Source organism: Sandaracinobacteroides sayramensis (assembly GCF_022014495.1).
Classification (GTDB): Bacteria; Pseudomonadota; Alphaproteobacteria; order Sphingomonadales; family Sphingomonadaceae; genus Sandaracinobacteroides; species Sandaracinobacteroides sayramense.
The window spans coordinates 112,154-224,124 of sequence record NZ_JAKLSQ010000003.1 but is presented as its reverse complement, the minus strand read 5'-3'; the positions used below and the strand labels follow the sequence as shown (position 1 = coordinate 224,124).

The following is a 111,971-nucleotide window of genomic DNA, read 5'->3' as shown; positions in this document are numbered from 1 at the left end:
TGCCGCGCGAGCGCACCTCGCCCAGTTCGACAAGCTGGTTGTAATCGTCCGGATCGGTCGCGAGCACGTTCGACTTGGTCAGTTGATAGGCGACCGCCGACAGCATGGTGTCGCCGCCCTCGGGCTGCCAGCGGACACCCGCCTCGAACTGCTCGCCGCGCGTGGGCGAGAAGCGGTTGCCGAGGCGGTCGCGGCCGCTTTGCGGCGCGAAGGACTGGCTGAAGCTGACGAACGGCGCGATGCCGTTGTCGGCCAGATAGACGACACCGAAGCGGCCGGTGGTTGCGTTGGTCGTTTCCGTGACCGAAGGCGAGACGCCGTCGGCGGGCGTGGAACGGCTCCTGGTCCAGTCATGCCTCAGGCCCGCAACGATCACCCAGCGTTCGGCGATCTTCATCTGGTCCTGAAGGTAGAGACCGGTGCGCCAGCCTTTCTGATCCTCATAATAGTAATTGGGCCGTGCGGTCGTCAGGTCGACCGTGATTCCTTCATAGACCGGGTCGAAATAGCTCAGAACCGGGCCGTTGACGGTATAGTTGAAGAAGTCGGTGCCGAACTCGGAATAGTTGGTGTCCACCCCGACAATCAGCTTGTGGTTGATCGGACCGGTGGCGAATGCCGCTTCCAGCGAGGTATCGGTCGCGAAGCGTTCCGTTCCGTCATCGCGGCTGAGCGCATAGTTGCGATTGGCGTCGCGCAGATTGGCGGCGAGGCCGGAGGGGCCGCCATCGAGCATGGTGGTGTCGGTCTTCACATAGTTGAGATTGTGCCGCAGCGTCAGCCCGCCGCCGAAGCCATGCTCGAACTGATAGCCGAGCGACTTGCTCTCGCTGTCATATTTGTTCCAGCCGGGAATGCCGGGGAAATAGGATCGCCTGATCTTGCCATTGGGGTTCGGATCGATCGTTCCCTGCGACGGGAAACCGTTGATATAGACCGTCTGCCGGCGCAGATACTCGCCGCGCAGCGTCAGCGATGTCGCTTCGGAGGGCGCCCAGCGCAGCGACGCGGCGACGAAATCGCGATCGTCCGGCTTGTAGTCGATGAAGGTATCGCTGTTGCGCGTCAGGAATGTCAGCCGATAGGACCAGTCCGACTCCCGTCCGCCGATGCCGCCCGCGAAATCGCCGGAGATCTGCCAGCGGTTGTAGGTGCCGACATCGACATTGAGTTCGCGGATCGGTGTCGTCGTCGGCCGCTTGGTGACGAGGTTGACGATGCCGCCCGGCTCGGTCGCTCCGAACAGCAGCGAGGCCGCGCCCTTCAGGACTTCGATCCGCTCCAGTCCATAGGGTTCCTGCTGTCCGTCGTAGAAGGCGACGGTGAGCGGCTGGCCATCGCGATAGACGCTGCCCGCCCCCGCCTCGAAGCCGCGGATGACGAAGCCGTCGCCGGTCAGGTCCGATGCCTCGGTGCGCGGAATGACGCCGGCGACATAGTTCAGCGCGTCGGCCAGATCCCGCACCCGACGCACGGCCATTTCATCGGCGGGGATGATCGAGATGGACTGCGGAATCTCGATGAGTGGTGTGTCGGTCTTGGTGCCGGTGGCGCTGCGCCGGGCTATATAGCCGTCGACCGGCCCGGTCGCGCGTTCCTCGATGCCGGCGTAGCGACCGGCATAGAAGCTGTCGCGGCCGGCTTCGCCTTCGACCCGGACGGCACCGAGCTGGATCGCGCCGTCGGCCGATTGAGGCGCGCGTTCCAGGGTGAATGCCCCCGGACCCGTCTGCCGGAACGTGAGGCCGGTGCCGGCGAGGAGGTGGGAAAGCGCTTCGGCGGAGTTGTAGCGGCCTTTGAGGCCGGGGCTCGACAGCCCTTCGGCCAGCGCGGAATCGTAGAAAAGCCGGATGTTGGAGCTTTCCGCGAAGCGGTTGAGGGCTAAGGCCAACGATCCGGCTGGAATATCGAAATCCTGTGCCGTTTGCGCCTTTGCGCTCGCCGGCGCGACAATTGCGATGGCGGCAAGCCCGCTCGCCGTCAGCAATGCCGATGCAAGCGCAGTGCGAATACCATGAGAAACAGCCCGATCGGCCCCGAATATCGTCACTTTCTGTCATCCCCAACGTCAAAAACCAGCAAGAGGTGCGCGACATTGCGAATGCCTCTCATTAGTTATGACGATTCAAAATCGCGGATGTGGAAAGGTCGACGAATTTTACCTGGTCGGGCTCAACTGTGGAGAAAGATCAACCTGTTCGTGAAGCGGGTCGAACCGATCCCGAGCGATCGCTGGATCGTCTCGACCGCGCCAATGGGATCGTCGACCGGAAACACCCCATTGAAGCGGCGCCCGGCAAGATCGTCGCCGACGACGCGGATATGGCCGGGGTGATAGCGGTTCAGTTCGGCCACGACCTCGCCCAGCGGCCGATCGACGAACACCAGCAGTCCCCGTGTCCACGCCTGCGTCTGCTCGATATCGACCGCGTGGGGCTGGCTGATGCCAGCGGCCCCATAACGTATCGACTGCCCTTCCTTGACGACGACGCCCGGCTCGCCCGCCGGAGCTGCGGCGGGCGACAGGACGCGCACGCTATGTTCGGTCACGGTTACGTCGGTGTCTGCATCTTCGCGCCGCACGAGGAACCGCGTTCCCAGCGCCGTGGTCGAGCCGTTGCCCGCTTCGACCGTGAAGGGCCGCGCCCTGTCGGCCGCGACTGTGAACGCCGCTTCGCCCTTCAGAAGGCGAACGATGCGGCGGTCGCCATGATAATCGATTGCGACGGCGCTGCCGGTGTTTAACTGGACGATCGAGCCGTCCGTCAGCGTCAATTCACGCTGTTCCCCGGTCTGCGTCATGGCGTCGGCGCGCAAATGTGTCGGCCAGTCGTTCATACCGCCGACGATCGCCAGCACGAGGCTGGCCGCGATGGCGCCGCCCAGCCATTGCCGGGGTGGTGCGCGCGTGGAGAAGGTGAGGGCGCTTGGTCGCTCTCGAAGCGCGGTCTCGACGAGGGGGCTGCCGATCGCGCGCCATGTGCCTTCCAGCCTGGCATGGGCTTCCGCGTGGCGCGGATCGGCGGCGAGCCAGGCGGCCAGCGCCAGCTCGTCTTCTTCGGTCAACAGGCCGGCATCGCGCTCCGTGATCCAGCGCGCGGCTTCCCGCCTTATCTTTTCCGGAATGCGCTGACCTGATCCCACCAATCGCCTCTTTCCCTGTCACAGCCCGAGGGATGCGGCAGCACAGGTCTCTCATAGCTTAAGACGTTTGAAATCGCCGCATGTGGAATTGCGCCACCCGCAAACCGTTCATTCATGCGCGTCGTGCAGGCGTGCGTCACAATGCAGCAGCGCCCGCTGCAGCATTTTGGCAATCGAACTGCGCGACAGGCCAAGCCGTTCGGCGATCTCGTGCACCGGCATCCCATCGAATTTTCGCATGATGAATATCTCCCGAACGCGCGGCGGCAGTTCATCGAGCGCGGCCAGGACCGTTTCGAGATTCTCCCGATCCAGCATCGACCTTTCGGCCGATGGCTGTCCGTCAGGAACGATTTCAGGCAATTCCCCCGATTCGAACAGAGCAGCATGGCGCCGGTCGAACCGCGCCTGGTCGGTCGCGAGATTCGTGGCCAGCCGGTAAAGATAGGCCCGCTTGTTCACGATCGGTGGATCGTCCTCGATCCGCAAGACGCGGAACCAAAGGCTTTGCGTGACGTCCTCGGCCGCCGGCATGCTCCCGACGATGCGCTGCGCGAGCCGCAGCAGCAGCGGCCGCTCGGCAAGCAGCAGGCGGGAGAGGGCGATCGCATTCGTCGACATTGCGACTGGCCTTAATGCAGCATGCGAGCCATTCGCAATATATTCAGGGGGCGCGATGGCAGAGGATGGATGAAGGATGCTCGTATATGCCTTGTCCCGGTGCATTGCGTCGTTTCATCTCGCCACTGGAGTGGTTCGACCCGAACTTTGAAGCAAAATCTGGTGGTTGAGTGACGATGAGGGATTGCAATCATCGGGTGCACCGCAGCAAAAGGCTGTGCGACTCAGCGCCGGCGCTGCTAGCGAACAAGCTATCTAACGCTTCCGCGCCTTCGCTGGCTCATCACAACATCAGTAAAACTAGCGTAGAATGACGAAGAATAATGAACTTGATTACGTCAAAACCCAACAGAACACGCGAAGCGCTTTCACAGATCTGTATATCTACATGGAAATACATTCAGATTTTTCATTTTTCTAAATAGTTGGCGTTAATAACATAAAAACTAGGATCAATAATCTATAATTTGTTAGACCATGCGGATCAATTTTATTGTATTCGTTGATTGTGATGGCGTTTTTGTTTCTGACCGCTTGGGAAGACTGACTCGAACAGCAGAAAGGTGCGCGCGAGCAGACGATCGTCATCACCTTGCTTCCCGCCGGTGGAGCGGCCATCAGCGAGTCCAATCCACCTCCTTCGCGCCATCGCGACAAGAGTCAGCCTTCGGAAGCACCGCTCAGTTCCAGCGGCATGCCAGCTGATGAATTTGATCCTTCACCGGCAGCACCATCTCAGCCTGTTTCTATACCGACTCGATCTGCAGCGTGGAAAATCGCTGCTTCTTCATAGACATGCCTGCTAAACAAGGAAAATCCGCTGGGATTGCTAACATTAACTCTGGAACATTTTCGTCGTTTCATTTAATATCTTATAATATTCTATATTTATTTACAATAATATTATGAATATTAATCCTGATATTAAATTAGCTCATTCATTCGGAATATAATATTTGAAAATTTAAGTTGAACAATAATAAAGTGTCTAAAAGCGCTTTCTCATTGTCAGTCGCAGTGTGCGGCCGACTGGATCTATTTCGTCACGCGTGTATCCTGGCGGTACACGCCCATCCTCCAATGTCACTTGCCGGTAGCCATTTAAGAGATTTTGGACGTCAATGGATATTTTCAGATCTTTCATCAGGCCATCTTGGCGCATTCGCGCGAATAAATAGCCGGGTTCCATAAATGCCGAAAAATTGAAGGCCAACGGAGGCTTGAGGCGTAGTGTCGTGTCGCCATCACCAAATCCGCCACGCAAACGCGCGGGGCTGCTCCAATTACCGTTCAGACTGGCGCCGATGCCCTGCCTACCAATGGACGCCTGCATGAGCACGCCATGCCTTGAAAGCCCACCGTCTCGAAGCCGATCTATTACATCTATTTCGACCCTCGTCAGCAATTCGCTCTTCAGACGCCAGCGATGATTGATCGAGAGGCTGAATTGCACCGGATCGGCTGGCGTTCCGTTGCGCCGCTGAGGAGGAACCTGCCCCAGGCGCAGGGCGATGCGGCTCGAGAGTTCGGCGTCGGCGTCCCGGGAAATGTTAATGGCACGCGCGTCGATGGCGAAAAGCCGTCCGTCGGCGTCTCGCCTGACGCGATCAGGGAAAGCGGCCTCTATGGCGGGCGTCAGTTCGGGGAAAGGCGCGACCCCACCTTCCGCTACGGACTTGCGATAGCCAAGATTGAGCGTGAGCCTCTGGTCGCCCAGCGGCCGCACCTGCGCTGAAAGCGCTAGGCTCTGGCGGCTGCCGCGCAGAAGATCCGGGTTGCCGCCGGTGATCCAGATCGGCTCAGCCACTTCCAGGCGCGCATAGTCGAAAATGCGGTTAACCGTCGTGACGACCGGCGCATCGAGTTGATCGAATGAAGGAAAGGTTTCGGCGTGGTCGATCGAACCGCGAAGCTGGAGGATTGGCCAGGGCGACCATCCGATATGGCCGGCGAACTGCTTTTGCAGCTGGCTGCCGGTCATTTTCTCCGCGCTCGCGGACAGGTCGATAGAGAGTTCGCCGAGCCATCCCAGGCTTCCGCCGCCGCGACGTAAAATCGGCAGGCTGAGCGCCATCTGGGCGTTCATTTGCTGCCGCGCGACGCTGCGAGTCTCGCCCCTCACGTCCCCCTCTTCCCGACTGCGGGAGCGATTCCGGTTGGCGTTTGCCGTGACGCTCCAGACAATCGGCCCTGCTGGCAGGTGGGCCAGCGTCTTGCGGACGTTGAGCCGCGAACTCATATTTTCCCCCTGGGTCCGCTGGCGGGTGGCAATTAGCAGATCGTCGTCCCACGCTGCGAAGGGGTTCAAATCCGGGTCGTTGGATTCAATCCGATGCTGGATTTGCTCCGTGTCGGCCGCATATTCGAGTAGGCTGTCCGCCCAATTGCGCGAATAGCCGACCGCAAGACTGGTCTGCCAATCGCCGATCACGCCATTCACGGTCAGCGACATGCCGAACGAAGTCGAGTCATTGCGCATGCGCAATGAACGCTCGCCCGCCAGCGGACGCGTCAGCATTACATTCCCGGCAAAGGGTGAGTGGGAATGCGCGCCTGGCAGGATCACCGATATCATCGGCAGACCTCGCTTCTCCGCAGTATCAGTCCGGTTTGCGTTGACGTTCAGCGAAGCGGAAAAGCCACCAATCGGCCGCGTGACACCGATATTGAGCGACGCAGCACGTCGGGAAGGCCTAAGGGTTTCGAAGCGATTTGGGTCGACCGGATGCACGATGTCCACTGTCGCGGCGAAATCGTCGAGGCTGGGCGGCCCCAACAGTGCGGCAGGCGGGATGGCGGCAACCATCGCTGCGCGGCCAACCGCCAGGCTGAGTGCGGGGTCGATCTCTGCGCCATTAACACCGGAAACGAAGCCAATACTGTCGAACGTGCCTTCACGCCCAGGGATGTTGCGCGCGTTTTTCCTCAGCGCGCTGTCTCCGCCGACCCTCGCCACGGCGTTCCATCTTGTCTCTCCCCGGATTGCCGTGCGCCCGGTAGAAAATGAGCCGCCATATTGGCCGCCGGCGGTCGCGAAATTCGCGCTTGCGTCGGCATTCACCATCGAGAAACTCTGTTTGAGCACGAGATTGACGACGCGGTTGCCTGCCGTCCCCCCATAATGGGCCGAGGCGCCCGGCTTCAGCACGGCAAGCCGCTCCAGTGCCTCGGCCGGATAGGAGAGGATCGAGCGGTCGAGTCCTACGGGCTTGCCGTTGATGAGAATGACCGGCTCTTCGCCACTGTCGTCGATGAAGGGGGCGAGGCGGATCAGCAATTCCTGTATGCTGTCAGCGCCTTGGCCGGCGATTTCCTCCGCGTCGAACTCGCTTTCCGCTGCGACCTTCGCTTCGCCGCGGCGGGCTGCGGTGACGACGATTTCGGCATCGTTGTCGGAGGAGGCTGCTACGTCCAGCGGGACGGCCTGCCGCAAGACTTCTCCCGCCGCGACGTCCCCCTGGTCCGTTCCGGCATAGACCGGGGCCGCATGGACGGCGATGCCCAGCAGAAAGCGGGTGGAAATTCGTCTCAACGCAAACACATTGCTATGCCTGCCTGACCGTCCTATCGAAACCGCGCCAGTGGCAGCTTCTCTCCGCAGGCCCGGAAAGGGCCGCACCGTTGCAGCGATGCGGCCAGTATGTTCCGGTGGAGAGAGAGCATTCCGATAAGCACTGATCGGGATACTCGCGTCACCGCAAACGCAGTATAATTAGACTTATATCTTCTCGATCCACAATTGCGGTCAGTCCGGAGGCATCATTGGAAAGCAGATCATCATCTGTATCTGAAATGCATCCTGCAACCGCTATCGGTAAATCAAGAGATACATCAGTGAGCAGGCTTCCACAGCTCACCGTTAACGGAGCAGCCCCCGGTGCCCGGAATTTCCGGATCGATCGTATCAGCAATATTGAGGGTCTTGCTACCGTCCGGATTGGTTGTGACGGTTCCTGACAAATCACCATAGCAGTTGCCAAGAGTGATTGTCTCCACTCGAATGCCGTGAATTGTCAGCACTCCGCCGGACTCGGTGTAATTATGCGGGTTGCTGGTGATGTTTAGGAATGAACACAGTGGATCTCCTGGGGAGATGGTGAGGAGGGCCTTCCCAGGCGTGGAGTAAAGATCCACAGTTGCATCACAAGTAAATGTGAGCCCTTTTGAAACAGTAACTGCCCCTGTATAGGTTCCAGCATGTGCTACGGAACTGGCCGCTACAGCGTATCCCATCATTGCCAGAACGGCAAAGGTGGAGGTGAATTTTCTTACAAAAGATTTCATGATAATAACTCCCCATGTAAATAGTATTATAGATAGTTACAATAAATCATATTTCATATTCCCCATAAGCTTCTCCCTCTCTGTTAAAGAAATTCAAAATTTCTTTGATGCATTGAATCCGATAATGCGTGGATCGAGCGTGAAGATATTGGTGGTCAAGCCCGTATCATCGCTGTTCACGAAAAAGCCGGTGATCGGCGATTTCTTGAACAGGTTCTTCACATAAAGCTGAAACGTCAGGCCCGAGTCCGGTCGTTCCAGCGTGACCGCTGCATTGACATTGTCCCAAGCTCTAAGCCGGTCGAACGCGGTATTGTAAATGCGTCCATAGCTTTTCGACTGACGATAATAATCGCCGCGGAAAGTGAGCTCCCAATCATCATTATCCAGGAAGAAGGTGTATTGCGCCCCGATATTTGCGGTGAAGCGCGGGGCATTGGGCAGTTCATTGCCTTCCAGATCGGCGTAGAAACCGCGACCGCCGTTAGGAGCACCGCTTCCACCCTGATCGACCGGCAAGCCCACCGTGTCGGGATTGTAAGGTGCCAGCGGATTATAGGTGATGCCGTAAAGCCGCCAAAAGGGAACAGTGCCGCCCGGGCGAGACGGGTCCCAACTCCCGACGCGATCGGCGCCGGGGCAAAGGCTTCCCAGCGCCAAGTCCGCTGAAATCGCTCTTGCGACAACTTGTTCAACAATGGCCCGCGGAGCAATACAGTTGGACGGTACCTGCAGCCATGGGCGTAGAACGACCCAATCGGGATCGCCCTGGGTGCGGTTCATCACGTCGATCGACTGCGATCCCTTGCCCAACCGCGTCCTGAGATAACCCAGATTGCCGTCGACGCGGAACGCCCGTGAGGGACGCCAGGCGGTTTCGAATTCCAGTCCCCAACTCGTCGCATTGAAATTTTCATTATAGGCGATGCGATCGACAATCTGCGAGACTTGATAGCCCTTGTAATCGTAGAAGAAGCCAGTCGCGTTCAGCGTAAAGCGGCCGCCATCCAAGCTGTTCTTGGTGCCGATTTCGAAGGCATTGACATATTCAGGCCGGAAGGTTTGCGGTAAATGCTGATATTGCACCACAGCGGGATTGAAATCGACACGCGGCGGATTGGTGCCGCCACCTTTATACCCGTGCGATGCCGAGGCGTAGATCAGCGTGTCATCGGTGAAATTCAGGTCCGGTTTCCAGTCGAGCACTGCGCGCCCAGTGAAGCGGCCCCATGACTGCACGATATCGTCCTGCGCGGGGTAGCCGCTATTGACGAAGCCGCCCGTGATATTGCCGGTGAAACCGGTCTCGACGCCGCCGGCAAGCAGCAATTGGCTAGGCACTTGATCCGCACGCTTCTTGTCGTGCGTATAGCGTCCACCGACTGTCAGCTTCAGCGCGTCGCTGATGTTCCAATAGACCTCACCGAACAGACCGGAGGATTTTATCCGAACGCCATTCTGGCTGAGAAAATAATTATGCCCCTGGTTGTTCAGGCTGTTGAGCGGATTGGGATCGACATAAGGACATTCTCTCGTTTCCTGGCCTAGCTGAGCGCAGACGGGATCCAGTCCTATGCCATTTCTGATGTCGAGTAGCGCCGCTCTGCCATAGAACCACTGCGCTATAAGGGTGAACATATTATTGAACACATAGTAATCGTCTTGGGACTTGAAATCGAGATAGTTGGCACCGACGAGGAAGTTCAGCGGGCCGTCGAAGCTGGACTGAAGCCGGAATTCCTGCGACCATTGCCTGTTTCTGGACCGGCTCAAATCGGCCGAGACCATCCGGTCCGAGCAACCGAGTTGCGGGTCGCAAAAAATGCCACCGGGGGTCGGCCCCGGCCAGGCCTCCGAATCATATGGAACGCCAGCGGTAGAATAAAGGTGAGGTTGCGCCGAATCGTCGAACAACGGAACGGTAACGTAGCGATTATAATCTTGGGTCGAATAGAATCGATCGCGTGAATAGGCGGTCTGCGAAACAAACTGGAGCGTCTCGGACGGCTTGAACTCCATATTGAACTGGATGACATCATTTTTCGCGCGAAACTTGGGATCGTAATTGGATGAGATCTCGCGTAAGTTTCGCGACTGCGTGACTCCGGCGAATGGATCATCCACTTTTACCACATGGATAATCCGCCAGTCCGGCCTTGGTTTCCCCGGTTCCTGGAGCTGCCCAAGCGACACATTTACGCGTGGATGATAGAGATATACCAGCGCAGGCCCGTTAGGCACGCCGAAGGCAGCGTCGTCATACAACGACCCCGGAAGGCAACCCTGGCTTGCCCGCCCGCGGAGGACGGGATTGGTGATGGGTACACCCCCCACCGTCTCCAGCCCCGGATCGGTGGTGCAAAGCTGCTTGCCCGTCCGCAGTCGGTCGTCGTTTTCCTCAAAATGCTGCCAGATCACATTGGCCCGGAACCTGTCGCTCGGCTCCCATTGCGCCGACACGCGGGTCGACCACAGATCGCGGCCATTGACGCGCCGGCCCGTGAAGCTGTTGTAATCGAACCCGTCCCGCTTCGTCATCGCGCCTGCCACGCGGATCCCCAGCGTGTCGGTCAACGGCAGGTTCACCATGCCGCTGAGGCGCATCGTGCCGAAATTGCCGACTTCGGCCTTCAACGCGCCGCCCAGGTCGGGGCCGGGAAGGGCAGGGATCATATTGACGACGCCCGCCGTTGCGTTGCGACCGTAAAGCGTGCCCTGCGGGCCACGCAGAACCTCGATCCGTTCCATGTCGAAGAATTCGGATTCGAACAGGCGGTTGCGCACCAGAGGCGTGGAATTGAAGCTGACCGCGACGGCCGGGTCGCTGGATGCGGAAATCGATTGCGTTCCAATGCCTCGGATAGAGAAATTGTACATGCTGAAATTGGTCTTGGAGAAGTTCACATTGGGGATAGCCCGCAACAGTTCCGAGCCGCCCTCGATCTTGCGGTCGTCCATCGCCTCCGCCGACAGCGCGGTGATCGCAATTGGAACGTCGGTGATCTTTTCCTCTTTTTTCTGCGCCGTCACGATGATGTCGGTATCGGCCGGGCTATCGGCCTGTGTGGCGGGCCCGGGGACGTTTCCCTCCGTCACCACGAAGACATGGCCCTCGCGCCGGTATTCGAGACCGGCGCCGCTCAGAAGAATGCGCAGGGCCGTCTCCGGGTCGGACCGGGCGTGGAGCCCTTTCGTCGTCTTGCCCTGGACGATGCTGGCGTCTGCCATGATCGTCATGCCGTTCTGCAAGCCGAAATCCCGCAATGCGAGACCAAGCGACTGCGGCGGAATATCGTAGTCAACGAAGTTGTTACTTGCGGCAGAAGACGCCGAAGCAAGGACCAGTGCCCCAAGCGCAACTCCACCCAAAAGAAAATGCTGCAGCGCGGCTAAACGAAGCCCCATCGGTTTTTCCTCCCACTCAAGTTTATATTTTGGGATTTTGCCCTTCTTCCGCTTTGACGCGGATTTCCTCACCAATTACATTGACGCAAATGAAGCTCGGCAGGGGGGTCGGCTGAATTGAGATTTCTGGTTGTCGCCGGTGATTTTTGGCGATCCTCAAGAAAATAATAGGCATGGAGCCGGCGTCAGACCCCCCTTCGCCCCCGATTATGCGTCTAGGTTGTCAGGCATCGGAAAACCCGGGGCCGAATAATCGGGGAAGCGCGGGAAAACGGAATGGTCGGGCCTCGAAATCTGAAACCCCTTTCGGAAAGGCTCGGCGGTTGAAAGCTCCGCGTCGCGAACCGGATGCCGTCGCCTGGATGGAGGCCTATGGCCCCGGCCTTCGCCGCTATTTCCGCCGCAGGATTGCGGATGGCGATGTAGACGATCTCGTTCAGGAGGTTTTCCTGCGGCTTCACTCCAGATACATGAACGGTTCGATCGAGAACCTCGAAGGCTATTTGTTTAGGACAGCGCATAATGTGCTGGTCAGCCGCTACCGTGAACAGGCATCGCGGATAGTCTCGTCGTCCGACAAATGGGCGGAGGGGCTGAGCGCCTACGATCCGATCTCCCCCGAACGGATCACGATCGGGCAGGAGGAGTATCGGCGGGTGATCGCCGCGATACAGAATCTGCCGCCGCGCACACGCGAAGCCTTCGAACTCCATCGGTTTGAGAATCTGACTTACCAGGCAATCGCGCAGCGAATGGGTATCAGCCGCAATTCCGTGAAAGATCTCATGCACCGCGCCCTGCTGCACATTACCGAAGCAGTGGAGGCCGGACAATGAACGGCGGACACCCCTTCGACCGCAACACGCTCCGAGCGGAAGCGGCGCATTGGTATAATCAGCGCCTCGCAGGCGATATGACCCGCGACGACGAAGGCCGCTTCAATGACTGGCTGGATCAGTCCGAAGCGCATCTCGATGCCTATCGCTCGGTCGGCAGGGCGTGGTTCATCGCCGGATCCGCAATGGATGACCCCGTCTTGTCGGAACCGGCCCCTGTGGAACGCCGCTCAATGCTGCGCTGGCGCGGGCTTGCATTGGCCGCCTCTCTGCTGCTGGCGATCGTTGCTAGCGGGATGATGTTTCCCGGGTTGATGTTCGACCTTCAGGATCGCCCGGTGCAGGCATTCCAGACCGAAACCGGCCAAAGAAGCACGATCACTTTGCCGGACGGCTCCGTGGTGACGCTCGATTCCGAAACCGAGATGCGTTTCGCGGACAAGCCCGAGGAGCGACTGGTGAAGCTCGTTCGCGGCCGCGCTTTCTTCGAGGTGGCAAAAAACCATTCGCGGCCTTTCGTCGTGAACGCAGGCGGAAAGCGCGTGCGGGCGGTGGGCACCGCCTTTGGGGTGAGGGTGGACCAGGGGGAAGTGACCGTCGTCCTCGCAGAGGGAAAGGTGCGGGTCGAGGAGGCGGGCGAGACCGGAAACGGGGCCGATATGACTCCTGGCCGACAACTGGTGGTCGGCACAGATCAGAAATGGACGGTGACCAGCGTCGACGTGCAGAAGGAAACGAGCTGGACCGAAGGGCGCCTGATTTTCCTGCATGATCCGCTGTCGAAGGCGATCACGGAAGTTAACCGTTATTCGACGCGCAAACTGGTCTTCAAAGATGGCGCGATTCCCGACAAGCGCATTGTCGGCGTATTCTCGACAGGTGATGTGGACGGGTTTGTGAAGGCGCTTGAGCTGAACGGGATCGCTAGACCTGTTTCCACATCGGCCGATAAAATTATTATCGACAGTCAGTAGGGTAATTAGCTTAAGGGCGATTTCAGAATAATAAATATAGACAATCTATTATGATCTGTCGTGGGACATGATTAAGATATTTTGTAACGTGCCCTTTGAATTTCCTTCATAAACGATTAGAATCCGGTCTTGTAGGAGGGGATGTCGATAAAACGTAGAAGGTTTACTGAATAATATATTATTGGTTGGGTGAAGGAAGCTGAGTGACCGGAACATTAAGTAGATATCCAATTCGTCAAACTGAAATACTGGCGCCATATCCACACCCATTATAGGCGGTGCGTGCATACCTTCTTTCCAGAAATCTGCATCTCCGCAACTCTCATCTTCTGGATCGATCAATGAGGCCTGAGCCTAGCAATCAATGACGGTTTTAATCTGCGCTATGTGCCTTGCACCATCGTCAACGACTACATCATTCCGAGATCGACGGGACGACGGAGAAGACAGGCGGGCGCTTGTCCAATCCAGCAGATCTACTGTCAGAGGCGAACTGGCCGCCACGAGGCCCATATGATCCACGGCAGCATATTCGATGTAGCGCAAGGCCTGGCCGGCCTTGCAGCGGTCCTGAATATAGGTCCGCTGGACCTTGGATGAAATGCTCTCGTCTTTCTCCCCCTGAACCAGCAACAATGGGGCGTGGATCATGGCGAACGGGCTGTTTTCCTGAAGTCGTCCTTCCAGCGCTTCGTTTCCGGAATCCCTTGGCAGCAGGGTCTGCTTACGCAGCAGCCACAGCTCGGCGATCGTCCAAAGCGCTTTGCGATCGACGATGCATCGGCGTGTGATGTCTTTGATCGCCATCCGCGCCCAGCGCTTCACCGGCATGGCCTCGACATCGGGATACACCTGCGCATAGGCATGATAGACAAAGCTGAAGATGAGTTTTCCGAAGCCGCTCGCCCCGCTCTCCCGCGCGAGTGCCGGAAGGTCTGAAGCTGGCGCCATGGCTACGACACCATTGAGCTTTACGTCCGGCGCATAGGTGGGCGCCTTGATGCCCGCCCAAAGCGCGCTATGCCCCCCCTGCGAGTGGCCCCAGACGACGGCCTCCCCCGACAGCCGCCAGTCTGGATGGCCGGCGGCCGCCCGGATCGAGTCGAGCACTGAACGCGCGGCGTCCTCGCCAACGAAATAAGCATGATTGCCGGGCGTTCCCATGCCTACATAATCCGTCGCGACCAGCGCCCACCCGTTTTCCAGCAGGCCGGGTACAGCCGGAGTGCCAGCGAATGGATCGGCCATCAGCGATGGCGCGCAGCCACGCGCAATGCCGGTTGTCCCATGCGCCCAGGCGACGAGCGGACGAGGCGCGGAGCCGGTTTCCGAAACGAGAAGAAGGGCACTGGCTACGGCTGGGGCGCCATCCCACCGAGTCGTCGTATAAAGGAAGCGCCAAGCGCGCGCCTTTGCCGGAATGCCCTGAGTGACAGGCTCGATCCGCACGATCCGCCCGGGCTCAGCCGGCACCTGATCGGGGGGATCGTAAAAGCTTCCGGGGGTGTCGGGCAAAGTGGCCCACCAGCCCATCAGTAGCAGTGCGGCCAGGATGAGAAGCAGCGATATGATCGCGTGCCTTTTCCGGCGCCACCATGGCCGGGCAACGTCGTCGTTCACGAGGAGGTGGCTGTCAGCGCCCGGAGCACCGGACCGTGCCGGGCTCCACATCGAACTGCCGCGCACCGACCAACCCCGCCGGCTGTGGCCGGTCGACGATTCGCAAGGGAAGCTGGCATTTGCCGGTTACGACGAGATAGCGATCCGCGGACCGATATTCGATCCGGACGATCGGATCATTGACCGCAAAGGCCGCCACCACCTCCGGATGATCGAGGATCGCCTTCATCTCCGCGATGCGCTGATGGTTGGGCGCCAGAGCGGCATGGGCGGCGGACGCCAGGCCGAGAACGCCGGCCCCCATCGCGATGATCCGTTTCAAGAATAGCGTCCGCCCCATGTTCACGCGCATCGTCATAAACCCTTTCCTTCGGTCCCGCCTAGAATTTGAAATCCAGCGCAACCCCGATGCTGCGGACGGACTCGGGCGACAGGATGTGGATGTAGGATCCCAAATCCCCCAGCTGCGCTGCAAGCGGTGTTTGCGCGACGGCCAGCGGAACCCGCTCGTTGAAGATGTTCCGGCCGAAGACGGAGAGATTGATGTTGCCGCCATCGAACGCGACGCCAAGTCGTGCGCCGACCGGGGTGTGAGAGCCTGTCGCCGCCAGCGGGTCATAGCTCGCCGTGAAGCCGATCGAGGAAGTGTGCACCACATCGGCCTGCGCATAAAGCTCCACATGGTCGCTGACGGGGGCGCGATATTCCCCGCTCGCCACGAACTTCCACTTCGGAACGCCGGAAAGCCGGCGTCCGCCGGCATCGGACGCCGTCGTGGTGGTGGCGCCGACGGTATAGGTCCTGCAGCCTTGCGCTTCCGTCTCATTGGGGCCGCAGGCGACCAGATAGCCGTCTCCGTAAGTGGCGTCGGTAAAGGTCAGGCCACCATTCAGGCTCAGTCCTGGAGTCAGCTTGGCCATAACCGACAACTCCACGCCCTGGCTGCGGATCGAAGGCGCATTGCCATAGATATAGGTGGCGGTGGCGGAATCGAGGAACTGGGTCTGGTAATTCTCGACGTCGGTGCGGAAGATGGCGAGATTCGCCACCATCCGGCTGTCGAGCAGCGTCGCCTTCACGCCGCCTTCCCACGCCTTCGGGATTTCCGGCTTCACGACGAGCGGCGCCAGCACGGTCGTCGTCTGGTCGTTGATGGCCGCGCCCTTGTAGCCGCGCGCATAGGTCACATAGGCCATCAGATCGGGTGAGAAGTCGTATTGAAGGCCGCCCCGATAGGAGAAGCTCGTGTCCTTGTTCGAGCCGGACACGGGAGCGAGCGATGCGAAGGGGGCCAGCGCGCCGGGGGCCAGTTGGCGCACGGTGTCGGCTTCGATTTCCTGCCGCTCCAGACGCGCGCCTGCGATCAGGCGCAGGCTGTCGGTCAGATTGAAGGTTGCCTGTCCGAAAGCCGCTAGGCTCTTGGAATCGATCTCTGTCTCGAACGTCTGGCCGAGCTTCAGGCCAAAGGGCAGGATCCTGAGGCTGCCCATCTGGATGCCGGTCGCGTCCTGCTTGCCGCGGAAATAATAGCCGCCGACGACGAACTGGGCGAAGCCGCCGGATGGCGAGGTCAGCCGGATTTCCTGGCTGAAGTTGGAGATCGACTGGGTGGAGGCGTTCACGTCCAGCACATCGACGGGAACGCTGTCCGAGTCTCCGCCGCCATCCTGTTTCAGCCAGCGGTTGGCGGTGATGGAGGTGAGGGTGAACTCGCCGATCTGCCAGTCGATCTGGCCCGACACGCCATAAGCCTTGTCGCGGCCATAGGATTGCCCGCTGTAGCAGTTGCTGCGGTTGTCCGGGCCGATGACGATGCCGCAGGCGTTCAACTGGTTGGTGAGGAAACTGCCCGGCGTCGACTGCACCACCACCCAGCCGCCGCCCGTGTTGCTGAACTTCTCATAGTCGGCGATCAGGTTGATCGTGAGCTTCTCGCTGGGCTCCACAAGGAAGCGCGCGCGAACGCCGCTGGACTGCAGATCGTCCCAGCCGAAACGGGGCACGTTGTAGGTCGTGGTGGCCGTGCGGCTGCTCTGCGCGGAGAGGCGCAAGGCCGCGACGTCTCCGACCGGCAGGTTGGCCATGGCCTGCACCCGCCGCTGGTTGCGGTTGCCGACTTCCCCGTGGAAGGCCATTTCCATCCTGGACGGGTCGGGCGCGTTGGTGACGATGTTGACGACGCCGGCCGAGCTGTTGCGCCCGAACAGCGTTCCTTGCGGCCCCATGAGCACTTCGACGCGCGCGACATCGAAAAGACCGGCCGGATTGGCCTGGGTGGAGGCGTTGCTGAGCGCCACGCCGTCCAGCACCACGCCGACGCTGCCCTCGGCGGAACGCGAATAGGTCTGGGCGCCTAGGCCGCGGATCTTCACCGACCCGTAGCTGGTGTTGAACGAAGGGACGGCGCGGGCGAGATCGTTCACATTTGCGATGTTCTGCTGCTGCAGCGCCTGCGAATCGACCAGGGAGATGGATTGCGGAACATCCTGCAATCGCTCCTCGCGCTTGGTGCCGGTGACGACGATGTCGGCCAGAACTGGCTCTGCAGCGCTGGAGGCCGCCGGAGTCTGCGCCGCAGCGGGCGCGGCAAGAGAGGCAGCCAAAGCCAACAGGCTGACATAATGGAAATCGCGCATGCAGAAGTCTCCCCGATAGACGCCGCGACAGCCCTTTACCCGTCCCGGCGAAGCCCCGATTTGTGCCGTCTTCGCTTTGTGAGACGGCATTCTTGCACTTTCTTCGGCCTGATCCTACAAACAGTCAATACCGTTTGTAACTTGTCGCATATCCGAAGAAAGCCGCTGTCGGGAGGGAATCGATGCGGATGCCTGCGCCACTGGTCGCCGTTCCGGCGATGCTTTTCCTGATCATGCCGGCCGTTTCGGCGCAGACTGTTTCGGCGCAGACCGTTTCCGCTGCGACGGTAATGCGCGTCGGCATTCTGGACGATCCCTGCATCGTCTTGCCGCCAGCCCCCTCTGAAGTGACGGACTATATGAAGCGGATGCTTCTGGCGAAGGCGCGCGGGGAAGCGCCGCCGCCTCCGTCCGCCGAGGGATTGGAAATCTACACCCGATGGCAGGAGAAGCTGAAGCTCGCGGACCACGCCGGGCTCTGCCGCTATCGTGCGGCCAATGCGGCGCTTCCCGCGGCGGGGCCGAACCGCATCCTGTTTATGGGCGATTCCATCACCGAGAACTGGATTCGCGAGAGGCCGGATTTCTTCGCGCGCGGCGAGCGGGTTGATCGCGGCATCAGCGGGCAGACGAGCGCGCAGATGCTCGCGCGTTTCCAGGCCGATGTGGTCGCGCTGAAGCCTTCGGTCGTGCATATCCTGGCCGGGAGCAATGACATCGCCGGCAATGGCGGCCCCACGACCCTGTCGGCGATTGCGGACAATATTCGCGCCATGGTGCAGTTGGCGCGCGCCAACGGCATCGCCGTGGTCCTGGGAACGCTTCCGCCCGCCCGCCGTTTCGACTGGCGGCCCGAGATCGAGCCGCGGCCTCACATCACCGCCCTCAACGACTGGATCCGCCATTATGCGGAGTCCGAGGGGGTGACGATCGCCGACTATCATGCGCTGCTGGACGACGGCGAAGGCGGGCTGACGTCCGCCGATGCCGCCGACGGCGTGCATCCGACTGCGGTTGCTTATGCGCGCATGGAGACTGTCACCGAAAAGGCGCTGGCCGAAGCGGCCCGTCAGCGGCGGGCCACGCCTTCCAGATAGATGCGGCTGTCGCGCAGGATTTCCAGCAGTTCCGCCTTCGGCGCTTGCTCCTGTTCGATCAGCAGGTCCGCCACCCCTGTGTTTCTGAGCGCGGCGAGCAGCCTCGCCCAATCGATGCTGCCCCGACCGATCGGTGCCGAGGCGGGAATGTCCACCGGCGACGGCGCGTAGCCGGGCTGCCAGTCCTTCGCATGCGCCAGCGGCACCCGGCCTTTCAGCCGTTCGAGAAGTGGGATGGGGTCGACGCCGGCGGAAATGCTGTTCCCAAGATCGAGTTCGAAATCGACGAGTGCGGGATCGGTTCGCTCGACCATGATGTCGAAGGCGTGACGATCGCCGAAGGGCAGGAAGTCCAGCCCATGGGTGTGATAGGCGAAGCGAACCCCCGCCTGTTTGGCCTGCTCTGCGAAGCGGTTGAAGATGTCGGCGCTTCGCTGAAAATCGCTGGCGGTCAGTTTGAGAACCGCGGCCTGCGCCTCTTCGCGCGAGGTGATGGGCAGCTTCAGCGCCGGTATGAGCGGCAGGGGCGCGATGGCATAGGGCAGGCCGGCTTCCGCGCAGAAGGCGATCGCCTCCGCCACTTCGGCTTCGGCCATGTCCGGCCTCAGGCAGTGCGCGCCGACGCCGCGCAGGCCGTTGGCCGCCAGCGCCGAACGGATTCGGGCCGCGCTGCGGCCGAAATAGCCGGCGAATTCCACGCTGGTAATACCGGTCCCGGCGATGTCGGCCAGCCCCTTGTCGAAATCCGCCGCGAGCAACTCGCGCATCATGTAAAGCCCGACACCGATTCGGGGCGGAGGCGCCGGCGGGTTCTTGTTCGCGGAAGGTCGGGCTGCCGCGCGACAAGCGGCGAGCCCCAGCACCCCAACGGCCATCTGTCGCCGATTCAAGAACAATTTCATTCTCTTCCTCCCATCTCCCTCTTGCCAAGGCCAATAGGCTCTGACACATTTGCAGTCAAACTTGCTTGCAAGTTCCGCAAAAATGCGGAACTTGCGCTAACCGGATTGCTAGGGCCGAATTGCTAGGGGACGATTGGATGACCGAACGGGTGAAGCGCCGGACCCAGGCCGAGCGAAGCGCGGCCACCTGCGACGCATTGCTGGCCGCGGCGATCCAGGTGCTGCACGAACATGGCTATGGCGCGACCAGCACGACCATGGTTGCCGAAGCGGCGGGAATCAGCCGGGGGGCCATGCTGCACCAGTTCCGCACCAAGGCGGACCTGATGACCTTCGTGGTGAAGCAGGTCTATCGCGAGGAACTCGCATTTTATGCCCGCTGTCTTGCGCAGATCGAGAATGAGCGGGACCGTATACCGCACTATCCGCAGATGGCCTGGGAGGCTTTGAGCCGCCCATCGGGCGTTGCCGTGCTCGAAATCCTGCAGGGCTCCCGCAGCGATCCGGAACTGGCAAAGCAACTGGCGCCGATCCAGGCGCGGATCGAGGCCGATGCGCTTGCCCACATCGGGCGCTCGTCCGGCCAGTCCCGCGAATTGCTGGCCTTCATGCGGCTGGTCGTCTGGTCGGCAAGGGGGCTGTCGGTCGCCAAGGTGCTGGCGCCCGACGGCGAGAGGGTGAGCGACGCCGTGACATTGCTGGGCCGGCTGATCGAGGCCGGGCTGCAGACGGGAATATTGAACTTCGGCGAGGAATCCGAACCGCCGCGAGAAAACCGAATGACGGACTGAACTACAAAAAAGGGAGGATCAGGATGAAAGGAACGACCAGCCTTCTGGCCGGCATCATGCTGCTGTCTGCGATTCCTGCAGCCGGCCAATCGCAAAAGGGAAACACACGCATGGCGAACGCCGCAACCATCGATGCGCAGGCGGATCGGATTGTCGATGCCATGACCCTTGCCGAGCAGATTTCGCTGACACGGACGAGGGCGGGTGCAAGCCTCAAGGATCTGGGCGTGCCGTTGCCCGCCTTCATTCCCGAAGCGATGCGGATCGATAAGCCGGAAGGGTCGATCGGCACCGCCGGCTTCGTGCCTGCGATCCCCCGTGTCGGCTTCCCCGCGCAGCACCAGGCCGACGCCAGCCTCGGCATCGCCGACATCGGCTATCTGCGCCCCGGCCAGCAATCGACCTCGCTTCCCTCCACGCTTTCGCTCGCCGCGACCTTCAGCCCGGAAGCCGCGCTGGAAGCCGGCGACATCATCGGCGCAGAGGCCTTTGCCAAGGGCATCAACATCATGCTGGCCGGCGGGGTGAATCTGGCGCGCGAGCCGCGCAACGGCCGCAACTTCGAATATCTGGGCGAGGACCCGCTGCTGGCCGGCCGTCTCGTAGGGCAGCAGATCGCGGGAATCCAGGCGCATCATGTCGCCTCCACGATCAAGCATTATGCCGTCAACCCGCAGGAATCCGGGCGCTTCGTCTATGACGCCCGCATGTCGGAAGCGGCGCTGCGCGAATCCGACCTGCTCGCCTTCGAGATCGGCGTGCGCGACGGCCGCCCCGCCTCGGCTATGTGCGCCTACAACAAGGTGAACGGCCTCTACGCCTGCGAGAATCCCTGGCTGATGAACGAGGTGCTGAAGACCGACTGGGGCTTCAAGGGCTGGGTCATGTCCGACTGGGGGGCCGTGCACAGCCTGCATGCCTCGGTGAACGCCGGGCTGGACCAGCAGTCCCCGCAGGACAAGGATTTCTTCGCAGGGCTGGAAGCCGCCGTCGGCGACGGCAGCATCGAACGGCAGCGGGTGCGCGACATGGCGCGGCGGATCGTGCGCGCGATGATCGAGGTCGGGGCGGTGGAGAAGGTGGCGAAGCCGGGTGGCGAGATCCCGGTGGAAGCGCATTCCGCCCGGGCGCAGGCACTGGCCGAAGCGGGCATCGTGCTGCTGAAGAACGACGGTATCCTGCCGCTGGCGGCGACCGCCCGCAAGATTGTGGTGATCGGCCGCCATGCGGACAAGGGCGTGCCTATCGGCGGCGGCTCTTCCCAGGTGATTCCCTGGGGCGGCGTCTATCGCGACGCGCCCGAGGGAACCCATCCGCTGAGCGCGCTGATGGCGCCGTCCTACAGCCTGGCTTCCCCGCTCAAGGCGCTTGCCGCCGCGCTGCCCAATGCCGAGATCCAGTTCGACGATGGCAGCAATCCGGCGCGCGCGGCCGCGCTGGCCGCTTCGGCCGACGTCGCCATCGTCTACGCGGTGAAGACGGAAATGGAGGGAATCGACCACGCCGACCTGTCGCTGCCCTGGGGACAGGACGACATGATCGCAGCGGTCGCCGGGGCCAACCCGCGCACCGTGGTCGTGCTGCAGACGGGCAATCCCGTGGCGATGCCATGGCTCGGCAAGGTCGGGGGTGTGCTGCAGGCCTGGTTCAGCGGCCAGCGCGGCGGCGATGCCATCGCCTCGATCCTGACGGGTCGTGTCGCGCCGTCCGGCCGCCTGCCGATCAGCTTTCCTGCCTCGACGGAGCAGCTGCCGCATCCGAAGATCGTCGGCTTCGACCCGGCCAAGCAAAAGGCGCTGAGCATCGGCGTGCGCTACGATCCCTTCCCGATCGACTATGTGGAAGGCAGCGACGTCGGTTATCGCTGGTTCCACCTGAAGGGCGAAAAGCCGCTGTTTCCCTTCGGCTTCGGGCTGACCTACACCAGCTTCGACTATTCCGGCCTCAAGCAGACCGGCGGGCAGACGCTGAAAGTCACGGCCACCATCCGCAATACCGGCAAGCGCGAGGGCCTGGAAGTCGCCCAGCTCTATGTTGCTCCCCCAGGCCGCAGCATTCGGCTTGCCGGCTGGGCACGAGTGCAGCTGAAGCCGGGCGAATCGCGCACCGTCACCATCGAGGCGGATACGTGGGTGCTGCTGTCCTATGACGAGAGCGCCGGCAAATGGGCGCGTCCCGCAGGCGATTACCGCTTCTTCATCGGGAAATCGGCCGGTGAGCCGGAACTGTCGGGCAGTGTCTTCCTGAACGCTGCCGCGCAGGATCGTCGCCGGTGAAAGGCCGCCCGGCTCTCCACGGATCGGAGAGCCGGGCTTCTTTCATGGCAACGCCTTCAGCGCAGCGTCGACCTTTTCGAGCGCCTCGGCCGAAATCGCCCCGTTCGAAATCGGCTGCAGTTGCCGAAGGCTCATCGCCTTGAACGCCTCATACATGGGATGCGCCGTCAGCGAAGGCAGTTGCGCATCGAGCACCGTTCTGCCGGCCGGACTGGCAGCGATCGTTTCGATCGACGTGTCTGCCGACAGTTTCCCGGCCGCCGCCGCGCCTGATGGAGCCGGCTCGGCCGCCACCGGAACCGCAGAAGCGGCAATGAAAAGGGCCAGAACAATGTTCCGCATCGGATACTCCTCCCGAATCGCATTGCCGGCCATCCAGTCTGACGGGCCGGTCCGCGCCATGCATCTTGCAAACAGATTGGCTTGTAAATGGCCTTTGCTGCGCAGCATGTCCGCTGCATTGGCGTTGGGAGTTTCCACCTCCGCCATGGCGTCTTCGGCGCTGATGCCCATGCCGCATGCGATTGCCGTTTCTCCGAATGGCGAAAAGCTCGGCGTCTCCGGCCCGTTCCTGGTTCAATGGAAGGGCTGCGGGCCTGCGGAGAAGCTGGATGCCGCGGCCCGGCGCTTTCAGTCCGACGTCGACAGGCAGACCGGCCTGCGGCTTCAGGCGGGTGCGCCGGTGCCCTTGCGCATCGGCTGCCTCCAGACGGAAAACGCGGCCGACCGGGGGGAAGCTTATCGGTTGGAGGTCCGCGCCGATGGCGTGGCGATCGAGGCGGACGGGTCGACCGGGGCCTTGCGGGCGCTGGCGACGCTTCGGCAACTGGTTGGCCTGTCCCCCGACGGGATCCGGATTCCGCTGCAACGCATCGACGACAAACCGCGTTTTGCGTGGCGCGGTGTGTTGCTGGATCCGGCCCGGAACTTCATTTCCATCGAGACGCTGAAGCGCCAGATCGACGCCATGGAGCGTGTGAAGCTGAACACGCTGCATCTGCATCTCTCCGACGACCAGGGTTTCCGCGTGGAAAGCCGCCGCTATCCCAGGCTGAACGCCGGCGGCCCTTTCTACACGCAGGCCGACATCCGCGAATTGATCGGCTATGCCGAAGCGCGGGGCGTGCGGATCATTCCCGAGTTCGACGTGCCCGGCCATAGCCGCGCCATGGTGGAGGCTTATCCTGAAATCGGCGTGCTGGTGCAGTCGCCGATCCCGGGCCTGAAGGCGGCTGCCCTCAACCCGGCTTCGCCGGCCATGTGGCGCTTTCTGGAAGGGCTGTTCGCGGAAATGGCGGCTCTGTTTCCCGATCCGCATTTCCACGCCGGCGGAGACGAGGTCAGCGCCGGGGTCTGGAAGGATGCGCCCGGCATGACGGAATGGATAGCAAGGGAAGGTCTCGCCGACCAGCATGCCGTGGAAAGCTGGTTCGCACGCAGGGCAGGGCGGATCCTGAAGGCTCAAGGCAAGACCATGATCGGCTGGGAAGAGATGGCCGCCGCAGGAGTCGACAAGAATGTGGTGGTTCAGGCCTGGCAGACATCGAACGCCATGGCGAATGCGACGGCCGGCAACCACCCCACCTTGATGTCCGCGGGCTATTATCTGAACCTGCTGATGCCGGCCGAGTATCATTATGCGCTGGATCCGGCCCAGACGTCGGGAGCGGGGCTGACGCCGGATCATGCCGCGACGCTTCGCAAGCTGAGCCCGCTTCTGGCGGCGATGGTGGCCGATGCCCAGGTGGATCGGCCCAGGGCGCCGCTCACGCCTGAGCAGGAGCGGAACCTTCTGGGGGGCGAGATGGCGCTCTGGGGGGAGATAGCGACGGACGAGTTGATCGACCATCAGCTCTGGCCGCGGGCGGCGGCGCTGGCGGAACGCTTCTGGTCGAACCGTTCCGTCCGCGACATTGACGACATGTACGCGCGCCTGACAGTGGTTTCGGCGCAATTGTCCGCCTCCGGCGTGCGCAATGTGTCGGCGCGGACGCGGATGATCGAACGGCTGGCGCCGGCCGATCCCGAGGCGCTGGCGACACTGCTGGAAGTGGCCGGGCCTGTCCGCAACATGGCGCACGACCATCGCATCCGCGCCATGCTGGCGGGCAAGACCATCGTGCAATCGCTGAACGCACCGGCGGATGCCGCCCCGGTGGACAGCCTCGTGGCGCGGCGCTTCACCGCCGAGGCGAAAAGGCTCGCGGCCGGAGAGCGCGCGCTGGCGCCGCAACTGGCGGCTCGCCTCGCCATATGGCAGGCCAATGATACGCGCTTCAAGGCGCTGGCCAAGGGCCATCCAATGCTTGAAGAAGCGCTTCCGACCTCCGCTCAACTGGCCGCATTGGCGAAGCTGGGGCTGGATGCGGTCGCCGCGCTGGACGCCGGCGAACCACTCGCGGCAAGCCGCGCGGCAGAGGGCCGGGCGCTGCTGGAAACGCTGCGGAAACAAGAGGCTGCGTCGTGGCGGCCCTTTGATCCGTTCATTTCCCAACAGCCTCCGGCCGACCTGATCCTGAAGATCGGGCCGGGCCTGGAGGTGCTGCTGGAGGCGGCGGTCAGGGCTGGCGGCTGAGCCAGGCGTGGAAAAGCTCGGGCCACATGGCGGAAGGCGTGCCCTGGAAGCCGGTGCCATAGCCATGGCCGCCTTCCTGCACCAGATGCATCTCCACCGGCCGCTTCGCCGACCGCATCGCCTCGAACATCATCTGGCTGTTCTCCACCGGAACGGTGGTGTCGTCGACCGAATGGAACAGGAACAGGGGCGGGGTGTCGGCTCCCGCATGCCGCTCCGCCGAACGGCGGTTCACCAGTGCCGCTGACGGTTCACGCCCCAGCAGCAGCAGCCGGCTGGGGGCGTTCGCCTTTTCGCCCATCGTGATCACCGGATATATGAGACCGACCGCCTGCGGCCTTGCGCTCAGCCTGTCCACGGCATCGGAAGGCACATCGGCGCTGTCGTCCGTTGCCAGCGTGGCAGCAAGATGCCCGCCGGCGGAGAAGCCGAGCACGGCGATCCGCTCGGCATTGAAACCGTCGATCGCCGCGCGCGACTTCATCAGGCGGACGGCCCGGCGGGCGTCCTGCAGCGGCACGTCGGCCCTATCGGCCCAGCCCTCACCGGGGAGACGATAGGTCAGCACATAGACGGTGTAGCCCAGCCGGTTGAACTTGCGCGCCACGTCGACACCCTCGTTGCCGACCGAAACGAAGAAATAGCCGCCGCCGGGGATGGCGAGGATGGCGCGTCCATTGGGCTTCTCTGGCCGGAACAGGCGCAGGCCAGGCTCCGCGACCGCCTGAACAAAGACCTGGGGCAGGTTCGGCATCGCCAGCGGCGGTTTCGGCTGCACGTCCGGCAGATGGCCTTCGGGCCATAGCGCTATTGCGGGCGCCGAGGCCCAATCCGCCGGCAAGGTCGCAGCCGGTGGCGGGGCAACCAAAGGCGCCGGTGCCGCAGCCGCCAGCAGCAAGCTGAGGCCGGGCGCGAGGATCGCGCCGACACCCCGTCTCATGCCAGCCCCCCGCGCCGGGCGATGGCGCCCAGATGCGCGGCCGATGGCTTGGGCGTTCGCCTGAAGCTCTTCCTGTCGACAGCGACCAGCCCGAATTTCGGCTTGTAGCCGTGCATCCATTCCCAATTGTCCAGCAGTGACCAGTGGATATAGCCGCGAAGATCGATTCCATCGGCCAGCAGCCGCTGGACGCCGGCTATCGCGCCGTCGATATAGGCGATGCGGCGGCTGTCGTCCTCGGTCGCCACGCCATTTTCGGTGATGTAGATCGGCTTCGATGTGCGCGCAGCGACCATCCGCACCGCGCCTTCCACGGCGTCCGGGGTGAACGGATAGCCCATCTGCGTCAACTCGGTGCCCGGCGGCGGTGGCAGATCGCCTTCGGGGCCGACCGGGGTGCTCGTATAGGTCTGCACGCCGATGAAATCCCCCGGCGCGGCGAGCCAGCGGTCCATCATCTCGGCCTGTTTGCGTTTCAGCGGGCCATCGTCACCCCCAGCCGCCGTGTCCGAGGGCAGCGCCAGGGTCAAGCCGACCGGGAAGCGCCCACCCGCCTCGCGGATCGCCTCGATGGCGCGGCTGTGCGCCGCGACGATGCCATCGAAATGCGATTCTCCCCCCAGCATGGGCGAACTCCAGTTCGGGGCATTCTGCGAGGCGCCGGCCGCCTTCTGGATGCTTTCGATGAACGGGCGGATTTTCTCGCCAAGCCCGCTCCAGCGGACGACTGTGGAAAGATTCGGCTCGTTGAACGTGGCGGCGAGGTGGATCAGCTCCCCCATTGCCCTGGTCAGGCGGGCGCAATGCGCCGCGAAAGCCTCGACGTTCGCCGGATCCTTGAAACCGCCGCTGGCTGCGACCCAGCGTGGAACCGTGAAGTGCGAGAAGGTGACGACCGGCTTGAGCCCGTGGCGCACGCAGGCCTGCAGCAGACGCCGGTAATAGGCGAGCTCCGCCTCGGAAACCTGCCCCCGTTCCGGCTCGATGCGGGACCATTCGATTCCCAGCCGGTGGCAGTTGAAGCCCAGCCGCGCCACCAGCGCCAGATCCTCTTCATAGCGATGATAGACATCGCAGGCGTCGCCCGACGGCTCGGCGAACAGAGGCGTCTTCAACTGCTCCAAAACCCAGAGGTCGCTTGCGACGTTGCCACCCTCGACCTGATATGCCGCTCCGGCCGTTCCCCACAGGAACCCGCGCGGAGCCCGGCCCGGCTTCGACAGCGCCGCCGCTGCCGGAAGCGCGGCGGAGGCAACGCCCACGCCGATCATCCCCATCAAAGTCCGACGGTCCATTTCTCCCCCTCCTATTTTGCAAGCAACTTTGCTTGCAAAATAGGCTCGCCTTTATCGCTTGCGCAAGCGCGGAAGTGCGGATGCTGCTTGCCTGCCCGGCATCTTCGCTAGGCAAGGGCTTCCAAGCCGTCACCACCAGGTTGCGTAGAGGGCGATGAGGATCGCGATCACGGCGGCCGAGGCGATGTTGAATCCCCTCGTCGTCCGGTAGCTGATGCCCTGCGTGCTGATGCGGTCGCGACCGGTCGCGGAAGGCATGGCCAGCGACATCACGACAGCGAGCCCCAGCGCGATCAGGAATACCCATCCCATGCGGTCCATGAAAGGCAGGCCGGGCAAATACATCTTGAACAGATAGCTCAGCGCGACCGAGGCGATGGCGGCGGCGATGGCACCCGCTTCGCTCGCAGGCTTCCAGAACAGGCCCAGCAGGAAGATCACGGTGATGCCCGGCGTGAAGAAGCCGGAGAATTCCTGGATGAACTGGAACGCCTGATCCGAGTTGCCGAGCAATGGCCGCGCCACGACCAGCGCAATCACCGTCGCGATGGCGGCGGCCATCCGCCCGACGAGGACCAATTGCCTCTCGTTCGCATCGCGCCCCTCGGCGTCTTCGGCCCGACTCTCGACGCCCTTGTATTTGGCATAGAGGTCGAGCGTGAAGATCGTGGCAATCGAATTGATCTTGGACGCGGTGGAGGCGATCACCGCCGCCATCAGCGCCGCGAAAACCAACCCGAGAATGCCGGGCGGCAACAGCCGCATCATCGTCGGATAAGCCTCGTCCGGCTTGGCGAGGTCGGGCGCCAGAATCACCGCGGCTATCCCGGGCAGAACGACGATCACGGGCATCAGCAGCTTCAGGAAGGCCGCGAACACCACGCCCTTCTGCGCTTCGGCCAGGCTCTTCGCCGCGAGGGCCCGCTGGATGATATACTGATTGAAACCCCAATAGCTGAGGTTGGCGATCCACATGCCGCCGATCAGCACCGACAGGCCCGGCAGGTCTTTGTAGAAGGGGTTGTCCTTCGTCAGGATCATGTCGAATTTATCGGGCAGCTCGGTGGTGAGCCGCGTGAAGCCGCCGACGACGCCGGCGTCGCCACCGAGTTCGCTCAGCGTGATGCCCGCGATCAGCAACCCGCCCAACACAAGCAAAGTCACCTGCACGATATCGGTCAAGGCCACGGCCTTGAGCCCGCCGTAGAGTTGATAGACGAGGGCGAAACCTCCCAGCGCGAACAGCGCGATGTCCTGGTCGACGCCGGCCACCTTGTTGACCGCGATCGAGCCGAGCCAGACAATCGAGGTAAGGTTCACGAACACATAGAGAATGAGCCAGAACACCGCCATGATGGTGCGAATGCTGGTCCCGTACCGCTGCTCCAGGAATTGCGGCATCGTGTAGATTTCGTTCTTCAGGAAGATGGGCAGGAAGAACTTGCCCACGATCAGCAGCGTAAGTGCCGCCATCCATTCATAGGATGCGATCGCCAGCCCGACCGCATAGCCCGACCCGGACATGCCGACGATCTGTTCGGCCGAGATGTTGGCTGCGATCAGCGACGCTCCGATGGCCCACCAAGGGAGATTCTTCGACGCAAGGAAGTAGTCGGACGAGTCCTTGACCTTACCGTCTTTTTCACGGCTGACCCATTGGGCGAGAAACAGGATCGCGATTCCGTATATTCCCACCACCACGATATCGATCGTCGCGAGCTGCATCCCGCCCCACTCCCTTTTCTGCACCCTCCGGGCCTTTTTGTGAGAAGGCTGGCCAGATTACAAGCGGGTATGCTTGTAAATCGCATGGGTTGCGTCGTGCAAATCCAGCAGTTGGAGTGGCGCTGGTCTCAGCCCTGCGATTTCCTTCAGAGCCGAAAAATCCCCAAAATGATATTTGGTCGGGGAGACAGGATTCGAACCTGCGACCCTCTGCTCCCAAAGCAGATGCGCTACCAGACTGCGCCACTCCCCGAGGCCGAACCTCGTGGCGGGGCGCATAGACCCATCCGCGCCGCGCGACAAGCCGAGTGGTAAACGCCGGCCTTGCCCCTTGCATGTCTGAAATCTTGCGTTCACGAAGCGGGGACTAGAATATTTCGACATTATTCAGGATCGGGAATGGTCATGTCGCGCCCGCAGTTTCGTCTTACACAGTTTCTGGCCATTGCCGGGCTCGCCCTGCTGGCTGCCTGCGCCCAGCCTTTCGAGGCGCGCGTGCAGAGCTTCCAGTCCATGCCGCCGGCGCAGGGGCAGACTTTCTATGTGAAGCCCAGCGATCCGCAGAGGCAAGGCAGCCTTGAGTTCGCCGCTTATGCCGGGCTGGTGGGCACGGAGCTTCAGAAACTGGGCTTCCAGCCGGCGGCTTCGGCCGAAAGCGCCGACCTGCATGTGATGATGGATTTCAACGCCGGCCCCGGGCGGGAGCGGATTGCCACGCGCCCGGGCATGAATCCGGGCTGGGGATGGGGCAGGGGCTGGTATGGCCGCTACGGCGGCTGGTGGGGCAACCCCTGGTATGATCCCTGGGGGCCATGGGGCAATCAGGAAGTCTACAGTTTCACAGTCTATCCCGCCTATCTGCACGTCGCGATCCTGCGCACCTCGGACAAGACTCCGCTGTTCGAGGGTCGCGCGGAAACCACCACGCGGGCAAACGACCTGCCGAGCACCATGCCCAATCTGGTGACCGCTCTCTTCACCGACTTCCCCGGCGCTTCCGCGCGCAGCAAGATCGTCCGCGTTCCAGCCTCGCGCTGATAGCCGGGCGCGAGGGAGTGGAGCCGGGAAACCAGCCGAAGGTCGAGGCAGTTGCGCCTGCCAGAGGATTTGCGCGCATTCCCGTCTGGCTGAGGTGGATGGCGCTGCCGGCCGTCTTCGTGATCCTCTGGTTCGGGGTGATCGGCACCATGCGCGCGGGCGTGAAGGTGGATTTGTCCGTTCGCCCCGGGGCGGAGCAACTGGCCCCTGGCGGCTCCGTCACGCTGGGAATGGCGGCGAGGCTGCTGGAGCAGCAGGTGGAGAAGCGATCCTTCACCCCGAACGATCCCTTCTTCGCGCCCACGGCTTTCACCCGGCGCACGCCTGGATTCCAGGCCTCGGCCGTGGAAACGCTGGCGGCCGGCGTGGAGGCGATGGCCTCGATCGGCGGCAGCGACAGCCTGTCGCTCGCCGCGCAGGAGTTGCAGACGGATCCTTCGCTCTGGTGGATCAGGGCCGGGTGGCCCCCTGTCGGGCGCCCGGCCGAACGGCATTATCGCACGGCGCGCGAGGCGCTGGAGGAAACCAACGCCAATCTGGCGGCGCGGCAATCGGGGCAAGGCCCCTTCGCCGCCAGCCCGCGCGAGCGGAACATGGTGCTTCGGGCCCTGCTCGCGGAAATCGAGGCAGAGACAGCGCGTGGGGATCTGCTGATTCGCACCCCGCGCACCACGGAGGTGCCGGTGCAGATCGCCCGGGCACGCGGCACCGCTTATGCCGCGACGCTGCTTCTGCGCGGACTCGCCGAAGACAGCGCCACTTCGATCCGGGCGTCCGGCCGCGCGGCCCGGTGGGGCGAGGCGCGCGATGCGCTGGACAGCGTGGCGACGCTTGACCCCATCATCCCGCGCGACGAGCATCTGGTTCGTGCCGGCTATTCGCTGTTGATGGCCAGCAACGCGATCCGGGCGATATTGGAGGGGCAGGAATGAACGCTGAGGCGAATGCGGCGGCCGAGACTTTCCTGGTGGTGGTGGACGACACGCCCGAATGCGCCAAGGCCATGCGCTTCGCCGCGCTTCGCGCCCGGCACACCGGCGCGCGCGTTCTGGCGCTGCACGTTCTGAAGCCAACGCAGTTCCTGCAATGGGGCAGTGCCCAGCAGGATATCGAGGAAGAAGCCGAGCAGCTGGGGCAGGCGCTGCTGGCGGCGACGGCCACCGAGGCCGAGGCGCTGACCGGCCAGCGGCCGGAAACCCGCCTGCTGCGCGGGCGGGCAAGCGAGGCGGTTCTGGAGGTGGTCACCAGCGACCGCTCGATCCGGGCGCTGGTGCTGGGCGCGGCGGCGAAAGGAAAGCCCGGGCCATTGGTGGATTTCTTCGCTGGCGAGCGCGCCGGCAGCCTGCCTTGCATGGTGATGATCATCCCCGGGGGAATTTCCGACAGCGATCTCGACCGGCTGACTTGATTTCCCCTCGCGGAATTTCCGACGAATCCGGTCTTGATTGAGACGCCGTGGCGCGCCATCTGGCGGTGAGGAGCCAGACATGCTGATCGAAACCGAACGCACCCCCAATCCCGCCACCCTGAAATTCCTGCCCGGTCAACCGGTTCTGCCGGGGGAGGGCGCGGATTTCGATTCGCCCGAAGCCGCCGAGCGATCCCCTCTGGCGCGGGCGCTGTTCGCGCTTGGCGATGTGGAGCGGGTTTATTTCGGCGCCGATTTCGTCAGCGTCACGAAGGCGCCGGGCAGCCAGGGCTGGGAAACGCTGAAGCCCGATGTGCTGGGCCTGGTGATGGACCATTTCGCCAGCGGCGTGCCGCTGATCGCCGCCGAGGCGGGGGACGCCGAGACCTTCGACGACCCCGAAGATGCCGACATCGTGGCGCAGATCCGCGAGCTTCTGGACACGCGCATTCGCCCGGCGGTGGCGAACGACGGAGGCGACATCGTCTATCGCGGTTTCCAGAAAGGGGTGGTCTATCTGCACATGCGGGGCAGTTGTGCCGGTTGCCCTTCCTCCACCGCAACGCTTAAAGGCGGCATCGAGAATCTGCTGCGCTATTATGTTCCCGAAGTCGTTGAAGTGAGAGCCGTCTGATGCCCGAGTTTCTGCCCGCCGAGGCGCTGGACCAGTTGTTCGAGAAAGCCCGCACCCATTACGACTGGGAGCCGGCGCCGCTGGACGAGGCATTGCTGCGCCGCCTTTACGACCTGACGAAGATGGGGCCGACGTCTGCCAACGCCTCTCCGGCCCGCTTCATCTTCTGCACATCGGCCGAGGCGCGGGACAAGTTGGCTTCGCTGGCCTCCGACGCGAACGCGCCGAAAATCCGCAGCGCGCCCGTGACGGTGATCATCGGCATGGATCTGGCCTTCCACGACAAGCTGCCGCAACTGTTCCCGCACACCGATGCGAAGAGCTGGTTCGAAGGCAATGACGCGCTGATCCGCGAGACGGCGTTCCGCAATTCCAGCCTGCAAGGCGCCTGGCTCATCATGGCGGCGCGGGCGCTGGGGCTGGATACCGGCCCGATGTCCGGCTTCGACAAGGCGGGCGTCGATCGCGCCTTCTGGGAAGGCACGCAGGTGGAGACCAACTTCATCTGCTCGATCGGCCATGGTACGGGCCAGAAGCTGTTCCCGCGCTTGCCGCGCCTGGCCTTCGAGGACGCATGCCGGATCGCCTGAGCGGCCGGACGCTTGTCGTGGCGACCGGCCACGATCTTTCGCTGGCGCTGATCGAGGACGGGAAGCTTCTGGCGGAATCGAACAGGGCGATGGATCGCGGCCATGCCGAAGCCGTTGTGCCGACCATTGCCGCGCTGCTTTCACCCTTCGGGGGGAGCGGCGTTCGCTGCGAACGGGTGGTGGTGGAAACGGGGCCGGGCAGCTTTACCGGCCTGCGCGTAGGGCTTGCCGCCGCCACGGCGCTGGCGCTTGCCTGGAAAGCCGAGTTGCGCGGCATCCGCTCGACCAGGCTGGTGGCTGCCGAATTGCGCGCGCGCGGCAGGATGGAGCCGCTTCTGGTGGCCTTGGGCGCTCCACGCGGGCAGGTCTGGGTGGAAGCTTTCGCCGGCGGCGGGCTGGAAAGCCTGGGGGAGCCCGAGGCGCTGGCGACCGAGGCGGCGCGCCTGCGAGGCGCTGCCTTTCCCCTGGTGGTCGGCTCGGCAGGATTTCTGACTGATGGCGATGCGCTTTTCGCTCCACGGGCGGCGGCCGTCGCATCGCTGGCCGCGACCGATCTTGAGAAGGCGGAGCTTCTGTATGTCCGGGCGGCCGATCCTGTCGCTGCATGAGGATATCGCCCTGAGATGGGCTGATGGCGGGCTGGACGATGCGCTGCTGGCAGCACGTCTGGCGGAGGAGGCCTTCGAGCCGGAGTATCGCGAAGCCTGGACCGCCGGTCAGATCGCCGGCCTTCTGGGCAGCGGCGAATCCTGGCTGGATATCGGCTACAGGGCTGAAGAGCCGGTGGTTTTCGCCTTGTGCCGCAAGGCGGTGGACGAAGTGGAATTGCTGCTCTGCGCAACCAGTCCACGCTGGCGCCGGCGCGGACTTGGGAACGAATTGATCGCCAGGGTCGCGGCGCAATCCCGCAATAGAGGAGCAGGCCGGCTGTTTCTGGAGGTGCGGGCGAGCAATGCCGAGGCGCTTGGTCTCTACCGCAAGGCTGGCTTTTGCGAGAATGGCCGGCGGCCCGGCTATTATCGGACAGTATCTGGCGACAGCATTGATGCAATAACCTTGGCGCTCGCGCTTTGATTGCGGCGATGGTGCGCAGTCATGTATTTTATATCCTGTCGATCTTGCTTGTCTGAAGATTTGATGACATGGAAAAGCGTCCGCGTTTCAGAACGGACAAGGTCGCGGTTGCGGAACTTCCGCTGTTCGAAATAGTGGCACGCCAGGTGTTCGAGGGTGGCTTTGCGAACGGTTCGTTCAGATTGTGGCCATGTTTGCAGATGAATATCTGTAAATGAATATCCAAGACACGATGCCAGGAAAGCGAACTCCCATGACAGATCAAGTTGAGCACAACGACCTTCTGGCCCTGACGGCGGATATCGTTTCGAGCCATGTCGCCAATAACAGCGTGGCGGTGAACGATCTTCCGCAGCTTATCCAGAATGTTTATGCGACGCTTTCCGGCCTTTCCACACCGCCGCAGGCGCCGGAAGTGAAGCAGGAGCCGGCGGTTCCGATCCGCCAGTCCGTGAAGCCGGATTACATCGTCTGCCTGGAAGACGGGAAGAAGCTGAAGATGCTGAAGCGGCATCTGATGACGGCTTATGGCCTGACGCCGGACGATTATCGCGCCAAGTGGGGCCTGCCGGCCGACTATCCTATGGTGGCCCCCAATTACGCCGAATCGCGCCGCCAACTGGCGAAGTCGATCGGCCTTGGCACCACGCGCAGCCGCCCGCGCAGCAAATAATATCCGGGCGCCTGTCGCCCTGAAGTAGAGGCCCGGCCGTCAGTTTGCGACGCCGGGCCTTTTGCTTGGCCGCCTTTTGCTTGGCCCATGCCGGATGGCTGACACAAATTGGACTCTGCCGGTGTGGTATGTCCTTGCCCGTCGCAGCCTCAGGGACTATCTGGATGCAGAGAGCTTTCGGACCATGGAAACATCTTGGCCCGGCGGCAGCGGGCAGCTATTCGCCGGATTGGCGATAACAGGTGAGTGAATGCCGGGAATGATCGACATCGAAGCGCTCTGCCAGGCAAAGGGCCTGCGTATCACCGAACAGCGGCGGGTGATCGCGCGCGTCCTTTCCGACAGCCGGGATCACCCCGATGTCGAGGAATTGCACCGGCGGGCTTCCGCCGTGGACAAGGGCATTTCGATCGCCACCGTCTACCGCACGGTGCGGCTGTTCGAAGAAGCCGGCATTCTGGAGCGGCATGATTTCCGCGACGGCCGTTCCCGCTATGAAGCGACCCCGGACGAGCATCACGATCATCTGATCGACATCGAAAGCGGCGACGTCGTGGAATTCCACGACGAGGAACTGGAAAGGCTGCAGGCGGCGATCGCCGAGCGGCTTGGCTACAAGCTGGTGGATCACCGGCTGGAGCTTTATGGTTCGCCGCTGAAGAAACGCGGCTGACATCTTTCATGGCTGAAGTCGGTGCGATCGACCTTCCCGAGCCGAAACGCCGGGCGAAGCCATTGCGCCCGCAATTGAAGGATCGGCCGTTCCAGCGCATCGGCCATGTGAAGACCATGGCCGGAACGCTGGCCGCGACCGGCGTGCTGCTGCCGCCGGCGCTGACGCTTCGCCTGCTGGGACGGGACGGGGCAGGGCGGGTTCCCATGGCCTGGCATCGCATCGTCAGCCGGTCGCTGGGCGTGCGCAGCCGGCTGATCGGGGCGCCGGCCAGCGGCTCGGTGCTCTATGTGTCCAACCATATATCCTGGCTGGATATTCCGGTGCTGGGCGCCTGGCTGAACGGTTCGTTCGTGGCCAAGGCGGAAGTGGGCGAAATGGGGATGGTCAGCCTGCTGGCCGACCTGCAGAACACCATCTATGTCGAGCGGGAGCAGCGGCGCCGGTCCGCAGAGCAGGCGGGCGCCATCGAAGGGCGCCTGCGCTCGGGCGACAATGTGATTCTCTTCCCGGAAGGCACCAGCAACGATGGCGTTCGGGTGCTGCCGTTCAAGAGCACGCTCTTCTCGGTGGTGGAGGGAGAGGCGGCCGCCGATATCCGCATCCAGCCGATCAGCCTCGCCTACACGCATCTGAACGGCCTGCCGCTGACACGGCAGCGGCTGATGGAAATCGCCTGGGTGGGGGACATGGAGCTCGGGCCGCACGCGATGGAATTCATGCGCCTGGGAAGGATCGCCGCGCGCATCCTGTGCCACGAGCCCGTGCGGCGGACGGACTTCCCTGACAGGAAAGCGCTCGCGCGGCATTGCCATGGCGTGGTATCGGCTGGATATCGGAAGCTGATGCGAGGTGAGATTTGACGCGGAGTTTCGCAATCAAGTCCTTTGGTTGCCAGATGAATGTCTACGATGCGGAGCGCATGGGCGAGGCCCTTGCCGCGAGCGGCCTCAGCGAGTCCGGCGACGATAAAGCCGACATCATCGTTCTGAACACCTGCCACATCCGGGAAAAGGCGGCGGAAAAGCTCTACCATGAGGTGGGGCGGATCGCGGCGCGGGCGCGCGAGGAAGGCCGGCCGAAGCCGGTGGTGGCGGTGACGGGCTGCGTGGCGCAGGCCGAGGGCGCGGAAATCCTGAAGCGCACCGGCTCCGTCGATCTGGTGGTCGGGCCGCAGGCCTATCACCGCCTGCCGGAACTGCTGGAGGCGCAGGCGGCCGGCGTGCGCGACATCGTCGATCTAGACATGCCGGCGGTGCCGAAGTTCGAGCATCTGCCCGAGCGCCGCCGCCGGGCGCCTTCCGCCTTCCTGACGGTGCAGGAAGGCTGCGACAAATTCTGCGCCTTCTGCGTGGTGCCCTACACGCGCGGCGCGGAAGCGTCACGCCCCCTGTCGGCGATCCTGGCCGAGGCGGAGAAGCTGGCCGACGGCGGTGCCTTGGAAATCACTCTGCTGGGGCAGAATGTGAACGCCTGGGCCGATGGCGCCAGCGGCTTCGGCGAACTGGTGCGCGCCGTGGCGGCGATCCCGGGCGTGGAGCGGGTGCGCTACACCACCAGCCATCCGCGCGACGTGACGCCCGAGATGATCCGGGCGCACGCCGAAATCCCCGAGCTGATGCCCTATCTGCATCTCCCCGTGCAGTCCGGTTCGGACCGGGTGTTGCAGGCGATGAACCGCAAGCATGACCGGGCCTTTTATCTCGATCTGATCCGGCAGTTCCGCGACGTGCGGCCGGACCTTGCCATCACGTCGGACTTCATCGTCGGTTTCCCTGGCGAGACGGATGCGGATTTCGAGGATAGCATCAGCCTTGCGCATGGGGTCGGCTATGCGCAGGCCTTCAGCTTCAAATATTCGCCGCGGATCGGCACGCCGGCCGCCGAGCGCGAGGACCAGCTTTCCGAAGAGGTGAAGTCCGAACGCCTGCAGCGATTGCAGGACGCGATCGGCGCTTCGGCGCTGGCCTTCAACCAGCGCTCGGTGGGCCTGGTTTGCGAGGTTCTGATCGAGCGGCGCGGGCGCCGGGCGGATCAGTGGATCGGCAAATCCCCTTGGCTGCAATCGGTGGTTGTCACCGATCCGCAACTGACCATGGGCGATATGGTGCAAGTGGAGCTGGTTGCCGCCGGCCCGAACAGCCTGGAGGGACGATTGTTGACCCGGAAAACCGCCGCGCAATGGTGAAGAAGCACGCCGACTCCGGCGCAAGGGGGGCGGCGGAACCGCCGCAGCATGGCAAGGCGCGGGTGGAACTGGAATTCGACCGGCCGGCGCTGCTGGGCACCCTGTTCGGCCAGTTCGACCAGAATCTGATCACCATCGAGAACCGGCTGGGCGTCTATATCGCCGCGCGCGGCAACCGGGTGGCGGTGGAGGGCGAGCCGCTGGGGATCGCCCGGGCGCGCGACGTGCTGAACGAGCTTTACGCCCGGCTGGAGCGCGGCCTGCCCGTGGACAGCGGCGACGTGGAGGCGGCGATCGCCATGGTCGGCGAAACCACCTCCGAGGGGGTGCGCGTGGAGGCCGGCGGGCCGCCGGCGATGATCCGCACCCGCCGCAAGACGATCGTGGCGCGGACGGCGACGCAGGCGCAATATATCCAGGCGCTCGGCCATAACGACATGATCTTCGCGCTGGGGCCGGCCGGCACCGGCAAGACCTATCTGGCGGTGGCGCAGGCGGTCAGCCAGTTGATTTCCGGCTCGGTCGACCGGCTGATCCTGTCCCGCCCGGCGGTGGAGGCCGGGGAGCGGCTGGGCTTCCTTCCGGGCGACATGAAGGAGAAGGTCGATCCCTATCTCCGCCCGCTTTACGATGCGCTTTACGACATGCTGCCGTCCGAGCAAGTGGAGCGGCGGATCGCGTCTGGCGAGATCGAGATCGCGCCTCTGGCCTTCATGCGCGGGCGGACGCTGGCGCACGCCTTCGTCATCCTGGACGAGGCGCAGAACACCACGCCGCAGCAGATGAAGATGTTCCTCACCCGCTTCGGCGAGGGCAGCCGCATGGTGATCTGCGGCGACCCGAAGCAGGTGGACCTTCCCGACCCGGGCAAGAGCGGGCTGGCCGATGCGGTGAGCCGGCTGGAAGGAATTCCGGGACTTGCCGTGCAGCGCTTCACGGCGAAGGACGTGGTGCGGCACCCGATCGTCGGGCGGATCGTCCAGGCCTATGAGGGGCCTGATGCTTGACGTCGATTGCGACATAGTCGCCGGGGACTGGGACGAACGCTTCGACTGGGAGGGGCTTGCGCTTGACGCGGTGTCCGCGGCGCTGGCCGGCGGCGGACAGGGGCATCTGCTGGAAGGCGAGGGGGCGCTCGTCGAAGTCTCCGTCCGCCTGTCGGACGATGAGGAGGTCCAGCGCCTGAACCGCGATTATCGCGGCAAGGACAAGCCGACCAACATCCTTTCCTTCCCGATGCTGGAAGCGGCGGATGTGGAGGTCGTGCTGGCGCAGCCGGACATGGACCTGCTGCTGGGCGACATGGCGCTTGCCTTTGAGACCAGCGCGAGCGAAGCTTCGGACAAGGGCATCCCCCTTGCCGACCATGTGACGCATCTTCTGGTGCATGGAACCCTGCACCTGCTGGGCCATGACCATCAGGACGACCCGTCGGCCGAAGCGATGGAGGCGCTGGAAACGCGCATCCTCGCCGGCCTTGGAATAGCCAACCCCTATGCCGAGGCGCCCGAGATGGCACCCGCGGCAAGGGCAGTGGATGAAAGACCATGAGCGACCCTTCCTCTAGACCCGCGGACGGCCCTTCCCTCTGGAGCGCCGTCCGCGAATTCCTGCATATGAAAGGCCCGAACACCTTGCGGGCGTCGATCGAGGAGGCGATCGAGGAACATGCGGAGGAGGGCGCGAGCCCCGGAGACCTGGACCAGGATGAGCGCCTGATGTTGCGCAACATGCTGGAACTGGCCGAGCAGAAAGCCGGCGATGTGGCCGTGCAACGCTCGGATATCATTGCCATTCCCGACGATCATGATTTCGCCCGCATCGTCTCCGCCTTCCGCGAGGCCGGGCACAGCCGGCTGCCCGTCTACCACAAGTCCCTGGATGAAGTGACGGGCATGCTGCATGTGAAGGACATCTACACCGTCATCGCCGACCGCTTCGGCCAGCCGGCGCACGAAAGCGCGGCGTTGCCGGCGGTGGCGGACCTGCTTCGACCCGTGCTGTTCGTCCCCCCTTCCATGCCGGTCGTCGACCTGCTGACCGACATGCGCCGCAACCGCACGCACATGGCGATCGTGGTGGACGAATATGGCGGCACCGACGGGCTGGTGACCATCGAGGATATTGTCGAGGAAATCGTCGGCGAGATCGAGGACGAGCATGACGATGTGGAGCAATCGCTGATCGTCCGCCACCCGAACGGCCTGGTGGAAGCGGACGCGCGCGTCGATCTGGACGATCTGGAGCGCGATCTTGGCGTGCGCTTCATCGACGATGAACTGGGCGACGAAGTGGACACGCTGGGCGGCCTGTCGGTGCTGATGGCCGGCCGGGTGCCCGAGGCCGGAGAGCGTTTCCCGCACCCCAATGGCTGGGGCATCGAAGTGACCGCCAGCGACGGCCGCCGGGTGGAGCGGCTGATGCTGCATCCGCCGGTGGCCGCCGAAGCGGAGCCCGAAATCGAAGGCTGAAACTCAGCCTTGAAGCAGATTATGCCGCTTCATGGCGTGCCGGAGTTGATCGTAACTGAGCCCCAGCATCTGCGCGGCTCGGCGCTGGTTGTGCCGGCTGGCGCCCAGCGCCTGTTCCAGCAGCTTGCGTTCGTAAAGGGCTATCGCTCCACGGAAATCCGATGGCAGGGGCGTTTCGGTTTCGGGCTTTTCCGCTTCGGCCGGGCTGTTGGTTTCGGGTAGGGGCAGGGCCATGGCCGACGAGGGGCGGGTGAAGGCGCCGGTCGGCCGCCAGGGGCTTTCGAACGGATTGAGGTCCAGCGCGCCGATCGGCCGCTCCGCCTCGCCCCAGCGGTAGACGGCGCGCTCCACGGCGTTCTTCAGTTCGCGGACATTGCCGGGCCAGTCATGCGCTTCCAGCTCTTCCAGCACCCGCGCGGAAAAGCCGGGAAAGCGGTTCCAGCCGAGTTCGGAAGCCATCCGCCGGCCGAAGAAATCGGCAAGCGGGCGGATATCCTCCCGCCGCGCGCGCAAGGGGGGCAAGGTGATGACCTCGAAGGAGAGGCGGTCCAGAAGGTCGGCGCGGAATTTTCCCTGCTCGGCGAGGCGCGGCAAATCCTCGTTGGTGGCCGCGACCACGCGCACGTCCACCCGGATGACGCGCGTGCTGCCGAGGCGCGCCAGTTCGCCATATTCGACGACCCTCAGCAGCCGCTCCTGCCCGGCCGCCGTCAGCATGCCGACTTCGTCCAGGAAAAGCGTGCCGCCGTCGGCTTCCTCGAATCGGCCGGCCCGGGCGCGAACGGCGCCGGTGAAGGCGCCGGCCTCATAGCCGAACAATTCCGCATCCAGCAGGGTTTCGGGCAACGCCGCGCAATTGAGGCTGACGAGCGGCTCCTCCCATCGGGGGGAAAGGCGGTGCAGGCGCTCGGCGATCATTTCCTTGCCGGTTCCACGCTCGCCGACGACCAGCACCGGGCGGCTGAGGGGCGCGGCGGCGCTCGCCCTTTCGACTGCATCCAGGAAGGGGCCCGACTGGCCGATCAATTGCGTGGGTTTTTCCGGCATGGCGATGAAAATAGCAGATTGGGGAAATCTGCCAATAGTTGGCGATCCGCGCTGGATATTGGGGCTGTTCGAATTTCCGGGATTGATCCAAGCTTTTGATTTTACGAATATATCTTTTGAATAATGAAGTTGGCACGAAATCTGCATTGTTTGCTGCGAACAGAATAAACGGAGGTTGGAACGACGATGAAAAACCCGACTGCCACCAGTCCCACGGAACGGAGCGTTTCGTGAGCGGTCGGTCCCTGGCCCGGGCGGGTGGCGAAGCCCCCCTCTCTCTCGACTTCCCGTCCGGGCCGGTTTCTTTCACAATCGTCGGCGAATCCGAAACACCGACATATCGTAGCGAGGATCTGACAATGGGCATTTTCTCCCGCGCCCGGGACATCATCCAGGCCAATGTGAACGACCTTCTCGACCGCGCGGAGGATCCGGCCAAGACCATCCGTCTCGTCATCATGGAGATGGAGGAAACGCTGGTGGAAGTGCGGGCGTCCGCCGCGCGCACCATCGCCGACCAGAAGGAGATCCGCCGCACCATCCTGAAGCTGGAGCAGGCGCAGGCGAACTGGGCGGAAAAGGCCGAGCTGGCGCTTTCCAAGGACCGCGAGGATCTGGCGACGGCGGCGCTGACCGAAAAGCAGAAGGTGGCGCAGACCGCCGCCATGCTGCGCGGGGAAGTGGATGTGCTGGAAGAGCAGCTCCGCGCCCATGAGGACGATATCGGCAAGCTGGAAGCGAAGCTGCGCGAAGCCCGCACCCGGCAGAATGCGCTGATCTCGCGGCTGGAATCGGCGCAGAACCGCGCCCGCGTCCGCGCCATGACCCGTGGCGCCCGGGTGGAGGAGGCCTTCTCCCGCTTCGAGGTTCTGGAACGCCGCGTCGACATGGCCGAGGGCCGCGCCGAGGTCTACGATCTCGCGCCCGTGCCGAAGTCGCTGGAAGAGGAAATCGCCGAGTTGCGCTCGAACGATGCGGTCGCCGCCGAGCTCGCCGAGCTCAAGGCCCGCATGCAGCAGAAGCACTGAGCCGGCGGCGAAGGAAGGGGTTGACCCATGGAAAACCTGATCCCGCTGACCGCCATCATCGCCATCTTCGTCGGCATGCCCTGGCTGATCCTGCACTATCTGACGAAGTGGAAGCAGGCGAAGTCGATCACCGTCGAGGATGAGGATCTGCTGGACGAACTGCACGATATCGCCCGCCGGCTGGACGAGCGGATGCACACGATCGAGCGGATCATCGCCGCCGATCGTGGCGAAGCGCCCCGGGCGCCGGAACTGAACAAGGATGAAAGGCTGGGTGATTTCCGCTCGCCCGGCCAGCCGACGGAACTGCGTTCCCGTGGCCTCAGGAAGGACTATTGATCATGGCACGCCGCACTGGTTTCTACCTCGACAAGCGCAACGGCAAGGTGATGGGCGTCTGCGCCGGAATCGCCGACTATACCGGCTTCGATGTGCTCTGGGTCCGCATCGGCTTCGTGCTGGCGACGCTGTTCGGCTTTCCCTTCCCGCTGATCGCCTATTTCGTGATCGGCTGGATGGCGGATGCTAAGCCGAACACCCTTTATGTCGACGACGCCGATCCGGAGGAGCGGGAATTCTGGCAGAAGACCCGCGCCGCGCCCGGCCGCTCGATCCGCGAGGTGCGCTCCACCTTCCGCGATGTGGACCGCCGCCTGCGCGATATCGAGCTGACCTACACCAGCCCGAACCACCGCCTGGCCCGCGAGATCGACGAACTTCGCTGATCCGGACAATTTCAAAAGGGGGAAGCCCATATGTTCAACTCGCCTTTCATCGTGCCGGTGGTGGCGATGATGATCCCGATCATCGCGATCATCATGAAGAACTGGCGCCAGGTGCAGAACCGCAAGCTGGACCTGATGGAAAAAAGCACATCGGAACTGACCAATGTGGCGCAGGCGCGGATCGAGAAACTGGAGGCGCGGGTGGCCGTGCTGGAGCGGATCGCGACCGACAAGCGCCTGGCGCTCGCCGACGAGATCGACGCGCTTGGCCATCAGGGCCTGTCGCAGGCCCGTCCGCGGCTCGACCAGTAAGGACAAACAAATGATGGAATTTCTGACTTCGCCGACTTTCGCGATCGTCGGGCTCGGGGCAACGCTTGGCTGGGTGTTCACCACCTGGCTTCGGGTGAAGCACGGTTACCCGCTGGAAGGAAGCTGGGGGCAGGCGCTGAAGCCCGCGCACAACAATGAACAGGTCGAGCGGCTGAAGCTGCTCACGTCCGAGAACGCGCAGCTTCAGGCCGAACTGGGCGCCCTGAAAGACCGGGTTCAGACGCTGGAGCGTATCGCCACCGATGGCGGCAGCCGCCTGAGCCGCGAAATCGACGATCTTCGCCACTGAGCTTGCCGAAGGAAGGATCTGGACAATGGGGTTCTGGGAGGCGGTCGTTCTGATCGTTGCGATCGTGGTGATCGGCAAGGTGATGAGCGGGGGGCGGTGGAACAAGGAAAAGGGACGGTGGGAGCGGCATTCGCCCGACAATCCTTATGTGCGCGCGTCGGCCGGAGACGAAGTGACTCTTCTGCGCAAGGAGATCGTCAGGCTGAACGAGCGGGTGCAGACGCTGGAGAAGATCGCCATAGACCCCTCGCGCCAGCTTTCGGACGAGATCGAGCGCCTCCGCCATTCGCCGCCACGCGCCGGCGGCAACGGCCATCACACCGACGCCTGATCGCCTGCCTGCCTGAAACACAAGCCTTTCTCCGGCGGAGGTTTTCTTCGCCGGGGAGTTGCTTTAGGCGGTGCCCATGGCTTTGACTTTCGCCGAACTGGAAGAGGAATGGGAGGCGGCGCTCGACTGGGACGAGCGTTATGCGCTGCTGATCGACATCGGCCGGCAGTTGCCGCCGATGGACTCCGCTTTGAAGACCGCCGCCACAAAGGTTCCCGGCTGCTCGGCCAATGTCTGGGTGTATCCGGTGACCGAAGGCGGACTGCTGAAATTCCAGGCCGACAGCGATGCGGCGATCACCAAGGGGATCGTGGCGCTGGTGGTGCTGATGGCCGACGGCAAGCGCCCGGAAGCCGTGCTGGCAACGGATTTCGAGGGCGCCATCGACCGGCTCGGGCTTCGCCAGCATCTCTCCTCCAACCGCACCCAGGGTTTGCCGAACATGATCGCGCGTGTGCGCGAGGCCGCGGCCAGGATGGCGGCGTGAACGCCAGCCAGCCCTTCGACCGGGAGCGGATGCGCCGTTTCGTCGACAAGTTCATGTCGGCGGTTCCGCACCTGAACGCGCTGGGGATCGGTTTCGCCGATTCCGGGCCGGACTGGGCCGAATTGCAAATGCCTTACGCGCCGCAATTGGTCGCCTATCCCGAAACGGGGGTGATCGCGTCCGGCGCCATCTTCTCGTTGATGGATTCGGCCGCGGGTTTCGCGGTGCTGGTGAAGCGCGGCAAGCTGGAGCCGCATGCGACGCTGGATCTTCGCTGCGACTATCTGCGGCCGGCGGAGCCGGGGAAGACGGTGATTGGCCGGGTGGAGTGCTACAAGCTCACGCACCGCATCGCCTTCGTGCGCGGGATCGCGCATGATGGGGTGCCGGATCATCCGATCGCCCATGTGGCGGGAACCTTCATGTTCACGAGCGCGGACGCATGAGTGCCGGAGCCATCGCCCAACTGCCGCCTTACGCCGCCATGCTGGATTTGCGGATCGGCGAAAATGTCGTGACCATGCCGTTCAGCCCGCATCTGATCGGTTCGCCCGGTCGCCTCCATGGAGGTTCCGTCGCCGGGCTGATGGAGATCGCCGCGAACATCAAGGTCCGCGCGGCGCTGGAGAACGAGCCGGCCACGATCAAGCCGATCAACGTCACCGTCGACTATCTGCGCGAAGGCGCGATGGAGGACAGCCATGCCGAAGCCTTCATCATGCGGATCGGCCGGCGTGTCGCCAATGTCCGCGTGGAAGCCTGGCAGGGGGACCGGGGACGGCTGATCGCGGCGGCGCGGATGAACCTGCTGATTGCGCGCGAAGCGCCACAAAAAGCTACCTAGGCTTGAATCACTCCACGCACCGTGCGGAGGACAGGATGGGGCTGGAACTGGAACTGAAGGCAGGGCTCGGCGCGACGGAGGCGGCCAGCCTGTCGGGTGAACTGGATGCGCGCGCAGGCCGGCACCAGCCGGCAGAGAATTTGCGCGCCATCTATTTCGACAGCGAGGATGAGCGGCTGGGACGGGCGGGCATCGCCCTTAGAATCCGCGCCGAAGGCAAGGGGCTGGTGCAGACCGCCAAGATCGGCCGATCGACCGTCGGCGGCTTTCACCAGGTTCGCGAGGTGGAGGCGGTTGTGCCCCGCTGGCAACTGGATTTGCAGGCCGTTCCGGACGCGGCCTTGCGTGCGGACATATTGGAAAAGCTGGGCGGACAGGAGGCCACGCCGCGTTTCCAAACACGCATTCAACGCCAGCGCTGGGTGGTGCGGCACGACCATGGCATAGTGGAAGCCGCCCTGGACGAAGGTGAGATAAGGGCTGGCGCTGCGGTGATGCCGGTTCACGAACTGGAGCTGGAACTTCTGGAAGGTTCCCCGGAATCGGTGTTCGAACTGGCGGCCGACCTTCTGGGAAGCGAAATCGTGCAACTGACGCTGCCTTCCAAGGCGGCGCGTGGACAGATGCTGGCGAATGGCAAGACATGGCAGCCAGCCGTTTCCGGCGGCAAGCCCAGCCCGGCGGTTTCCGGCGAGCCCGGGGTGGAAAGCTGGGGCAGGGCGCTGGAGAAGCTGGCCCCCGCCATTGCCGGCAACCTGTTCCTGCTGTTCCGCGAGCCTGACCCGGAAGGCCCGCACCAGTTGCGCGTCGCGCTGCGGCGGCTGCGGTCCGCCATTCACCTGCACAAGCCCTTGTTGCGGCCTGGACTGGCTCTCGCGCTTTCCACCTCCGCGCGGGACATCGGGCGGCTCGTGGCGCCGTTGCGCGATTGCGACGTGCTGACCGAAGCCTTCGCCAGACGCGATGCCTTGAGCCCGGATCTGCTGGAGTCCTTGGCGGGGCATCGGCAACAGCTTCGGGAAGAAGTGATCCGGTCGCTTCGAGACGCGCGGGCGACGGGCTTCGCCATCCGGCTGCTTGGTCTCGCCTCCATCGGCGGCTGGAAGGGGCAGGCCGAAGCGCAGCATCTCACCATCGACCAATTGTCGGAAATCGCATTCGCCAAACTGTGGAAGAAGGCCTTGCGCCTGGGAGACAGCCTCTCCGCATTGGCGGACGAAGAGCGCCACGAGTTGCGGAAGTATCTCAAGAAAATACGGTATCTTATGGAAATTTCACCATCTTCAGTCGATCGAAAAAATTTCGCAGCCAGGATTAAAAAGCTCCAGGAAGAGCTTGGTTTTCTGAATGATGTTGCGGTTTTCGGCGATTGGAATCCACCTGTCCCGCCAGAACAGGCGAGTGAACTCGCCTCGGCCCGCAAACTATATGTGAAGGCCATGACCGAGCGATCCGACCTGGCGCTGGGCCGTGCCTGCCGCCATTGGCGGGATGTCAGGGGTTCGGCGCCGAACCTTGCAGCGCAGCCACAGCCTTGACCGCTTCCGTCACGCTGTCGCTGAAGAAGCCGTCTATTCCGGCCTTCAGATAGTCGGTTATCTCCGCCGCGCCATCGCCGCGCGCGAGCGGGCTGTCGCCGGAGCGGCGATTGGTGGGGAGGAAATAATTTTCGGGCCTGAAGGTCCAGACATGCACCTGAAGCCCGGCGGCATGCGCATCCCGCACCAGCGAGGTCGGCCTGGCGAGGTTGCCATCGGCGTCGCGCATGATGACCATCAGCCTTTCCGCGCCGATCCCGTCGACATGGCGCGCAAGCTGCTTCAGCCCCGCGGGCGTTGCCATGTCGGCATAGCTGCTTCCCGGCCGGTCGGGTGGCCCGCCTTCGCCCGCCATCAACTGGATGAGCCGCAATTCGGTGCGGGGTCTCAGCGCTTCCAGATTCCCGGCCTCGAAGCTCTGGATGAAAACGGGATCGCTCTTCGCCTTGTAGCCGGCCCGGGAAAGCGCGGCCAGAAGCGGCTCTTCCAGAGGCAGGCCGATGGAGCGGAAATAGCTGGGGTGCTTGGTCTCCGGATAAAGCCCGATCCGCCGGCCCAGGCGCTTTTCCTCTGCCTTCACAAAATCCAATATCTCATTGAAAGTTGGAATGCTTTCCTGCCCATCAAAAGCCATATTCGCCGGGCGGAGCTGCGGCAGCCGTTCGCGCACTTTCAGCGTTTTCAGCTCTGCCAGGGTGAAGTCCTCGGTGAACCAGCCTTCCACCTGCTGTCCGTCGATCTGCTTGCGCGTGCGGCGGGATGCGAATTCCGGGTGATCCGCCACATTGGTCGTGGTGGAAATCTCATTCTCGTGCCGCGCCACCAGATGGCCGTCTTTCGTCGCCACCAGATCCGGCTCGATCACGTCGGCGCCCTGTTCGATGGCCAGCTTATAGGCCATCAGACTATGCTCCGGCCTGTCCGCCGAGGCGCCACGGTGGGCGATGATCAGGGGGCGAGGGTCAGAGGCGGCCATGGTGGAACTCGGGGTGAAGAGAAGCGCGAGCCCCAGGATGAGTGCAGGTTTCATGACATTCACCTCTAGCCTGAGAGCGTTGCGTTTTGGTGTCTGCAGGCATCATGGCTTTCGGCCTGTCTCGAGGATGCCGCGGGCGGATTCCACCAGCTTCCTCGCACCGGCTTCGTCGGGGTCCATGGTCTGCGGAACGGCGATGCCGCGTTGCGCCGCCGGCCTGTCCGTGATGGCCCGGTGCCAGCGGGCCATATTCTCATAGGGCTCGGGGTCGACGCCGGACCATTGCGCGGTCCGCGTCCAGCACCAGTTGGCTATGTCGGCAATGGAATAATCTCCCGCAAGCCATTCATTATTTGCAAGATGTCTGTCGAGAACTCCGAACAGCCGTTTCACTTCGCCATGGTAACGGTCGATGGCCGGCTGAATGCGTTCGGGAAAATAGCGATAGAAGACATTGGCCTGGCCCATCATTGGGCCGATCCCGCCCATCTGGAACATCAGCCACTGGATCACCAGGCTTCGTCCTTTGGCGTCGGCCGGCATCAGCAGGCCAGTTTTCTCGGCCAGATAGAGGAGGATGGCGCCGGATTCGAACACCGCGAATCCATCGTCGACGATCACGGGGATGCGGCCGTTCGGGTTCAGCGCCAGGAACTCCGGGCTCTTCTGCTCTCCGCCAGCGAGGTTCACCGAATGCACATCGTAGGAAAGGCCCATTTCCTCAAGCGCGACGGAAACCTTGTAGCCGTTGGGTGTAGGCGCGGTGTAGAGTGTGATCATGCCCGTCATTCCTGCCCTCGAGATTGCGGGAGACTAATCCAGCTGCCCCGACCGGGAACAGCCTAATTCGGGAGTGGTGCGAATGCGCGAAGGCGTGACCCGGCGAACGGCGCTTGCGGCATCGGGGCTGTTCTGGCTGGGCGGGATGGCGCCCGCGAACCTGAAGGCCGTTGAAAAGCAGGCGGGCGGACGGTTGGGCTTCGCCCTGCTGGATAGCGGCAACGGCAAAGTGATCGGCCATCGGGAGGATGAGCGTTTCGCTCTCTGTTCGACCTTCAAGCTGCCGCTGGCCGCCCTGACGCTGAAAGGGCTGGAAAGCGGCGAGTTCAGCGCGAAAGAGCGGATTGCCATCCGCAAGGCCGATATGGTGCCGCACGCGCCGGTGACCGGGCTGCATGTCGGCAAGAGCATGGGTCTTCGCGAACTGGCGGAGGCGACGCAGATCACCAGCGACAATGTGGCCGCGAACCTGTTGCTGAAGAAGCTGGGCGGGCCTGAGGCTTTCACGCGCCGATTGCGGGAACTGGGCGACGAGGTGACGCGGCTGGATCGGTGGGAACCGGAGATGAACCGGGTGATCGGCGATGACCCACGCGACACCAGCACGCCTCTCGCCCTCGCGAAGACCGTGGAGAAACTCGTGCTCGGCAACATGTTGAAGCCGGCAAGCCGGAACCTGCTGGTGACCTGGATGGCGAACACGAGGACGGGAATGGGGCGGCTGCGCGCCGGAGTTCCGGCCGGCTGGAAAGTGGGCGACAAGACCGGGACGGCAAGTGCGCCGGGCATGCCGAATCGAACCAATGATGTGGCGGTGATCTGGCCGCCCGATGGCGCGCCGCTTGTGGCGGCGGCTTTTTACGAGGCGCCCGGCCATTTTCCTGGGGGCTGGCCGCAAGACGAAGCCGTTCTGCGGGATGCGATGATCATTGCCCTTCAATCCATGGGTCTGGGGCACTGATTGTTTAATAATATATAAATATTCTAATTTCTTGATCTGAAATATTCATATACTGTCTCAGCAGTTGAGCGATTGATTCCCGGCACTTTCAAAAGATCTTCCAGCGCCGCGCCCTTTACGGCGCGCGCTGTTCCGAAGTGCGACAGCAGCGCCTTTTTGCGGGCGGGCCCTATGCCCGGCACTTCGTCCAGCGTGGAGACCGTCAGCGCCTTGCTGCGTTTGCTGCGGTGCGCCCCGATCACGAAGCGATGCGCCTCGTCCCGCAGGCGCTGGAGGAAGAAGAGCAGGGGGTCGTTGGGGGGCAGGGTGAGTTCGCGGCCGTCCGGCAGGTGGAATATTTCCCGCCCGGCGTTGCGATCCGGCCCCTTGGCGACGCCGACGATCGCGACATCTTCCACCTGCAGGTCTGCCAGCGCGGCGACTGCCGCCGAAACCTGCCCCTTGCCGCCGTCGATCAGCAGAAGGTCGGGCCAGCCCTCGCCGCCTTCGGGCAATTCCGCTTGCAGCCGGGCGAAGCGGCGGGTGAGCATTGCCGTCATCATCGCGAAATCGTCGCCCGGGGCGAACTCCCCCTGCTTCATGTTGAACTTGCGATACTGGGATTTGGCGAAACCTTCCGACGTCGCCACCACCATCGCCCCAAGGGCGTTGCTGCCCTGTATGTGGCTGTTGTCGTAGATTTCGATTCGCTCCGGCGGGGCTGGAAGCCCGAACAGATCGGCCAGAGCGTGCAGGTTGCGCTGCTGCGTGGTGGATTCGGCAAGGCGCCGGTCGACCGCTTCGCGGGCGTTGCGTTCGGCCTGTTCCACCAGCCGCTTCAGATGCCCGCGCTGCGGCACGCGGATTTCCACGCGGTGGCCGGCGCGGGTCGAGAGGGCCTCGGCCATGAGGGCGGATTCCGGCACCTCCCGATCGATGAGGATGAGCTTCGCCGGCATGAGGTCGGTGTAGAATTGGCCGAGAAAGGCCGCCAGCACTTCGGGTTCGGAAACGCCGCCGACATGGCTTGGAAAAACAGCCCTATGTCCCCAATTCTGTCCATTGCGTATGAAGAAAATCTGCACACAGGCAATGCCGTCGCGGCCGTGGATGGCAATCACGTCCGCGTCGATGGAATCCGTCTGGGCGTTGATCGCCTGGCTGCCCTGAATTGCGGTCAGGGCCTTCAGCCGGTCCCGCAGGACGGCCGCCAGTTCATAATCCTGGACGGCGGCGGCTTCCGCCATGCGGCCGCCCAGCTTCTTCTGCACCTGCTGGCTTCGTCCGCTGAGGAATTGCAGCGCTTCGTCCACCAGTTCGCCATAGCCGGCCTCGTCGATCCGGCCGACGCAAGGCGCCGAGCAGCGCCGGATCTGGTGCAGCAGGCAAGGCCGACTTCTGTTCGACATATAGCTGTCTGAACATGATCTTAGAAGGAATACCTTCTGCAAGGCGTTAAGCGTGGTGTTTACTGCTCCGGCCGAGGCGAAGGGGCCGAAATAGCGGGAATCCGGCTTTCGCGCGCCGCGGTGCTTGGAAAGGCGGGGAAAGGCATGCCCCTGATCCAGGGCGATGAAGGGAAAGCTCTTATCGTCGCGCAGGAGCACATTATAGGCGGGGCGGAAGCGCTTGATCAGCTGCGCTTCCAGCAGCAGCGCTTCAGCCTCCGACCGGGTGACGATGATCGTCATCTGCCGGGTTTGCGAGACCATCCGCTGCAGGCGGCGCGGCAGGCGGCTCACCTGGGTGTAGTTCGCCACCCGGTTCTTCAGCGCGCGGGCCTTGCCGACATAGAGCACCTGCTCATTGGCATCGAGCATGCGGTAGACGCCCGGCTCTGCCCCCAGCGTATCCAGCGTGTTGCGGATGGCGGCCACGCCCGCCTCCAGATCCGGATGCGAGGAACTGATCGCATAGGTGGCGCTTTCCTCGGCAAATCGGCCGGGCGATCCGGGTCTGCTGTTGTCTGGCGCGCTCATTCAGCCCGCAATATGGGGAAGCGGGTCAGCCCCGCAACAGGGTTACGCTCATTCGCCGGTTGCGCGGATCGAAGGGGTCTTCGGGGTTGAAGGGTTCGGTGGCGGCCACCCCTTCCAGCCTTGCGAACCGGCGCTCGGGAATGCCGCCGGCGAACAATTGCCGGCGGGTCATTTCCGCGCGGTCGGACGACAGGGTCCAGTTGTTCGCATCCATTCGGCTGCCGGGGCCGGAATAGGGCCGGCCATCGGTGTGGCCGCGGATCGCCAGCTTCTGGGGCAGAGGGGCCACCACTTCCGCCACCACGCGCAACAAGCTGATGGCGCGCGGGTCCATCGCAGCCGTGCCGGACGCGAACATGGAATAATCCGCCTTGTCGATCAGTTCGATCCGCAGCCCTTCGGGCGTGTGGGTGAAACGGATCTGCCCCTGCAATTCGCGCAGGCCGGGATCGCGCTCCAGCCGCTTGCGGATTTCGCTTTCCACCTTGCGAAGCTGGCCATCGTCGGAAAGGGCCGGCGCCCTGGCGCCGTTCGGGGCCTGATAAGGGGCGACGGGCACCAGCCCGCTGCGCTTGGCGTGGGGGGCTACGCCGTCCGGCTCTTCTATTGAACGTCCGGTCAGCATGCCGTTGGAACCGCCGCTCTGTTCGGATTGCAGCGCGGTCGGGGCGAAATAGTCGGCAATGCCCTTGCGCTTGCGCTCGTCGGTGGCCCCCAGCAGCCACATCAGCAGGAAGAAGGCCATCATTGCCGTCACGAAATCGGCATAGGCCACTTTCCAGGCGCCCCCATGATGCTGCGAATGCGCCTTGGCCTTCACTTTCTTGATCAGGACCTCCGGTTCGGGGAGGGGGCCAAGCGCCGTCATGATTTGCCGCCCCTCAGGCCTTCGAACACCTCGGTGAATTGCGGCTGGCGGGCCGGGCCGATGGCGGTGCGGGCGGTTTCCAGCACGATCGGCTGCGGCTGGTTGCGGAGCGAGGCGAGGATCACGCGGCGCACCACCTGGTAGATTTCGCCGTCTGCCTCGGTGATGGCGCGCAGCCGGGCGGAGAGCGGGTTCACGATCCCATAGGCCAGCAGCACGCCCAGAAAGGTGCCGACCAGCGCCGAGCCGATCATGCCGCCCAGCACGGCCGGAGGCTGGTCGATCGAGCCCATCGTCTTCACCACGCCCAGCACGGCGGCGACGATGCCGAGCGCCGGCAGGGCGTCGCCCAGCGTCTGCAACTGCTCAGCCGGTCGCAGGGCGTTGTGGTGGTGGGTTTCGATGGCGGTATCCAGCACATCCTCGATGGCGATGCTGCTGACCGTGCCGGTGCTGACGACCAGAAGCCGGAGAGTGTCGCAGACGAGGTGCACGAAGAAATGATCGGCCAGCAGGCGCGGATATTCGTTCCAGATCGGCGAAGATTCGGGATTCTCCACATGCGGCTCTACGGCGACCGCGCCTTCCGCCTTCAGCAGGCGCATCAGCCGCACGGTGAGGAAGATGGCGGAAAGGAAATCCTGCCGGTTGAAGCGGGGGCCTTTCACGATGCGCCCCAATCCGCCGCCCAGTTGCTTCAGCGAGCCCATGTCGTTGGAAACGATCAGCATGCCGATGGCGGCGCCGCCGATGATCAGCATTTCGTGGGGCAGGGCGTGCAGCACCGGCCCCAGCGAACCGCCGGCGATGGCGAAGCCGCCGAACACCATCAGGATCAGCACGACGACTCCAGCGATTGCCATCATGCTTCGGGCTCCTGATCCGGCAAGAGGGAGCCGGAGCCTTGTTGCCCCGGCGACTGGGGCCTTGGCCCCGGCCTCCAATACGGAAGCAGCGCCGCCGGGTTTAGGTCAGCCGAGACGATCGAACAGCGAGCCTTCATAGATTCGGGCGAAACTGCCCTGGGCGGCGGAGAGGCTGAGCTTCAGGGCGTTCAGTTCGACGAAGGCCGCCGTCAAGTCCACGCCGCGCACGTCGGCAAGCGATTCCGCGATCGCCACGCGGGCGTCGGCGATGCGCTTTTCCTCGCCTTCCAGCCGGGCCAGATTCGCCCCCATGGCGGAGCGTCCGTCGATCAGGCGGTTACTGGCGGCTTCCAGCCCCTCCAGCACGGCCGACAGCGCCTGCTGGCGGGTGGTGGGGTCCGGCTCGCGCAGCGCCGCGTTCAGGGCTTGCAACTGCGCGAAGGCGCCATTCGCGTCGTCGCCGAAAAGCTTGGGCGCGGCGGGTGGGGCAAGGCCCTGAATACCGGCGGCTTCCGCGCCTGAGCCGGAATCCAGGCCCTGCCAGATGGCGCTTCCATTGGCGTCCAGGGCGTAGGCGGCGGCACCGCCACGGCTGCCGGCGAAGATGTAGCGGCCGCTTTCGTCGCGGGCGTTGGCGCTGTCCAGAAGCTGGGTTTGCAGCACCGCCACCTCGGCCAGGGTGGCGGCCAGCCCTTCGGGCGAGATGGTGCCGTTGGAAGCGGATAGCGCCAGATCGCGGGCGCGCATCAGCGCGTCGGTGGCGCTTTTGATCGCCGTTTCGGCCGAGGCGAGGCGGCCGGCGGCGCGCTGGATGGCCTTGTTGTCGGCTTCCAGCCGCGCATCCTGCCGGGCGAGCGCCGCCGCCCGGTTGGCGCCGGCCGGATCGTCCGACGGGTCGGTGAGGCGGTCGCCCGTCGCCACCTGCCGGTCGATACGAGCCAACCGGTCCTCCAGCGCCGCCATGCGCTCGGCCTGCACCGGGATGGGGTTGCGGCTGTTGATATATACGGGGCTTGGCATGGGTTCGGCTCCTGTCAGCGGCCGGCGGCGAGGATGGCCTCGAAGGTCTCGCGCGCGGCCTGGATGATGCGGGCATTGGCCTGATAGGCCTGCTGCAGGCGGAGCATTTCCGCCGCTTCGGTGTTGAGGTCGACGCCGGAGCTTTGTTGCAGCGATTCGGCGATGCCGTTGCGGTTGCGGGTGGCGACATCCGCCCTGGAACGGGTTTCCGCCAGCGCCACCGAAATGGCGGAGACCAGCGAATCCTGCGCGTCGCCATAGGTGCCGGCCGGTCCGCCCCGGTCCCGCAGGGCCAGAAGCGCGCTGGCGTTGCCGTTGTTGCCTTCGTCCGCTCCGGCCCGTTCGATGCGGAAGCTGTCGCCTTCGGGCAGGCTGCCGCTCAGGCGCACGCCGAAGCCGTCTCCGGCCAGCCAGCCGCCGGCCGGGCCTGAGGCGAGCAGGGTTCCGGCATCGTCCCGCAGTTCGACCTGGCCGCCGGTCAGAATGGTGACAGTGTAGGGCGGCGTGGTGGGGATGGCGGCAGCGCTGTCCACCTGCAATTCCACCTTGGCGCTGCCGGCATTGCCGGCGGCCGGTTCGGAAAGCCAGCGCGCGGAGGTGGCCACCTGCTGCGGCGACAGCGCGCGCAAGGCGATGGTCGACGCCGGCCGCGCCGCGCCGATTCGGTAGACATCGCCGTTGCCGGCGTTGCCGGCGGCCGAAACCGTAAGCCCGTCGAGGGTGAGCGGAAGGCCGCCCGTGACCGAGCCATTGGCGTTGCTGAGCGTCCAGTCGGTGCCGTTGAAACTCAGTTCGGAGGGAAGCAGGGCGCTTCCATCCGCAAGGGAGGCGCTGAGGCGGGCGTCCGCGCCATTGGCCGCAGCGGCTTCGACACGGGGGGCAGTCAGGCGGAACAGCGGTTCGCCATCCGCGCCGGACAGATCGACGCCTTGCTGATGCAGGCGATTGAAATCGCCGGCAAGGTTCGTCGCCAGATGGTCCAGCCGTTCCTGCGCTTCCAGTGTCAGGGTGCGAGCGGCTGCAAGCCCGGCGAAGACGCCGCTCAGAAGCGTTGCCGGCTCGTCGTTTCCGCTCGGCCCGATGCGGAGTTCGAAGCCGGTCGCCACGGGCAGGATGCGCGCCGGGCTGGCGCTGCCGCCGTCCACCAGCGCCGGGCCGGCGGAGTCGGGGATGCGTACATTCGCCTGCCCGCGCGCATCGAACCGCACATCGACCGCGACGATGGCGGAGATCTGCGCCAGCAGCCGGTCCCGCTCGTCGGCGAGGCCGGCCGCCGTGCCGCTGCCGGTCGCCGCGCGGCGAAGCTGGGCGTTCACTTCCGCCAGCCCGCGAGCCAGCCCGTTCAGATTACGGACTTCGACATCGGCTTCCTTCGCCATATCGTCTTGCAGCCGTTGCAGTTCCGCCGCGCTGCGGTTGAAGCGTTCCGCCAGAGACGTGGCCCGCGCCAGAAATGTCTGGCGCAGCGCCGGGTTGGTCGGATCGGAGGCGAGGTCGGACAGGCTGCCGAACAGGTCCGACAATGGCTCGTCCAGCCCGGCCGAGCCGGTGAGGCTGGACTGGATGGAACCGAGCCAGCGCCTGGTCGCCTCCAGCGCCGCCACATCGCCTTCGGCGCGGCGGAGCGTATCCGCCTGCAAGGCGTCCAGCGCGCGGCCGATGGATTCCAGCCGCACGCCGTTGCCGCCGGCCGGGGCCAGTTCCAGCGGGCCATTGCTACCGGTCGGCGCCGGGGCCAGCGTGGTGGTGCGGCGCACATGGCCGGGGGTGGCGGCATTGGCGACATTGTCCGCCAGCACGTCCAGCGCGCGGGCGTAGGCGCGAACGCCGGATTGGGCGATGGAAAGCATATCCGTCATGTCCGTTTCTCCAGAAGGCGGGCGAGGCCGAAGGGTTGGGAAAGGGCGAGTTCGCCAGCGACGCCTTCCAGCGCCAGTTCGTGGGCGCTTTGGTTGGCGCCCTCGATGGCCGGCATGGCCGCGCGCAGCACCTGCTTCAGCATCAGCGCCTCGAAGGCTTGCGCGGCCTGCCGTAATTCCGCCTGTTCGCCGGCCGGCGTTGGAAGGGTGCCTTCGATCCTCATATCACCACAAGCTCCGCGCGAAGGGCGCCAGCCTGTTTCAACGCCTCCAATATGGCAACCAGATCGCCGGGCGCCGCGCCCAGCGCGTTCACCGCGTCCACGATGTCCGAGAGGCGGGCGCCGGGCGCGAACAGGGCCATGCGCGCCTTGTCCTCGCGCGCCCGCACGTCGGAATTGGGTGTGACGACAGTGTCGCCGCGCCGCGAGAAAGGCGCCGGCTGCGACGCCCGCCAGTTCTCGCCCACGGTGACGGTGAGATTGCCATGCGCCACCGCCGCCGGCAGCACCTGCACATGGCCACCGATCACCACCGTGCCGGTGCGGGCGTTCACCACCACGCGCGCCGGCGGCGCGGCCGGGCTGATTTCCAGCCCTTCGATCCGGGCGGCCAGCCGCACCCTGTCGGCGGCCGAGCCCGGCGCCTCGATGGAAATGGAAACGGCGTCCAGCGGACGGGCAATCGGCTGGCCGAATTGGCTGTTGATGCCGTTCGCCAGCGCTTCGGCGGTGGCGAAGCTGGGGGAAACCAGATCGAGCCGAAGCGTATCGCCGGACGCGAAGGGGGAGGGGACTTCGCGCTCCACCAGCGCGCCGCCGGGTATCCGCCCGGAGGTGGGGGTGTTGACGACGATGCGCGAGCCGTCCGCGCCTTCTGCGCCGAAGCCGCCGACCGTCAGATTGCCTTGTGCGAGCGCATAGGTGGCCCCGTCCACACCGCGCAGAGGCGCGAGCAACAGAGTGCCGCCGCGCAGCGATTTGGCGCGGCCGAGCGCCGAGATGGTGATGTCTATCCGCTGCCCCGGCTTGGCGAAGGGCGGCAGTTCGGCGGTGATCATCACGGCGGCCGAATTCTTCAGCGCCGGATTGAGGCCGGGCGGAAGCTGCACGCCCAGCGCCGAAGTCGCCGAGCGCATGGACTGAATGGTGTAGGCGAGATTGTCGTCGCCCGTGCCGGGCAGGCCCACCACCAGCCCATAGCCGACGAGGCTGTTGGCGCGCACGCCCTGGAAGCGCGCCAGATCGCCGACCCGCTCCAGCCGTACGGCCTGCGCCTGCGCCGGCGAAAGCCCGAAAAGCAGGGCCGGCCCCAACAGGCGGAGAAACATCCGCCGCATCAGAAGGGCGCCACGAAATCGAAGAAGCGGGCCAGCCAGCCCTGCTTCGCCTGCGCCGCGACTTCGCCGGTGCCGGTGTAGCGCAGCCGTGCGTCCGCCACGCGGGTGGAGGCGATGCGGTTGTCCGGGCCGATGTCCTCGGGGCGGACGATGCCCGTCAATTGCACCTGTTCCTCGCCGCGCGTCAGGGTGATTCGCCGGTCTCCGGAAATGGCCATGGCGCCGTTGGGCAGCACGGCGGTCACGAACACGGTGAATTCCCCGGACAGGCGGTTTTCCTGCCGGGCGGAGCCGGAGCCGCTGAAGCTGCTGTCGGCGCCGCCGCTGAACAGCCCTTCGGGCACCCAGCTGAAGGGCTTGGCGTCCGGCAGGTCCAGGCTTCGGCTGGAACTGCGGGCGGCATCCTGACCGGCCGACTTCTGCGCCTGCAATCGCTCGACGAGGCGCACGGTCAGCGTGTCGCCCACGGCGCGCGCGCGGCGGTCTTCCGCCAAAGCGAGCCTTTCCCCCACCGCCGGATTCCAGAGGCTGCCGGTGGCGGGCGGAGGCGGCGCGGGCGGTGCAAGCGTCGGGGCGATGGGCGGAACATGGCCGGCCAGCTTCTCCGCATGGGTGCATGCCAGAGACAAGGCTCCTGAAATACTAATAATCAGTATATTAGAGGCTCTGGTTGACATAACGCATCATCTCATCGGCCGCCGAGATCACCTTGGAATTGATTTCATAGGCCCGCTGCGTCTCGATCATGTCGACCAGTTCCTGCACGGCCGAGACGTTGGAGATTTCGAGCGAGCCCTGCCGGATCTTGCCCACGCCATTCTCGCCGGGGTTAGCCTGCTGCGGGGCGCCGGAGGCGGCGGATTCGCGGAAGAGATTTTCCCCCGCCGGCTCCAGCCCGGCCGGGTTGATGAAGGTGGAAAGCGAAAGCCGGCCCAGTTCGGTGGGGGCGGTCTCGCCGGGAAGCATCGCCGAAAGCGTGCCCTCGCTGGCGATGGCGATCTGCGTCGCGCCTTCCGGGATCTGGATGGGCGGTTCCACCGCATGGCCTTGCGGGGTCACCATCCGCCCCTCGCTGTCCCGCGTGAAGGCGCCGGCGCGGGTATAGGCGTAGCTGCCATCGGGCAGCGCCACCTGAAACAGCCCCTCGCCGTCGATGGCGAGATCCAGCGCATTGCCGGTGACGGAATAATCCCCCTGGCTGTGCACCCGCTCGGTGCCGGCCACCCGCACCCCGGCGCCGCTCGCCAGCCCCATGCCGAAGCGCGCGTCGGCGCCCGCCGGGGCGCCGCCGGGCCGGGCCGTCTGATACATCAGGGTTTCGAACGCCAGACGGTCGCGCTTGAAACCGACCGTGTTGGCGTTGGCGAGATTGTTGGAAATCGTCCGCAGCCGCGCGTCCAGCGCTTCGAGGCCGGAGCGGGCGATGTGGAGGGCCGAGGGCATATCAGGGGCCTTTCTGCTATTGCACGCGCATGAGGGCAGCGGCGCCCTCGTCCATTTCGCGCGCGGCGCTCAGGAGCTTCGTCTGCATTTCGAAGCGGCGGGATTGCTCCACCAGTTCGACGAGGGCGGAAGCGGCATCCATGTTGGACCGCTCAAGCGCGCCCGTCTGGATGGTGGCACCCGGATCAGGCTGGGCCTGCGGGGAACGGAACAGCCCATCCTCGCCGCGCTCGAGGCTGGCGGCTGGAGCCGATTGCAGCAGCAGTCTGCCCACCGGCGCCCAGACGGCTTCGCCGACGGGGAGGATTTCCAGCGCCCCGTCGTTCGCGATCCGGAGCGAGGAAAAGTCGGACGGGAGTTGCACCGGCCCGTCCTCGCCCATCACTGGCAGGCCGTCGCCCGTCAGCAGGCGGCCGCCGGAATCGACCCGGAGATCGCCCCGGCGGGTAAGGGCGGGATTGCCCGCCGCGTCCCCCACCGTCAGCCAGGCGTTGCCGTCGATGGCGATGTCGAGCGGGCGGGCGGTGGCCTCTACCCGGCCCTGGCTCTGCACGTCGGCCGGCGCTTCGCCGCCGGACTGCACGCGGGCGGTGCCGGCGGCGCCTTGCCCCACCAGCCAGCCGCCGGAAAGCGCCGCCATCTCGCGGCGGAACCCCGGCGTCTGCAGGTTGGCGAGGTTGTTCGCCGTCACGCCCTGCGCTTCCTGCGCGCGTTGCAGCCCGGTCAGCGCGGTGTAGATCAGCCGGTCCATCAGCCGCGCAACTGGATGATGGTCTGCAGCAGGGTGGAAGCGGTGTCGATGGCGCGGGCGTTGGCCTGGAAGTTCCTCTGCGCCGAAATCAGCCCCACCAGTTCCTCGGTCAGATCGACGTTGGAGCGTTCGAGCGAGCCGGAAGCGATGTTGCCGAAACCGTCCTGCGCCGCCTCGCCCACCTGCAGCGGGCCGGAGGTGGGGGAGAGCGTCCAGCTGACATTGCCATTCTGCTTCAGCCCTTGCGGGTTGGCGACATTGCCGATCGCCAGCTTGCCGATGGCGAAGGTTTCCCCGTTGGAGAAGCTCGCGCGCACGATGCCGGCCTGATCGACTCCAACGCCTTCCAGCCGGCCGGGGGCATAGCCATCCTGCTCCGGCGCGGGGACGGAGAAGGGCTCGTTCAGCGTGGTGGAATCGGCGTGGCTGATGCTGAAGCCGCCGGAGAAGGCGACCGGGCCTGTGGGCGTGGTCAGCACGCCATTGGAGTCGAAGGTGAGTTGCTGCGGCCCGGGGCCGGGGATCGGGCCAATCTCGGAGTCGCCCAGGAAGCTGCGGATTTCCCAATATTTGTTGGTGTCGCCGGGAGGGCTTTCCAGCCGGCGGTAATAAAGCGTCGCCGTCTGGGCGCTGCCGTCGGCGGCGAAGACCGGCGTGGAGGTGGCGCCATTGTAGCTGGCCGGATTGCCGCGGTCGAAAGGGGCGGTGGGGGCGGCCGCGGCCGCCGGCAGATTGGCGGTGAAGCGCACGGACGTGGTGGCGCGCGGCTCGCCGGAGCTGATGGGCAGGCGAAGCGCTTGCAACGCGCTGGCGCCCAGGCCCGTGACCGCTCCATCGGCAGTAGTGGGGAGGATTTGCAGGCGGCGGCCTTCGTTGTCGATCACCCAGCGGTTCTCATCGACGGAAAAGGCGCCGTTGCGCGAAAGGGCTAGGCTGTCGGCCCGGTCCCCGCCGCCCTTCACCAGGAAGAAGCCTTGTCCGGCGATGGAAAGGTCCAGCGCGTTGCTGCTGTTCTGATAGCCGCCCTGGGTGAACTGCTGCTTCACCGCCGCCACGGTGACGCCGGCGCCATTGGCGCGGTTCGCCGCCTGCGCCGCCGAGCGGGTGACGATGTCCCCGAACTCGACGCGCGACTTCTTGAAGCCCGAAGTGCCGACGTTAGCGATGTTGTTGCTGAGCGCCGACAATTCCGTCTGCGCGGCGTTGAGGCCGGTGAGCGAGATAAAGAAGGTCATGAAGCCGCTTCCTTTCAGGCGAGGCTGGTGACGGAGGAGAGGGGGAGGGAGCTGCCGTCTTCGAGCGTGAGGGAGAGGGCGCCGTCCTCGCCGATACCGACCGAGGCGACACGGCCCTTCTGATCGTCCGGGCCGGTGACTTCGCGGCCGATCCAGTTGGGGGCCGAGGCGCGTTGCCCGCCGCTCGCCAATGCTTCCAGCCGGCCGAGGGTCGCCCCCATTTCGGTGATGCCCGACACGGTGGAGAATTGCGCGAGCTGCGCCACGAAGGTTTCGTTGTCGAGCGGGTTCAGCGGGTCCTGGTTGCGAAGCTGGGTAACGAGGAGGGTCAGGAAATCCTCCTGCCCGAGGGTCTGCCGCGCTTCCTTGCCGTTGGAGCCGGAGGCGCGCAGGCCGAGGCCGGCGACGTCGAAACCGCTCATCGGCCCAGCCTCAGCGTTTCCAGCGTCAGCGACTTGGCGGTTTCCAGCACCTCGATGTTGTTGCGATACTGGCGGCTGGTTTCCACCACCTCCACCAGTTCGGCGTTCGGATCGACGGCGGCGACATGCACATAACCATCGGCGTCGGCGAGCGGGTGCCCCGGTTCATGCCGGCGCTGCGGCGCCATGTTCGCCTGCACCACGCCCAGCACATTCACCGTGGCCTTGCCGGACTGTCCTTCATACAGAGTCTGAAACACCGGCTTCAACGACCTGAAAGCCTGTTCCTGCGTGGCAGATACCGAGCCGGCGTTGGCAAGGTTGGAGGCGGAGCTGTTAAGGCGCAGAAGCTGCGCCGACATCGCCCGGCCGGCGATGTCGAAGATGCTGAGAGACAAGGTCATTCCCCCTTCAACGCGGACATGAGGCCGCCGATGCGGCCATTCAGGATGCTGAGCGTGGAGCGGTAGCGGACGGCGGTTTCGGTGAACTGCAACTGCTCGGTCGCCAGTTCCACGCTGTTGCCGTCGAGCGAGGGCTGCAGCGGCTGGCGGTAGAGCAGCCTGGCCGCGGCGGCAGCTTCCCCGCTCATATGCCCGATATGGGTGACGCTGGGGCCGGAGACGCCGCCTTTTCCGCTGGACAGCAGCGCACCAAAATCCAGATCCCGCGCCTTGTAGCCCGGGGTTGCGGCATTGGCGATGTTGGAGGCGAGAATCTGCATCCGTTCGCTGCGCGCGGCCAATGCCGTGCCGTGCACTCCGAAAAAGCGATCCAGCCGATCCATTTCGCGCGCTTCTCCTCCTGTCCCGGCCGTTCCGGGCGAGGAGAGCCAAGCAAGCGCCGTGCCAACTATCCGGCCCGAGACATTCTGTTTCCTGAAGTCCGCAAACCGGCACCATGGTTCCGCCCGGGTTCCGCCAGGCTGGCACATGGGTTCCGCTTTTCGGCCTGCACGCGCCTTTGGGGCGATTGGCCTGTTTCTTGCGGACTCCATGATTTGAAACGGCTGGAGTGGCTCATGTTGAAATATTCTGCGATCTCGGTGCTTCTGTTCTCGGCCACCTCATTGTCTGCGTCCGCCGAGCAACTCCGTCGCGAAGCGGAGCAGTTCACCGGCTCTGCCGTTCGGCTGGACATGCGGCTGCCGGTTCCGGCTTGCGATTCGGGCTTCGCTTTCCGGCAGGGAGGAGCAAAGGCCGCGCGGCTGGAAGCGACCTGCCCGGAAACGGGCTGGCGCATGTCCCTGCCTGTCGTCGCAGCCGCACCCGCCGCCCTGCCGAGGCGCGGGCAGCAGTTGCGCGTGGAAGTGGAAGGGCAGGGCTACCGCGCCACTGTGGATGGGATCGTCGAAACGGCGAACGAACGGCAAGGCACGATAATCGTCCGCAACGCCCGCTCCGGCACGCGGTTCATGGCGCATGTCGATGCGGATGGCCGGATCCTCACATTTTCTTCCGGCCGTCCGCTAAAGGATGGGGTGGTGCAGCCGTAAGCCTGCGCTGAACCGATGGCGAACCGCCGTCGACTGGTAAGGACTGAGGCAGCTGATGTTCGATCCCATCTCTTCCCGCGCCGGGGCGCTGGCCGCGCTCGAAGGCCGTCGGGCAGTCGCGCCGCCGGCCGGCCATGAAGCCGCCGGTGGGCCGGCGTCGCTGGAACGGCCAGCAGCGTCCGCCAAGGTGGAGGCAACCGCCGAAACCCGGCAGATTTCCCGCGCGCTGGCGCAAAGCGCCCCGGTCGACATCGGCCGCGTGGCGGAACTGCGCGAAGCCATCAAGGCCGGCAACTATCCCACACGGCCCGAAAGCATCGCAGACGCCATGATCGCTTCCCTGAAGCGCTGATCCTTCAGCCGGTAAAGCCCATCAATTGAAAGCGGGCGGGGAGGGGAGCCTCTGCCCGCCTGCGCGCGTTGGTGGCCGGGTCATCGAACTCCAGCGCCCGGGCGTGCAGCATCATGCCGCCGACACCTTGCTGCTGGGGCTGGCCATAGACCGGATCGCCCCAGATAGCTGAGCCTGTCGCCAGCAAAGTGGCATGGACCCGGATCTGGTGGGTCCGGCCAGTCTCCGGCTGAAAGGCAATCAGCGCGGTTGCCCCCTGCCTTTGCAGCACTTCCCAACGGGTCCGGGCCGGTTTGCCATCGGCCGATACGATCATCCGCCAGCCATCCGCACGGCTGCTCTGCTTCAGCAGGGGCGCGTCGATTTCGCCGCGATCATCGGCTGGCGCCTTGTCGACCAGCGCCCAATAGAGCTTCTTCACCTGTCCTGTTTCGAACTGCCGCGACAGCGCCCGAAGGGCGGACGCGCGGCGCGCCAGCAACAGGCAGCCGGAGGTGTCCCGGTCCAGCCGGTGGACTGCCTGCGGCGCCGGGCGGTTGGGCGCATAGCCCGGCAGAATATCCTCCAGGCTCCGGGGCGTTCGCGGCCCCGGGTGCACGGCAAGCCCGGCCGGCTTGTCGATCACCAGCCAGTTCGGCGCATCCAGCAGGATCGGGGGCAGGGCGGATATCGGCGTGGACATGTGCCGGCTGTTTAACCTCGCCGGGAGCCGGCCGTGAAGTCGCCCTGAGGCCACCAAACGGCATCTGTCGGCTTCGAGGCTTCAGTTTCTTGCACCCATCCGGCGGGCAGGCCCCGCTTCACCCAGGCTTCACCAAGGGGACATGTAGATGACGATCATCAACACCAATCTTTCGGCCCTGCGCGCCCAGAGCGGCAGCCGAATCGCGCAGGCCGGGCTCGACACCGCCATGGAGCGCCTGTCGACCGGCCTTCGCATCAACAGCGCCAAGGACGACGCCGCCGGCCTCGCCATCGCCCAGCGCATGACTGCCGATGTGCGCGGCCTGTCGGTCGCCATCCGCAACGCCGGCGACGGCATCTCGCTGGCCCAGACCGCCGAAACCGCCATGGGCGAAGTCGCCAACATGCTGCAGCGGATGCGCGAACTGGCGATGCGGGCCTCCACCGGCACCATGTCGACCGAAGCGCGCGAAGCCCTGCAGGCGGAAGTCACCCAACTGATCGGCGAAGTCGACAATGTCGCCAATCGCACCGACTTCAACGGCGTGAAGCTGCTCGACGGCTCGTCGAAGGCGCTTTCGCTGCAAACCGGCGCCCGCGCCGGCCAGACAGTGCAGCTGACGATCGGCTCGGCCCGCGCCGGCGACCTCGGCACCGGCAGCGTCCCCGGCCTCACCGCCACCGGCGCCTTCGAAACCTCGGCCGCCAACCTCGTCGCCAACCAGGCGCTGCAAGCCAATGACCTTCGCATCAACGGCGTGACCATCGGCAGCTCGCGCAACACGGACGACAGCGTTTCCTCGGTGGCCAAGGAAGCTTCGGCGATCGCCAAGGCCGCTGCCATCAACCGCGTTTCCGACCAGACCGGCGTGCGCGCCGTGGTCGGCGCGACGACGATGACCGGCACGGCCATGACCGCCGCGGCGCTGACGGGCACCGTCACCATCAACGGCGTCACCACCGGCTCCATCACCACGTCCGCCAACGCCGCCGCCTCGCGCACGGCGGTCGTCGACGCCATCAACCTGATTTCCGGCCAGACGGGCGTTCGCGCCATCGACACCGGCGACTCCAACCTCGGCATCCGCCTGGAAGCGGCCGACGGCCGGAACATCGAAGTCTCGCTGGACACGCTGACGGCGGGTGCCACCGGCCTGAAAGTGGGCGCGCAATCGGGCAGCTACAGCCTGGTCTCGGAATCGGGCGGCCCGATCCTAGTCGACTCCGTGGGTTCCGGCCGGCTTTCGCGGGCAGGTCTTGCCGCCGGCAGCTTCGAACGCGGCGTTTCCACCGTCTCGACCGACGCCCGCGCCGTCGCCAGCGCCGCAAACGGCTCGGATGCGCGGGTTCTGAACACTGGCGATCTGGTGATCAACGGCGTCTCGATCCGCGCTTCCAAGGCCGCCGACGACACCTATTCCGACACCACGGCCGGTTCCAGCAACAAGGCGGCCAGCGCCATTGCGGTCGCCGCCGCGATCAACGAAAGCTCGGCGCAGACCGGCGTCACGGCGACGGCGCGCGCGCTGACGATCGACGGCACCACCACCACGGTGATCGCCGCCGATGCCACCGCCACGCTCGTCATCAACGGCGTGTCGATGGACATCGCCCTGAAGGCCAGCGACAGCGCGCAGCAGACGCGGGAGAATGTCGCTTCCGTCATCAACAACTTTGCCGGCGCGACCGGCGTGACGGCCAGCGACAACGGCCGTGGCGGGCTGTCGCTGACAGCGGCGGACGGCCGCAACGTGGCGGTGTGGTTCGACTCCGACGAAGCGGCGAGCGCCGCCAACTTCGGCCTTGGCGCCGCCACCATCGCCGGCACCGGCACGGCCTATACCGTCACCGGCGTGACCGACCCGGCGGACGTGTCGGCGGCCACGGTGAACACGGCTTACGCGCAAGTCACGCTGAACAGCAGCAAGGCGATCGACGTGCGCGCCGGCAGCCAGGGCTTCGCGGCGGGTTCCAACTTCGCGAACCTGGGCTTCGAGGAGAACCGCTACGGCGCCGATGTCGGCGGCCTGAAGGTGAAGGACATCGATATCTCCTCGCAGGAAGGCGCGCAGGCGGCGCTGAGCGCTCTCGACGAGGCGCTGCAGGCGATTGCCGTCAACCGCGCCGAACTGGGCGCGGTGCAGAACCGGCTGGAAGCGACCATCAACAACCTCTCCAGCGCCAGCACCAACACCATGGCTTCGCGCTCGCGGATCCAGGACGCGGACTTCGCCGAAGAGACCACCAACCTGGCCCGTGGCCAGATCCTGACACAAGCCGCGCAAGCCATGCTGGCGCAGGCCAACCAGAGCCAGCAGGGCGTGCTGCAACTGCTCCGCTAGGCCATTATCGGCGCTGAGGTTCCGCGCTGACAACTTAGGCCGGTCCCTCCTGTTGGAGGGGCCGGCTTTTTTACTGGCTAGACGAAAAACCTTCGGCGCCGGCCCGGTTGAGCACGAAGGCGCCCGAATCGGTGAGGGTTTCCACCAGAACGTCGATGCTGGAACCTATCCCGTGCCCGGACTCGGCATCCGTCCTGACAAGAGCCAGCCTTCGAGCGCCGAACAATTCGAGTGCGCGCGCGGCATATTTGGCGGAGTTCCAGGGGGCGACGCGATTGTCGTTGAGACCGACCAGCAGCAGCGTGTCCGGCATGTCGTTTGCGCTTCCCAGAATTTGATAGGCGTCTGTGCGCAGCAGATCGCGAAAGCCTTCTTCCGTTCCCGGATCGCCCATTTCCGCATATTGGTTGGGACCGTTGGGCTCGGAAGCGAGCCGGGTCGGGTTGAGGCTGGCCACATTCAAGATCATCGATCGGAAGAGATCGGGGCGTTTGAGCGCCGCCGGAGACGCGAGCAGACCGCCGGCACTGGTGCCGATCACCGTCATCCGTTCGGGTGTGGTGAGCCCTAGTTCCACGAGCCGCTCGCCGCAGGCGACGAAGTCCGCATGGGAATTGGGCTTGTTCGGCCCGCGGCCGGCCTCATGCCAGGCCCGGCCGCGCTCGCCGCCGCCTCTGGTGCCGCAGAAGGCGACTGCGCCACCTTCGCCGATCAAACCGAAGTAGTGGCGGGCGTAATAGGGCTCTGCCGTGTTGATGCCATAACTGCCATAGCCTTCGAGAAGCATCGCGCGCGGCTGCTTCCCTGTCTCGGGGCCAGGCAGAAGGATCGCTAACGGGACATGCGTGCCGTCCGCGCTCACGGCCTCTTCGGCAACCTGCCTCCAGCCGCGCGTGCCGGCATAGGTCGTCCAGTCGATCCCCAACGAGCGGACTTTGCCTGCGTCCGCACGGAACCAGCGCGGTGCAGTGAACCAGTCCTGCATTACGAATATGGCGCCCGACCGCTCCGCCGTCGGCTGTAGATATCCCAGGGAACCGCGCATCGGCAGTTCGACATCCGCAAGGGCGACGCCCTCGCCATGGGGACGGAAGGCAAGGCGGGAAATCCCGTCCATCTGGGAACTGAGATATATGCCCTGATCCGTCGCCACCAGGCCGGTCAGTATCATTTGTCCTTCAGGAACAATGATCTCCGCATCGGCAAGCCCATGCCCCTTTGCCAGATCGAGGCGCAGCAGCCGGCGATTCGGAGCGCCTTTGCTGGACAGGAGATAGAGCCAGTCGCCCGCGATTGCGGCGCCGGACGACTCCGTATAGCTGATCTCATCCGCATAGGTCGCAATCTCGCGCCAGGCGGGCCGGCCGGCGAGCAGGTCGGCGCGGCGGGTAACCAGCACCCGCTGGTCGGCCCGGGCGCCCACTCCCAGGCCCAGCACCCAATCGCCGCTTGCGCCCGCAACGACCTGGGGAAATTCCTGCGGCTCGAACGCGGGGCCGCGCGCCGAACTTCCCAACAGGCTGGCTTTGTCTGCCGGGGTGCCGAGGCGATGCAGGACGACCTGCATATGCTTGGTGGCGTCAGGGCCATCCGCGCTTGTCATGCGGGTGATGGCGGCCGTGCGGTTATCGAGCCATGCCGCTTCGAATTCGCCCCATACCGGAGCCACGATATCCGGCAACAAGCGCCCGCTGGCCGTGTCCACGAAACGGATTTCGCCGATTTCAGCACCTTTCGAAGACAGATGGAAGGCAATCACCGAACCGTCCGGCGAAAGCTGGTAACTGGAAATGGCCGCTCCTTCGCCGTGCTGCTTCTCGGGGTCATAGAGAATGCGCTCGGTTCCATCGGCTGAACGCATCACGAGTTTGGCGAACTGGGCGTCAGCGTCTCTGCGGCGGTAAAATGTCCTGTCCCCCGAAATCTCGACCTCTAGGAACTGCGTGCCGGTCGCGAATGCCTCCGCCGTGCGTTCACGCAGACGCTGTCTGCCCGGGAGGGCGGCAAGCTGCGCGGTCGTATGATCGCCGGCCTGCCGGATAAACTGTATCACCTCGTCGCGCCGTTCCTCCTGCTCCATCCAGCGATAAGGGTCATGGATTTCCTTGCCGAAAACCACTTCCCGATAGGATTCCCGAGCCGGAACGACAGTGGCATTGGTGAGGGTTTGAGCGTGGCCGCCTACGGGAAGCATGAGAGCAAGTGACAGCGCCGATGTGAACTTCAGGATGTTCATCGCACAACTCCCAAATGATCAGGATATGAAAGAGCAGCCTCACCGTAGTGGGACTGGTGGATGAAACAGAGTTTCTCCGAAAGAGTCCAGACCAGTCGAGGGAGGGCGGGAGTGAGTTTGAATAGATTCGGGAACTCTGCCACCCGGGGTCAAGCCCGTAGTGACAGGAATTGGTAACTTCCTACCACAAATACAAAATAACGCATTACCAGGCAGAGAAAGAGAGCACGCCGAACTCCCTCCTATTCTCTTGCGGATGTCGTCCGCTCTCCAGCTTATCCTGGGTTGTTGCCAATGTCGGTCAGAAGGGGGCCGAAACGTGCGAATCCTCGGCGTTGAAACGGATTAACAGTCCTCCCAGTTTCCAAGCAGTTCGCGCACCTTTCCAAGCGCTGACTTCTTGATCTGGCAGACGCGCGCAGCCCCTACTCCCAGAGTCTGGCCGATCTCCTCCAGATTGAGCTCCTCGACGAAATAGAGTTGCAGAACCATGGCTTCCCGCTCGGGCAATTCCGAGATGGCTTTCACCAGCGCGGCCCTGAGATCGCCGGCTTCCAGATGGTCAAGCGCATCGGGCTCGTCGGCGGCGAACCAGATGCTGTGGTCCGAATAGACTTCGTCGATCGATTCGTAGCGCACGCCCTGGGTGGCGTTCAGTTGTTCCTGCAATTCGCCAAGCGGGATAGCGAGCTGGTTCGCCAGTTCCTTTTCTGTTGGCGGGCGCCCCAATTGTCCGGCGAGTGTCGCCCGCGCGGCATTCAACTCCCGCCTGCGCCGCAAGGCGGAGCGGCACATGGTGGCCTGCTTGCGCAGGGCGTCTATCATTGCGCCGCGCACGCGGACGCTGGCGTAAGTGGCGAACACGGCCTGGCCGCGCTCCTCGAAGGTGCGGGCCGCTTCGATCAGCGCGATCATGCCGATCTGCGCCAGTTCCTCGATGTCGAGCGCGGTCGATACCCGGCCATGGGTGTGCCAGGCGATCTTGCGAACCAGGCTGAGATGCGTTCGGATCAGTTGCTCCGGGTCCGGCTGGGCCAGTGCCGCCGGAGAGTAAAGCCCGGGATTCAGCGCGAATCTGGCGTCCATGTTGTTCCTTCCGCGCTTTCAGTGTTGAGAAGAGTGTCCCCGACCACGGCCACGACTTCGACGTCGCGCCCCTCGGGCAGTTCGGCGAAGGCGAGCACGGGAATTCCGGCCGGGCGAAGCAGGCGGAACAGCGCCCGGCGTGTCTCCGCCTGCGAAACCAGGGCAACAGGCACCGCCTCGGCGATCGAAGGGGCAGCAGCCTGTGCAAGCGCTTCCGCCAGCCGCGAGGAGAGGCTGGGTTCGAAGGGATAGTCCGAAAGCGGCGCCGCGCGCTGCGCCGACAGCAGAAGGCTTTCCAGCTGCGGCGAAAGCGTCAGAAGTCGCAGCGGCTGCGCTGGAGAGCCGAGGCCGGCGACGATCAGCCCGCCAATTCGCGCGCGCACCTGTTCCAGAAGCTGGCGCGGCTCCTGCGTGCCCGGCGCGACCTGGGAAAGGGCGGAGGCGATCCGCTCGAAGCTGCGAAGCGACACGCCCTCTTCCAGCAGCATCTGGCAGACGCTGGTGGTGACATGCAGCGGCAGATGCTTGGGACTGACGCTCGCCGCAAGATGTGGATGGCGAGCCGCCAGATTCTCCACAAGGGCGCTCATATCGTCTTGAGAGAATATGATATAAGATTGTTTTTTCAATATAGTGAAAAGATGTGTTCCAATAACGGTTGAAGAATCGACCACGGTGTAACCGGCCGCTACGGCTTCCTGCTCCAGCGCCGGGTCGATCCAGCGCGCGTTCAGGCCGAAGGCTGGATCGCGCACACTCCGGCCTGGCACTTCGCGCGCGACATGCTCCGCCTCCAGCGCCAGAAGGTCCGCTGCGAAAGCCTCGCCGGCTCCCGACTGTTCCCCCGACACGGAGATACGATAGACCTGCGGCGCGAGCCCCAGATCGTCCCGCACGCGGACCGGCGGCAGGATGAAGCCGAGTTCCTGCGAAAGCTGGCGGCGGATTCCGGTGATCCGCGCCATCAGCGGCGCTTCGCCATCCACCAGCGGAATCAGCGCATAGCCGATTTCCAGCGTGATGCTGGCGGATTCCTCGACATCGGCCCAGGTGATCGCATGTTCCGGCGCTGAGGAAATGCCGGGTTCGGGCGCCTGGCGGTCTGCCGGCTTTCGGCCCAGCTGCCATGCCACCCCCGCAGCCAGCAACGCGGCCGGCGCCAGGATGATCTGCGGCATCGCCGGGAACAGGGCAAGGGCGCCCAACACTGCCGCGGCCGGCCACCAGGCGGCGGGCGCGGCGAACTGCTGGCCGAGTTGCTGGGCAAGTTTCCGGTCCTCCGTGGTGCGGGTGACGAGGACGGCTGCGGCGATGGAGAGGAGAAGCGCCGGGATCTGGGCGACCAGCGCATCCCCTACCGACAGCAGCAGATAGGTGTCCGCCGCTTCGGCGAACCCCAGATCATGGCTGACAACGCCGATAATCAGCCCGCCGACGACGTTGATCAGCAGGATCAGGATTCCCGCGACGGCATCGCCCTTTACGAATTTGGAGGCGCCGTCCATCGAGCCGTAGAAATCCGCCTCGGCCGCCACTTCCACGCGCCGGGCCCGCGCTTCGTCCGGTGTCAGCATGCCGGCGTTCAGGTCCGCGTCGATCGCCATCTGCTTGCCCGGAAGCGCGTCCAGCGTGAAACGCGCGCTCACTTCCGAGACACGGCCGGCGCCCTTGGCGATCACCGCCAGGTTCACGATCATCAGGATCACGAACACGATCATGCCGACAACGAAATTGCCGCCGATCAGCACCTTGCCGAAGGCTTCGATCACATGGCCGGCGGCGTGGGTGCCCTCATGCCCATGCACCAGCACGACGCGGGTGGAGGCGACGTTCAAAGCCAGCCGGAACAAGGTGGCGAACAACAGGACAGTGGGGAAGGCCGAGAAATCCATCGGCCGCCCCGCCTGCAGCACCACCATCAGCATCACCAGCGACAGCAGGATGTTCGCCACGAAGAAGATGTCGAGCAGCAGGGCCGGGATCGGCACCACCATCAGCAGCACCACCGCCAGGATGGCGAGCGGGAGCAGCGACGAAGCGAGCCATGCGCGCGCCTCCGCCCGATGTGCGAACGGCAGCAGGGCCTGCAACATCAGCCGCCCAGTTCCGCCAGCAGCAGATAGGCGATCCGCGCGGCCCCGGCGGGAGGCATGACTGAACTCTGCCCGCGCGGCGCCACTGCCGGACTGCCGGTGACTGGGGGCAGCCTAGGCTCGGCTGGTGGCGCAGGCTGGCCGGACAGGCGATTGTCCAGAAGCGCATATATCTGCTGGAGGCTGCGGGGCGCCCCGCCTTCGTAGAAAATGGCGCGGTTCGCCCGCGCCGCGGCTGGAAGCAGCGTCGCGCCGGCCGTTCCCGGGGAACTTGCCAGCTCGCGCAGGAACTTCAACGCTCCACCGACGCCCAGGAAATGCGCAAGGTAGAGATCGGTCTGCCCGACGGCTCGCCCAAGCCCCCCCTGAAGCGCCCGGGCATTGTCGGCCATATGCTCGGCCGCCATCAGGCTGGCGACCATCGGGTTCCGGCGCAAGGCCAGCGCCTCGCTGCGGGGGAGGGCGCCGATCCCATGCGCCGGGCCATGGCGTGCCAGTGTGCCGAGCCAGGTCGAATCGATGAACTGGAAGAGGCCGGTGGCGGACGAGGTGCGCGCGCGCGCGTCAGGGTTGAAACCCGATTCCAGCCTGGCCGTGTTGAAAAGGGCGCCGAAGTCCGCTCCGGTCCGGTTCGCGGCGGCGGAGAGCGCCGGCAGCATTTGCGCGGCCGCCCGCGCCAGTCTGGGCGGAAGCGCTGCGGCAGAGCCGGAAAATGGGCCGGTGGACATGCTTTCCTCTTAGCAACTGGCGGGTGCGAGCGGCGCGGAACTCCCTCCGTTCCGGATCAAATCCAAGGGGTTGCGTCATTTGCCTGCCGGATGGCGGCGCATTTGCGACCGCGCGGCACAAACCGTTGCCGCCGGCTTTGAGATTTCGAAGCCGGACGGGGCTTGACGCCGGGAGAGGGAGCGCCGACTTAAAGGCCATGGACCGCGACCAGTTCCTGATGGACCCCGCCGCCGCGCTTGGCGCAGCCGTTTCCACCCCTTTCGCGCCCGTTGCCGCTTCGCCGGCGGCCGGGCTGGTGCCGATCGTCATCGAGCAGTCGAGCCGTGGCGAGCGCTCGTTCGACATCTTCTCGCGCCTGCTTCGCGAACGCATCGTGTTCGTGAACGGCCCGATCGAGGATGGAATGGCCTCGCTGATCGTGGCGCAGCTTCTGTTTCTTGAGGCGGAGAACCCCAAGAAGGACATCTTCATGTACATCAACTCGCCGGGCGGGGTGATCACCTCGGGCATGGCGATCTACGACACCATGCAGTATATCCGCCCCAAGGTCGGCACGGTCTGCATCGGGCAGGCGGCCTCCATGGGCTCCTTCCTGCTGGCCGCCGGGGAGCCGGGGATGCGCGTCAGCCTCGCCAACGCCCGGATCATGGTGCACCAGCCTTCGGGCGGCGCCCAGGGGCAGGCGACCGATATCGAGATCCAGGCCCGCGAGATCATCCGCATCCGCTCGCACATGAACCAGCTCTACGCGAAGTTCACCGGCAAGCCGCTGGAGGAAATCGAAAACGCGATGGAGCGCGACAAGTTCATGTCGGCCGAGGAAGCCAAGGCCTTCGGTCTGGTGGACGAGGTGATGGAAAAGCGCCCGACTCCCGCCGAAGGTGAGCTGAAGGCGGCTTGACCGGTTCGGGCGATCCTGCCGCGCTTCGTGGCGCGGACCTGTTTCCGGCGTCGGGAAACCGCCCCGTTCGCGCTTGCGGCCCATTCGCTCTTGCAGCAAGCCGCATGCGCGCTAACATGGTCGTCTGCGGTTTGCGTACCGCGGGCGCGAAAGTGAGAATATGACCAAAGTCAGCAACGGCGACAGCAAGAACATCCTCTACTGCTCCTTCTGCGGAAAGAGCCAGCATGAGGTGAAGAAGCTGATCGCCGGCCCCACCGTCTTCATCTGCGATGAATGTGTCGAGCTTTGCAATGACATCATCCGTGAGGAGACGAAGAACTCGCTGGTGAAGACGCGCGACGGCGTGCCGACCCCGCGCGAGATCATGGCGGTGCTCGATTCCTATGTGATCGGGCAGAGCCATGCGAAGCGCGTGCTCTCGGTCGCGGTGCACAACCATTACAAGCGGCTGGCGCATGGCGCGAAGGGCGCCGAGGTGGAACTGGCCAAGTCCAACATCCTGCTCGTCGGCCCGACCGGCTGCGGCAAGACGCTGCTGGCGCAGACGCTGGCCCGCATTCTGGACGTGCCCTTCACCATGGCCGACGCGACCACGCTGACGGAAGCCGGCTATGTCGGCGAGGATGTGGAGAACATCATCCTGAAGCTGCTGCAGGCCAGCGACTATAATGTCGAGCGGGCGCAGCGCGGCATCGTCTATATCGATGAAATCGACAAGATTTCCCGCAAGGCGGACAACCCCTCCATCACCCGCGACGTGAGCGGGGAGGGCGTGCAGCAGGCCCTGCTGAAAATCATGGAGGGCACGACCGCCAGCGTTCCGCCGCAGGGCGGGCGCAAGCATCCGCAGCAGGAATTCCTGCAGGTCGACACCACCAACATCCTCTTCATCTGCGGCGGCGCCTTCGCCGGGCTGGACCGGATCATTTCCGACCGCCTGCAAGGCAAGTCCATCGGCTTCGGCGCGCATGTCGCCGCGGCGGACGAGCGCCGCACCGGCGAAGTGCTGCGCCAGTGCGAGCCCGAGGATCTGCTGAAGTTCGGCCTGATCCCCGAGTTCGTCGGCCGCCTGCCGGTGATCGCCACCCTGGAGGATCTGGACGAGGAAGCGCTGGTGAAGATCCTCACCGAGCCGAAGAACGCGCTTTCCAAGCAATATGCCCGCCTGTTCGAGATGGAGGGCGTGAAGCTCTCGTTCAGCGACGACGCGCTCACCGAGATCGCCAGGCGCGCCATCGAGCGCCGCACCGGCGCGCGCGGATTGCGCTCGATCCTGGAAGGCATCCTGCTGGACACGATGTTCGAGCTGCCGGGCATGGAAACCGTCGAGGAAGTGACGGTGGACGGCGAAGTGGTGAGGGGCCTGAAGCCGCCCGTTCAGATCCTGCGGGCGGACAAGGCGGCCTGATCCATCAAGAGAGACAGGGAAAAGGCCGGGTTGGCAATAGCCGCCCGGCCTTTCTCATTTGGTGATTGTGCAGTTTGCAAACCCATGCAGCGAACGTCGCTTCCGGTGGGAAGCGGCGACTATGCAACTCCCTCGTCACCCCGGGCTTGACCCGGGGTCCAGCTGTTTTCCTGAAGCGCTGCGCCAGCTGAAAAGCTGGACCCCGGGTCAAGCCCGGGGTGACGGCTGTTGGAAATGTCCGGTGTCAGGTCGGCGACCGCACAATTGCCGTTGGTTGGCAAACTGCATAATCGCCTTTCTTTTGCGGCTTTTCATCCGGGTGGTCAGGCTTGGCCTACCCGGGCCTTGCCTGATTTGACCGCGGAGGTTTCTTCCGGCTCCTCCGACTTGGGGGCAGGCGGAAGGGCCTCGATCTGAACTGCTCGAACTGCCTCCCGCCCTCGATCCCGCTCCAGCTCGCGGTCGACGGGCAATGCAGGCGCCTGCTCCACGATCACCCCTTGGGCTTCCAGCAATTGCGCCACCAGCGCCGTTCGGGCGTTGGCCGCCGCCGCCGATTCGCCTGTCAGGCGCCGGGCGCTGACGCGGGCGCTGTCGGTGCCCCGCCGGCCGAGCGCCCAGGCGATAGCCTGCGCCTGAAGCTCATCTTCCAGGATGCTATCCGACAGGGCGAAAGGCGGCAAGGCACCCGGCGGTGGCAGCAGGCTGATCGTCCAGCCCGGAGAATCCGTAGCAAGGCGCGCTTCGGCCTGCATCAGCTCCACCAGCGAGCGACCGTCCTGCACCTGCGCGGTCGCCACCCGGGCAACCGAGTCGACGAGCACCTCGTCCACCGGCACACCGGAAACCAGGGAAAGGCGCGCCGCCATATCCGCCCGCACCAGTCGGTCGACGCCCACATCGGTATCGGCAGCGCGCGCCCGTTCCAGTTCGGCGCGGCCGCTGCCCTGGTTTGCCAGCACCTGGCTCAATTGCATCTGCACAGGGCGTTTCAAGCTCTTGCTGAGCCGCCGCTCCAGGTCTTCGGTGGCCTTGCCATGCACGCGATCGGTCAGCACCGTTGCCCGGACCACCAGTTTCGAGCCGGTGAAGACGGGCTCCAGCGCCACGATCCGGCTGTTGCCGCCGAATTCGGCGGTTATGCTGTTGCGAATGGCGCGCGAGGCCCAGGCCTCCCAGGCGATCTGCTTCAGGGAGATCGCCAGCGGAACGGCCAGCACCACGAACAACAGGACCAGCGCCACCGCCTGCCCCTGAGTCTGCCGGGGCGACAGGGCGGACCCGAAGCCATAGAGCCGCGCCATCAGCGCCACGCAGAGGGTGATGGCGATGAAGTTGGTGAGGAACAGCGCGAAGGCGCCGCCCGCCACCGCCATGTTCGCGGCGGCGAGGCCATAGCCGACGGCCGCCAGCGGCGGCATCAGCGAGGTGGCCAGCGCCACGCCGACGATGGTCTCGCCACGCCCCTTGATCGTTGCATAGCCGCCGGCCAGCGCCGAGAAGACCGCCACCAGCAGGTCGAAGAGGTTGGGCCGGGTGCGCGAGAGGATTTCCGACGTCATGTCCTGCAAGGGCGACAGCAGCACGATCAGCGCCGTGAACAGGATGGCCAGCGCCGTGCCGCCGACCAGCGCCAGCAGGCTCTTGCGGACTTCCGGCCAGTCGAAGGTCGCAAGCGCGAATCCCAGCCCCACGATCGGCGCCATCAGCGGCGAAATCAGCATGGCGCCGATGACGATGGCCGGTGAGGACAGCAGCATGCCGAGGATGGCGATCGCCGCCGACATCGTGATCATGAAGGCGTAGCGGCCCGACCAGGGCGCCTCGTCATGCACGCGCTTCAGCACGGCCGCATGCTCCACGGAGTCGACCATGGACCGCCGGTGCCAGACCTTCACTTTGCGAACAGCGCGTGACTGGCGTTCTTCATGACCTCCGGCGGAGGCGCTCGTTTCGACCCGTTCGACTTCGACCATGGTTCGGGACTAGCATGGCGCGCAGGGGATCGGAACCATGTCAGGGTTCGCAATCCTCCGGCTCGGCCTTCTTCTTCTTGCCGCCCATGAAACCGCCCAGCGCCCCGCCGACAGCGCGGCCAAGCCCGCCGCCTATCGCGCCACCCGCCGATTTCGCGCCCTCGGTCGCTGCGTCCGGCTTGCATCTGGGCTTGCCGCTTGCGGTGGCGCCAGCCATGCCGGGCAGCTCATCCATCCCCAGAATTCCGCCGGTGCGGGAAGCGAAGCGCGCCTTCACGCTCCATTCCTGCACCCAGTCCTGCCTCGGATCCTTTGGGCGCGGCGGGTGGACGATAGTCTGTTCCGGCCCATGCGAGGTCAGCAGCAGGATGCCGGATTCCGCGGCCGCCACCGCTTCCTTCGGGATGGCGCAACTGCCTTGCGCGGGCGGCATGAGCTGCTTGCTGTTCACCAGACGCGCCGCTTCCGAAGGGGAAACGAAGTCCGACAGGCCGGAATAGAAGGTCTGCACCTCTGACGAGGTCCAGAAGATGATGGTGGGGGACCCGCCTTCTTCCTTGCCGCTGACCATCTGCGCGAAATGGCCGGTGGCGCCGGGAACCGGATTCCATTGCAGTGTGACCGCGCCCGACGCTGCCTTCTGCTGCTTCAGGGAAACGCCCTGCATCCAGTCCTGCTGCAGGCTGAAGGCCATTTCGGGCGCGAAATTGCCGCTGACCTTATGCTCCCCCGGCAGCGAGGCGTTCTGCGGCACGGGGCGGCTGCCGTCCGGCTGCTCGCCATTGGGCCAATAGACATAGGTGGGCCAGGTGGAAGCGCCGGGCGGGCGGGCGATCCGCACCCGCTCGCCGGCGAAGAGATTGGGGGGCATCTGGCCGGCCGCCATTTTCGCGAAATCGAACACCAGCGGCTGCCCCGGGCGGGCCGACTCGCCACAGCCCCAGAACAGCAGCAGCTTGCCTTTCGGCCGCTCGAAGTCATCGCCGGGCGAGGCCGGCGTTCCGCGCCTGGGGGCGCGAAGCGGCAGGCCCGCGCCCATGTTCATCGATGCAGGCACGGCATGTGTCGCGGCCCCGGGTGCAGGCGAGGGGGGCAGTTTGGAGCCGAGGTCGAGCGCCAGCGTCTTCAGCGGTCCGCCCGCGCCACCGCCCATCGCCATTCGCATCATGTCCCCGGCGGATGGCGCCGCTCCTTGCGAAAAGCCGAAGCCCGATTGCGTGCTGGCGGACATCCAATAGACCGTCTTGGGCGGTATCACCTTCTGCGACTGCGATGTGACGGGGCCGGCGGCCAGAACGGCGACAGCGGCAACGGCCAATGGTATGACAGGCTTCATGATTTCTTTCCCCCTGCTTGCTCTCCCTTCAAGCGGAATGGAAAATACAACAGCAATCTTCCACAGAAAAGCGGCATGTCGAGCGCCGCATGGATTTGACATCCGCGCCGGCCGGCCGCATCTTTCGCCGATGCAAATGCGCTTCACCCTTCACGCGGGCCAGATTCCGGCAAGAACGTAGCCCCGGGCGCCGAAACGCACGCGCTCCGGGTCCGGGGCGCCCATTCTTCTGACATTCCCGAACCATGAAAAGCCAGATGGCGTTCAGCCCCTGCGCATTGGAGCACCCCCATGAAGAGCCCGAAGGCGGCCGCCCGCCCGCCCATTCACATGCTGGAGGAGGAAGCGGAAAAGCTTTCCAATCTGGCGATCAGCGTCGAGGAACGCCTGCCGCAGGTGAGCGAACTGCTGCTGGGTGAAATCGACCGCGCGAAGCTGCACAAGGCCGGCCGCATCGACAAGGATGTGGTGACGATGAACGCCACCGTCGACTTCGTCGACAGCGCAACCGGCGCCGAACGCCGGGTGCAGCTGGTCTATCCGCCCGAAGCGGACATTGCCGCCGGCCGGATTTCCATCCTGACGCCGATCGGCGCCGGGTTGATCGGCCTCAAGACCGGCCAGTCCATCCTCTGGCCCGACCGTGAGGGCCGGACCAGGATGCTGGAGATCAGGCGGGTCGAGCAGGCGGCGTAGCGCTTTCCGTCTCGACATCTTCGGCGGGGAGATAGAGTTCCCCGCCTTTCTCCAGGAATTTCGCGCGCATTTCTGCCATGCCTTCCTCGGCCGCTTCGGCGGCGAGGAAGTTGTCGGCGGGCTGGTTCTGCTTCATCGCGAATTCGCGCACCTCCTGCGAGATGCGCATGGAGCAGAATTTCGGCCCGCACATCGAACAGAAATGCGCGGTTTTCGCGCCTTCGGCCGGCAGCGTCGCGTCATGGTATTTCTCGGCCGTCTCCGGGTCGAGGCTGAGGTTGAACTGGTCCCGCCAGCGGAATTCGAAGCGGGCGCGGGAGAGGGCGTCGTCGCGCAGTTGGGCCGCCGGATGCCCTTTGGCGAGGTCCGCTGCGTGCGCCGCCAGCTTGTAGGTGATGACGCCCACCTTCACATCGTCCCGATCCGGCAGGCCGAGATGCTCCTTGGGGGTGACGTAACAGAGCATCGCGGTTCCGAACCAGCCGATCATCGCCGCGCCGATTCCCGAGGTGATATGGTCGTAGCCCGGGGCGATGTCGGTCGTCAGCGGCCCGAGCGTGTAGAAGGGGGCCTCGCCACAGGCCTCCAGCTGCTTTTCCATATTCACCTTGATCTTGTGCATCGGCACATGGCCGGGGCCTTCGATCATCACCTGGCAATCCATCTCCCATGCGACCTTGGTAAGTTCACCCAGCGTGTGAAGTTCGGCGAACTGGGCGGCATCGTTCGCGTCGGCGATGGAGCCGGGGCGCAATCCGTCACCAAGGCTGAAGGAAATATCATAAGCCTTCATGATTTCACAGATTTCTTCGAAATTTTCGTAAAGAAAGCTTTCCTTGTGGTGGGCCAGGCACCATTTGGCCATGATTGATCCACCGCGTGAAACAATTCCTGTAACCCGCTTTGCTGCAAGCGGAACATAAGGAAGCCTGACGCCGGCGTGGATGGTGAAATAATCCACGCCCTGTTCCGCCTGCTCGATCAGCGTGTCGCGGAAAACCTCCCAGTTCAGATCCTCGGCGATTCCGCCCACTTTCTCCAGCGCCTGGTAGATGGGCACGGTGCCGATCGGCACCGGCGAGTTGCGCAGGATCCATTCGCGGGTGTCGTGAATGTTGCGGCCGGTGGAAAGGTCCATCACCGTGTCCGCGCCCCAGCGGATGGCCCACACCATCTTGTCCACTTCCTCGGCGACGGAAGAAGCGACCGCCGAATTGCCGATGTTGGCGTTGATCTTCACCAGGAAGTTGCGGCCGATGATCATCGGCTCCAGCTCCGGGTGGTTGATGTTGGCGGGAATGATGGCGCGGCCGCGCGCGATCTCGTCGCGCACGAACTCCGGCGTCACATGCGCCGGGATGCTGGCGCCGAAGCTCTCGCCGTCGGCGGCGCGGGCCAACGCCTGTTCGCGGCCGAGATTCTCGCGGATCGCGACATATTCCATTTCGGGGGTGATGATCCCGCGCCGGGCATAGGCCATCTGCGTGACGGCGCCGCTGCCTTTGGCGCGCAAGGGATTGCTGTTCGGATGCGGGAAGGGCTTCACCTCGCGCTGGCCGCTGCGCAGCAGGCCATTGTCTTCCGGCTTCACTTGCCGGCCTTCGTAGCGCTCCACATCTTGCCGCGCTTCGATCCAGGCCGTGCGCAGCTTCGGCAGGCCGGCATTTATGTCGATGCTGGCGGAAGGGTCGGAATAGGCGCCGGAGGTGTCATAGACGCGCACCGCCGGCTCGCCCGAGGATGGCTCCAGCGCAATTTCCCGAAGCGGCACGCGGATTTCCGGATGCAGTCGGCCCGGCACATGCACCTTGCGCGAAGCGGGGAGGGGGCCGGTGGTCACCGGGGCGGTTTCGAGATGCGATGGAATGTCGGCCACGTCTGTCCTCCTCAGGGATTCGGACGGAAGGCGGGCTTTTCTTTTGCCACTCCCTCCCTCCGCCGGTGTCAACCGGATCAGGTTCGACGGGTCGAGGGCTGCTGCCCACCTCTCAGCCGCGCGTCAGCGGCCCCCCGGGGATGAAAGGGATGTAGCCCGGCGAAGGCCGGACAGCAAAGGAAAACTCGCGCTTGCATGGCCGGGCAGGGGATGCCACCCCCGCCCAATGCTTATCGGCCATCGACAGCCCCGCGAAGCCTTTCTGGATGCGCTGCAGCGCGGGCGGATGCACCACGCCTGGCTGATCGCCGGCCCGAAGGGGGTCGGCAAACGCGCCTTTGCGGACTGGGCGGCGCTGAAGCTGCTTTCCGGCAGCCCCGGGCCCGGCGACACGCCGGCGGACGATCCGGCGGCGTCGCTGGTGGCGGCGGGTTCCCACCCAGACCATCGGCTGCTGGCGCCGCCGGAGGAAGGGAAGGGCAGCGCCACCGCCTCGATCGTGGTCGACCAGGTGCGCGAGCTTTCGGACTTTCTGCACAGCTATCCCGCTATCGCCCGCTGGCGGACACTGATCGTCGACTCCATCGACGATATGAATATCAATACATCCAATGCGTTCCTGAAAGAACTTGAGGAGCCACGTCAACAAACCATCTATCTGCTGGTAAGCCATGCCCCGGCCCGGCTGCTGCCGACCATCCGTTCGCGTTGCCGGATGATCCGGCTGTTTCCACTACCGGAAGCGGACGTGCGGCAAGTGCTGGAGCAGACCAACCCCGACATGCCCGCCGCCGATCTGGAACCGCTGGTGACGCTGGCGCGCGGGGCGCCGGGCGCGGTTTCCGATCTGGCGGGAGCCGATCTCGCCGGGCTGGAAAAGACGCTGGATCGAATCGCCGCCGGTGGGGATGCGGTGCCGCTCGCCCGCAGCCTGCAACCGCAGGCCGCCATCCCGAAATTGCGCGCGCTGCTGGCGCTGGTGCCCCGCCGTCTGGCCGCCGCCGCGCGCCGGAACCCGGATCCGCGGCTGTTGCAGCTCTATGAGGAAGCGGAAGCGCTCGCCAGGGACGCCGTGCGCCTTGCCTATGACCGCCCTCAGGTGGCAATGGCCCTTGCCGACATCACGGCCCGCGCGGGCCGCATCCAGGACAATCGATGAGCCGCTATTTCGTCACCACCGCCATTTCCTACCCCAATGGGCGGCCGCACATCGGCCATGCCTATGAAGTGATCGCCACCGACTGGCTGGCGCGCTTCGCCCGGCTGGATGGGCGGGACACCTATTTCATGACCGGCACCGACGAGCATGGGCTGAAGATCGCTCAGGCCGCCCGCAAGGAAGGGGTGACTCCGCAGGCATTCGTGGACGCCATGGTGCAGCATTTCGTCGCCATGTGCGACAAGCTGAACATCAGCCGCGACCGCTTCATCCGCACCACCGATCCGGACCACAAGCAGGTGGTGCAGGCGCTCTGGAAGAAGCTGGAGGAAGCGGGCGACATCTATCTCGACCGCTACGAGGGTTGGTACTCCGTTCGCGACGAGGCCTATTACGACGAGGAGGATCTGGTCGTCGCCGAGGATGGCACCAAGCTGGCGCCGACCGGCACGGAAGTTTCCTGGACGGTGGAGGAAAGCTGGTTCTTCCGCCTCTCCCGCTTTCAGGAGCCGCTTCTGAAGCTGTATGCCGACCAGCCGGAGTTCGTTCAGCCGTCTAATAGAATGAACGAGATGCGGGCTTTTGTTGAAAGAGGATTGAAAGATCTTTCGATCAGCCGCACCAGCTTCGACTGGGGGGTGCCCGTGCCCGGCTCCGACAACCATGTGATGTATGTCTGGCTGGACGCGCTGACCAACTATCTGACGCCGTCCGGCTGGCCGGCCGCCGGCTGGGAAGCGAAATGGCCCGCCGACCTGCATGTGATCGGCAAGGACGTCGTCCGCTTCCACGCCATCTACTGGCCGGCCTTCCTGATGTCGGCTGGCCTGCCGCTTCCGGGCAAGGTGTTCGGCCACGGCTTCGTGCTGAACCGTGGCGCGAAGATGTCCAAATCGCTTGGCAACATCGTCGAGCCGATGGGCCTTGCCGACAGTTTCGGCGTCGACCAGCTTCGTTACTATCTGCTGCGCGCCATCCAGTTCGGGCAGGATGGAGAGTGGAGCCATGAGGCCATCGCCCGCCGCATCAATGCCGATCTCGCCAATGATCTGGGGAATCTCGCGCAACGCACGCTCAGCATGATCGCCAAGAATTGCAACGGCGAGGTGCCCGTCGACGGCCCCGCCCTGCCCGAAGACGAGGCGCTGGTGACGCAGGTTTCAGCCATGCTGGAAGAGGCGAGGGCGGCGCATGCGGCCGTCCGCCCCGACCTCGCTCTGGATGCGATCTGGGCGCGGGTATCGGATGTGAACGCCTATCTGAACGAAATGGCGCCCTGGTCTCTGCGCAAGACCGACCCGGCGCGGGCGGATGTGGTGCTCTACCATGCCGCCGAGTGCATTCGGCGCATCGCCATCCTGGTGCAGCCCGCCATGCCGGAAAGCGCCGCCAGATTGCTGGATCAGCTTTCGGTGGCGGAAACGGATCGCGATTTCGCTGCCTTCGCAAAGTGTCTGAAACCCGGCACGCAACTGCCTGGACCACAAGGCATATTCCCGCGCTGGATGGAGCCGGAGGAAGATGCCGCTCAGTGAATGCGGCCGGCGTCTCCACCGCCGGTGAAGATGTCGGCCTCGTCCGTTCCGGCGGACACGGGCGTGCGATGCACATAAGCGAGGATGGCCAGCCCGATCAGCGCGGCCAGTAGGGAACCGCCGTAAACCCCCATCTTCACAGCCAGTTCCACTTTCGCGCCCTCAAAGGCGAGCTTGCCGATGAAGAGGCTCATGGTGAAGCCGATTCCCGCGACGAAGCCGATGCCGACGATGGAGGGAATGCTGCCGGGCAGCTTCGCCCGGAGCAAAAGGCCGGCCAGTATCGTGCCCAATGTGATGCCGATCGGCTTGCCCAGAACCAGGCCCAGCCCCGCGCCCAGGCTGACCGGATGCTGGATCGCCGCCGCAAAGCCGCTGCCCACCGCAGCTCCTGCGCTGGCAAGCGCGAAGGCCGGCATCACCCCATAATGCACATAGGGGCGGAGCTTGTGTTCCAGCTCGATCAGCAGGGATTCCCCCCGCTCGTTGCGCATCGGGATTGCGAGCGCCGCCAGCACGCCGGCGATCGTCGGGTTGATCCCGCTCATCTGCATGCAGACCCACATGGGCATCGCCAGCAGCATATACATGCCGTGCCAGTTCTTGCGCTGGCGCATCAGCAGCAGCATCGGCAGATAGAACAGCGCCACCCCGCCCAGCCAGCCCATGTGCAGGCTGTCGGAATAGAAGAAGGCGATCACCAATATGGCGATCAGGTCGTCGACGACGGCGACGGCCAGAAGGAATATCTTCATGGCCGGCGGAACGCGGCTGCCGAGCAGCGCCACCACGCCCAGCGCAAAGGCAATATCGGTCGCGGCCGGGATGGCCCAGCCATGCTCGAAGCCGGTGCCGTTCGTCATGAACAGATAGATGAGGGCAGGGCATAGAACGCCGCCAATGGCGGCGATCAGCGGCATCAGCGCGGTTGATGCGCTGGAAAGGGCGCCTTCCAGAAGCTCGCGCTTCAGTTCCAGCCCGACATAGAAGAAGAACACCGCCATCAGCAGATTCTTCACCCATTCCGTCAGCGTCATGGAGATGGTGATATCGTGGAAGCTGACGGTGCCGACGCTTTTCAGCAAGCCGCTCTGCATCGGCGCCCAGGCCGAATTCGCCAGGAACATGGAGACTGTCGCCGACAAGAGGAGGACGATTCCGGGCCATGCCTCGGACGGCACTTTCTTCAGCATCTGGAGCATGGCCTTTCCTTGCCTGCGCAACGCGCAATTGTGAACCCCCGGACAGTGCTGGATTGAAACCGCAGGGCCATGGCGCCAAATGACGCCGATGCTGATCGATTCCCATTGCCACCTGAATTACCCCGGCCTGGTCGAGGATGAAGAGGCCGTGATCGCCCGCGCCCATGAGGCGGGTGTCGGGGCGATGATTTCCATCTCGACGCGGGAACGCGAATGGGATGCGGTGATCGCCGGCGCCGAGCGCCACCGCAATGTGTTCGCGACCGTCGGAATACACCCGCATGAGGCGGACCAGCACCCCGATATCGACACGGCGCGCCTGGTCGCTGCCGCAGGCCATCCCAAGGTGGTGGGCATCGGAGAGACCGGGCTCGACTATTATTACGACAAGTCCGACCGGGAGCGGCAGCGGCGTTCCTTCCGCGCGCACATAGCCGCCAGCCGCGAGACGCAGCTGCCGCTGATCGTCCACACGCGGGATGCGGAGGACAACACCATCGAGATGCTGGGCGAGGAGATGGCGGAAGGCGCCTTCCCGATGGTGATCCACTGCTTCACCGGCTCGACGCGGCTGGCGGAGGCCTGTCTGGCCCTTGGCGCCTATATCTCCATCTCGGGCATCGTCACCTTCCGAAATGCGGCGGCGCTTCAGGAGACCGCAAGGCTGATCCCGGCGGACCGGCTGCTGGTGGAGACGGATTCCCCTTTCCTCGCCCCGGTGCCGATGCGGGGCCGGACCTGCGAGCCGGGTTATGTGGTGCACACCGCCCGCTTCCTGGCAGACCTCCGAGGCGAGGATTATCAGGATTTGGAATCAATTACTGTTAACAATACATTGAAATTGTTCAGCAAGATGTCAGAAAATTGCGGCTGATCATGCTGGGTTCCGGAACGTCTTCGGGCGTTCCGCGCATCGGCGAAGATTGGGGCCGCTGCGACCCCGCCAATCCCCGCAACCGCCGCCGGCGCGTGTCCATTCTGCTGGAACATGGCGAAACGCGTCTTCTGGTGGATACCGGCCCCGACCTGCGCGAGCAGTTGCTGGATGCGGGTGTCGGCTGGCTGACGGCGGTGCTCTACACCCACGACCATGCCGATCATTGCCATGGCATAGACGATCTGAGGCCGCTCTTCCACGCAAAGGGGGCGGAGATCGACTGCTACATGGACCAGGCGACTCGCGCGAGCCTGCGCACGCGCTTCTCCTATGTCTTTGCCGGCCGCGCCGGCTATCCACCGACGGCCCGAGCGCATCTCCTGACGTCGGAGATGCGCTTCGGCGAGATCCGCGTGACTCCGTTTCTCCAGCAGCATGGGCCTGTGCATTCCATGGGCTACCGCTTCGAAGCCGGGGGCAGGGCGATCGCCTATTCCACGGATGTCAGCCAGTTGCCCGAGGAGGCGTGGCAACATCTTCGGAATCTGGATTTGTGGATTGTCGACGCGCTTCGCCGGGCTCCGCACCCGACGCACAGCCATCTGGCGCAGACGCTGCAATGGATCGAACGGGCAAAACCTGCGGAAGCCTGGTTGACGCATATGGACCAGAGCATGGATCATGCGGAACTGATCGAAGAATTGCCCGCCGGCGTCTCGCCCGGATGGGACGGGCGAATCTGGGAGGACGGCGGATGACCATGGCCCTGATTTCCGTGCTGGCGTCGCTGGCGCTGGTGCTCGCGCTGAACTGGAACCGTTTCCAGGCAATGGGGTCTGGCACCCTATTGCGCATGGCGCTCATCTGGGCGGTTATCCTGGTTGCCCTGTTCCTTGTCGTGCGCTTGCTGGGATTTGCCTGAGCCGATCAGCCTGCAGGGTTGGCTCTTCGCCGGCCGAAGAGCAGATAGATCAGGATTCCGATGAGATTCCAGAGCAGGAAGTAAAGCTGCGTGCTGCTGGGCAGGCTGAAGAACAGATAGAGGCAGCCGATGATCGCCACGCCCCCCACCAGAGGGGCGGCCGGTGTCCGGAACAGACGTGGCATGTCCGGCGCGCGGCGGCGCATGATCAGCATGCAGACGGCAACCGCCACGAAGGCTGCGAGGGTTCCGGCGTTCGCCAGCGCGGCGATTTCGGCGAGCGGGAAAAAGCCGGCGATCAGGCCGACGATGGTGGCGGTGAAGAGGGTGATGCGCACGGGTGTTCCACGGCTGGAGACTTTCGCCAGCCCCTGCGGCAGCAGACGATCGCGTGCCATCACGAAGAAGATCCGGCTTTGGCCGTAAAGGAAGGCGAGGATGACGGTGGGGAGCGCCACGACGGCCGAGCCGGCAAGATAGGTGGCGGCCCATGGCTTCTGAAGCTCCCGCAGGATCAGCGCCAGCGGCTCCGGGCTGTTGGCGAAGCTGCTGAAGGGAAGGGCGCCCACCGCGACCGCCGCGACGACCATGTAGATGAGGATGCAGGCGATCATCGAGCCGACGATTCCAAGCGGAAGGTTGCGGCCTGGATTCCTGGTTTCCTCCGCGGCCGTGGCGATCGCATCGAAGCCATAGAAAGCAAAGAAGATAATGGCGGCTGCCGCCATCACGCCGCGTTCGGCGCCACCGGCATCGATGGCCTTGCCGAAGCCGAACGGCATGAAGGGGCTGAGATTCTGCGAATCGAATGCGGGCAGGGCGACCGCCACGAACACCAGCAGCGCCACGATCTTCACGATCACCAGAAGCGCGTTGAGCGTCGCGCTTTCGCGGGTTCCCACCAGCAGCAGGCCGGCGACCACGATGATGATGGCGATGGCCGGCAGATTCGCGATGCCGCCCAGTTCGGGGGCCTGCATCCAGTCCATCGATGCCCCGAACATGGCTCCCAGCAGCGGCGCGGCATAGCCCGACCAGCCCACCGCGACGGCGCTGACGACCAGACTATATTCCAGAATGAGGCTCCAGCCGATCACCCAGGCGAAAAGCTCGCCGATGACGACATAGCTGTAGGTGTAGGCGCTGCCGGAAGCGGGGATCATCACTGCCATCTCGGCATAGCAAAGCGCCGCGCAGGCGCAGATCAGCCCGGCGATCGCGAAGGAAAGGATCACCGCTGGCCCGGCCTTGTCGGCTCCGACGCCGATCAGCGTCAGGATACCGGTGCCGACGATCGCCCCGACGCCCAGCGCGACGAGGTGCGGCCAGCCGAGGGTAGGAGTCAGCTTGTGGTGTTCCGCCACATCTGCAACCGAATCGATGGCCTTGCGGCGGTTCCAGCTCATTTACTTCTCCTCATCGCGCTCGGATCGCTTTGCTTCTGGCGGCAATGGGAGCGTTGCAGATAGTGCATCCTGGAAGATGTAGCGCATGCCATGGGCCAGCACCAACAGGGGGCAGCCAAATCCGTTTCTGGAATATGTTTATTAACATAATATAGATTATCGGATTAAAGGTAAGCGAAGACAGCCATCCTCTTTGCCAGTCCTCACCGCCTTCCCCTTTCGCTATCGTCTCCCGATGAGCGATACATCGAAAACGAGCGCCCATGTTCGGCACTGGCATGACTTTATCCGGAACCACGACAGGCAGGTCCTTTGGGATTTGCTGCATCCGGATGTCGTGTTTGAAAGCCCGGTCGTCCACACGCCGCAGCGCGGGCGGGAGATAGCGTTCAAATATCTGGCCAGCGCCGAGAAGGTGCTGGGCGGCGATGGCTTTGCCTATGTCGGCGAATGGCTGAACGAGAATGGCGCGATCCTGGAATTCACGACTGAAATTCAGGGCATCGCGATCAACGGCGTTGATATGATCAGCTTTGATTCCGAAGGGCTTATAACCCATTTCAAGATAATGGTGCGGCCGTTGAAAGCCATCAACCTTCTGCATCAACTGATGGCGGCGCAATTGGAGGCCTCCGCGCGTCCTGACGCCGGCGGCTGATCGCCCTTCCCTGTTTCCGTTCGCGCTTCCGGCGGATATGGCGGACATCCCGTTCGCCCCGGTCGGAAGGATGAAAGATGATGGCAGACAAGGACAAGAGCCAGGCGCTCGCCGAATTCGGCCGGCTTGCAGACATCATGGAGCGGCTGCGTGGCCCTGATGGCTGCGAATGGGATCGCGCCCAGGATTTCGCGAGCATCGCCCCCTATACGCTTGAAGAAGCGCATGAGGTGGCCGATGCGATCGCCCGCCAGGATATGGCCGATCTGTGCGAAGAACTGGGCGACCTTCTGCTGCAGGTGGTATTCCATGCGCAAATGGCGGCCGAAGCCGGGCATTTCACATTGGCCGATGTAGGGCGTGGGATTTGCGACAAGATGGAGCGGCGCCACCCGCATATCTTCCGCTCCAGCATCCCGCTCTGCGCCGAAGAGGTGAAAGCGAACTGGGAATCGATCAAGGCAGCGGAAAAACCTAGGGATTCCGTTCTAGACGGAATCGCACTAACCCTCCCTGCCCTGACACGCGCCGAAAAGCTGGCGAATCGCGCGGCCCGCACAGGTTTCGATTGGCCCGACCCGAGTGGCCCGCTTGCCAAAATCCATGAAGAGCTGGAGGAAGTGGCGCAGGCCGAAACCCCTGCCGATCTGGAGGAAGAAGCCGGGGATCTGTTGTTCGCCGCCGCAAACTATGTCCGCAAACTGGGGGTGGACCCGGAAGCTGTGCTGAGGGCTGCCAACAGAAAGTTCGAACAACGATTTAGAAAAATCGAAAAAGAACCTGATTTTTCGAAATTATCCTTGTCCGAACAAGAGGCGCTTTGGCAGAGTTCCAAGCGCTTATAGCATTCAGAGCGCCTGAAAACGGCGTTCGGAATCGGGCGTCAGGCGGACCTTCACCTGTATCTGCCCGCCCTTCTCGCGCTGTTCGATCACTTCGCCATTGGCATGCAGCCAGGCGAGGCGACGGCCATCCGACGGATGCAGTTCCACCTCATGCACTTCGCCCGGCCCTTGCAGCCGGTCGGCCACCAGCGCCTTCAGCGCTTCCATCCCCTGCCCTGTAAGCGCCGACACCAGCACTACATCCGGGTCGCGGGCGGCCCGCTCGATCGCGGCCTCATGCGTTTCGGGATCCAGGCGATCGGCCTTGTTCAGGGCCTCGATCATCGGAATCCTGCCCTCCCCTTCCAGCACGCCCAGGGAGGCGAGAACCTGCTCGACATCCGCGGCCTGTGCCTCACTGTCGGGGTGGGAAAGGTCGCGGACATGCACCAGAAGGTCCGCCTCCATCACTTCTTCCAGCGTGGCGCGAAAGGCGGCGACCAGTTCCGTCGGCAGATCGGAGATGAACCCCACCGTGTCGGAGAGAATCACCTTGTTCCCGCCCGGAGTCGAGCCCGGCAGGTGGATGGCCCGCATGGTCGGGTCGAGGGTGGCAAACAGCAAATCCTTCGCCATCACCTCCGCTCCGGTCAAGCGGTTGAACAGAGTGGATTTCCCGGCATTGGTGTAGCCCACCAGCGCGACCACCGGGCTGGGCGCGCGCTGCCGGCGGGCGCGATGCAGGGTTCGCGTGCGCCGGACGGATTCCAGTTCCTTCTTCAGCCGCGAAATCCGGTCGCGCAGCAACCGCCGGTCGGTTTCGATCTGCGTTTCGCCAGGGCCGCCCAGAAAGCCGAAGCCGCCGCGCTGCCGCTCGAGGTGGGTCCAGCTCCGCACGAGGCGCCCGGCCTGATATTCCAGATGCGCCAGTTCCACCTGCAACCGCCCTTCGGCAGTCGCCGCCCTTTCGCCGAAGATTTCCAGGATCAGGCCCGTCCGGTCGATCACTTTCGCCTTCAGCGCCTTTTCCAGATTCTTCTGCTGGATGGGCGTGATGGCGGCATCGACCACCACCACCTCCGCTTCATGCGCCTGCACCGCGGCGGACAGGCGCTCGAGTTGGCCTTTGCCCAGCAATGTCGAGGGAGACAGGGTTCGCAGGCGAAACAGGATGGAATCGCGCACATCGAGACGGATCGCCGCCGCGAGGCCGACGATCTCCTCCAGCCGCGCCTCGGGGGAGCGGGCGGAGCCGACCGCCCGGCCCGGCATCACCGGATGAATGACGACGGCCGGGGCGCCGAAGCTGGTGCCCAGCGCCTGGTCGAACCCGCGCCGGTCGATACCAATCGCGGAATCCGTTCCGCGAAATTCAACCCCGGCGGTGGGGCCAGTCGTTTCGATCAAACTTCCTCGTCCGTCCGCTCAGGATCGAACAATTGCACCGGCGCGGCCGGCATCACGGTCGAGATCGCATGCTTGTAGACAAGTTGCGAATGGCCATCCCGGCGAAGCAGGACCGAAAAATTGTCGAACCAGGTGATGACACCCTGAAGCTTGACCCCGTTCACCAGGAACATCGTCACGGGAATCTTCTGCTTGCGAACGGCATTCAGGAACACATCCTGCAAATTGTTCGCCTTGTCGTTCGCCTTCGCCTTCTCGGCCATCCGTTGCCTTCTTTCGGTCTTGGCGGGCAGTGGCGCCCGCACCCGCGCCGTTGCCCGGCGTCGGCCATCGCATCCCTGATGCGCTCAGCCGCTATTTAGTCGGCCAGAGGCATTCGCACAACCGGGGCTCATTCGATTTCATCGCGGTCATGCTCGGAAATTCCCAGCGCCTTCAACTTTCTGTGCAGCGCCGAGCGCTCCATGCCGATAAAGGCGGCGGTCCGGCTGATATTGCCGGAAAAACGGCGAATCTGGACTTTCAGATACTCGCGCTCGAAGGCCTCGCGCGCTTCCCTCAGCGGCGTGCCCATGATGGAACGCGCCGCCTGGTCCGGCAGGAGGCGCGCCGGTTCCGCCGTCAGTTCCGGGGGAAGCTGCTCCAGGTCGATGCGCTCCATGGCGTTGGCGGGCGCCAGGATCAGCGTGCGCTCCACGATGTTCCGAAGCTGCCGCACATTGCCGGGCCATGTATAGGCCTGAAGCGCCGCCACCGCTTCCTCGCTGATCGCCGGAGTCTTCACCCGCCGTTCGTTCGCGAGCCGGGCCAGGAAATATTCCGCGAGATGCGGAATATCCTCCCGCCGCTCGGCAAGGGCCGGCAGGCGCACGGGCACGACATTCAGGCGATAATAGAGATCCTCGCGGAAACGTCCGGTCTGGATTTCGGCCGCCAGATCGCGCGCGGTCGCCGACACCACACGGACATCGACCTTGATCGACCTTGTGCCGCCAACGCGCTGAAAGCTCTGGTCCGTCAGCACACGGAGAATTTTGGCCTGTGTCGTCAACGGCATGTCGGCGACTTCGTCGATGAACAGCGTGCCGCCATCGGCCACTTCCAGCAGGCCGGGCCGGATCAGCTCGCCGCCCTGCTCTTCCCCGAACAATTCCTCCTCGACCCGGTCCGGCTCCATCCGCGCCGCCGCCACCACGACGAAGGGGCGATCCGCCCGGCCGGACCAGCGGTGCAGCAGGCGCGCCGCCACCTCCTTGCCGGAACCCGCCGGCCCCTGGATGAGCACGCGGCTTCCAGTCGCCCCGACCCGCTTGATGGTCGCCCGCACGGCGTTGATGGCCTGGCTGGACCCGGTGAGCTCATTCTCCAGCCCGGCCAGATTGCGCAGTTCGTCCACCTCGCGCCGCAACCGCTCCGTCTCGGTCGCCCGGGCGACCGCCATCAGCAACTGGTCGGCCTGGAACGGCTTTTCGATGAAATCCCAGGCGCCCCGCTTGATCGCAGCCACAGCGGTGTCGAGATTGCCGTGGCCGGAAATGATGAGGACCGGAAGCCCGGGATCCTTCTCCTTGACCACATCCAGAAGTTCGAGCCCGTCCAGCTTCGAGCCCTGCAGCCAGATGTCCAGGATCAACAGCGACGGACGCCGTTCGGCCAGTGCTGCCAGCGTGGCATCGCTGTCGGCGGCGGTTCGGGGGCGATAGCCCTCGTCTTCCAGCACCCCGGCGATCAGGGAACGAATATCGGCTTCGTCATCGACGACGAGAATGTCGAGCGGCATCTAGCTGGTCACCTGTTCGGGTTCGGGGGTTGGAATAAGGGCGCGATTGGCGGCAAGGTCGAATTCCATCCGGGCAAGCGCGCCCCCTTCATCCCGGTTGGAGATTTCGAGCCGGCCGTGATGGTCCTCGACGATGCGTTTCACGATGGCGAGGCCGAGCCCGGTGCCGCGCTGGCGCGTCGTGACATAGGGTTCGAACAGCCGTTCGCGCAGTTCGGGCGGGATTCCGCAGCCGGTGTCGGCGATTTCCACGACCAGCGCATTCCCATCCAATCGGATGGTGAGATCGACTTCGCCCTTGGAGTGATCAGATTTTAAAACAATGGCTTCCGACGCATTTTTCAGCAGATTCGTGAAAGCCTGGCCGATCTGCCGCCGATCGCAGACGAACGGCGGGAGGGTTTCCGGCACATGCAGCTGAAAGCGCACATGGGGGGTGGCCACCTCCGCCAGGAAAATCGCCTGGCGGGCGATTTCCGCCAGTGATTCCTCATGGAAGGTCGGCGCCGGCATCCGCGCGAAGGCCGAAAACTCGTCCACCATCCGGCGCAGATCGCCTACCTGGCGCACGATGGTGTCGGTCAGTTCGTCGAACACGTCCTTCCCTTGCCCGATCTCCGGCCCGAAGCGGCGCTTCAGCCGCTCCGCCGAAAGGATGATCGGGGTCAGCGGATTCTTGATTTCATGCGCGATCCGCCGCGCCACGTCGGACCAGGCGGCCCGGCGCTGGTCCGCCAGTTGCTGCGAAATATCGTCGAAGGTCAGGATATAGTTGCGCGCCTGCCCTGCGTCCGCCGTCAGGCGAACCGCCAGCGTCTGCGTTTCGGTGCCGCTGCGCCCATGCGGCCGCAGCCGGCTGATTTCAGCGGCGGCGATCCCTTCCGTTCGCGCCGTATCCAGCAGCTCGGCGAACTCGGGCACGACTTCCCCGATCGACCGGCCGATCAGACCTTGTGGCCCGCAATCGAGAAGCGCTTCGGCGCTGGCGTTCGCCAGCCGGATCACCCCTTGCGCATCAATGGAAAGCACGCCGGCCGAGACTCCGGACAGCACCGCCTCCATGAAACGCCGGCGCATCTCGGACTGTGTGTTCGCCCCGATCAAAGCCTGTTGCTGTGCTTTAAGTTGTGCCGTCATCCTGTTGAAACTACGGGCAAGTGCGCCAATTTCATCGCCAGTGCCTTGCGGGTTGACCCGCGCGTTCAAATCCCCCTTCCCCACCCGTTCGGCGGCTTCGGCCAGTTCGCCGATCGGTTCGACGATGCGCGTCGCCAGCAGAATGGCGAACCAGACGGCGGCTGCCACCACCAGCAACGATACGACGATCAGGATCAGGTTGAAGCGCCACTGCATGGCGCGCGAACGCTCGGTCAGCGCCTTATAGTCGCTGATGGCCGCCTGCGTGCGGGCGACCTGCTCCAGAACCCGCGGCTCCACCTTGCGGCTGGTGTAGACGAAAATGGGTTCCGTGGTCTGCAGGCGAACGATCGCTTCGACCCGGTCCTTGGCGGAGGCAATGGCTCGCGCCTCGCCTGGCCGGATACCCGTCACGTTCAAGGCCGCCACGCGGGCGGGGGTCAGGGGTTCGTCCAGGCTGGCGGCAACGAGGATGGCGGGGCCTTCCTCCCGTGTCTGGAACACGGCGGCTTCCGAAAGGTTGCGCGCCGCCACCTGAAACTCCAGCCCCTCGCGGAACATGCTGGAAGATACGCCATAGTCGGCGGAATATTTCGAGATATCGCGCCCCATGGCGACGATGTCGTCCAGAATCCGCGACGTATTCTCGTCCACATAGGCTTGTGCCACGCGGTCGGCGTTGTCGAGCACGGTCTTCGCCCGGTCCGAGAACCAGAATTGCACGCCGAACTGGAACAGCAAGGCCGCGAAAATGACGACAAGGATCGTAGGCGCGGCCGCCAATGCGGCGAACAGCGCGACCAGGCGGACGTGCAATTGCGCCCCCGCCCTGCCGGCCCGCCGATTGCCGATCAGGATGGCCACGCGCCGGCCGATCAGGAACAGCAGCGCCAGAAGCGGCAGCAGGTTCGCCACCAGAAGCAGCGCCACCAGAGAGGGCGAAAAACCCTCGGCGGGTGCGCGCTGCCCGGTAAGGAATGCGTAGGAGGAAAGGCCAACCAGCAGCGCCACGGCCGCGAAGGCGATCTCCAGCCCCGCAGATTGGCCGGGCGTAGCGGCCCAGCGACCAAATCGCCGGCGCGCGAGACGGAAACGAACGGCTGCGCGCTGGCCCAGGGATCCGGCAGACGTGATCATGCTAGGGAATGACTAGCAGAGATGCGTTGCCAAAGAAACACATATCCGGGCACAGCGTGACCTATGGGTGACTCTGGCTGCCGCAGCAGAAAACCGGCTCAGCGCCGTCCGGTAGCTGTCTCCACCCCCCGCTCCGCCAGCATCTTGCGCAGCGTGTTGCGATTGACGCCCAGCAATTTGGCCGCCTTCAACTGGTTGCCCCGCGTGAGCAGCATCGCCGTTTCCAGAAGCGGCCGCTCGAACTCCGCCAGCAATCGGTCATAAAGCCCATCTTCCGGCAGTTCCGGCAACTGCGCCACATGCCGTTGCAACCATTCGCCAACCAGCGCTTCCAGCGATGTCTCCAGAGGCAGCGCGTGGCTGCGCCCGGGCGCGGCAGGTCCTTCCCCCGCCCCGCCGTCGGCGCGCGCGATCCAGAGTTCGGCGACACCCGCTGTCACCACCTCGTCGCGGGCAAGCGCCGCCAGGCGACGCATGGCGTTCTCCAGTTCGCGGACGTTGCCAGGCCAGTTCCGCTCCATCAGCCAGGCGGTCGCCCCGCTATCCAGCAGCTTGCGCGGCAAGCCCTCGGCCGAGGCCCGATCCAGAAAATGCCGGGCCAGTTCCGGAATATCCTCCCTACGCGCCCGCAGAGGCGGAAGGCGGATCGGCACCACGTTCAGCCGGTAGTAAAGGTCTTCCCGGAACAGGCCGGCATCGATCAGGCGCGGCAGATCCTTGTGCGTCGCCACCACGATCCGCACATCGGCCTTCAGCGCCCGCGTGCCGCCAACGGTGGTGAATTCGCCAGACTGCAGCACCCGCAGCAGGCGTGTCTGCGCGTCCATCGGCATGTCGCCGATCTCGTCCAGGAACAAGGTGCCGCCCTGCGCCTGCTCGAAACGACCGGAGGAGCGGGCGGCGGCTCCGGTGAAGGCCCCCCGTTCGTGGCCGAACAATTCCGTCTCGATCAATTCGCGCGGAACGGCGCCCATGTTGATGGCGACGAAGGGGCCGGTGCGGCGGGGCCCGAGATCGTGGAGCGCGCGCGCCACAAGTTCCTTGCCGGTTCCGCTTTCGCCCAGCACCATCACCGTCAGGTCCGTGGGCACGACGCGGGCCAGCGTGCGATAGACTTCCTGCATGGCCGCCGAACGCCCGATCATCGGCAGCGGCTCGGTTTCCTCCTCATGGGGATCGGCTTGCGTGGTTTCGGAAATATTTTCAATCGCGCTCTGAACAGTTCTTGTCAGTTCATTGAGATCGAATGGCTTTGGCAGATAATCGAAGGCGCCCTGTTCCGTCGCGCGCACGGCCGTGGAAAGGGTGTTCTGCGCGCTCATCACGATCACCGGTAAACCGGGGCGGCGGGCGGTCACCAATGGGATCATGTCGAGGCCATTCGCATCCGGCAGGCGGACGTCGGTGACCAGCACGTCGCCCACCCCTTCCTCGATCAGCTTCCACAAGCCGGCTGCGGTGTCCGTCGTCCGGACGCTGTGCCCCGCGCGCTGCAAGGCCTGGCGGACGACGGTGCGAATGCCCGCATCGTCGTCCACAACGATCACTGTTCCCGTCCGGCTCATTGCGCCATCTCGGGCGCCAGCGGGAGAAGAACGCGCAGCAATGTCTGGCCCTCGCGCCGATCATATTCGACGATCCCGCCATGATCCCCCACCACCTTGGCCACCAGGGCAAGCCCCAGCCCTGTGCCTTCGCGCCGGGCGCTGACAAATGGCTCGAACAGATGGTCGGCAATGGCTGGTGGAGCCCCCTCCCCTTCGTCGATCACGCAGACTTCCAGCGGCAGCGACACGCGCGCGCCGGTGCCTTGCGCGCGAACCCGCAAGCCTTGCCGGTAAGCCGTTGTCAAAGTGACCGCTCCACCCGGCGGCGAGGCTTCGACGGCATTCTTCAGCAGGTTGAGGAACGCTTGCACCAGCGCATCCCGGTTTCCCAGAAGTAGTGGCAAGGATGGATCATATCTTTCTTTGAAAGCTATGTTTTTCCCAAATCCAGCTTCCGCGAGGCGGCGCACATGGCCCAGGATGGCGTGGATGTTCTCCCGTTGCAGTTGCGGGGGGCGGGTGTCTGTGAAGCCCTCCATCCGGTCGATGAGGGCGCGAACCCGATCGACTTCAGAGATGATGAGCCCCGTCAATTCCTGCCCGTCCTCGTCGAGCGATTCCGACAGGAGCTGCGCCGCGCCGCGAATGCCGGAAAGCGGATTCTTGATTTCATGCGCAAGCATCGCCGCCACCCCGACCGCCGAGCGGGCCGCCCCCTGCTGGCCCATCTGCCGATCCACCAGCGAGGTGACGGCGCGCGGCTGGAAGCTGAGCGCAAGCCACCCTTCCCTGTCCGGCAAGCGGCCGATCAGTACATCCGCCCTTACGCGTCTTCCGCCGATGAATTCGATCAGCAGATCATAAGCGGCAATGTCCGTGCGACTGGCCCGCGCTTCGGCCACCAGCGAGCGAAGCGGGCTGTCGTCGGGAAACAGCCCCTCCCAGCCTTTCTCGACCAGAACCGGCTGGCTGACGTTGAGGAAGGTCTCCGATGCGGAGTTGGCAAGCGCCACCCGCCCTTCCGGCGCCAGCAAAAGCATCGGGGCCGGCAACGCATTCCAGATGTCCGCAGGGTGCGGAAGCGTCGCCGGGCGAGGTTTCATGCCGCCCGATCGAGCGCTGTTGTGGTCGAGCCTGCCGCGCGATCCAATTGATCAGCGTAGAAGGCGCCCAGCATTTCGAGCACCCGCTCGGCATCGCCAATCATGTTAACTTTATTTCGAAACTCAGCAGATGCCGGCAATCCCTTGGTATACCAGCCAAGATGCTTGCGGGCGATGCCAACACCATGCTCCCGGCCGTAAAGCGCAAGCATTTCCTCATAATGCTCCAGCACCAGGTCGCGCTGGGCGGCGAGCGATGGTGTTTCGGCAACCTCGCCGCCGGCCAGTTCCGCCATCACCTGCCCCAACAGCCATGGCTTGCCGTAAGCGCCACGCCCCACCATCACCCCGTCCGCGCCGGACTGGCGAAGGGCCTCGCGCGCATCGGCAGGAGAGCAGATGTCGCCATTCACGATGACGGGAAGCGAAACAGCCTGTTTTACTTGCGCCACGAAGGCCCAGTCCGCCGTTCCCGAATACATCTGGTTGCGGGTGCGGCCATGGACGGTCAGCAGTTTCACGCCCAGATCCTCGGCGATTCGTGCGAGTTCGGGCGCGTTCAGGCTTTCGTGGCACCAGCCCATTCGCATCTTCAATGTGACCGGAACCGAAACAGCCTTTACCGTAGAATCAATTAATTGTGCCGCAAGCTTAAGATCGCGCATCAGGTGAGAACCGGCCTGACCGTTCACGATCTTCTTTACCGGGCAACCCATGTTGATGTCGATGATCGCCGCGCCGCGCTGTTCGTTCAGCTTGGCCGCTTCGGCCATCACCCGCGGCTCGCATCCGGCGAGTTGCATGGAAACCGGCTCTTCGCTCGGATCCCAGGCTGCCTTCTGCAGCGATTGGCGGGTTTCGCGCACCATCGCTTCGGAAGCGATCATCTCCGTCACGGTCAGCCCGGCGCCGAAGCGTTTCACCAGCGTGCGAAACGGTCGATCCGTCACGCCGGTCATCGGCGCGAGGATCACCGGTGATTCCACGGTCACCGGCCCGATGCTGAGAGGAGGAAGCTTTGCCATGTTCTGCCCAAAAAAGAGGCACGCACATAAGCGAAGGCCCCCTTTTCGGCAAGAGGCGAAGCGCCTATGGCGGCGCAATGACTGCCAGTGACCCTGAAGCCTCTTCGACCGCCGCCCTGATCGTTGCGGCAGGCCGCAGCGTTCGCGCCGGTGGAGAGGTGCCGAAACAATATCGGCTGTTGGCTGGCAAGCCGCTGCTGCGCTGGTCTGCCGAGGCTTTCGTTCGGCATGCGCGTATAGGCGCCATTCACATCGTCGTGGCGGAAGGCGAGGAGGCGCGGGCGGCCGCATTACTCGAAGGCTTGCCGATCTCGATTGGCGTCGGCGGTGGCTCCAGACAGGAATCGGTAAAGCGTGGGCTGGCGCAGCTTGAAGGCGCCTTCCCCCAACAGGTGCTGATCCATGATGCCGCCCGCCCATTGCTTTCCGGCGAGCTGATCGACCGTGTTCTGGACGGCCTGTCCCAAGCCCCGGGCGCCTGCCCCGCGCTCCCCGTGGTGGACAGTTTGCGCAAGGGGGATGGCTTTATAAATGGCGAAGTGGCGCGCGACGGCTTATGGCGGGTGCAAACCCCCCAGGGTTTCGACTATGCGCTCATCAGCGCCGCACATGCGCGGGTGGCGGACGGGGCGACGGACGATGCGGAAGTGCTGCGGTCGGCAGGCCATCCTGTCCGCATGGTCGAGGGTGACGAACGGGCGATGAAAGTGACCTTGCCGCAAGATTTCGAAACCGCCGAGCGCCTGCTCGACTGGGCGACGCTGACCGGTTCAGGTTATGACGTGCATCGCTTCGGGCCCGGGGACCATGTGTGGCTGTGCGGAATTCAGGTGCCGCACAGCGCCGGGCTTGTCGGCCATAGCGACGCCGATGTGGGACTGCACGCCTTGACCGACGCCATTCTGGGCGCGCTGTGCGATGGCGATATCGGAACGCATTTCCCCCCCACCGACCCGAAGTGGAAGGGCGCCAGTTCCGATCGCTTCCTCGCGCATGCGGCCGAACTGGTAGCGAAAGCCGGTGGGCGTATCTTGCATTGCGATGTGACCCTGATCTGCGAAGCCCCCAAGGTGAGCCCGCATCGCCCGGCGATGCTGCAGCGTCTGGCCGGCATTCTGGAAGCGCATGCCCCCCGGCTAAGCGTGAAAGCGACCACAAGCGAAGGCCTGGGCTTCACCGGCCGGCGCGAGGGCATCGCCGCCCAGGCCCTGGCGACCATTCGCCTTCCATCCTGGAACTAAAAAATGAATTTCGATAAAGAACTCACTGATCTTGCAAAAGAAGTCGTTGAGAAAAACCGCATCGCCGGCCGCCGAATCTCGACTGCGGAAAGCTGCACCGGCGGTCTCGTCGCGGCTGCCCTGACCGAGATCCCCAACGCATCCGACGTGCTGGACCGGGCCTACGTTACCTATTCCAACGAAGCGAAGATCGAGATGCTCGGCGTTTCGGAGGATATATTGGCAACATTGGGCGCCGTATCCGAAGCGACCGCCTGGGCCATGGCGCAGGGCGCCCTCAGCCGCAGCGGCGCCGATGTGACGGTGGCGATCTCGGGAATTGCCGGCCCGGGTGGCGGAACAGAGAAAAAACCTGTCGGAACAGTGGTTTTTGCCCGTGCCTTGAAAGACGAAGCGAAAGGCCCGATGGTGGCCGACACGCACCATTTCGGCGACCTGGGGCGAGCTGAAATCCGCCGTCAAGCGGCGCTGGTGGCGCTCAGGCTCCTGCTGCCATAGAGCTTCGCGGCCCGGGTTTCGAAACTGGCCACCATGTGCTTGAAAGCTTCGTGGAAGAAAGCGCCCGCAAGTTTTTCAAAAATCTTGGATTTGAATTCGAAATCCACATGGAATTCCAGATTGGTGCCGCCCTTTTCGGCGGCTTGAAAGCGCCAGTCGTTGTGCAGGCGTTTCAGCGGGCCTGAAATATAATCCACCTCGATCGAATAGGGGCGGTCCAGATTCACCCGGCTGGTGAAGGTCTCCTTCAGCGATTTGAACCCGACCGCCATATCCGCCACCAGCAGCCCCGGCTCGCTCGACCGGATACGGACGGCCGCCACCCAGGGCAGGAACTCCGGGTAGCGGCGCACATCGGCGACGAGGTCGAAAAGCTCCTCAGGCGTCCAGGGCAGATGACGGGTTTCACTATGCCTTGGCAAGCGCCCCTGCCCTTCCATGCTGGGCATTGCGGGCCTGCTGCAGCTTGGCGAAATCGTCTCCGGCATGGTAGCTGGAACGGGTCAGCGGGCTGGAAGCGACCAGCAGGAAACCCTTCGCGCGGCCGATGGCGGCATAGCCGGCAAAAGCTTTGGGCTCGACGAACTCCATCACCTTGGTGTGGCGCGGAGTCGGCTGCAGATACTGGCCGATGGTCAGGAAATCGACATCGGCCGAGCGCATGTCGTCCATCACCTGGTGCATTTCATTGCGCTCTTCGCCCAGGCCCACCATCAGCCCGGATTTGGTGAAGATGGTCGGATCCAGCCGCTTCACCTGTTCCAGCAGCCGCAGCGAGTGATAATAGCGCGCGCCGGGGCGAATGGTGGGGTAAAGCCTGGGGACGGTTTCCAGATTATGGTTGTAGACGTCCGGCCGGGCGTCGACGATGCGGGCGACCGCTTCGGAAGCCTTGTTGCGGAAGTCAGGCGTCAGTATCTCGATCGTGGTGCTGGGCGTGCGCTTGCGCAGTTCCTCGATCACGCGAACGAACTGGGTGGCCCCACCATCCGGCAGATCGTCCCGGTCGACCGAGGTGATGACGATATGCTTCAGCCCCAGTTCGGCCGCAGCTTCCGCAACATGCACCGGCTCCAGCGGATCCACCTTGCCAGGCATTCCTGTCTTCACATTGCAGAAGGCGCAGGCGCGGGTGCAGGTGTCGCCCAGGATCATCACGGTGGCATGGCTTTGCTGCCAGCATTCCCCGATGTTCGGGCAAGCGGCCTCCTCGCACACGGTGTTGAGGTTGAGGCGCCGCATCAGCTTCCGCGTCTCGGCAAAGCCTTGCGACGTCGGCGCCCGCACGCGCAGCCAATCCGGCTTGCGGGCGCGGACAGTTTGGGCGGAGGTCGAGGAAGCGTCTGTCATCCACGAGCACATAAGCTGTTAGGCCTGCCCCGGCAACGCTTGCGATGGCGCATGGCAGCCTGCGAGACTCCGCACATTGCGGTTGCACGGAAATAGAAAATGCGCCGCAGTCCCGAAGGGCTGCGGCGCATGTTCAGGCGGAAAACACGCTGGCGGACCAGCGCGCCCCCACGATCAGTTGGCGACGATCGCCCGGCGGCGGCGCATCGAGGCGCCGACAAGGCCGAAGCCCGCGATCATCATCGCCCAGGCGGCCGGCTCGGGAACGACGCCGAGCGAGCCGGACACCACCGCGCGCGCACCGGCGGCCTGCTGCCATTCATTGGCGCTCACGGCCAGATCGGCGCCAGCTAGGGTCAGCGGCTGGGCGAAGAAAATGTCGAGCCGGGCGGTCGGGCCGGCGAACCACGCTTGCAGGCCCTGGGCCGTGTTCCACACGAACCCGGGCAGAATATCGGCGAAGTTGTAGGTGCGGCCGATGAAATTGCCGTAGGGCCAGTTGTGGTTCGAAGTGGACGTGATCTCCAGCCCGACCAGCGTGTTCAGATCGTCGCTCGTGGTGATCGTGCCGGTGAGCTGGCCGCCATCCTGAAGCGTCACATTCTTCAGTTCGAAAACCACGACGGCCGAAGCCGGGGCGGCAGAGAGAAGGCCAGCGCCAGCCAAGGCACCGAACAGCATACGGAAATTCATGAAATCCTCCTGAACCTCCCGAGCGACTCGAAGCAAAGGCGCAGATCAAGCCCGGAATAATGACCTGCACGAACCCTGGAGGCGCAGGTAGAAGGAGACGGGGAAATTGTCAACGGACATGTTGAAAATGCGGCTTTACGTCACAGCCTGCCTTGCCAAGGCAAGATGAATATGTTGCAACATTATTACATTATTCTGTCAAAGAGCATATTCTTTTCGAATCTGGACATGCCTTTTCAACAAAAAGTTCCGACATTGCTTCATATTCCATGAAATGTCGCAAATGCTTCCAGTTCGGCCCGTTCCGCCCGAAACTGGTTGGCCTTGTCGCCCTCGTCCGCATGGCCGATCGCCATGCCGCAGAACAGCATCCGGGTGGCGGGCGTTTCCAGGAAGCGGGTGATGGTTTCCGGATAGATCGCCCAGCATTCCTGGGCGCAACTGTCCAGCCCCTCTTCCCTGAGCAGCAACATCAACGTTTGCAGATACATGCCGAGATCCGACCATTGCGGCGGCCCCATCGTCCGCGCCACCGTGCAGAACAGCGCGAGCGGCGCGCCGAAGAACTGGAAGTTGCGGGCGAACCACATCAGCCGGGCTGCCTTGTCCTCGCGCGGGATGCCGAGGCTGCCGTAGAGCTGCTCTCCCAATTGGAAGCGGTAATCGCGATAAGGGCTGGGTAACTGCTTCGGATAAATATCATAGTCCGTCGCTTCCCCCTTGGGCGCCTCCAGCACGCGCCGCGCCATGATGGACTTCAGTTCCTCCAGCCGCGCTCCCCCCACCACATCGATATGCCAGGGCTGGACATTGCCGCCGGAAGGCGCGCGTGCGGCTTTCTCCACCACCCGGCGGATAACGGCGGCGTCCACCGGAGTCGGCAGGAATCCGCGAACCGACCGGCGGCTGGCGACCGCTTCCGAGATATTCATCCAGGCTTCCCCTGACAGTTGTTTGCGACGCGACGATTGCCTAAGGAAGGCCCATGCTGTCCAGCCTCCCCAATCTGTTGACGTTGAGCCGAATTCTGGCGGTTCCTCTGTTCGTTATCCTGATGTGGAAGCCAAGCTGGGTGGGCTATACCGCAGCCTTCGTCCTTTACTGTGTCGCGGGGCTCACCGATTACATCGACGGCTATCTGGCACGGGCGCAGGGCACGGTTTCGAAGCTCGGCATCTTCCTCGATCCGATCGCCGACAAGATCATGGTGGCCGCGGTCATCGTGATGCTGATCCACAACGGCCAGATCCAGGGCTGGCACACGATCCCCGCATTGGTGATCATCCTGCGCGAGATCACCGTTTCCGGCCTGCGGGAGTTTCTGGCGACCGCGCGGGTCTCTCTGCCGGTCTCGCAACTGGCGAAATGGAAGACGACATTCCAGATGGTGTCGCTTGGCGCGCTGATTCTGGCCCCTGCCAGCGCGCATTGGTGGCCCGCCCTCCCCTCGCACATCGTCGGCATCGTCACGCTCTGGCTGGCCGGCCTGCTGACCCTCGTGACCGGCTGGGATTATCTGCGCGTCGGGCTGAAGCATATGACGGACGAAAGTCCGGGCTGAAAGCGGTTGCCCGCCGCAGGCGCGGCGGGCCTGTTCCCGGTCAGGCGGTGATGATCACCTTGCCCTTGGCCTGCCGGTCCATCAGCAGGCGAATTGCCTCCGCGCCGCGTTCCAGCGGGAAATGGGCGGAAATATGCGGCTTCAGCTTGCCTTCGCCGAACCAGCCGATCAGCTCGCGCATATTTTCCTGATGCAGCTTGCGTTCGTGAACGGTGAAGGCACCCCAGAAAACACCGACGATGGAAGCGCCCTTGATGAGCGGCAAGTTGAGCGGAAGCCTGGGGATCTCGCCGGCGGCGAAACCGACGACCAGATAGCGGCCGTTCCAGCCGATGGAACGGAAAGCGGGCTCGGCATATTTGTCGCCCACGGGGTCGTAGATCACGTCCACGCCCTTGCCGTTGGTCAATTCCTTCACCCGCTCCTTCAAATCCTCTTGGGAGTAGTTGATGGTCTCGTCCGCCCCATATTCGCGGCAGAGGGCCAGCTTCTCGTCGGACGAGGCGGCGGCAATCACCCGCGCGCCCATCAGCTTGCCCAGTTCCACCGCCGCAAGGCCGACTCCGCCCGCCGCCCCCAGCACCAGCAGGGTTTCGCCCGGCTGCAGCCGCGCCCGCTGCTTCAGGGCGTGGTGCGAGGTGCCATAGGTCATGGTGAAACCCGCCGCCGTGTCGAAGGCCATGTCGCCCTCGATCGGCATCACCCGCGATTCGTCGGCCAGGAACTGCTCGCGGAAGGCGCCATTGCCCAGCATGGCAATCACCTTGTCCCCCACCTTGAAGCGGGTGACGCCTTCGCCCACCGCATCGACCACACCGGCGGCCTCGCCGCCGGGAGAGAAGGGAAGCGACGGCTTGAACTGGTAGAGATTCTGGATGATCAGCGCGTCCGGGAAATTCACCCCCGCGGCCTTCATCGCAATCCGCACTTCGCCCTTGCCGGGTTCCGGCGAAGGCAGGTCCTGCACCACCAGCTTCTCGGGTGGGCCGTGCTCCACACAAACCAACGCTTTCATCAATTGCTCCCTCGCTCCAGTAGGGGGCAGATAGGCAAAGGCAGGAGGCGGATGCAATGGCTGAGAAACGCCCAAAAGTCGTAGTGTTCGGCGCGGGAATGATCGGGCTTTATGTCGGCGGCCTGCTGGCGAGGCACGCGGATGTGCGCTTCATCGGCCGCCCTTCCATGCTCGACCCCCTGTCCGAAGGGCTGAAACTGACCGACGCCGACGGGCTGGATCTGGAACTGAAACCGGACGATTTCCAGCGAAGCATGGAGCCGCAAGCCCTGGCGGACGCGGAACTGGTGCTGGTGACGACGAAGAGCATGGCGACGGGCGATGCCGCCGACGCCATCGCCCGTCATGCGCCGGAACGCGCCCTGATCGTCTCCTTGCAGAACGGGGTTTCCAACATAGCGCTGCTGCGCGAACGGCTGCCGGGCCGGACGGTGCTCGCGGGCATGGTGCCGTTCAACGTGGCGCAGCGAACCCCCCATCATTTCCACCGGGGCACCGGGGGCGGATTGATGGTGGAGAAATCCGAAGCTCTTTCAGCATATGAAAAACTGTTCTCAACCTCCTCGATTCCCTTGCAGACAAGGGATGACATGCCGGGCGTGCAATGGGGCAAGCTGCTGGTGAACCTGAACAATGCGGTCAACGCGCTTTCGGGCGTCAGCCTGGCCGAGCAATTGCGGCAGAGGGACTACCGCCGGGCCTGGGCCTTGTCGCTGAAAGAGGGGCTTGCGCTGTTGAAGGCTGCGGGGATCGAGCCGGTGGACGCCATTGCCATGCCGCTGAAACTGATGCCGCAGATCATGAGCCTGCCGGATTCCATCTACTTCTACGTCGTCGCGGCGGCCGGCGGCGCCAAGGTGCGGGTCGACCCGCACGCCCGCTCCTCCATGGCCGACGATCTCGCGCGCGGGCGGGCGACCGAAGTGGATTATCTGCAAGGCGAACTGGTGCGTCTGGCCGAAAGGCTGGGCCGCAGCGCGCCTGTCAACGCCCATATGGTCCGGCTGGTGAAAGCCGCCGAGAAAGGCGCGCAGCCGCTTTCGGCAAAGGAACTCTATGCGGAACTGAAGGCGGCCGCCCGACGGCGTTAACGGGGCCGTCGCGCATCCTGCAGCGCCTTGGCGAACAGCCGATATTCTTCGGCGCGGGGGCTGGAAGGCCGCCAGGCCAGCGCGATCTCGCGCTTCGCTTCCGGGCTGGCGAGCGGGCGGGTTTCAATCGCCGTGTTCGCCAATATTCCGGCATCGATCGCCATTTGCGGCAGCAATGTCATGCCGATACGGTTCTCGACCATCTGCACCAGCGTGTGCAGCGATGTGCCCAGAACCGACTGGTCGGGCCGGAACGTCGCGCGGCTGCAGGCCGCCAGGGCATGGTCCTTCAGGCAATGGCCGTCTTCCAGCAACAGCAGGCGGGTCTCGTCGATTCCCTGCGGGTCGACGAGGGCGGGCGGATGGGGAAAATCGCCGGGGTGAAAGGCCAGCCGGATGGGATCCTCGAACAGCGGCTCATATTCGATATCGCCGCAACCATAGGGCAGCGCCAGCAGCAGGCAGTCCAATTGCCCGCGCGCCAGCGCCTCGCAGGCCGGGCCGGACTGTTCTTCGCGCAGGAACAGTTTCAGTTCCGGCCAGCGCGCCCGCAGCTCGGGCAGCATCGCCGGCAGCAGGAATGGAGCGATCGTTGGAATAACCCCCAGCCGAAGCTCGCTGGCCAAAGGCTTGCCGGCGGCGCGGGCCAGCTCGGCTATGGCATCCGCTTCGGCCAGAAGCCGCCAGGCGCGTTTCACCACCTGTTCCCCCAGCGGCGTGAAACGGACCACGCGGCGATTGCGCTCCACCAGCGTCACGCCCAGCAGCGTCTCCAGTTCGCGGATTCCGGCCGAAAGCGTCGATTGCGTCACATAGCAGGCCTCGGCCGCCTTGCCGAAATGGCCGCTGCGCTGAAGGGCCACCAGATATTGCAGCTGCTTGATCGTCGGCATGTAGATCATGGAGGGAATGTAATCGCCGCACTCGATCTTCTCAATGGCAGGTGATTTGCCGGGTCGATCAGAAACGGGGCTGGAAGGGATGGCGGCTGCGTGGCAGTCTCGGCCCTTATGAAAGCCGCTATTGTCGCCGCCCTGCTGGTCGCCGCTTCCTCGGCCGCCACGCAATCCATGCCGACGCCGGGCGAAATCCTGGCCTCCGCCCCCGCCGCCGACTGGCAGGCGGTGCCGGCGGAAGATCTGCTGCTGCTGGAGTTCGCCGGCAATCGGACGCTCGCCATCCAGTTGGCGCCGGCGTTCGCCCCCGGCCACATCGCCAACATCCGCAAGCTCGTGGCCGATGGCTGGTTCGAACGCAATGCGGCCATCGTCCGGGTTCAGGAAAATTATGTGGTGCAATGGGGCGATCCCAGCGAGAAGGCGCCCTTGCCGGCCGGCCTGATCCCCAGCCCCGACGATGGCTATGAACGCGCCGGTGAGGCACCTGGATACCACCCCCTGCCCTATCGCGATGCCTATGCCTCCAGCATCGGCCATGCCGGCGGCTGGCCGATCGCGGCCGATGGAAAGGCACACTGGCTGCCACATTGTCCGGCGATGCTGGGCGTAGGCCGGAACATGGCGCCCGATACGGGAAGCGGCGCCGAACTTTATGTGGTGATCGGCCATGGCCCCCGCCATCTGGACAGGAATATCGCGCTGGTCGGGCGTGTGCTGGAAGGGATGGAGAATATCTCCGCCCTCCCGCGCGGCACCGGCCCGTTGGGGATGTATGAAAAGCCCGAGCAGCGCGTGCCGCTGGTGCAGGCCCGGTTCGCCGGCAGCCTTCCACCCGCGGAACGGCCGCATTTCGAAGTGCTGAAAAGCGAGAGTGCCAGTTTCGCGCGCTGGATTCAGGCGCGCGCCAACCGTAAGGATGCTTTCTTCATCGGCCCTGCCGGCGGCGCCGACCTCTGCAATCTGATGCCGCCTGTCCGGCGTTCCGATCAGTTAAAATAGCGCCAGATCCCGACACTGCTGGTGATCATCAGCACGATTCCGACCAGGATCATCAGCACGTCCGGTTTCAGGCGCTTGGCGACGATGGCCCCGAACGGCGCCGCGATCACGCCGCCTGCCAGCAGGCCCAGCGTCGCCGTCGTCACCACTTCCCATCCCAGATGGTAGATGAAGGTGGCGGCAGCGCTCAGCGTGACCAGAAACTCGGCCGCATTCACCGTGCCGATCGTCTTGCGCGGGGTCTTGCCCTGCACGAGCAGGTTGGAAGTCACGATCGGCCCCCATCCGCCGCCGCCGGCCGCATCGAGGAAGCCGCCGGCCAGGCCCAGAGGTTCGACGACCTTCGGCTCGCGTTCGACATGGATGTGGCGAAAGCCGCGCCAGAAGATCCAGATTCCGAGCACGCCCAGATAGGCCTGGATCAGCGGTTTGGCCTTGTCGGCGGGAATGCTGGTCAGCAGATAGGCCCCCAGCACCGCGCCCAGCACGCCGGGAATGGCGATCCGGCGGAACAGCTTCCAGTCCACATTGCGGGCAACGGCATGGCTGGTGCCTGAAACCGCTGTCGTCACGGTCTCCACCGCATGGACGCCGGCCGACGCGGCGGCCGGCGGCACACCCAGCGCCACCAGCGCGCTGGTGGAAATCACGCCAAAGGCCATCCCCAGCGCGCCATCGACAAGCTGGGCCAGAAAGCCGACCAAGACGAAGGTGTAGAATTCGCTGCCTAGTTCCATGGCGGCCATTGCTGGCAGCCAGCGCCCGGCAGCGCAAGATGCGGCTCACCTGCCGGCCGACAAACATTGCTTTGCGGATCGCTAGAAAAACCTCACGCCACCCCCCTGTTTCCGCCTCTCTGGAGTTGGGCGCGGCAACGGATTATAGGACGCGCAGAAGACATATAAGGCAAAGGCATGTTCGGGAATCTCGGCCAATATCTTTCCAGCATCCGCGACCGCGATCCCGCGCCGCGATCGCGCTGGGAAATTCTGACTTATCCCGGCGTCTGGGCGCTGGGCCTGCACCGCGTCGCGCACACGCTCTACAGAGCGGACCTGTTCCTGCTGGCCCGGATCGTGAACCATTTCAGCCGTTTCCTGACCGCGATCGACATTCACCCCGGCGCCCGGATCGGCCGCAATCTGTTTATAGACCATGGCTTTGTCGTCATCGGCGAAACCTCGGTGATCGGTGACAATGTCACCATCTACCAAGGCGCGACCCTTGGCGGCACCAACCCCACCAACGGTGTCGGCGGCAAGCGCCACCCGACCGTCGGCGACAATGTCGTGATCTCGCTGGGGGCAGCGGTTCTGGGGCCGATCACCATTGGCGAAGGCGCCAAGATCGGCGCCAGCGCTGTCGTCACCAAGGATGTGCCGCCGGGCGCGACGATGATCGGCATCCCGGCCAAGCCGGTCCCGGTTCTGGTGAAGGAGGCACCCGCCTTCGTGCCCTACGGCACCCCCTGTTCGGACAAGTTCGATCCGACGACGCAGCGCTATGAAATCCTGAAGTGCGAACTGGAAGCCCTGCGCGCCCGGCTGGACAGCTTCGAAAAGGAAGCCCGCAAGTCAGGCGGTGAGGCGGCTTGAGCGTCATCCCGCTTCCGACAGCGCAGCAGATCGTTTTCGACCGGGCGGAACTCGACCGCATATTGCAACTTTACGGCCGGATGGTCGCCGCCGGCGAATGGCGCGACTATGCCATCCTCTTCACGGCCCGCACCGCCACCTTTTCCGCCTTCCGGCGCGCGTCGGAGCGACCGGAGATCAAATTGGTGAAGGATCCCACCCTGCGGCTGAAACAGGGGCAATACAGCCTGCTGGGCGAAGCCGGGCAGACGCTGAAACGCGGCAACGACCTGACGGCCGTACTGGCTCCCGCCACCCGCCGGCTTGTGAAGCTGGTGGATTAAGCGGCGTATTTCGCCATACGCTCAAGGGTCGCCTGCGCTTGCGCCAGCGTCCGCTTCACGATTTCCGCGCAGGGCAATATCTCGCGCACTCCGCCGCCGCCCTGCCCCACCGCAAAGCATTGGGTATCGCGATCCAGATTCTCGGTGATCCCGGCGATCGGGCCGAGGCGATTCAACTGCACCGATTCCACGACTTGTTGCGGGAAGGGCCTGGCCTGTTCCGTCTCGAACTGCTCCGTCGTGCGATTCTTCAAGGCGCGCAGGGTCTTGCCTGTGAAGCCTCGGGAGATGACGGTGTCCGCCTCGCTCATCCCGACGATCGCATCCTTGTAAAGCTGCCCGGCGTGCGCCTCGGTGGAGGCAATGAAGCGCGTTCCCATCCAGACGCCCTCACACCCCATTGCCAGCGCGGCGGCGAGACCGCGCCCATCGTAAAGGCCGCCGGCCGCGACGACCGGAATCTTCACCGCATCCACCACCTGCGGCCAGAGCGCAACGGAAGCCACCGAGCCGGTATGCCCTCCCCCTTCGGTGCCCTGGGCGATGACCGCATCGCAGCCCGCCTGCTCGGCCTTCAGGGCATGTTCCACCTTGCCGACCATCGCAAAGACCAGAACGCCGGCGTCCTTCAACTGCCTGACGATCGGATAGGGAACTCCAAGCCCCGCGACGAAAGCCCTGGCGCCGTTGGCGATGATCACATCGACCGCCGCTGTCAGGCTTTCCGGCTGGGCGGAAAGCAGATCGACGCCGAACGGCTTTCCGGTCAATTCCCGCACGCGCCGCATCTGCGACTCTATGAACTTCGGCGCGGTGCCGGCCATGCCCAGCGTGCCAAAGCCGCCAGCCTCCGAAACCGCCGCCACCACATCGGCGTAGGAAACGCCGCCCATGCCAGCCAGCAGGATCGGATGCTCGACCCCCAGCATGTCGGTGATTGCCGTCCTGATCATCGCGCGTCCCTCAAATCCATCCCGGACCCAGCGAAGCCATTCGGCCAGGGAGGGCGCAACCTCCCCAAAAGCGAAGGGAAAAGGCGGCAGGTCCTTGCCGAACCTGCCGCCTTTCGACTTTCAGGCGTGAATCAGGCCGCCTTTGCCTTCGCGGCGTTGCCGTAGAAGCTTTCCTTCTTCGCGGCCATGTCGCGCAGCAACTGCGGCGGCGTGAAGCGCTCGCCATGCTGCTGGGCCAGGCGGTCCAGAGTCTGCACCACGGTTTCCAGCCCGATCGTATCCATGGCGCTGAACGGGCCGCCGGTGAAAGGCGCGAAGCCCCAGCCGAAGATGGCACCCAGATCGCCATCTTCCGGCGTCTCCAGCACGCCCTCGGCGAAGCAGCGGGCGGTTTCCACAAACTGCCGGTAAAGCAGCCGTTCCTTCACTTCGGCCGGGGTCGGCTGCGTGGCGGCGACCGGGAATTGCGCCGAAAGCTCGGGCCACAGATGCTTGGGCGAGCCGTCTTCCGGATAGGCATAGAAGCCCTTGCCGTTCTTCCGGCCATGGCGCCCCAGTTCCATCATCTTCTCGATGACGGCTTCGCCGGCGCCCGGCTTGTAGGCGTCTCCCAGATCCTGCTTCGTCTGCTGCGCCACCTTATAGGAAAGGTCGAGGCCGACTTCGTCGTTCACCGCCAGCGGGCCGACCGGCATGCCCATCTGCCGGCCGATATTCTCGATCAGCGCCGGCTTCACGCCCTCGCCCAGCAGCGTCAGCCCTTCCTGCACATAGGTGCCGAAGCAGCGGCTGGTGTAGAAGCCGCGGCTGTCGTTGACGACGATCGGCGTCTTGCGGATCTGCGCCACATAATCCAGCGCTTTGGCAATGGCTTCCGGACCGGTCTTCTTACCGACGATGATCTCGACCAGCGGCATCTTCTCGACCGGAGAGAAGAAGTGGATGCCGACGAAATTCTCCGGCTTCGACCAAGCTTCGGCGAGGCCGGTGATCGGCAAAGTCGAGGTGTTGGAGCCGAAGATGGTGTCGGCGCCGACCACAGCTTCAGTCGCCTTCGTCACCTCCGCCTTGATCTCGCGGGTTTCGAACACCGCCTCGATGATGAGGTCGCAGCCCTTCAGGTCGGCATAGTCGGTCGTCGGATGGATGCGGCCCAGGATCTCGGCCAGCTTCTTCTCGTCGGTGCGGCGCTTCTTCAGCCGCTCCTCGGTGTAGGCCTTGCCCTTGTTCGCCGCCTCGATGTCGCGGTCCAGCAGCACCACCTCGATCCCGGCCTGCGCCGAGACCATGGCGATGCCGGCGCCCATCAGGCCCGCGCCCAGCATGCCGATCTTCTTCGCCGGCATCGGCGGCACATTGGCGGGGCGGCGCGCGCCCTTTTCCGCCGCCTGCTTCGAGACGAACAACGAGCGGATCATGTTGCCCGCCTGCGGATCGGCCACCACCTTGGCGAAATATTTGGATTCGATGCGAATGGCCGTATCCATCGGCAATTGCGTGCCTTCATAGACGGCGGACAGGATCGCCTTCACCTGATTCATGTTCCCAAGCGTCTGCTTGTGCGCCATGGCCGTGCCGCCCATGAAGGTCTGCACGAAATTGGGGTTGGTGGCGCCGACACCGCCGGGGAATTTGAAGCCCTTGTGGTCCCACGGCTGAACACCGCCCTGGGGGTTCGCCTTCACCCAGGCCTTCGCGGTTTCCAGCAGCTGGTCCGCCGGCACGACCGCTTGCGCTACACCCAGGCCCAGAGCTTCCTGCGGGCTCATATTCTTGCCCTGCAGCAGGAACATGAGGGCCGGCTGCACGCCGATCAGGCGCGGCAGGCGCTGCGTGCCGCCGGCGCCGGGG

At 64.3% G+C, this 111,971-nt stretch carries 107 protein-coding genes, 1 tRNA gene, 1 pseudogene and 1 riboswitch (2 of these 110 running past the window's edge); of the genes and pseudogenes, 51 read left to right on the top strand and 58 right to left on the bottom strand.

Translation table 11 applies throughout. From position 1 onward, the window contains the following. The 6 genes from L6Q21_RS03940 to L6Q21_RS03915 all read right to left on the bottom strand — a co-directional run. A protein-coding gene (locus tag L6Q21_RS03940; RefSeq protein WP_237829235.1) for a TonB-dependent siderophore receptor crosses the window boundary here: on the bottom strand, positions 1-1,891 show its 5' portion. The gene continues 422 nt to the left of window position 1, outside the view; the window shows 1,891 of its 2,313 coding nt (coding positions 1-1,891); its start codon is at positions 1,889-1,891; the stop codon falls past the left edge of the window. A 281-nt stretch (positions 1,892-2,172) separates the two neighbouring features. After that, entirely contained in the window at positions 2,173-3,144 is a 972-nt protein-coding gene (locus tag L6Q21_RS03935; protein WP_237829234.1) for a FecR family protein, read from the bottom strand. Positions 3,145-3,252: 108 nt separating this feature from the next. Then, positions 3,253-3,765: an RNA polymerase sigma factor gene (locus tag L6Q21_RS03930; protein WP_237829233.1), complete on the bottom strand. Its 513-nt coding sequence runs from the start codon at positions 3,763-3,765 to the stop codon at positions 3,253-3,255. A gap of 988 nt (positions 3,766-4,753) precedes the next feature. Next, positions 4,754-7,198 carry a TonB-dependent receptor gene (locus tag L6Q21_RS03925; protein ID WP_237829232.1) on the bottom strand — a complete coding sequence of 815 codons (2,445 nt, stop codon included), beginning with the start codon at positions 7,196-7,198 and terminating at the stop codon, positions 4,754-4,756. 398 nt (positions 7,199-7,596) lie between these two features. Further along, complete coding sequence (locus L6Q21_RS03920) at positions 7,597-8,049, bottom strand: hypothetical protein (RefSeq protein ID WP_237829231.1); 453 nt, start codon at positions 8,047-8,049, stop codon at positions 7,597-7,599. Positions 8,050-8,142: 93 nt separating this feature from the next. After that, positions 8,143-11,526 (bottom strand): TonB-dependent receptor, encoded by a 3,384-nt coding sequence (locus L6Q21_RS03915; protein WP_237829230.1) that lies wholly within the window; start codon positions 11,524-11,526, stop codon positions 8,143-8,145. 290 nt (positions 11,527-11,816) lie between these two features. On the opposite strand from L6Q21_RS03915, the gene L6Q21_RS03910 reads away from it, so the two are divergent. Together L6Q21_RS03910 and L6Q21_RS03905 are read left to right on the top strand one after the other, a co-directional pair. Further along, entirely contained in the window at positions 11,817-12,290 is a 474-nt protein-coding gene (locus tag L6Q21_RS03910) for an RNA polymerase sigma factor (protein WP_237829229.1), read from the top strand. Further along, positions 12,287-13,264, top strand: a complete 978-nt coding sequence (locus L6Q21_RS03905; RefSeq protein WP_237829227.1) for a FecR family protein — start codon at positions 12,287-12,289, stop codon at positions 13,262-13,264. Before L6Q21_RS03910 ends, L6Q21_RS03905 begins: the two co-directional genes overlap by 4 nt. Positions 13,265-13,618: 354 nt before the next feature. On the opposite strand, the gene L6Q21_RS03900 is transcribed toward L6Q21_RS03905, so the two are convergent. The 3 genes from L6Q21_RS03900 to L6Q21_RS03890 are packed head-to-tail and all read right to left on the bottom strand — an operon-like array spanning position 13,619 to position 17,520. After that, complete coding sequence (locus L6Q21_RS03900; RefSeq protein ID WP_237829226.1) at positions 13,619-14,884, bottom strand: lipase family protein; 1,266 nt, start codon at positions 14,882-14,884, stop codon at positions 13,619-13,621. 13 nt (positions 14,885-14,897) lie between these two features. Then, positions 14,898-15,242 carry a hypothetical protein gene (locus tag L6Q21_RS03895; RefSeq protein WP_237829225.1) on the bottom strand — a complete coding sequence of 115 codons (345 nt, stop codon included), beginning with the start codon at positions 15,240-15,242 and terminating at the stop codon, positions 14,898-14,900. Between the two features lie 22 nt (positions 15,243-15,264). Beyond that, positions 15,265-17,520, bottom strand: a complete 2,256-nt coding sequence (locus L6Q21_RS03890) for a TonB-dependent receptor (protein WP_237829224.1) — start codon at positions 17,518-17,520, stop codon at positions 15,265-15,267. A 182-nt stretch (positions 17,521-17,702) separates the two neighbouring features. On the opposite strand from L6Q21_RS03890, the gene L6Q21_RS03885 reads away from it, so the two are divergent. Further along, complete coding sequence (locus L6Q21_RS03885) at positions 17,703-18,617, top strand: GDSL-type esterase/lipase family protein (protein ID WP_237829223.1); 915 nt, start codon at positions 17,703-17,705, stop codon at positions 18,615-18,617. On the opposite strand, the gene L6Q21_RS03880 is transcribed toward L6Q21_RS03885, so the two are convergent. Continuing rightward, entirely contained in the window at positions 18,590-19,387 is a 798-nt protein-coding gene (locus tag L6Q21_RS03880; protein WP_237829222.1) for a sugar phosphate isomerase/epimerase family protein, read from the bottom strand. The two genes, L6Q21_RS03885 and L6Q21_RS03880, sit on opposite strands and share 28 nt — an antisense overlap. Before the next feature lie 269 nt (positions 19,388-19,656). On the opposite strand from L6Q21_RS03880, the gene L6Q21_RS03875 reads away from it, so the two are divergent. Then, entirely contained in the window at positions 19,657-20,310 is a 654-nt protein-coding gene (locus tag L6Q21_RS03875) for a TetR/AcrR family transcriptional regulator (protein WP_237829221.1), read from the top strand. A 110-nt stretch (positions 20,311-20,420) separates the two neighbouring features. After that, positions 20,421-22,586, top strand: a complete 2,166-nt coding sequence (locus L6Q21_RS03870) for a glycoside hydrolase family 3 C-terminal domain-containing protein (protein WP_237829219.1) — start codon at positions 20,421-20,423, stop codon at positions 22,584-22,586. Positions 22,587-22,628: 42 nt separating this feature from the next. Here L6Q21_RS03870 and L6Q21_RS03865 read toward each other — a convergent pair whose 3' ends face one another. Next, entirely contained in the window at positions 22,629-23,099 is a 471-nt protein-coding gene (locus L6Q21_RS03865) for a hypothetical protein (RefSeq protein ID WP_237829217.1), read from the bottom strand. On the opposite strand from L6Q21_RS03865, the gene L6Q21_RS03860 reads away from it, so the two are divergent. Continuing rightward, positions 23,098-25,161 (top strand): beta-N-acetylhexosaminidase, encoded by a 2,064-nt coding sequence (locus L6Q21_RS03860; protein WP_237829216.1) that lies wholly within the window; start codon positions 23,098-23,100, stop codon positions 25,159-25,161. The two genes, L6Q21_RS03865 and L6Q21_RS03860, sit on opposite strands and share 2 nt — an antisense overlap. Here the strand turns inward: L6Q21_RS03860 and L6Q21_RS03855 are convergent. From L6Q21_RS03855 to L6Q21_RS03840, 4 genes are all read right to left on the bottom strand, one after another. Beyond that, on the bottom strand, positions 25,145-26,101 hold the full coding sequence (locus L6Q21_RS03855; protein WP_237829215.1) for an alpha/beta hydrolase: 957 nt from the start codon (positions 26,099-26,101) through the stop codon (positions 25,145-25,147). The two genes, L6Q21_RS03860 and L6Q21_RS03855, sit on opposite strands and share 17 nt — an antisense overlap. Then, a complete protein-coding gene (locus L6Q21_RS03850; protein ID WP_237829214.1) occupies positions 26,098-27,396 on the bottom strand; it encodes a glycoside hydrolase family 1 protein in 1,299 nt (432 codons plus the stop codon). Before L6Q21_RS03850 ends, L6Q21_RS03855 begins: the two co-directional genes overlap by 4 nt. Before the next feature lie 129 nt (positions 27,397-27,525). Continuing rightward, a complete protein-coding gene (locus L6Q21_RS03845) occupies positions 27,526-29,121 on the bottom strand; it encodes a sodium/sugar symporter (RefSeq protein WP_237829213.1) in 1,596 nt (531 codons plus the stop codon). Between the two features lie 176 nt (positions 29,122-29,297). After that, positions 29,298-29,374, bottom strand: a tRNA-Pro gene (locus L6Q21_RS03840). Between the two features lie 152 nt (positions 29,375-29,526). Here L6Q21_RS03840 and L6Q21_RS03835 point away from each other — a divergent pair. The 14 genes from L6Q21_RS03835 (at position 29,527) to L6Q21_RS03770 (ending at position 39,870) form a co-directional block, all read left to right on the top strand. Next, entirely contained in the window at positions 29,527-30,159 is a 633-nt protein-coding gene (locus tag L6Q21_RS03835; protein WP_237829212.1) for a DUF4136 domain-containing protein, read from the top strand. A gap of 98 nt (positions 30,160-30,257) precedes the next feature. Then, a complete protein-coding gene (locus L6Q21_RS03830; protein WP_237829211.1) occupies positions 30,258-31,091 on the top strand; it encodes a hypothetical protein in 834 nt (277 codons plus the stop codon). After that, the gene (locus tag L6Q21_RS03825; protein WP_237829210.1) at positions 31,088-31,567 is read left to right on the top strand and encodes a universal stress protein; all 480 of its coding nucleotides are present in this window, start codon (positions 31,088-31,090) and stop codon (positions 31,565-31,567) included. Before L6Q21_RS03830 ends, L6Q21_RS03825 begins: the two co-directional genes overlap by 4 nt. Positions 31,568-31,646: 79 nt before the next feature. Further along, on the top strand, positions 31,647-32,201 hold the full coding sequence (locus L6Q21_RS03820) for a NifU family protein (RefSeq protein ID WP_237829209.1): 555 nt from the start codon (positions 31,647-31,649) through the stop codon (positions 32,199-32,201). Further along, positions 32,201-32,791, top strand: coding sequence for a malonic semialdehyde reductase (locus L6Q21_RS03815; RefSeq protein ID WP_237829208.1), 591 nt, complete (start codon positions 32,201-32,203; stop codon positions 32,789-32,791). The genes L6Q21_RS03820 and L6Q21_RS03815 overlap by 1 nt, the downstream gene beginning before the upstream one ends. Then, a complete protein-coding gene (gene tsaB, locus L6Q21_RS03810) occupies positions 32,776-33,399 on the top strand; it encodes a tRNA (adenosine(37)-N6)-threonylcarbamoyltransferase complex dimerization subunit type 1 TsaB (protein WP_237829207.1) in 624 nt (207 codons plus the stop codon). Before L6Q21_RS03815 ends, tsaB begins: the two co-directional genes overlap by 16 nt. Next, positions 33,368-33,865, top strand: coding sequence for a GNAT family N-acetyltransferase (locus tag L6Q21_RS03805; protein ID WP_237829206.1), 498 nt, complete (start codon positions 33,368-33,370; stop codon positions 33,863-33,865). The genes tsaB and L6Q21_RS03805 overlap by 32 nt, the downstream gene beginning before the upstream one ends. 253 nt (positions 33,866-34,118) lie before the next feature. Continuing rightward, on the top strand, positions 34,119-34,538 hold the full coding sequence (locus L6Q21_RS03800) for a Ros/MucR family transcriptional regulator (protein ID WP_237829205.1): 420 nt from the start codon (positions 34,119-34,121) through the stop codon (positions 34,536-34,538). A gap of 250 nt (positions 34,539-34,788) precedes the next feature. Further along, positions 34,789-35,211: a Fur family transcriptional regulator gene (locus tag L6Q21_RS03795; RefSeq protein WP_237829204.1), complete on the top strand. Its 423-nt coding sequence runs from the start codon at positions 34,789-34,791 to the stop codon at positions 35,209-35,211. An 8-nt stretch (positions 35,212-35,219) separates the two neighbouring features. Then, positions 35,220-36,074, top strand: coding sequence for a lysophospholipid acyltransferase family protein (locus tag L6Q21_RS03790; RefSeq protein WP_237829203.1), 855 nt, complete (start codon positions 35,220-35,222; stop codon positions 36,072-36,074). After that, positions 36,071-37,399 carry a tRNA (N6-isopentenyl adenosine(37)-C2)-methylthiotransferase MiaB gene (gene miaB / locus L6Q21_RS03785; RefSeq protein ID WP_255696700.1) on the top strand — a complete coding sequence of 443 codons (1,329 nt, stop codon included), beginning with the start codon at positions 36,071-36,073 and terminating at the stop codon, positions 37,397-37,399. The genes L6Q21_RS03790 and miaB overlap by 4 nt, the downstream gene beginning before the upstream one ends. Then, positions 37,393-38,406 (top strand): PhoH family protein, encoded by a 1,014-nt coding sequence (locus L6Q21_RS03780; RefSeq protein ID WP_237829201.1) that lies wholly within the window; start codon positions 37,393-37,395, stop codon positions 38,404-38,406. The genes miaB and L6Q21_RS03780 overlap by 7 nt, the downstream gene beginning before the upstream one ends. Beyond that, a complete protein-coding gene (gene ybeY, locus L6Q21_RS03775) occupies positions 38,399-38,950 on the top strand; it encodes an rRNA maturation RNase YbeY (RefSeq protein ID WP_237829199.1) in 552 nt (183 codons plus the stop codon). The genes L6Q21_RS03780 and ybeY overlap by 8 nt, the downstream gene beginning before the upstream one ends. Next, positions 38,947-39,870 carry a hemolysin family protein gene (locus L6Q21_RS03770; RefSeq protein ID WP_237829198.1) on the top strand — a complete coding sequence of 308 codons (924 nt, stop codon included), beginning with the start codon at positions 38,947-38,949 and terminating at the stop codon, positions 39,868-39,870. The genes ybeY and L6Q21_RS03770 overlap by 4 nt, the downstream gene beginning before the upstream one ends. Before the next feature lie 3 nt (positions 39,871-39,873). Here the strand turns inward: L6Q21_RS03770 and pspF are convergent, their stop codons facing one another. Continuing rightward, a complete protein-coding gene (pspF, locus tag L6Q21_RS03765) occupies positions 39,874-40,917 on the bottom strand; it encodes a phage shock protein operon transcriptional activator (protein WP_237829197.1) in 1,044 nt (347 codons plus the stop codon). A 359-nt stretch (positions 40,918-41,276) separates the two neighbouring features. Here pspF and pspA point away from each other — a divergent pair, with 359 nt between their 5' ends. The 10 genes from pspA to L6Q21_RS03715 all read left to right on the top strand — a co-directional run bounded on the left by pspA (position 41,277) and on the right by L6Q21_RS03715 (position 46,492). Then, positions 41,277-41,945 carry a phage shock protein PspA gene (pspA, locus tag L6Q21_RS03760; protein WP_237829196.1) on the top strand — a complete coding sequence of 223 codons (669 nt, stop codon included), beginning with the start codon at positions 41,277-41,279 and terminating at the stop codon, positions 41,943-41,945. A 27-nt stretch (positions 41,946-41,972) separates the two neighbouring features. Then, complete coding sequence (gene pspB, locus L6Q21_RS03755) at positions 41,973-42,284, top strand: envelope stress response membrane protein PspB (protein WP_237829195.1); 312 nt, start codon at positions 41,973-41,975, stop codon at positions 42,282-42,284. After that, positions 42,284-42,670, top strand: coding sequence for an envelope stress response membrane protein PspC (gene pspC, locus L6Q21_RS03750; protein ID WP_237829321.1), 387 nt, complete (start codon positions 42,284-42,286; stop codon positions 42,668-42,670). Before pspB ends, pspC begins: the two co-directional genes overlap by 1 nt. Before the next feature lie 30 nt (positions 42,671-42,700). Then, on the top strand, positions 42,701-42,982 hold the full coding sequence (locus L6Q21_RS03745; RefSeq protein ID WP_237829194.1) for a hypothetical protein: 282 nt from the start codon (positions 42,701-42,703) through the stop codon (positions 42,980-42,982). Positions 42,983-42,992: 10 nt separating this feature from the next. Next, positions 42,993-43,292: a hypothetical protein gene (locus L6Q21_RS03740; RefSeq protein WP_418895799.1), complete on the top strand. Its 300-nt coding sequence runs from the start codon at positions 42,993-42,995 to the stop codon at positions 43,290-43,292. Between the two features lie 25 nt (positions 43,293-43,317). Beyond that, complete coding sequence (locus tag L6Q21_RS03735) at positions 43,318-43,623, top strand: hypothetical protein (protein ID WP_237829192.1); 306 nt, start codon at positions 43,318-43,320, stop codon at positions 43,621-43,623. 76 nt (positions 43,624-43,699) lie between these two features. Continuing rightward, positions 43,700-44,110 (top strand): SufE family protein, encoded by a 411-nt coding sequence (locus tag L6Q21_RS03730; RefSeq protein ID WP_237829190.1) that lies wholly within the window; start codon positions 43,700-43,702, stop codon positions 44,108-44,110. After that, positions 44,107-44,556, top strand: a complete 450-nt coding sequence (locus L6Q21_RS03725) for a PaaI family thioesterase (protein ID WP_418895798.1) — start codon at positions 44,107-44,109, stop codon at positions 44,554-44,556. The genes L6Q21_RS03730 and L6Q21_RS03725 overlap by 4 nt, the downstream gene beginning before the upstream one ends. Continuing rightward, positions 44,553-44,954, top strand: coding sequence for a PaaI family thioesterase (locus L6Q21_RS03720; protein WP_237829188.1), 402 nt, complete (start codon positions 44,553-44,555; stop codon positions 44,952-44,954). Before L6Q21_RS03725 ends, L6Q21_RS03720 begins: the two co-directional genes overlap by 4 nt. Positions 44,955-44,956: 2 nt before the next feature. Next, positions 44,957-46,492, top strand: a complete 1,536-nt coding sequence (locus tag L6Q21_RS03715) for a CYTH and CHAD domain-containing protein (RefSeq protein ID WP_237829187.1) — start codon at positions 44,957-44,959, stop codon at positions 46,490-46,492. Here the strand turns inward: L6Q21_RS03715 and L6Q21_RS03710 are convergent. Beyond that, entirely contained in the window at positions 46,449-47,522 is a 1,074-nt protein-coding gene (locus L6Q21_RS03710) for a glycerophosphodiester phosphodiesterase (protein WP_418895797.1), read from the bottom strand. The two genes, L6Q21_RS03715 and L6Q21_RS03710, sit on opposite strands and share 44 nt — an antisense overlap. A 48-nt stretch (positions 47,523-47,570) precedes the next feature. Continuing rightward, on the bottom strand, positions 47,571-48,248 hold the full coding sequence (locus L6Q21_RS03705; RefSeq protein WP_237829186.1) for a glutathione S-transferase family protein: 678 nt from the start codon (positions 48,246-48,248) through the stop codon (positions 47,571-47,573). A gap of 82 nt (positions 48,249-48,330) precedes the next feature. On the opposite strand from L6Q21_RS03705, the gene bla reads away from it, so the two are divergent. Then, complete coding sequence (bla, locus tag L6Q21_RS03700; RefSeq protein ID WP_237829185.1) at positions 48,331-49,209, top strand: class A beta-lactamase; 879 nt, start codon at positions 48,331-48,333, stop codon at positions 49,207-49,209. A gap of 23 nt (positions 49,210-49,232) precedes the next feature. Here the strand turns inward: bla and uvrC are convergent, their stop codons facing one another. The 14 genes from uvrC to flgB form a co-directional block, all read right to left on the bottom strand. Next, entirely contained in the window at positions 49,233-51,167 is a 1,935-nt protein-coding gene (gene uvrC / locus L6Q21_RS03695; protein ID WP_237829184.1) for an excinuclease ABC subunit UvrC, read from the bottom strand. 25 nt (positions 51,168-51,192) lie between these two features. Beyond that, a complete protein-coding gene (locus tag L6Q21_RS03690; RefSeq protein WP_237829183.1) occupies positions 51,193-52,035 on the bottom strand; it encodes a flagellar motor protein MotB in 843 nt (280 codons plus the stop codon). Further along, complete coding sequence (motA, locus tag L6Q21_RS03685) at positions 52,032-52,901, bottom strand: flagellar motor stator protein MotA (protein ID WP_237829182.1); 870 nt, start codon at positions 52,899-52,901, stop codon at positions 52,032-52,034. Before motA ends, L6Q21_RS03690 begins: the two co-directional genes overlap by 4 nt. A 105-nt stretch (positions 52,902-53,006) precedes the next feature. Then, positions 53,007-53,921 (bottom strand): flagellin N-terminal helical domain-containing protein, encoded by a 915-nt coding sequence (locus L6Q21_RS03680; RefSeq protein ID WP_237829180.1) that lies wholly within the window; start codon positions 53,919-53,921, stop codon positions 53,007-53,009. A 14-nt stretch (positions 53,922-53,935) separates the two neighbouring features. Further along, positions 53,936-55,780, bottom strand: a complete 1,845-nt coding sequence (flgK, locus tag L6Q21_RS03675; protein WP_237829179.1) for a flagellar hook-associated protein FlgK — start codon at positions 55,778-55,780, stop codon at positions 53,936-53,938. Continuing rightward, complete coding sequence (locus L6Q21_RS03670; RefSeq protein WP_237829178.1) at positions 55,777-56,004, bottom strand: hypothetical protein; 228 nt, start codon at positions 56,002-56,004, stop codon at positions 55,777-55,779. The genes flgK and L6Q21_RS03670 overlap by 4 nt, the downstream gene beginning before the upstream one ends. Next, the gene (locus tag L6Q21_RS03665) at positions 56,001-57,110 is read right to left on the bottom strand and encodes a flagellar basal body P-ring protein FlgI (protein ID WP_418895803.1); all 1,110 of its coding nucleotides are present in this window, start codon (positions 57,108-57,110) and stop codon (positions 56,001-56,003) included. Before L6Q21_RS03665 ends, L6Q21_RS03670 begins: the two co-directional genes overlap by 4 nt. An 8-nt stretch (positions 57,111-57,118) precedes the next feature. After that, complete coding sequence (locus L6Q21_RS03660) at positions 57,119-57,748, bottom strand: flagellar basal body L-ring protein FlgH (RefSeq protein ID WP_237829176.1); 630 nt, start codon at positions 57,746-57,748, stop codon at positions 57,119-57,121. A gap of 28 nt (positions 57,749-57,776) precedes the next feature. After that, entirely contained in the window at positions 57,777-58,562 is a 786-nt protein-coding gene (flgG, locus tag L6Q21_RS03655) for a flagellar basal-body rod protein FlgG (protein WP_237829175.1), read from the bottom strand. A 16-nt stretch (positions 58,563-58,578) separates the two neighbouring features. Next, the gene (locus L6Q21_RS03650) at positions 58,579-59,313 is read right to left on the bottom strand and encodes a flagellar basal body rod protein FlgF (protein ID WP_237829174.1); all 735 of its coding nucleotides are present in this window, start codon (positions 59,311-59,313) and stop codon (positions 58,579-58,581) included. Continuing rightward, positions 59,313-60,548: a flagellar hook protein FlgE gene (locus L6Q21_RS03645; RefSeq protein WP_237829173.1), complete on the bottom strand. Its 1,236-nt coding sequence runs from the start codon at positions 60,546-60,548 to the stop codon at positions 59,313-59,315. Before L6Q21_RS03645 ends, L6Q21_RS03650 begins: the two co-directional genes overlap by 1 nt. 14 nt (positions 60,549-60,562) lie before the next feature. Further along, complete coding sequence (locus L6Q21_RS03640) at positions 60,563-60,970, bottom strand: flagellar hook capping FlgD N-terminal domain-containing protein (protein WP_237829172.1); 408 nt, start codon at positions 60,968-60,970, stop codon at positions 60,563-60,565. After that, a complete protein-coding gene (gene flgC, locus L6Q21_RS03635) occupies positions 60,967-61,374 on the bottom strand; it encodes a flagellar basal body rod protein FlgC (RefSeq protein ID WP_237829171.1) in 408 nt (135 codons plus the stop codon). The genes L6Q21_RS03640 and flgC overlap by 4 nt, the downstream gene beginning before the upstream one ends. Then, positions 61,371-61,757, bottom strand: coding sequence for a flagellar basal body rod protein FlgB (flgB, locus tag L6Q21_RS03630; RefSeq protein WP_237829170.1), 387 nt, complete (start codon positions 61,755-61,757; stop codon positions 61,371-61,373). The genes flgC and flgB overlap by 4 nt, the downstream gene beginning before the upstream one ends. A gap of 234 nt (positions 61,758-61,991) precedes the next feature. On the opposite strand from flgB, the gene L6Q21_RS03625 reads away from it, so the two are divergent. Together L6Q21_RS03625 and flgM are read left to right on the top strand one after the other, a co-directional pair. Then, a complete protein-coding gene (locus L6Q21_RS03625) occupies positions 61,992-62,465 on the top strand; it encodes a hypothetical protein (protein ID WP_237829169.1) in 474 nt (157 codons plus the stop codon). Positions 62,466-62,520: 55 nt separating this feature from the next. Continuing rightward, the gene (flgM, locus tag L6Q21_RS03620) at positions 62,521-62,817 is read left to right on the top strand and encodes a flagellar biosynthesis anti-sigma factor FlgM (protein WP_237829168.1); all 297 of its coding nucleotides are present in this window, start codon (positions 62,521-62,523) and stop codon (positions 62,815-62,817) included. A 4-nt stretch (positions 62,818-62,821) separates the two neighbouring features. Here the strand turns inward: flgM and L6Q21_RS03615 are convergent, their stop codons facing one another. Continuing rightward, on the bottom strand, positions 62,822-63,499 hold the full coding sequence (locus tag L6Q21_RS03615; protein WP_237829167.1) for an RluA family pseudouridine synthase: 678 nt from the start codon (positions 63,497-63,499) through the stop codon (positions 62,822-62,824). A gap of 148 nt (positions 63,500-63,647) precedes the next feature. Between L6Q21_RS03615 and L6Q21_RS03610 the strand changes: the two genes are divergently transcribed. Next, positions 63,648-65,843 carry a flagellin N-terminal helical domain-containing protein gene (locus tag L6Q21_RS03610; RefSeq protein ID WP_237829166.1) on the top strand — a complete coding sequence of 732 codons (2,196 nt, stop codon included), beginning with the start codon at positions 63,648-63,650 and terminating at the stop codon, positions 65,841-65,843. 70 nt (positions 65,844-65,913) lie between these two features. Here L6Q21_RS03610 and L6Q21_RS03605 read toward each other — a convergent pair whose 3' ends face one another. From L6Q21_RS03605 to L6Q21_RS03590, 4 genes are all read right to left on the bottom strand, one after another. Next, positions 65,914-68,079 (bottom strand): prolyl oligopeptidase family serine peptidase, encoded by a 2,166-nt coding sequence (locus L6Q21_RS03605; RefSeq protein WP_237829165.1) that lies wholly within the window; start codon positions 68,077-68,079, stop codon positions 65,914-65,916. Between the two features lie 345 nt (positions 68,080-68,424). Further along, a complete protein-coding gene (locus tag L6Q21_RS03600; protein ID WP_237829164.1) occupies positions 68,425-69,165 on the bottom strand; it encodes a sigma-70 family RNA polymerase sigma factor in 741 nt (246 codons plus the stop codon). After that, positions 69,144-71,258, bottom strand: a complete 2,115-nt coding sequence (locus L6Q21_RS03595; protein ID WP_237829162.1) for a flagellar biosynthesis protein FlhA — start codon at positions 71,256-71,258, stop codon at positions 69,144-69,146. The genes L6Q21_RS03600 and L6Q21_RS03595 overlap by 22 nt, the downstream gene beginning before the upstream one ends. Next, positions 71,258-71,986, bottom strand: a complete 729-nt coding sequence (locus L6Q21_RS03590) for a lytic transglycosylase domain-containing protein (protein WP_237829160.1) — start codon at positions 71,984-71,986, stop codon at positions 71,258-71,260. Before L6Q21_RS03590 ends, L6Q21_RS03595 begins: the two co-directional genes overlap by 1 nt. A gap of 218 nt (positions 71,987-72,204) precedes the next feature. On the opposite strand from L6Q21_RS03590, the gene clpP reads away from it, so the two are divergent. Together clpP and clpX are read left to right on the top strand one after the other, a co-directional pair. Beyond that, positions 72,205-72,888, top strand: a complete 684-nt coding sequence (gene clpP / locus L6Q21_RS03585; protein ID WP_418895802.1) for an ATP-dependent Clp endopeptidase proteolytic subunit ClpP — start codon at positions 72,205-72,207, stop codon at positions 72,886-72,888. Between the two features lie 160 nt (positions 72,889-73,048). Then, positions 73,049-74,299 (top strand): ATP-dependent Clp protease ATP-binding subunit ClpX, encoded by a 1,251-nt coding sequence (gene clpX / locus L6Q21_RS03580; RefSeq protein ID WP_237829156.1) that lies wholly within the window; start codon positions 73,049-73,051, stop codon positions 74,297-74,299. A gap of 323 nt (positions 74,300-74,622) precedes the next feature. Here the strand turns inward: clpX and L6Q21_RS03575 are convergent, their stop codons facing one another. Together L6Q21_RS03575 and L6Q21_RS03570 are read right to left on the bottom strand one after the other, a co-directional pair. Further along, on the bottom strand, positions 74,623-76,275 hold the full coding sequence (locus L6Q21_RS03575) for a DUF389 domain-containing protein (RefSeq protein ID WP_237829155.1): 1,653 nt from the start codon (positions 76,273-76,275) through the stop codon (positions 74,623-74,625). Positions 76,276-76,315: 40 nt separating this feature from the next. Beyond that, positions 76,316-77,611: a hypothetical protein gene (locus L6Q21_RS03570; RefSeq protein WP_237829154.1), complete on the bottom strand. Its 1,296-nt coding sequence runs from the start codon at positions 77,609-77,611 to the stop codon at positions 76,316-76,318. 291 nt (positions 77,612-77,902) lie between these two features. Between L6Q21_RS03570 and rnk the strand changes: the two genes are divergently transcribed. Continuing rightward, entirely contained in the window at positions 77,903-78,307 is a 405-nt protein-coding gene (gene rnk / locus L6Q21_RS03565) for a nucleoside diphosphate kinase regulator (protein ID WP_237829153.1), read from the top strand. Here the strand turns inward: rnk and thiC are convergent. Beyond that, positions 78,282-80,183, bottom strand: coding sequence for a phosphomethylpyrimidine synthase ThiC (gene thiC, locus L6Q21_RS03560; RefSeq protein WP_237829152.1), 1,902 nt, complete (start codon positions 80,181-80,183; stop codon positions 78,282-78,284). The genes rnk and thiC overlap by 26 nt on opposite strands. 37 nt (positions 80,184-80,220) lie before the next feature. Then, positions 80,221-80,330, bottom strand: a riboswitch (TPP riboswitch). A gap of 79 nt (positions 80,331-80,409) precedes the next feature. Here thiC and L6Q21_RS03555 point away from each other — a divergent pair. Beyond that, positions 80,410-81,342: a DNA polymerase III subunit delta' gene (locus tag L6Q21_RS03555; protein ID WP_237829151.1), complete on the top strand. Its 933-nt coding sequence runs from the start codon at positions 80,410-80,412 to the stop codon at positions 81,340-81,342. Continuing rightward, positions 81,339-82,877, top strand: coding sequence for a methionine--tRNA ligase (gene metG / locus L6Q21_RS03550; RefSeq protein ID WP_237829150.1), 1,539 nt, complete (start codon positions 81,339-81,341; stop codon positions 82,875-82,877). The genes L6Q21_RS03555 and metG overlap by 4 nt, the downstream gene beginning before the upstream one ends. Here metG and nhaA read toward each other — a convergent pair. Then, positions 82,871-84,079: a Na+/H+ antiporter NhaA gene (gene nhaA, locus L6Q21_RS03545; RefSeq protein ID WP_237829148.1), complete on the bottom strand. Its 1,209-nt coding sequence runs from the start codon at positions 84,077-84,079 to the stop codon at positions 82,871-82,873. The genes metG and nhaA overlap by 7 nt on opposite strands. Before the next feature lie 88 nt (positions 84,080-84,167). Between nhaA and L6Q21_RS03540 the strand changes: the two genes are divergently transcribed. From L6Q21_RS03540 to L6Q21_RS03530, 3 genes are read left to right on the top strand one after another with little or no spacing between them, the layout of a single operon-like run. Continuing rightward, a complete protein-coding gene (locus L6Q21_RS03540; protein ID WP_237829147.1) occupies positions 84,168-84,953 on the top strand; it encodes a TatD family hydrolase in 786 nt (261 codons plus the stop codon). A gap of 2 nt (positions 84,954-84,955) precedes the next feature. Then, positions 84,956-85,714 carry an MBL fold metallo-hydrolase gene (locus tag L6Q21_RS03535; protein WP_237829146.1) on the top strand — a complete coding sequence of 253 codons (759 nt, stop codon included), beginning with the start codon at positions 84,956-84,958 and terminating at the stop codon, positions 85,712-85,714. After that, positions 85,711-85,878, top strand: a complete 168-nt coding sequence (locus tag L6Q21_RS03530; protein ID WP_237829145.1) for a hypothetical protein — start codon at positions 85,711-85,713, stop codon at positions 85,876-85,878. The genes L6Q21_RS03535 and L6Q21_RS03530 overlap by 4 nt, the downstream gene beginning before the upstream one ends. Before the next feature lie 5 nt (positions 85,879-85,883). Here L6Q21_RS03530 and L6Q21_RS03525 read toward each other — a convergent pair whose 3' ends face one another. Beyond that, complete coding sequence (locus L6Q21_RS03525; protein ID WP_237829144.1) at positions 85,884-87,284, bottom strand: amino acid permease; 1,401 nt, start codon at positions 87,282-87,284, stop codon at positions 85,884-85,886. Positions 87,285-87,519: 235 nt separating this feature from the next. On the opposite strand from L6Q21_RS03525, the gene L6Q21_RS03520 reads away from it, so the two are divergent. Further along, complete coding sequence (locus tag L6Q21_RS03520; RefSeq protein WP_237829143.1) at positions 87,520-87,942, top strand: nuclear transport factor 2 family protein; 423 nt, start codon at positions 87,520-87,522, stop codon at positions 87,940-87,942. Positions 87,943-88,019: 77 nt separating this feature from the next. Beyond that, on the top strand, positions 88,020-88,787 hold the full coding sequence (gene mazG, locus L6Q21_RS03515) for a nucleoside triphosphate pyrophosphohydrolase (RefSeq protein WP_237829142.1): 768 nt from the start codon (positions 88,020-88,022) through the stop codon (positions 88,785-88,787). Positions 88,788-88,790: 3 nt separating this feature from the next. Here the strand turns inward: mazG and hflX are convergent, their stop codons facing one another. From hflX to dusB, 7 genes and pseudogenes are all read right to left on the bottom strand, one after another. Then, positions 88,791-90,038, bottom strand: a complete 1,248-nt coding sequence (gene hflX, locus L6Q21_RS03510) for a GTPase HflX (RefSeq protein ID WP_237829316.1) — start codon at positions 90,036-90,038, stop codon at positions 88,791-88,793. A 140-nt stretch (positions 90,039-90,178) separates the two neighbouring features. Beyond that, positions 90,179-90,436, bottom strand: a pseudogene (gene hfq, locus L6Q21_RS03505) (RNA chaperone Hfq); the annotation flags it as partial. Between the two features lie 128 nt (positions 90,437-90,564). Then, complete coding sequence (ntrX, locus tag L6Q21_RS03500) at positions 90,565-91,953, bottom strand: nitrogen assimilation response regulator NtrX (protein WP_237829138.1); 1,389 nt, start codon at positions 91,951-91,953, stop codon at positions 90,565-90,567. Continuing rightward, positions 91,954-94,227, bottom strand: a complete 2,274-nt coding sequence (locus L6Q21_RS03495; RefSeq protein WP_237829136.1) for a sensor histidine kinase NtrY-like — start codon at positions 94,225-94,227, stop codon at positions 91,954-91,956. It abuts the gene before it with no gap. 98 nt (positions 94,228-94,325) lie between these two features. Continuing rightward, positions 94,326-95,792, bottom strand: coding sequence for a nitrogen regulation protein NR(I) (ntrC, locus tag L6Q21_RS03490; RefSeq protein WP_237829135.1), 1,467 nt, complete (start codon positions 95,790-95,792; stop codon positions 94,326-94,328). Then, complete coding sequence (locus L6Q21_RS03485) at positions 95,789-96,814, bottom strand: two-component system sensor histidine kinase NtrB (protein ID WP_237829133.1); 1,026 nt, start codon at positions 96,812-96,814, stop codon at positions 95,789-95,791. The genes ntrC and L6Q21_RS03485 overlap by 4 nt, the downstream gene beginning before the upstream one ends. A gap of 59 nt (positions 96,815-96,873) precedes the next feature. Further along, positions 96,874-97,902, bottom strand: a complete 1,029-nt coding sequence (dusB, locus tag L6Q21_RS03480) for a tRNA dihydrouridine synthase DusB (RefSeq protein ID WP_237829131.1) — start codon at positions 97,900-97,902, stop codon at positions 96,874-96,876. Between the two features lie 77 nt (positions 97,903-97,979). Here dusB and L6Q21_RS03475 point away from each other — a divergent pair, with 77 nt between their 5' ends. Further along, positions 97,980-99,143 (top strand): bifunctional 2-C-methyl-D-erythritol 4-phosphate cytidylyltransferase/2-C-methyl-D-erythritol 2,4-cyclodiphosphate synthase, encoded by a 1,164-nt coding sequence (locus L6Q21_RS03475; protein WP_237829129.1) that lies wholly within the window; start codon positions 97,980-97,982, stop codon positions 99,141-99,143. A gap of 3 nt (positions 99,144-99,146) precedes the next feature. Further along, positions 99,147-99,641, top strand: coding sequence for a CinA family protein (locus tag L6Q21_RS03470; protein ID WP_237829128.1), 495 nt, complete (start codon positions 99,147-99,149; stop codon positions 99,639-99,641). On the opposite strand, the gene L6Q21_RS03465 is transcribed toward L6Q21_RS03470, so the two are convergent. The 4 genes from L6Q21_RS03465 to L6Q21_RS03450 form a co-directional block, all read right to left on the bottom strand. Beyond that, positions 99,602-100,063 carry a type II toxin-antitoxin system RatA family toxin gene (locus tag L6Q21_RS03465; protein WP_237829126.1) on the bottom strand — a complete coding sequence of 154 codons (462 nt, stop codon included), beginning with the start codon at positions 100,061-100,063 and terminating at the stop codon, positions 99,602-99,604. The two genes, L6Q21_RS03470 and L6Q21_RS03465, sit on opposite strands and share 40 nt — an antisense overlap. Beyond that, complete coding sequence (gene lipA, locus L6Q21_RS03460; protein ID WP_237829125.1) at positions 100,050-100,991, bottom strand: lipoyl synthase; 942 nt, start codon at positions 100,989-100,991, stop codon at positions 100,050-100,052. Before lipA ends, L6Q21_RS03465 begins: the two co-directional genes overlap by 14 nt. Before the next feature lie 174 nt (positions 100,992-101,165). Next, positions 101,166-101,684, bottom strand: a complete 519-nt coding sequence (locus tag L6Q21_RS03455) for a PEPxxWA-CTERM sorting domain-containing protein (protein ID WP_237829124.1) — start codon at positions 101,682-101,684, stop codon at positions 101,166-101,168. A 260-nt stretch (positions 101,685-101,944) separates the two neighbouring features. Then, positions 101,945-102,616, bottom strand: a complete 672-nt coding sequence (locus L6Q21_RS03450) for a nitroreductase (protein ID WP_237829123.1) — start codon at positions 102,614-102,616, stop codon at positions 101,945-101,947. 53 nt (positions 102,617-102,669) lie between these two features. Here L6Q21_RS03450 and pgsA point away from each other — a divergent pair, with 53 nt between their 5' ends. Further along, positions 102,670-103,245: a CDP-diacylglycerol--glycerol-3-phosphate 3-phosphatidyltransferase gene (pgsA, locus tag L6Q21_RS03445; protein WP_418895796.1), complete on the top strand. Its 576-nt coding sequence runs from the start codon at positions 102,670-102,672 to the stop codon at positions 103,243-103,245. 40 nt (positions 103,246-103,285) lie between these two features. Here the strand turns inward: pgsA and L6Q21_RS03440 are convergent, their stop codons facing one another. Beyond that, positions 103,286-104,260 (bottom strand): NADPH:quinone oxidoreductase family protein, encoded by a 975-nt coding sequence (locus L6Q21_RS03440; protein ID WP_237829122.1) that lies wholly within the window; start codon positions 104,258-104,260, stop codon positions 103,286-103,288. Between the two features lie 56 nt (positions 104,261-104,316). On the opposite strand from L6Q21_RS03440, the gene L6Q21_RS03435 reads away from it, so the two are divergent. Next, the gene (locus L6Q21_RS03435) at positions 104,317-105,351 is read left to right on the top strand and encodes a 2-dehydropantoate 2-reductase (protein WP_237829121.1); all 1,035 of its coding nucleotides are present in this window, start codon (positions 104,317-104,319) and stop codon (positions 105,349-105,351) included. On the opposite strand, the gene L6Q21_RS03430 is transcribed toward L6Q21_RS03435, so the two are convergent. Next, entirely contained in the window at positions 105,348-106,253 is a 906-nt protein-coding gene (locus L6Q21_RS03430) for a hydrogen peroxide-inducible genes activator (RefSeq protein WP_237829120.1), read from the bottom strand. The two genes, L6Q21_RS03435 and L6Q21_RS03430, sit on opposite strands and share 4 nt — an antisense overlap. A gap of 108 nt (positions 106,254-106,361) precedes the next feature. Between L6Q21_RS03430 and L6Q21_RS03425 the strand changes: the two genes are divergently transcribed. Further along, a complete protein-coding gene (locus tag L6Q21_RS03425; RefSeq protein ID WP_237829119.1) occupies positions 106,362-107,249 on the top strand; it encodes a peptidylprolyl isomerase in 888 nt (295 codons plus the stop codon). On the opposite strand, the gene L6Q21_RS03420 is transcribed toward L6Q21_RS03425, so the two are convergent. Beyond that, positions 107,237-107,995: a sulfite exporter TauE/SafE family protein gene (locus tag L6Q21_RS03420; RefSeq protein WP_418895795.1), complete on the bottom strand. Its 759-nt coding sequence runs from the start codon at positions 107,993-107,995 to the stop codon at positions 107,237-107,239. The genes L6Q21_RS03425 and L6Q21_RS03420 overlap by 13 nt on opposite strands. A 168-nt stretch (positions 107,996-108,163) precedes the next feature. On the opposite strand from L6Q21_RS03420, the gene epsC reads away from it, so the two are divergent. After that, positions 108,164-108,844: a serine O-acetyltransferase EpsC gene (epsC, locus tag L6Q21_RS03415; protein WP_237829117.1), complete on the top strand. Its 681-nt coding sequence runs from the start codon at positions 108,164-108,166 to the stop codon at positions 108,842-108,844. Continuing rightward, entirely contained in the window at positions 108,841-109,167 is a 327-nt protein-coding gene (locus tag L6Q21_RS03410) for a DUF2794 domain-containing protein (protein WP_237829116.1), read from the top strand. Before epsC ends, L6Q21_RS03410 begins: the two co-directional genes overlap by 4 nt. On the opposite strand, the gene L6Q21_RS03405 is transcribed toward L6Q21_RS03410, so the two are convergent. Further along, complete coding sequence (locus tag L6Q21_RS03405) at positions 109,164-110,120, bottom strand: NAD(P)H-dependent flavin oxidoreductase (protein ID WP_237829115.1); 957 nt, start codon at positions 110,118-110,120, stop codon at positions 109,164-109,166. The genes L6Q21_RS03410 and L6Q21_RS03405 overlap by 4 nt on opposite strands. Positions 110,121-110,251: 131 nt before the next feature. Further along, on the bottom strand, positions 110,252-111,971 hold the 3' portion of the coding sequence (locus L6Q21_RS03400; protein ID WP_237829114.1) for a 3-hydroxyacyl-CoA dehydrogenase NAD-binding domain-containing protein. It continues 458 nt past the right edge of the window; the window shows 1,720 of its 2,178 coding nt (coding positions 459-2,178); its start codon lies off the right edge, out of view — the gene reads right to left on this strand; it ends in the stop codon at positions 110,252-110,254.

Excerpts from the sequence above, each read along its gene's own strand:
- L6Q21_RS03905 (WP_237829227.1), top strand. The coding sequence starts at position 12,287 with ATGAACGGCGGACACCCCTTCGACCGCAACACGCTCCGAGCGGAAGCG.
- L6Q21_RS03890 (WP_237829224.1), bottom strand. The coding sequence starts at position 17,520 with ATGCGCGATTTCCATTATGTCAGCCTGTTGGCTTTGGCTGCCTCTCTT.
- L6Q21_RS03825 (WP_237829210.1), top strand. The coding sequence starts at position 31,088 with ATGAACGCTGAGGCGAATGCGGCGGCCGAGACTTTCCTGGTGGTGGTG.
- L6Q21_RS03895 (WP_237829225.1), bottom strand. The coding sequence starts at position 15,242 with ATGACGATGCGCGTGAACATGGGGCGGACGCTATTCTTGAAACGGATC.
- L6Q21_RS03730 (WP_237829190.1), top strand. The coding sequence starts at position 43,700 with ATGGCTTTGACTTTCGCCGAACTGGAAGAGGAATGGGAGGCGGCGCTC.
- ybeY (WP_237829199.1), top strand. The coding sequence starts at position 38,399 with ATGCTTGACGTCGATTGCGACATAGTCGCCGGGGACTGGGACGAACGC.
- L6Q21_RS03855 (WP_237829215.1), bottom strand. The coding sequence starts at position 26,101 with ATGAGACGGGGTGTCGGCGCGATCCTCGCGCCCGGCCTCAGCTTGCTG.
- L6Q21_RS03850 (WP_237829214.1), bottom strand. The coding sequence starts at position 27,396 with ATGGACCGTCGGACTTTGATGGGGATGATCGGCGTGGGCGTTGCCTCC.
- L6Q21_RS03770 (WP_237829198.1), top strand. The coding sequence starts at position 38,947 with ATGAGCGACCCTTCCTCTAGACCCGCGGACGGCCCTTCCCTCTGGAGC.
- pspB (WP_237829195.1), top strand. The coding sequence starts at position 41,973 with ATGGAAAACCTGATCCCGCTGACCGCCATCATCGCCATCTTCGTCGGC.
- L6Q21_RS03870 (WP_237829219.1), top strand. The coding sequence starts at position 20,421 with ATGGCGAACGCCGCAACCATCGATGCGCAGGCGGATCGGATTGTCGAT.
- L6Q21_RS03605 (WP_237829165.1), bottom strand. The coding sequence starts at position 68,079 with ATGAACATCCTGAAGTTCACATCGGCGCTGTCACTTGCTCTCATGCTT.
- L6Q21_RS03425 (WP_237829119.1), top strand. The coding sequence starts at position 106,362 with ATGAAAGCCGCTATTGTCGCCGCCCTGCTGGTCGCCGCTTCCTCGGCC.
- L6Q21_RS03530 (WP_237829145.1), top strand. The coding sequence starts at position 85,711 with ATGACCATGGCCCTGATTTCCGTGCTGGCGTCGCTGGCGCTGGTGCTC.
- L6Q21_RS03640 (WP_237829172.1), bottom strand. The coding sequence starts at position 60,970 with ATGAGCGGTTTCGACGTCGCCGGCCTCGGCCTGCGCGCCTCCGGCTCC.
- metG (WP_237829150.1), top strand. The coding sequence starts at position 81,339 with ATGAGCCGCTATTTCGTCACCACCGCCATTTCCTACCCCAATGGGCGG.
- ntrC (WP_237829135.1), bottom strand. The coding sequence starts at position 95,792 with ATGAGCCGGACGGGAACAGTGATCGTTGTGGACGACGATGCGGGCATT.
- L6Q21_RS03485 (WP_237829133.1), bottom strand. The coding sequence starts at position 96,814 with ATGCTTTTGCTGGCGCCGGAAGGGCGGGTGGCGCTTGCCAACTCCGCA.
- L6Q21_RS03780 (WP_237829201.1), top strand. The coding sequence starts at position 37,393 with ATGGTGAAGAAGCACGCCGACTCCGGCGCAAGGGGGGCGGCGGAACCG.
- tsaB (WP_237829207.1), top strand. The coding sequence starts at position 32,776 with ATGCCGGATCGCCTGAGCGGCCGGACGCTTGTCGTGGCGACCGGCCAC.
- ntrX (WP_237829138.1), bottom strand. The coding sequence starts at position 91,953 with ATGCCGCTCGACATTCTCGTCGTCGATGACGAAGCCGATATTCGTTCC.
- bla (WP_237829185.1), top strand. The coding sequence starts at position 48,331 with ATGCGCGAAGGCGTGACCCGGCGAACGGCGCTTGCGGCATCGGGGCTG.
- L6Q21_RS03710 (WP_418895797.1), bottom strand. The coding sequence starts at position 47,522 with ATGAAACCTGCACTCATCCTGGGGCTCGCGCTTCTCTTCACCCCGAGT.
- lipA (WP_237829125.1), bottom strand. The coding sequence starts at position 100,991 with ATGACAGACGCTTCCTCGACCTCCGCCCAAACTGTCCGCGCCCGCAAG.
- nhaA (WP_237829148.1), bottom strand. The coding sequence starts at position 84,079 with ATGCTCCAGATGCTGAAGAAAGTGCCGTCCGAGGCATGGCCCGGAATC.
- flgC (WP_237829171.1), bottom strand. The coding sequence starts at position 61,374 with ATGACCTTGTCTCTCAGCATCTTCGACATCGCCGGCCGGGCGATGTCG.
- L6Q21_RS03645 (WP_237829173.1), bottom strand. The coding sequence starts at position 60,548 with ATGACCTTCTTTATCTCGCTCACCGGCCTCAACGCCGCGCAGACGGAA.
- mazG (WP_237829142.1), top strand. The coding sequence starts at position 88,020 with ATGATGGCAGACAAGGACAAGAGCCAGGCGCTCGCCGAATTCGGCCGG.
- flgG (WP_237829175.1), bottom strand. The coding sequence starts at position 58,562 with ATGCCCTCGGCCCTCCACATCGCCCGCTCCGGCCTCGAAGCGCTGGAC.
- L6Q21_RS03420 (WP_418895795.1), bottom strand. The coding sequence starts at position 107,995 with ATGGCCGCCATGGAACTAGGCAGCGAATTCTACACCTTCGTCTTGGTC.
- L6Q21_RS03430 (WP_237829120.1), bottom strand. The coding sequence starts at position 106,253 with ATGATCTACATGCCGACGATCAAGCAGCTGCAATATCTGGTGGCCCTT.
- pspF (WP_237829197.1), bottom strand. The coding sequence starts at position 40,917 with ATGCCGGAAAAACCCACGCAATTGATCGGCCAGTCGGGCCCCTTCCTG.
- clpX (WP_237829156.1), top strand. The coding sequence starts at position 73,049 with ATGACCAAAGTCAGCAACGGCGACAGCAAGAACATCCTCTACTGCTCC.
- L6Q21_RS03495 (WP_237829136.1), bottom strand. The coding sequence starts at position 94,227 with ATGATCACGTCTGCCGGATCCCTGGGCCAGCGCGCAGCCGTTCGTTTC.
- L6Q21_RS03475 (WP_237829129.1), top strand. The coding sequence starts at position 97,980 with ATGACTGCCAGTGACCCTGAAGCCTCTTCGACCGCCGCCCTGATCGTT.
- L6Q21_RS03570 (WP_237829154.1), bottom strand. The coding sequence starts at position 77,611 with ATGAAGCCTGTCATACCATTGGCCGTTGCCGCTGTCGCCGTTCTGGCC.
- L6Q21_RS03705 (WP_237829186.1), bottom strand. The coding sequence starts at position 48,248 with ATGATCACACTCTACACCGCGCCTACACCCAACGGCTACAAGGTTTCC.
- L6Q21_RS03845 (WP_237829213.1), bottom strand. The coding sequence starts at position 29,121 with ATGCAGCTCGCGACGATCGATATCGTGGTGGTGGGAATATACGGAATC.
- L6Q21_RS03865 (WP_237829217.1), bottom strand. The coding sequence starts at position 23,099 with ATGGGCATCAGCGCCGAAGACGCCATGGCGGAGGTGGAAACTCCCAAC.
- L6Q21_RS03805 (WP_237829206.1), top strand. The coding sequence starts at position 33,368 with ATGTCCGGGCGGCCGATCCTGTCGCTGCATGAGGATATCGCCCTGAGA.
- L6Q21_RS03555 (WP_237829151.1), top strand. The coding sequence starts at position 80,410 with ATGCTTATCGGCCATCGACAGCCCCGCGAAGCCTTTCTGGATGCGCTG.
- L6Q21_RS03830 (WP_237829211.1), top strand. The coding sequence starts at position 30,258 with ATGGCGCTGCCGGCCGTCTTCGTGATCCTCTGGTTCGGGGTGATCGGC.
- L6Q21_RS03670 (WP_237829178.1), bottom strand. The coding sequence starts at position 56,004 with ATGAGGATCGAAGGCACCCTTCCAACGCCGGCCGGCGAACAGGCGGAA.
- flgM (WP_237829168.1), top strand. The coding sequence starts at position 62,521 with ATGTTCGATCCCATCTCTTCCCGCGCCGGGGCGCTGGCCGCGCTCGAA.
- motA (WP_237829182.1), bottom strand. The coding sequence starts at position 52,901 with ATGATGGCAATCGCTGGAGTCGTCGTGCTGATCCTGATGGTGTTCGGC.
- pgsA (WP_418895796.1), top strand. The coding sequence starts at position 102,670 with ATGCTGTCCAGCCTCCCCAATCTGTTGACGTTGAGCCGAATTCTGGCG.
- L6Q21_RS03885 (WP_237829223.1), top strand. The coding sequence starts at position 17,703 with ATGCGGATGCCTGCGCCACTGGTCGCCGTTCCGGCGATGCTTTTCCTG.
- L6Q21_RS03440 (WP_237829122.1), bottom strand. The coding sequence starts at position 104,260 with ATGAAAGCGTTGGTTTGTGTGGAGCACGGCCCACCCGAGAAGCTGGTG.
- L6Q21_RS03720 (WP_237829188.1), top strand. The coding sequence starts at position 44,553 with ATGAGTGCCGGAGCCATCGCCCAACTGCCGCCTTACGCCGCCATGCTG.
- L6Q21_RS03590 (WP_237829160.1), bottom strand. The coding sequence starts at position 71,986 with ATGTCCACCGGCCCATTTTCCGGCTCTGCCGCAGCGCTTCCGCCCAGA.
- hflX (WP_237829316.1), bottom strand. The coding sequence starts at position 90,038 with ATGCCGGGCCGGGCGGTCGGCTCCGCCCGCTCCCCCGAGGCGCGGCTG.
- L6Q21_RS03835 (WP_237829212.1), top strand. The coding sequence starts at position 29,527 with ATGTCGCGCCCGCAGTTTCGTCTTACACAGTTTCTGGCCATTGCCGGG.
- clpP (WP_418895802.1), top strand. The coding sequence starts at position 72,205 with ATGGACCCCGCCGCCGCGCTTGGCGCAGCCGTTTCCACCCCTTTCGCG.
- L6Q21_RS03650 (WP_237829174.1), bottom strand. The coding sequence starts at position 59,313 with ATGGACCGGCTGATCTACACCGCGCTGACCGGGCTGCAACGCGCGCAG.
- L6Q21_RS03800 (WP_237829205.1), top strand. The coding sequence starts at position 34,119 with ATGACAGATCAAGTTGAGCACAACGACCTTCTGGCCCTGACGGCGGAT.
- L6Q21_RS03665 (WP_418895803.1), bottom strand. The coding sequence starts at position 57,110 with ATGTTTCTCCGCCTGTTGGGGCCGGCCCTGCTTTTCGGGCTTTCGCCG.
- pspA (WP_237829196.1), top strand. The coding sequence starts at position 41,277 with ATGGGCATTTTCTCCCGCGCCCGGGACATCATCCAGGCCAATGTGAAC.
- L6Q21_RS03455 (WP_237829124.1), bottom strand. The coding sequence starts at position 101,684 with ATGAATTTCCGTATGCTGTTCGGTGCCTTGGCTGGCGCTGGCCTTCTC.
- L6Q21_RS03680 (WP_237829180.1), bottom strand. The coding sequence starts at position 53,921 with ATGCCAAGCCCCGTATATATCAACAGCCGCAACCCCATCCCGGTGCAG.
- L6Q21_RS03610 (WP_237829166.1), top strand. The coding sequence starts at position 63,648 with ATGACGATCATCAACACCAATCTTTCGGCCCTGCGCGCCCAGAGCGGC.
- L6Q21_RS03535 (WP_237829146.1), top strand. The coding sequence starts at position 84,956 with ATGCTGGGTTCCGGAACGTCTTCGGGCGTTCCGCGCATCGGCGAAGAT.
- L6Q21_RS03600 (WP_237829164.1), bottom strand. The coding sequence starts at position 69,165 with ATGGACGCCAGATTCGCGCTGAATCCCGGGCTTTACTCTCCGGCGGCA.
- L6Q21_RS03435 (WP_237829121.1), top strand. The coding sequence starts at position 104,317 with ATGGCTGAGAAACGCCCAAAAGTCGTAGTGTTCGGCGCGGGAATGATC.
- L6Q21_RS03575 (WP_237829155.1), bottom strand. The coding sequence starts at position 76,275 with ATGGTCGAAGTCGAACGGGTCGAAACGAGCGCCTCCGCCGGAGGTCAT.
- L6Q21_RS03910 (WP_237829229.1), top strand. The coding sequence starts at position 11,817 with ATGGAGGCCTATGGCCCCGGCCTTCGCCGCTATTTCCGCCGCAGGATT.
- L6Q21_RS03930 (WP_237829233.1), bottom strand. The coding sequence starts at position 3,765 with ATGTCGACGAATGCGATCGCCCTCTCCCGCCTGCTGCTTGCCGAGCGG.
- L6Q21_RS03875 (WP_237829221.1), top strand. The coding sequence starts at position 19,657 with ATGACCGAACGGGTGAAGCGCCGGACCCAGGCCGAGCGAAGCGCGGCC.
- L6Q21_RS03625 (WP_237829169.1), top strand. The coding sequence starts at position 61,992 with ATGTTGAAATATTCTGCGATCTCGGTGCTTCTGTTCTCGGCCACCTCA.
- L6Q21_RS03880 (WP_237829222.1), bottom strand. The coding sequence starts at position 19,387 with ATGATGCGCGAGTTGCTCGCGGCGGATTTCGACAAGGGGCTGGCCGAC.
- dusB (WP_237829131.1), bottom strand. The coding sequence starts at position 97,902 with ATGGCAAAGCTTCCTCCTCTCAGCATCGGGCCGGTGACCGTGGAATCA.
- uvrC (WP_237829184.1), bottom strand. The coding sequence starts at position 51,167 with ATGAGCGCGCCAGACAACAGCAGACCCGGATCGCCCGGCCGATTTGCC.
- L6Q21_RS03450 (WP_237829123.1), bottom strand. The coding sequence starts at position 102,616 with ATGAATATCTCGGAAGCGGTCGCCAGCCGCCGGTCGGTTCGCGGATTC.
- L6Q21_RS03525 (WP_237829144.1), bottom strand. The coding sequence starts at position 87,284 with ATGAGCTGGAACCGCCGCAAGGCCATCGATTCGGTTGCAGATGTGGCG.
- L6Q21_RS03745 (WP_237829194.1), top strand. The coding sequence starts at position 42,701 with ATGTTCAACTCGCCTTTCATCGTGCCGGTGGTGGCGATGATGATCCCG.
- L6Q21_RS03860 (WP_237829216.1), top strand. The coding sequence starts at position 23,098 with ATGCCGCATGCGATTGCCGTTTCTCCGAATGGCGAAAAGCTCGGCGTC.
- L6Q21_RS03815 (WP_237829208.1), top strand. The coding sequence starts at position 32,201 with ATGCCCGAGTTTCTGCCCGCCGAGGCGCTGGACCAGTTGTTCGAGAAA.
- L6Q21_RS03795 (WP_237829204.1), top strand. The coding sequence starts at position 34,789 with ATGCCGGGAATGATCGACATCGAAGCGCTCTGCCAGGCAAAGGGCCTG.
- rnk (WP_237829153.1), top strand. The coding sequence starts at position 77,903 with ATGAAGAGCCCGAAGGCGGCCGCCCGCCCGCCCATTCACATGCTGGAG.
- L6Q21_RS03615 (WP_237829167.1), bottom strand. The coding sequence starts at position 63,499 with ATGTCCACGCCGATATCCGCCCTGCCCCCGATCCTGCTGGATGCGCCG.
- L6Q21_RS03405 (WP_237829115.1), bottom strand. The coding sequence starts at position 110,120 with ATGATCAGGACGGCAATCACCGACATGCTGGGGGTCGAGCATCCGATC.
- L6Q21_RS03735 (WP_237829192.1), top strand. The coding sequence starts at position 43,318 with ATGGGGTTCTGGGAGGCGGTCGTTCTGATCGTTGCGATCGTGGTGATC.
- L6Q21_RS03690 (WP_237829183.1), bottom strand. The coding sequence starts at position 52,035 with ATGACGGCGCTTGGCCCCCTCCCCGAACCGGAGGTCCTGATCAAGAAA.
- flgB (WP_237829170.1), bottom strand. The coding sequence starts at position 61,757 with ATGGATCGGCTGGATCGCTTTTTCGGAGTGCACGGCACGGCATTGGCC.
- L6Q21_RS03790 (WP_237829203.1), top strand. The coding sequence starts at position 35,220 with ATGGCTGAAGTCGGTGCGATCGACCTTCCCGAGCCGAAACGCCGGGCG.
- L6Q21_RS03595 (WP_237829162.1), bottom strand. The coding sequence starts at position 71,258 with ATGTTGCAGGCCCTGCTGCCGTTCGCACATCGGGCGGAGGCGCGCGCA.
- L6Q21_RS03920 (WP_237829231.1), bottom strand. The coding sequence starts at position 8,049 with ATGAAATCTTTTGTAAGAAAATTCACCTCCACCTTTGCCGTTCTGGCA.
- L6Q21_RS03470 (WP_237829128.1), top strand. The coding sequence starts at position 99,147 with ATGAATTTCGATAAAGAACTCACTGATCTTGCAAAAGAAGTCGTTGAG.
- flgK (WP_237829179.1), bottom strand. The coding sequence starts at position 55,780 with ATGACGGATATGCTTTCCATCGCCCAATCCGGCGTTCGCGCCTACGCC.
- L6Q21_RS03540 (WP_237829147.1), top strand. The coding sequence starts at position 84,168 with ATGCTGATCGATTCCCATTGCCACCTGAATTACCCCGGCCTGGTCGAG.
- L6Q21_RS03820 (WP_237829209.1), top strand. The coding sequence starts at position 31,647 with ATGCTGATCGAAACCGAACGCACCCCCAATCCCGCCACCCTGAAATTC.
- L6Q21_RS03740 (WP_418895799.1), top strand. The coding sequence starts at position 42,993 with ATGATGGAATTTCTGACTTCGCCGACTTTCGCGATCGTCGGGCTCGGG.
- epsC (WP_237829117.1), top strand. The coding sequence starts at position 108,164 with ATGTTCGGGAATCTCGGCCAATATCTTTCCAGCATCCGCGACCGCGAT.
- L6Q21_RS03520 (WP_237829143.1), top strand. The coding sequence starts at position 87,520 with ATGAGCGATACATCGAAAACGAGCGCCCATGTTCGGCACTGGCATGAC.